Source organism: Apibacter sp. wkB309 (assembly GCF_002964915.1).
Classification (GTDB): Bacteria; Bacteroidota; Bacteroidia; order Flavobacteriales; family Weeksellaceae; genus Apibacter.
This window is the reverse complement of record NZ_PSZL01000022.1, coordinates 461,372-576,714: the sequence shown is the minus strand read 5'-3', so window position 1 is coordinate 576,714 and position 115,343 is coordinate 461,372. Positions and strand designations below refer to the sequence as shown.

The 115,343-nt window shown below is 29.9% G+C and carries 98 protein-coding genes and 1 tRNA gene (2 of these 99 running past the window's edge); 55 read left to right on the top strand and 44 right to left on the bottom strand.

All coding sequences use genetic code 11. The annotated features are described in order from the left end of the window. A protein-coding gene (locus C4S75_RS08435; RefSeq protein ID WP_105297857.1) for a TonB-dependent siderophore receptor crosses the window boundary here: on the bottom strand, positions 1 to 1,472 show its 5' portion. The gene continues 568 nt to the left of window position 1, outside the view; the window shows 1,472 of its 2,040 coding nt (coding positions 1–1,472); it begins with the start codon at positions 1,470 to 1,472; its stop codon lies off the left edge, out of view. A gap of 124 nt (positions 1,473 to 1,596) precedes the next feature. Between C4S75_RS08435 and C4S75_RS08430 the strand changes: the two genes are divergently transcribed. After that, positions 1,597 to 2,262, top strand: coding sequence for a metal-dependent transcriptional regulator (locus C4S75_RS08430; RefSeq protein WP_105297856.1), 666 nt, complete (start codon positions 1,597 to 1,599; stop codon positions 2,260 to 2,262). Between the two features lie 93 nt (positions 2,263 to 2,355). Further along, on the top strand, positions 2,356 to 3,612 hold the full coding sequence (locus C4S75_RS08425; protein ID WP_105297855.1) for a DUF763 domain-containing protein: 1,257 nt from the start codon (positions 2,356 to 2,358) through the stop codon (positions 3,610 to 3,612). A 14-nt stretch (positions 3,613 to 3,626) separates the two neighbouring features. Here C4S75_RS08425 and C4S75_RS08420 read toward each other — a convergent pair whose 3' ends face one another. Both C4S75_RS08420 and C4S75_RS08415 read right to left on the bottom strand, forming a co-directional pair. Beyond that, a complete protein-coding gene (locus C4S75_RS08420) occupies positions 3,627 to 4,634 on the bottom strand; it encodes a chorismate-binding protein (RefSeq protein WP_105297854.1) in 1,008 nt (335 codons plus the stop codon). Beyond that, positions 4,634 to 5,071, bottom strand: coding sequence for a hotdog fold thioesterase (locus C4S75_RS08415; protein WP_105297853.1), 438 nt, complete (start codon positions 5,069 to 5,071; stop codon positions 4,634 to 4,636). Before C4S75_RS08415 ends, C4S75_RS08420 begins: the two co-directional genes overlap by 1 nt. Before the next feature lie 162 nt (positions 5,072 to 5,233). Here C4S75_RS08415 and C4S75_RS08410 point away from each other — a divergent pair, with 162 nt between their 5' ends. Further along, the gene (locus C4S75_RS08410) at positions 5,234 to 7,219 is read left to right on the top strand and encodes a heavy metal translocating P-type ATPase (RefSeq protein WP_105297852.1); all 1,986 of its coding nucleotides are present in this window, start codon (positions 5,234 to 5,236) and stop codon (positions 7,217 to 7,219) included. Positions 7,220 to 7,357: 138 nt separating this feature from the next. On the opposite strand, the gene C4S75_RS08405 is transcribed toward C4S75_RS08410, so the two are convergent. Next, on the bottom strand, positions 7,358 to 8,356 hold the full coding sequence (locus C4S75_RS08405) for a tyrosine-protein phosphatase (RefSeq protein ID WP_105297851.1): 999 nt from the start codon (positions 8,354 to 8,356) through the stop codon (positions 7,358 to 7,360). A gap of 293 nt (positions 8,357 to 8,649) precedes the next feature. Between C4S75_RS08405 and pnuC the strand changes: the two genes are divergently transcribed. Continuing rightward, positions 8,650 to 9,267 carry a nicotinamide riboside transporter PnuC gene (pnuC, locus tag C4S75_RS08400; protein ID WP_105297850.1) on the top strand — a complete coding sequence of 206 codons (618 nt, stop codon included), beginning with the start codon at positions 8,650 to 8,652 and terminating at the stop codon, positions 9,265 to 9,267. Between the two features lie 11 nt (positions 9,268 to 9,278). Then, positions 9,279 to 9,518 (top strand): GlsB/YeaQ/YmgE family stress response membrane protein, encoded by a 240-nt coding sequence (locus C4S75_RS08395; protein ID WP_105297849.1) that lies wholly within the window; start codon positions 9,279 to 9,281, stop codon positions 9,516 to 9,518. A 47-nt stretch (positions 9,519 to 9,565) separates the two neighbouring features. Here C4S75_RS08395 and C4S75_RS08390 read toward each other — a convergent pair whose 3' ends face one another. The 7 genes from C4S75_RS08390 to C4S75_RS08360 all read right to left on the bottom strand — a co-directional run bounded on the left by C4S75_RS08390 (position 9,566) and on the right by C4S75_RS08360 (position 18,116). Beyond that, positions 9,566 to 10,168: a superoxide dismutase gene (locus C4S75_RS08390; protein ID WP_105297848.1), complete on the bottom strand. Its 603-nt coding sequence runs from the start codon at positions 10,166 to 10,168 to the stop codon at positions 9,566 to 9,568. Between the two features lie 168 nt (positions 10,169 to 10,336). Next, on the bottom strand, positions 10,337 to 12,934 hold the full coding sequence (locus C4S75_RS08385; RefSeq protein WP_105297847.1) for a DNA gyrase/topoisomerase IV subunit A: 2,598 nt from the start codon (positions 12,932 to 12,934) through the stop codon (positions 10,337 to 10,339). A gap of 39 nt (positions 12,935 to 12,973) precedes the next feature. After that, positions 12,974 to 13,459, bottom strand: a complete 486-nt coding sequence (locus C4S75_RS08380; RefSeq protein WP_105297846.1) for a hypothetical protein — start codon at positions 13,457 to 13,459, stop codon at positions 12,974 to 12,976. Positions 13,460 to 13,507: 48 nt separating this feature from the next. Further along, positions 13,508 to 15,346 carry a DNA topoisomerase IV subunit B gene (locus C4S75_RS08375; RefSeq protein WP_105297845.1) on the bottom strand — a complete coding sequence of 613 codons (1,839 nt, stop codon included), beginning with the start codon at positions 15,344 to 15,346 and terminating at the stop codon, positions 13,508 to 13,510. Positions 15,347 to 15,476: 130 nt separating this feature from the next. Beyond that, positions 15,477 to 16,169, bottom strand: coding sequence for a hypothetical protein (locus C4S75_RS08370; protein WP_105297844.1), 693 nt, complete (start codon positions 16,167 to 16,169; stop codon positions 15,477 to 15,479). After that, positions 16,159 to 16,659 (bottom strand): RNA polymerase sigma factor, encoded by a 501-nt coding sequence (locus C4S75_RS08365; protein ID WP_105297843.1) that lies wholly within the window; start codon positions 16,657 to 16,659, stop codon positions 16,159 to 16,161. Before C4S75_RS08365 ends, C4S75_RS08370 begins: the two co-directional genes overlap by 11 nt. Positions 16,660 to 16,727: 68 nt before the next feature. Next, on the bottom strand, positions 16,728 to 18,116 hold the full coding sequence (locus C4S75_RS08360; protein ID WP_105297842.1) for an FAD-binding oxidoreductase: 1,389 nt from the start codon (positions 18,114 to 18,116) through the stop codon (positions 16,728 to 16,730). 93 nt (positions 18,117 to 18,209) lie between these two features. Between C4S75_RS08360 and C4S75_RS08355 the strand changes: the two genes are divergently transcribed. After that, complete coding sequence (locus C4S75_RS08355; protein ID WP_105297841.1) at positions 18,210 to 19,199, top strand: iron ABC transporter permease; 990 nt, start codon at positions 18,210 to 18,212, stop codon at positions 19,197 to 19,199. A 4-nt stretch (positions 19,200 to 19,203) separates the two neighbouring features. Continuing rightward, positions 19,204 to 20,193 (top strand): ABC transporter ATP-binding protein, encoded by a 990-nt coding sequence (locus tag C4S75_RS08350; RefSeq protein ID WP_158254241.1) that lies wholly within the window; start codon positions 19,204 to 19,206, stop codon positions 20,191 to 20,193. A 13-nt stretch (positions 20,194 to 20,206) separates the two neighbouring features. On the opposite strand, the gene C4S75_RS08345 is transcribed toward C4S75_RS08350, so the two are convergent. Both C4S75_RS08345 and C4S75_RS08340 read right to left on the bottom strand, forming a co-directional pair. Then, positions 20,207 to 21,742 (bottom strand): anaerobic C4-dicarboxylate transporter, encoded by a 1,536-nt coding sequence (locus C4S75_RS08345; protein ID WP_105297839.1) that lies wholly within the window; start codon positions 21,740 to 21,742, stop codon positions 20,207 to 20,209. A 179-nt stretch (positions 21,743 to 21,921) separates the two neighbouring features. Beyond that, positions 21,922 to 23,097 carry a MalY/PatB family protein gene (locus tag C4S75_RS08340; RefSeq protein ID WP_105297838.1) on the bottom strand — a complete coding sequence of 392 codons (1,176 nt, stop codon included), beginning with the start codon at positions 23,095 to 23,097 and terminating at the stop codon, positions 21,922 to 21,924. 154 nt (positions 23,098 to 23,251) lie between these two features. Here C4S75_RS08340 and C4S75_RS08335 point away from each other — a divergent pair, with 154 nt between their 5' ends. Then, complete coding sequence (locus C4S75_RS08335; RefSeq protein WP_105297837.1) at positions 23,252 to 23,674, top strand: DUF4359 domain-containing protein; 423 nt, start codon at positions 23,252 to 23,254, stop codon at positions 23,672 to 23,674. Between the two features lie 163 nt (positions 23,675 to 23,837). Here the strand turns inward: C4S75_RS08335 and surE are convergent, their stop codons facing one another. Continuing rightward, a complete protein-coding gene (surE, locus tag C4S75_RS08330; protein WP_105297836.1) occupies positions 23,838 to 24,614 on the bottom strand; it encodes a 5'/3'-nucleotidase SurE in 777 nt (258 codons plus the stop codon). 108 nt (positions 24,615 to 24,722) lie between these two features. Between surE and C4S75_RS08325 the strand changes: the two genes are divergently transcribed. The 14 genes from C4S75_RS08325 (at position 24,723) to C4S75_RS08260 (ending at position 44,994) form a co-directional block, all read left to right on the top strand. Next, positions 24,723 to 26,867 (top strand): carboxy terminal-processing peptidase, encoded by a 2,145-nt coding sequence (locus tag C4S75_RS08325; RefSeq protein WP_158254240.1) that lies wholly within the window; start codon positions 24,723 to 24,725, stop codon positions 26,865 to 26,867. A gap of 106 nt (positions 26,868 to 26,973) precedes the next feature. Next, entirely contained in the window at positions 26,974 to 29,031 is a 2,058-nt protein-coding gene (ppk1, locus tag C4S75_RS08320) for a polyphosphate kinase 1 (protein WP_105297834.1), read from the top strand. After that, positions 29,028 to 29,915 (top strand): exopolyphosphatase, encoded by an 888-nt coding sequence (locus tag C4S75_RS08315; RefSeq protein ID WP_105297833.1) that lies wholly within the window; start codon positions 29,028 to 29,030, stop codon positions 29,913 to 29,915. Before ppk1 ends, C4S75_RS08315 begins: the two co-directional genes overlap by 4 nt. 488 nt (positions 29,916 to 30,403) lie before the next feature. After that, positions 30,404 to 31,189, top strand: a complete 786-nt coding sequence (locus tag C4S75_RS08310; protein WP_105297832.1) for a polysaccharide biosynthesis/export family protein — start codon at positions 30,404 to 30,406, stop codon at positions 31,187 to 31,189. A gap of 12 nt (positions 31,190 to 31,201) precedes the next feature. Then, positions 31,202 to 33,598 carry a polysaccharide biosynthesis tyrosine autokinase gene (locus C4S75_RS08305; RefSeq protein ID WP_105297831.1) on the top strand — a complete coding sequence of 799 codons (2,397 nt, stop codon included), beginning with the start codon at positions 31,202 to 31,204 and terminating at the stop codon, positions 33,596 to 33,598. Between the two features lie 92 nt (positions 33,599 to 33,690). Then, a complete protein-coding gene (locus C4S75_RS08300) occupies positions 33,691 to 35,205 on the top strand; it encodes a polysaccharide biosynthesis protein (RefSeq protein WP_158254239.1) in 1,515 nt (504 codons plus the stop codon). A gap of 142 nt (positions 35,206 to 35,347) precedes the next feature. Beyond that, complete coding sequence (locus tag C4S75_RS08295; protein WP_105297829.1) at positions 35,348 to 36,223, top strand: beta-1,6-N-acetylglucosaminyltransferase; 876 nt, start codon at positions 35,348 to 35,350, stop codon at positions 36,221 to 36,223. Between the two features lie 428 nt (positions 36,224 to 36,651). Beyond that, positions 36,652 to 37,629: a glycosyltransferase family 2 protein gene (locus C4S75_RS08290; RefSeq protein ID WP_105297828.1), complete on the top strand. Its 978-nt coding sequence runs from the start codon at positions 36,652 to 36,654 to the stop codon at positions 37,627 to 37,629. 14 nt (positions 37,630 to 37,643) lie between these two features. Continuing rightward, entirely contained in the window at positions 37,644 to 38,507 is an 864-nt protein-coding gene (locus tag C4S75_RS08285; protein WP_105297827.1) for a glycosyltransferase family 2 protein, read from the top strand. 25 nt (positions 38,508 to 38,532) lie between these two features. After that, positions 38,533 to 39,354, top strand: coding sequence for a glycosyltransferase family 2 protein (locus C4S75_RS08280; protein ID WP_105297826.1), 822 nt, complete (start codon positions 38,533 to 38,535; stop codon positions 39,352 to 39,354). Positions 39,355 to 39,364: 10 nt separating this feature from the next. Beyond that, positions 39,365 to 40,513 (top strand): hypothetical protein, encoded by a 1,149-nt coding sequence (locus C4S75_RS08275; RefSeq protein ID WP_105297825.1) that lies wholly within the window; start codon positions 39,365 to 39,367, stop codon positions 40,511 to 40,513. 831 nt (positions 40,514 to 41,344) lie between these two features. Beyond that, positions 41,345 to 42,439 (top strand): glycosyltransferase family 1 protein, encoded by a 1,095-nt coding sequence (locus C4S75_RS08270; RefSeq protein ID WP_221404069.1) that lies wholly within the window; start codon positions 41,345 to 41,347, stop codon positions 42,437 to 42,439. A 49-nt stretch (positions 42,440 to 42,488) separates the two neighbouring features. Then, on the top strand, positions 42,489 to 43,616 hold the full coding sequence (locus C4S75_RS08265; RefSeq protein WP_105297823.1) for a glycosyltransferase: 1,128 nt from the start codon (positions 42,489 to 42,491) through the stop codon (positions 43,614 to 43,616). A 25-nt stretch (positions 43,617 to 43,641) separates the two neighbouring features. Continuing rightward, positions 43,642 to 44,994: a sugar transferase gene (locus tag C4S75_RS08260; protein ID WP_105298152.1), complete on the top strand. Its 1,353-nt coding sequence runs from the start codon at positions 43,642 to 43,644 to the stop codon at positions 44,992 to 44,994. A gap of 68 nt (positions 44,995 to 45,062) precedes the next feature. On the opposite strand, the gene C4S75_RS08255 is transcribed toward C4S75_RS08260, so the two are convergent. Together C4S75_RS08255 and rseP are read right to left on the bottom strand one after the other, a co-directional pair. Continuing rightward, positions 45,063 to 46,301 (bottom strand): OmpA family protein, encoded by a 1,239-nt coding sequence (locus C4S75_RS08255; RefSeq protein ID WP_158254238.1) that lies wholly within the window; start codon positions 46,299 to 46,301, stop codon positions 45,063 to 45,065. Positions 46,302 to 46,857: 556 nt separating this feature from the next. Next, positions 46,858 to 48,186: an RIP metalloprotease RseP gene (gene rseP, locus C4S75_RS08250; RefSeq protein ID WP_105297821.1), complete on the bottom strand. Its 1,329-nt coding sequence runs from the start codon at positions 48,184 to 48,186 to the stop codon at positions 46,858 to 46,860. Positions 48,187 to 48,296: 110 nt separating this feature from the next. Here rseP and C4S75_RS08245 point away from each other — a divergent pair, with 110 nt between their 5' ends. From C4S75_RS08245 to obgE, 4 genes are all read left to right on the top strand, one after another. Beyond that, on the top strand, positions 48,297 to 48,755 hold the full coding sequence (locus C4S75_RS08245; RefSeq protein ID WP_105297820.1) for a universal stress protein: 459 nt from the start codon (positions 48,297 to 48,299) through the stop codon (positions 48,753 to 48,755). A gap of 103 nt (positions 48,756 to 48,858) precedes the next feature. Continuing rightward, complete coding sequence (hpt, locus tag C4S75_RS08240) at positions 48,859 to 49,401, top strand: hypoxanthine phosphoribosyltransferase (protein WP_105297819.1); 543 nt, start codon at positions 48,859 to 48,861, stop codon at positions 49,399 to 49,401. Between the two features lie 14 nt (positions 49,402 to 49,415). Beyond that, positions 49,416 to 49,994, top strand: coding sequence for an adenylate kinase (locus C4S75_RS08235; RefSeq protein ID WP_105297818.1), 579 nt, complete (start codon positions 49,416 to 49,418; stop codon positions 49,992 to 49,994). Between the two features lie 79 nt (positions 49,995 to 50,073). After that, the gene (gene obgE, locus C4S75_RS08230; protein WP_105297817.1) at positions 50,074 to 51,060 is read left to right on the top strand and encodes a GTPase ObgE; all 987 of its coding nucleotides are present in this window, start codon (positions 50,074 to 50,076) and stop codon (positions 51,058 to 51,060) included. A gap of 105 nt (positions 51,061 to 51,165) precedes the next feature. On the opposite strand, the gene C4S75_RS08225 is transcribed toward obgE, so the two are convergent. Next, a complete protein-coding gene (locus tag C4S75_RS08225) occupies positions 51,166 to 52,719 on the bottom strand; it encodes a Do family serine endopeptidase (protein ID WP_105297816.1) in 1,554 nt (517 codons plus the stop codon). Positions 52,720 to 52,949: 230 nt separating this feature from the next. Here C4S75_RS08225 and pdxY point away from each other — a divergent pair, with 230 nt between their 5' ends. Further along, positions 52,950 to 53,810 carry a pyridoxal kinase PdxY gene (pdxY, locus tag C4S75_RS08220; protein WP_105297815.1) on the top strand — a complete coding sequence of 287 codons (861 nt, stop codon included), beginning with the start codon at positions 52,950 to 52,952 and terminating at the stop codon, positions 53,808 to 53,810. A gap of 119 nt (positions 53,811 to 53,929) precedes the next feature. Here the strand turns inward: pdxY and C4S75_RS08215 are convergent, their stop codons facing one another. Together C4S75_RS08215 and C4S75_RS08210 are read right to left on the bottom strand one after the other, a co-directional pair. Further along, entirely contained in the window at positions 53,930 to 54,379 is a 450-nt protein-coding gene (locus tag C4S75_RS08215) for a MarR family winged helix-turn-helix transcriptional regulator (RefSeq protein ID WP_105297814.1), read from the bottom strand. A gap of 147 nt (positions 54,380 to 54,526) precedes the next feature. After that, positions 54,527 to 54,739 carry a heavy-metal-associated domain-containing protein gene (locus tag C4S75_RS08210; protein WP_105297813.1) on the bottom strand — a complete coding sequence of 71 codons (213 nt, stop codon included), beginning with the start codon at positions 54,737 to 54,739 and terminating at the stop codon, positions 54,527 to 54,529. A 257-nt stretch (positions 54,740 to 54,996) separates the two neighbouring features. Here C4S75_RS08210 and C4S75_RS08205 point away from each other — a divergent pair, with 257 nt between their 5' ends. Together C4S75_RS08205 and C4S75_RS08200 are read left to right on the top strand one after the other, a co-directional pair. Continuing rightward, entirely contained in the window at positions 54,997 to 55,815 is an 819-nt protein-coding gene (locus tag C4S75_RS08205; RefSeq protein ID WP_105297812.1) for an AraC family transcriptional regulator, read from the top strand. A gap of 50 nt (positions 55,816 to 55,865) precedes the next feature. Next, positions 55,866 to 56,711, top strand: coding sequence for a carboxymuconolactone decarboxylase family protein (locus C4S75_RS08200; RefSeq protein WP_255410612.1), 846 nt, complete (start codon positions 55,866 to 55,868; stop codon positions 56,709 to 56,711). A 334-nt stretch (positions 56,712 to 57,045) separates the two neighbouring features. On the opposite strand, the gene C4S75_RS08195 is transcribed toward C4S75_RS08200, so the two are convergent. Next, positions 57,046 to 62,100, bottom strand: a complete 5,055-nt coding sequence (locus C4S75_RS08195; protein ID WP_158254237.1) for a T9SS type B sorting domain-containing protein — start codon at positions 62,098 to 62,100, stop codon at positions 57,046 to 57,048. Positions 62,101 to 62,510: 410 nt separating this feature from the next. Here C4S75_RS08195 and C4S75_RS08190 point away from each other — a divergent pair, with 410 nt between their 5' ends. After that, on the top strand, positions 62,511 to 63,710 hold the full coding sequence (locus tag C4S75_RS08190; protein WP_105297810.1) for a DegT/DnrJ/EryC1/StrS aminotransferase family protein: 1,200 nt from the start codon (positions 62,511 to 62,513) through the stop codon (positions 63,708 to 63,710). An 84-nt stretch (positions 63,711 to 63,794) separates the two neighbouring features. Here the strand turns inward: C4S75_RS08190 and C4S75_RS08185 are convergent, their stop codons facing one another. Together C4S75_RS08185 and C4S75_RS08180 are read right to left on the bottom strand one after the other, a co-directional pair. Then, positions 63,795 to 64,109 carry a hypothetical protein gene (locus tag C4S75_RS08185; RefSeq protein ID WP_105297809.1) on the bottom strand — a complete coding sequence of 105 codons (315 nt, stop codon included), beginning with the start codon at positions 64,107 to 64,109 and terminating at the stop codon, positions 63,795 to 63,797. 3 nt (positions 64,110 to 64,112) lie between these two features. Beyond that, positions 64,113 to 65,108, bottom strand: a complete 996-nt coding sequence (locus C4S75_RS08180) for a cation diffusion facilitator family transporter (protein ID WP_105297808.1) — start codon at positions 65,106 to 65,108, stop codon at positions 64,113 to 64,115. A gap of 246 nt (positions 65,109 to 65,354) precedes the next feature. Here C4S75_RS08180 and C4S75_RS08175 point away from each other — a divergent pair, with 246 nt between their 5' ends. Together C4S75_RS08175 and C4S75_RS08170 are read left to right on the top strand one after the other, a co-directional pair. Further along, positions 65,355 to 66,701, top strand: a complete 1,347-nt coding sequence (locus tag C4S75_RS08175; protein WP_105297807.1) for an MATE family efflux transporter — start codon at positions 65,355 to 65,357, stop codon at positions 66,699 to 66,701. Continuing rightward, complete coding sequence (locus tag C4S75_RS08170) at positions 66,698 to 66,985, top strand: hypothetical protein (RefSeq protein ID WP_105297806.1); 288 nt, start codon at positions 66,698 to 66,700, stop codon at positions 66,983 to 66,985. The genes C4S75_RS08175 and C4S75_RS08170 overlap by 4 nt, the downstream gene beginning before the upstream one ends. Before the next feature lie 18 nt (positions 66,986 to 67,003). On the opposite strand, the gene C4S75_RS08165 is transcribed toward C4S75_RS08170, so the two are convergent. After that, positions 67,004 to 67,288, bottom strand: a complete 285-nt coding sequence (locus C4S75_RS08165; protein WP_105297805.1) for a hypothetical protein — start codon at positions 67,286 to 67,288, stop codon at positions 67,004 to 67,006. Between the two features lie 145 nt (positions 67,289 to 67,433). Here C4S75_RS08165 and C4S75_RS08160 point away from each other — a divergent pair, with 145 nt between their 5' ends. The 3 genes from C4S75_RS08160 to C4S75_RS08150 all read left to right on the top strand — a co-directional run bounded on the left by C4S75_RS08160 (position 67,434) and on the right by C4S75_RS08150 (position 72,768). Beyond that, positions 67,434 to 67,841 carry a helix-turn-helix domain-containing protein gene (locus C4S75_RS08160; RefSeq protein ID WP_105297804.1) on the top strand — a complete coding sequence of 136 codons (408 nt, stop codon included), beginning with the start codon at positions 67,434 to 67,436 and terminating at the stop codon, positions 67,839 to 67,841. A 581-nt stretch (positions 67,842 to 68,422) separates the two neighbouring features. After that, positions 68,423 to 70,093 (top strand): site-specific DNA-methyltransferase, encoded by a 1,671-nt coding sequence (locus tag C4S75_RS08155; RefSeq protein WP_105297803.1) that lies wholly within the window; start codon positions 68,423 to 68,425, stop codon positions 70,091 to 70,093. A gap of 11 nt (positions 70,094 to 70,104) precedes the next feature. After that, positions 70,105 to 72,768, top strand: a complete 2,664-nt coding sequence (locus C4S75_RS08150) for a DEAD/DEAH box helicase (RefSeq protein WP_105297802.1) — start codon at positions 70,105 to 70,107, stop codon at positions 72,766 to 72,768. A gap of 953 nt (positions 72,769 to 73,721) precedes the next feature. Here C4S75_RS08150 and C4S75_RS08145 read toward each other — a convergent pair. The 5 genes from C4S75_RS08145 to C4S75_RS08125 form a co-directional block, all read right to left on the bottom strand. Next, a tRNA-Met gene (locus C4S75_RS08145) sits at positions 73,722 to 73,797 on the bottom strand. A 393-nt stretch (positions 73,798 to 74,190) separates the two neighbouring features. Then, on the bottom strand, positions 74,191 to 74,871 hold the full coding sequence (locus C4S75_RS08140; protein WP_105297801.1) for a hypothetical protein: 681 nt from the start codon (positions 74,869 to 74,871) through the stop codon (positions 74,191 to 74,193). Positions 74,872 to 74,964: 93 nt separating this feature from the next. Then, complete coding sequence (gene lpxK, locus C4S75_RS08135) at positions 74,965 to 75,981, bottom strand: tetraacyldisaccharide 4'-kinase (RefSeq protein ID WP_105297800.1); 1,017 nt, start codon at positions 75,979 to 75,981, stop codon at positions 74,965 to 74,967. 28 nt (positions 75,982 to 76,009) lie between these two features. Continuing rightward, entirely contained in the window at positions 76,010 to 77,035 is a 1,026-nt protein-coding gene (gene murB / locus C4S75_RS08130; RefSeq protein ID WP_105297799.1) for a UDP-N-acetylmuramate dehydrogenase, read from the bottom strand. Beyond that, a complete protein-coding gene (locus tag C4S75_RS08125; RefSeq protein WP_105297798.1) occupies positions 77,032 to 78,231 on the bottom strand; it encodes a pyridoxal phosphate-dependent aminotransferase in 1,200 nt (399 codons plus the stop codon). Before C4S75_RS08125 ends, murB begins: the two co-directional genes overlap by 4 nt. A 234-nt stretch (positions 78,232 to 78,465) precedes the next feature. Between C4S75_RS08125 and C4S75_RS08120 the strand changes: the two genes are divergently transcribed. The 3 genes from C4S75_RS08120 (at position 78,466) to C4S75_RS08110 (ending at position 79,537) form a co-directional block, all read left to right on the top strand. Continuing rightward, entirely contained in the window at positions 78,466 to 78,747 is a 282-nt protein-coding gene (locus tag C4S75_RS08120; protein ID WP_221404068.1) for a YtxH domain-containing protein, read from the top strand. Between the two features lie 69 nt (positions 78,748 to 78,816). Continuing rightward, a complete protein-coding gene (locus tag C4S75_RS08115; protein WP_105297797.1) occupies positions 78,817 to 79,155 on the top strand; it encodes a phage holin family protein in 339 nt (112 codons plus the stop codon). Further along, a complete protein-coding gene (locus tag C4S75_RS08110) occupies positions 79,142 to 79,537 on the top strand; it encodes a hypothetical protein (protein WP_105297796.1) in 396 nt (131 codons plus the stop codon). The genes C4S75_RS08115 and C4S75_RS08110 overlap by 14 nt, the downstream gene beginning before the upstream one ends. Before the next feature lie 105 nt (positions 79,538 to 79,642). Here C4S75_RS08110 and C4S75_RS08105 read toward each other — a convergent pair whose 3' ends face one another. The 5 genes from C4S75_RS08105 to C4S75_RS08085 form a co-directional block, all read right to left on the bottom strand. After that, positions 79,643 to 79,915, bottom strand: a complete 273-nt coding sequence (locus C4S75_RS08105) for an HU family DNA-binding protein (protein ID WP_105297795.1) — start codon at positions 79,913 to 79,915, stop codon at positions 79,643 to 79,645. Positions 79,916 to 80,068: 153 nt separating this feature from the next. After that, the gene (locus C4S75_RS08100) at positions 80,069 to 81,124 is read right to left on the bottom strand and encodes a diphosphomevalonate/mevalonate 3,5-bisphosphate decarboxylase family protein (protein WP_185116744.1); all 1,056 of its coding nucleotides are present in this window, start codon (positions 81,122 to 81,124) and stop codon (positions 80,069 to 80,071) included. Continuing rightward, positions 81,117 to 82,130, bottom strand: a complete 1,014-nt coding sequence (locus C4S75_RS08095; protein WP_105297794.1) for an SDR family oxidoreductase — start codon at positions 82,128 to 82,130, stop codon at positions 81,117 to 81,119. Before C4S75_RS08095 ends, C4S75_RS08100 begins: the two co-directional genes overlap by 8 nt. Positions 82,131 to 82,370: 240 nt before the next feature. Next, positions 82,371 to 83,375, bottom strand: a complete 1,005-nt coding sequence (locus C4S75_RS08090; protein WP_105297793.1) for an acyltransferase family protein — start codon at positions 83,373 to 83,375, stop codon at positions 82,371 to 82,373. Between the two features lie 248 nt (positions 83,376 to 83,623). Beyond that, positions 83,624 to 84,184, bottom strand: a complete 561-nt coding sequence (locus tag C4S75_RS08085; RefSeq protein WP_105297792.1) for an AraC family transcriptional regulator — start codon at positions 84,182 to 84,184, stop codon at positions 83,624 to 83,626. Between the two features lie 132 nt (positions 84,185 to 84,316). Here C4S75_RS08085 and rpe point away from each other — a divergent pair, with 132 nt between their 5' ends. The 7 genes from rpe to murC all read left to right on the top strand — a co-directional run bounded on the left by rpe (position 84,317) and on the right by murC (position 94,178). After that, the gene (gene rpe, locus C4S75_RS08080; RefSeq protein ID WP_105297791.1) at positions 84,317 to 84,970 is read left to right on the top strand and encodes a ribulose-phosphate 3-epimerase; all 654 of its coding nucleotides are present in this window, start codon (positions 84,317 to 84,319) and stop codon (positions 84,968 to 84,970) included. 17 nt (positions 84,971 to 84,987) lie between these two features. Next, positions 84,988 to 85,866 carry a diacylglycerol kinase family protein gene (locus tag C4S75_RS08075; RefSeq protein ID WP_105297790.1) on the top strand — a complete coding sequence of 293 codons (879 nt, stop codon included), beginning with the start codon at positions 84,988 to 84,990 and terminating at the stop codon, positions 85,864 to 85,866. Positions 85,867 to 86,181: 315 nt separating this feature from the next. Continuing rightward, positions 86,182 to 88,944: a 2-oxoglutarate dehydrogenase E1 component gene (locus C4S75_RS08070; protein WP_105297789.1), complete on the top strand. Its 2,763-nt coding sequence runs from the start codon at positions 86,182 to 86,184 to the stop codon at positions 88,942 to 88,944. Positions 88,945 to 88,972: 28 nt separating this feature from the next. Then, a complete protein-coding gene (gene odhB, locus C4S75_RS08065; protein WP_105297788.1) occupies positions 88,973 to 90,193 on the top strand; it encodes a 2-oxoglutarate dehydrogenase complex dihydrolipoyllysine-residue succinyltransferase in 1,221 nt (406 codons plus the stop codon). Between the two features lie 96 nt (positions 90,194 to 90,289). Continuing rightward, positions 90,290 to 91,600 carry a S28 family serine protease gene (locus tag C4S75_RS08060; RefSeq protein ID WP_105297787.1) on the top strand — a complete coding sequence of 437 codons (1,311 nt, stop codon included), beginning with the start codon at positions 90,290 to 90,292 and terminating at the stop codon, positions 91,598 to 91,600. Positions 91,601 to 91,920: 320 nt separating this feature from the next. After that, the gene (locus C4S75_RS08055) at positions 91,921 to 92,745 is read left to right on the top strand and encodes a 1-acyl-sn-glycerol-3-phosphate acyltransferase (RefSeq protein ID WP_105297786.1); all 825 of its coding nucleotides are present in this window, start codon (positions 91,921 to 91,923) and stop codon (positions 92,743 to 92,745) included. An 86-nt stretch (positions 92,746 to 92,831) separates the two neighbouring features. Continuing rightward, positions 92,832 to 94,178 (top strand): UDP-N-acetylmuramate--L-alanine ligase, encoded by a 1,347-nt coding sequence (murC, locus tag C4S75_RS08050; RefSeq protein WP_105297785.1) that lies wholly within the window; start codon positions 92,832 to 92,834, stop codon positions 94,176 to 94,178. Positions 94,179 to 94,240: 62 nt separating this feature from the next. Here murC and C4S75_RS08045 read toward each other — a convergent pair whose 3' ends face one another. The 8 genes from C4S75_RS08045 to C4S75_RS08010 all read right to left on the bottom strand — a co-directional run bounded on the left by C4S75_RS08045 (position 94,241) and on the right by C4S75_RS08010 (position 102,240). After that, a complete protein-coding gene (locus C4S75_RS08045; RefSeq protein ID WP_105297784.1) occupies positions 94,241 to 94,762 on the bottom strand; it encodes an NAD(P)H-dependent oxidoreductase in 522 nt (173 codons plus the stop codon). Positions 94,763 to 95,067: 305 nt separating this feature from the next. Continuing rightward, on the bottom strand, positions 95,068 to 96,720 hold the full coding sequence (gene recN / locus C4S75_RS08040) for a DNA repair protein RecN (RefSeq protein ID WP_105297783.1): 1,653 nt from the start codon (positions 96,718 to 96,720) through the stop codon (positions 95,068 to 95,070). A gap of 6 nt (positions 96,721 to 96,726) precedes the next feature. Next, positions 96,727 to 97,635, bottom strand: coding sequence for a DUF4835 family protein (locus tag C4S75_RS08035; RefSeq protein ID WP_105297782.1), 909 nt, complete (start codon positions 97,633 to 97,635; stop codon positions 96,727 to 96,729). Positions 97,636 to 97,638: 3 nt separating this feature from the next. Then, a complete protein-coding gene (gene coaBC, locus C4S75_RS08030) occupies positions 97,639 to 98,847 on the bottom strand; it encodes a bifunctional phosphopantothenoylcysteine decarboxylase/phosphopantothenate--cysteine ligase CoaBC (RefSeq protein ID WP_105297781.1) in 1,209 nt (402 codons plus the stop codon). A 15-nt stretch (positions 98,848 to 98,862) separates the two neighbouring features. After that, the gene (locus tag C4S75_RS08025) at positions 98,863 to 99,180 is read right to left on the bottom strand and encodes a DNA-directed RNA polymerase subunit omega (RefSeq protein WP_105297780.1); all 318 of its coding nucleotides are present in this window, start codon (positions 99,178 to 99,180) and stop codon (positions 98,863 to 98,865) included. Positions 99,181 to 99,201: 21 nt separating this feature from the next. Next, a complete protein-coding gene (locus C4S75_RS08020; protein ID WP_105297779.1) occupies positions 99,202 to 100,083 on the bottom strand; it encodes an outer membrane protein assembly factor BamD in 882 nt (293 codons plus the stop codon). A gap of 120 nt (positions 100,084 to 100,203) precedes the next feature. Further along, positions 100,204 to 101,091, bottom strand: a complete 888-nt coding sequence (gene dapA, locus C4S75_RS08015) for a 4-hydroxy-tetrahydrodipicolinate synthase (RefSeq protein ID WP_105297778.1) — start codon at positions 101,089 to 101,091, stop codon at positions 100,204 to 100,206. Between the two features lie 114 nt (positions 101,092 to 101,205). Beyond that, complete coding sequence (locus C4S75_RS08010; RefSeq protein ID WP_105297777.1) at positions 101,206 to 102,240, bottom strand: acyl-CoA reductase; 1,035 nt, start codon at positions 102,238 to 102,240, stop codon at positions 101,206 to 101,208. A gap of 65 nt (positions 102,241 to 102,305) precedes the next feature. Here C4S75_RS08010 and C4S75_RS08005 point away from each other — a divergent pair, with 65 nt between their 5' ends. The 4 genes from C4S75_RS08005 to C4S75_RS07990 all read left to right on the top strand — a co-directional run bounded on the left by C4S75_RS08005 (position 102,306) and on the right by C4S75_RS07990 (position 106,072). Beyond that, positions 102,306 to 102,656, top strand: a complete 351-nt coding sequence (locus C4S75_RS08005) for a 4Fe-4S dicluster domain-containing protein (RefSeq protein ID WP_105297776.1) — start codon at positions 102,306 to 102,308, stop codon at positions 102,654 to 102,656. A 61-nt stretch (positions 102,657 to 102,717) separates the two neighbouring features. Next, positions 102,718 to 103,782, top strand: coding sequence for a 3-phosphoserine/phosphohydroxythreonine transaminase (gene serC, locus C4S75_RS08000; RefSeq protein WP_105297775.1), 1,065 nt, complete (start codon positions 102,718 to 102,720; stop codon positions 103,780 to 103,782). Between the two features lie 22 nt (positions 103,783 to 103,804). Then, positions 103,805 to 104,758, top strand: a complete 954-nt coding sequence (locus C4S75_RS07995) for a D-2-hydroxyacid dehydrogenase (protein ID WP_105297774.1) — start codon at positions 103,805 to 103,807, stop codon at positions 104,756 to 104,758. A 63-nt stretch (positions 104,759 to 104,821) separates the two neighbouring features. Next, positions 104,822 to 106,072 (top strand): DUF1015 domain-containing protein, encoded by a 1,251-nt coding sequence (locus C4S75_RS07990; RefSeq protein ID WP_105297773.1) that lies wholly within the window; start codon positions 104,822 to 104,824, stop codon positions 106,070 to 106,072. A gap of 76 nt (positions 106,073 to 106,148) precedes the next feature. On the opposite strand, the gene C4S75_RS07985 is transcribed toward C4S75_RS07990, so the two are convergent. The 3 genes from C4S75_RS07985 to C4S75_RS07975 all read right to left on the bottom strand — a co-directional run bounded on the left by C4S75_RS07985 (position 106,149) and on the right by C4S75_RS07975 (position 109,278). Continuing rightward, positions 106,149 to 106,769, bottom strand: a complete 621-nt coding sequence (locus tag C4S75_RS07985) for a DUF4230 domain-containing protein (RefSeq protein ID WP_105297772.1) — start codon at positions 106,767 to 106,769, stop codon at positions 106,149 to 106,151. A 134-nt stretch (positions 106,770 to 106,903) separates the two neighbouring features. Beyond that, positions 106,904 to 107,461 (bottom strand): hypothetical protein, encoded by a 558-nt coding sequence (locus tag C4S75_RS07980; protein ID WP_105297771.1) that lies wholly within the window; start codon positions 107,459 to 107,461, stop codon positions 106,904 to 106,906. A 272-nt stretch (positions 107,462 to 107,733) separates the two neighbouring features. Beyond that, positions 107,734 to 109,278 (bottom strand): bifunctional response regulator/alkaline phosphatase family protein, encoded by a 1,545-nt coding sequence (locus tag C4S75_RS07975; RefSeq protein ID WP_105297770.1) that lies wholly within the window; start codon positions 109,276 to 109,278, stop codon positions 107,734 to 107,736. A gap of 57 nt (positions 109,279 to 109,335) precedes the next feature. Between C4S75_RS07975 and C4S75_RS07970 the strand changes: the two genes are divergently transcribed. The 6 genes in view from C4S75_RS07970 to C4S75_RS07945 are tightly spaced (at most 49 nt apart) and all read left to right on the top strand, a layout consistent with a single transcriptional unit that may run on beyond the window. Then, on the top strand, positions 109,336 to 110,565 hold the full coding sequence (locus C4S75_RS07970) for an HD domain-containing protein (RefSeq protein WP_105297769.1): 1,230 nt from the start codon (positions 109,336 to 109,338) through the stop codon (positions 110,563 to 110,565). Positions 110,566 to 110,606: 41 nt separating this feature from the next. Beyond that, positions 110,607 to 111,626, top strand: coding sequence for a UDP-3-O-(3-hydroxymyristoyl)glucosamine N-acyltransferase (gene lpxD, locus C4S75_RS07965; protein WP_105297768.1), 1,020 nt, complete (start codon positions 110,607 to 110,609; stop codon positions 111,624 to 111,626). Between the two features lie 25 nt (positions 111,627 to 111,651). After that, entirely contained in the window at positions 111,652 to 113,055 is a 1,404-nt protein-coding gene (locus tag C4S75_RS07960; protein WP_105297767.1) for a bifunctional UDP-3-O-[3-hydroxymyristoyl] N-acetylglucosamine deacetylase/3-hydroxyacyl-ACP dehydratase, read from the top strand. A 4-nt stretch (positions 113,056 to 113,059) separates the two neighbouring features. After that, complete coding sequence (lpxA, locus tag C4S75_RS07955; RefSeq protein WP_105297766.1) at positions 113,060 to 113,848, top strand: acyl-ACP--UDP-N-acetylglucosamine O-acyltransferase; 789 nt, start codon at positions 113,060 to 113,062, stop codon at positions 113,846 to 113,848. A gap of 33 nt (positions 113,849 to 113,881) precedes the next feature. After that, entirely contained in the window at positions 113,882 to 114,448 is a 567-nt protein-coding gene (gene efp / locus C4S75_RS07950) for an elongation factor P (protein WP_105297765.1), read from the top strand. Between the two features lie 49 nt (positions 114,449 to 114,497). Then, a protein-coding gene (locus tag C4S75_RS07945; protein WP_105297764.1) for a UDP-3-O-(3-hydroxymyristoyl)glucosamine N-acyltransferase crosses the window boundary here: on the top strand, positions 114,498 to 115,343 show its 5' portion. It continues 66 nt past the right edge of the window; the window shows 846 of its 912 coding nt (coding positions 1–846); the start codon lies at positions 114,498 to 114,500; its stop codon lies off the right edge, out of view.

Sequence of the window (115,343 nt, the reverse complement as noted above, 5' to 3'; positions counted from 1 at the left end):
AAGTCTCCAATAATTTTATTAGTAAAATAAGAATAAAAACCGGTGATATCCAGATTTACATTCAGATCATCGAACATCATTTTTTTAACATAGTTCAAATTTCCGTTATATGAACGTTCAGGCTTTAAAGAATTTAAGATGACTACATCTCTGGCTCCCGTAAGAGCAGAATGATCTTCCGTAAAGATATTTACAACTCTAAAACCGGTTCCAAAACTGGCTCGGAAGGTATTCGTATAATTGGGTGAAAACTTATAGGCAATTCTGGGAGAATGTACATTTCCATGATGTTTATCGTTATCGTATCTATACCCTAGTAAAAGTTTATTTTTAGTATTTATAGACCATTCGTCTTGTAAAAATAATCCCGGTAACGGAGTTTCTGAAGGTCTGTTTTTCGAGCCGTCAGGAGAAGCGGTCGCAGGTGTATTGTCATCGTAGTAAGTATATCTAAAAGAAGCTCCTGCTAAAAAGTTATGATTTTTTATGGTTTTATCCCAATAACTTTGGATAAAAGCTACTTGTTGAGTTGCCATATACGGAGTGTTCCCATACCATGAGTTTTGGTCATGCCAATTATATGAAAATTGTGTGTATATTTTTTCATGTAGAGGTAATTGATACAGTCCGATCACTTCGGCACGTTTCGTATATATACTTTCTCCGTAAACCTCGTCACTTCCCCGATATTTTTTACTCCAGTTCATTTGTCCACCCCAGCGATCTTCATTGACCCATCGCAGCCCTAAACTGGCAACTCTGTTTTCTTTTCGTTTAAAACTCCATTTATTAAAAACAGATATCCTGTTTTGTAAAGTTAAATCGGTAAATCCGTCGTGATTGGCATCGATAGGATTATCATAATAAAAATGATTGATCCCAAGTAAACTGGTTACTTTTTTACCGGCATTAAATTTAAAGGATAAATCCGTACTTAATTCTCCCCAGCTTGTACTGAAAATATCCGCTGCAAACTTGGGTGCTTTTTGCGGGTTTTTAGTGATCACGTTTATAATTCCCCCCATAGCTTCTGAGCCGTATAAAGAAGAGGCGGGACCTTTAACTACTTCAATTCTTTCTACCAAACTATTGGGAATCCCACTTAAACCATAAACAGTAGCTAATCCGCTAACGATAGGCATCCCGTCAATTAATATCATGGTATAAGGACCTTCCATACCGTTTATGTGAATATCTCCCGTATTACAAACGCTGCAATTTATTTGAGGTTTAACTCCGTTAATCATTCCTACGGCATCGAAAAGACTGGGAGTAGGATTTTTTTTGAATAGTTTTGGTGTAATAATTTCAACAGGCACCGGGCTGTCAGATTTTCTAACTTCCTTCAAGGTTCCTGTCACGACAACATCGTCAATCGATTTTTCTTTAGAGTTTTTAATAGAATCTTTAACTTCTTGGGAATATAGTGTGCAAAGGGATAATGCAAAAAGTACAGTCAATCCTCTTTTCATAATTATTAATTTTAGACTCGCAAATATAAAAAATTAGATTAGTCTAACAAATTTATTTTACGATTGTATTTTGGAAAAATTAATTATTTGGTCTTGAAAAATTAATATTTTAATATATTTGTAAATGTTCTCATCTATAGAAGAAAATTATCTAAAAGCCTTATATAATCTGTCTGACGAAAAGGGAGAAGTATCTACTTTGGCGTTAAGCCAATCCTTAGATATCAAAATGCCTACTGTGAACAGCATGATGAAAAAATTCTTGAAAAAAGGATTAGTATACTATCAGAGCTATAAACCGTTAAAACTGACAGAAAAAGGTAAAAAAGAAGCCGCTTTAATTCTTAGGAAACACCGTCTAACAGAAATGTATTTGGTTGAAAAAATGGGATTTAGTTGGGAAGATGTTCATGAAGTAGCCGAACAAATCGAACATATACATTCAGAAAAATTTTTCAATAAAATGGACGAATTGTTAGATTATCCTAAGTTCGATCCTCATGGTTCACCCATACCGGATAAACAAGGAAATATAGAAGGGGGACGTTTTAAAAAGTTAAATGAATATCAGATTGGAGAAATTGTGGAATTATCCGCTATAATTCACAGTTCTAAAGAATTTTTAAAATATTTGAATTCTAAGAATTTCAATTTAGGAATTAAATTTCAGATTGAATCAGTTGAAGAGTTTGACGGAAGTGTAACCGTTCAAATTGTAGGTCAAAATAGAACAGAAGTTTTAAGTAATATGATTGCTGAAAAACTTTTAGTTAAAAATTGTTTAAATTAAAGTTATCCGCGCAATTACTATCATTTAATTATAATTATAAGGAAAAAGTGCAGTAAATGAGTTAATTAATTTAATTTTCACTATATTTACTATATGAAGAAGGGATATGCAGATTTACCTTTACACTATGGAACAGTTCCCGCCTGGTTAGCTAAAAGAATGGCTTTATTAGGTGGAGCGATTGTAGAGGCTATAGTTCAAGAATACGGAAGAAAAACTTTCTTACAAAAATTAAGCGATCCGTTTTGGTTTCAATCTTTAGGATGTGTTTTAGGAATGGATTGGCATTCTTCAGGAATAACCACTTCCGTTATGAATGCTTTGAAGAAAGCAATAAATCAAAGATCCTCGGAACTTGGTATTTATGTATGCGGGGGCAGGGGAAAATCTTCACGAAATACTCCAACGGAATTACTTCATATTGCCGATAAAACCGGTTTAGATGGAAATGAACTCATTACTAAGAGCAGATTGGTAGCAAAGGTTGATAATTGTGCGGTTCAAGATGGTTTCCAAATATATTTACATTCCTTTGTAGTTACTACAGATGGTGATTGGACGGTCGTACAGCAAGGAATGAATATCAACGATAAATTGGCAAGAAGGTATCATTGGATGTCTTCCTCAGTTCAATCCTTTACGGAAACTCCCCATACTTTTATTTATGGTAAAAACAAAGGAGAAATCCTTAATCTAACCGATAAGGATGCTTCTACAACCAAAAAGGGAATTTTGGAACTAACTAAGGAAAATCCGGATCGTTTAATGAAAGAAATATCCCTTATATTGCCTTCTCATCATGAGGTACGCGAAAAAGACGTCAATTTAAAAAGATTGGGCGCTGCTTTGGTACTTGCTCATGAAACAGATGTTCAAGATGTGGAGTCTCTGTTGCTTTTGAATGGAGTAGGACCCAGAACGCTTCAATCGTTGACATTAGTAAGTGAGGTTATACATGGCACTCCTTCCAGATTTTCAGATCCCGCCCGATTTTCTTTTGCACACGGAGGAAAAGACGGACATCCTTTTCCTGTACCCACTCGAGTATATGATGAAACCATTGAAATTTTTGATAAAGCATTGCAACGATCTAAATTAGGAGATACCGATAAATTGGAAGCATTGAAAAATCTTTCCAAAGTATCTATGGAAATTGAAAAGAATTTTAAACCCAATAACAATTTTAATGAATGGATTGAAAATGAACGTAAAAATTCTTGGAAATACGGTGGTAAAACCATATATGGAGACGCCGTTGAAAACAGCAGTCTTATAAAAAAAACCGGCAAGAAAACTAATAAATCTGTAACTAAAAAAATAGATAAAAACCAACTCAACCTTTTTGATTAAGCATAAGAAGGTATTTAAAGACTTTCACCAATAAATTTAGCTTTTAATTCCGTTTCCGTCCATTCTTTTTGCGGATTACTTTGCGCTGTAATACCACCACCAACATAAAGTAAAGCTCCATTAGCATATAGTTTAGCACATCGTAAATTAACGAAATACTTTTTAAATTTCTGAGTTTCCAATCCTATATATCCTGCATAAAAATCACGATTATATCCTTCATTCTCCAAAATGTAATTTCTACTTTTATTTAACGGAATTCCACAAACGGCAGGTGTAGGATGCAAATCTGCTATCAATTGAGATAATTGATCAGAAGTATTTAATTCTGCTGAAAGATAGGTTACCAAATGTTTAACAAGCCCTAAATGAAGTGTTTCAGGACCTTTTATCGTTAAATTCGAAGTAAAGGCTTTAATTTTTTCACAAATATAATCTGTGACATATTTTTGCTCTTCTATTTCTTTGCTTTCCCACTGAACAGAATCAATATCCGGTAATGTTCCGGCAAGTGCCATCGTTGTAAATAAAGAATTTTCAAAAGAACCTAAGATTTCAGGAGTAGCCCCCATCCAAATTTCATTTTGATTCCAATAGCTTACCTGGCAAAAGGAGGATGGATATTTTTCACATAAAAACAAAAACGATTTGAAAGGATTGATCTTATCCTTATCGATCCATTTTTCGCGAGAAATTACAATTTTATCTGTTTGTTTTTGTTGAATATAATGAATGGTCCGTTGAAGAAGATTTAAATATTCATGTTCTGAAATAACCTTTGTATTTTCATTGTTAGGTAGAGGAAATATAAGGTCATTTGATGATAATAAATCTTTTACCTCTGTAAATGTTGAAAAATGGAAAGTATATTTCTTTGAATTATCAAAAGATTGAAAAGAATATTCATATAAGCCACCCTCTTCCTTTTTAATTAAAAATATTTTCTTGTCTTTAGGAAGTCGAATAAAAGCAAAAGGAATATTTTTTTTAATGCAATTTTTAACTGTTTCAGAAAGTACCATTATTCAAAATTATTTTTAGGAACAATGCGATTTGTCATGGTAACATAACAATTTTTAAAGGTATTTCCCTCATCATCCGTACAAAAAATATTAATTTCAACTACATGGGATGTATTTCCTTTGTTGATAAATTGGGCTGTAGCTGAAATTTTTCCGTTTTTAACAGATTTTAAATGATACCCGTTTACTTGCGTTCCAAAAACATAGTATTTTGAAGGATCAACCGTAGTAATAGATAAAACCGAACCAACAGTTTCAGCAAGAGCTAATGAGGCTCCACCATGTAAAAATCCTATCGGTTGGTATACCCGGGAATTAACTTTCATTTCTGCAGTTAAAGTATCTCCTGTAAAATCTGTGTATACAATCCCTAAGGTATCAATTAATGTATTTGGTGAAGATTCATTTAGCTTGGCCAAAAGTTCTGCCTTATCCATTTTTTACTATTTACGTTTCATGCAAATTTATAAAAAAATAAACTCAAGGATTGGGCGAGAGGAAAGAATTCTAATTCTAATTTTTTTACTATTTCTTACTTTGCAATCTAATTGCAACATAGGGGAATTATTTTTGTTATATAATTAAAAATATAGATAGTTATGTCTTCTTATAAACCCGGTTGCGCCTGTAATGACAACGAAAGAAAAAATATTACTAATCAAGGAGATCATGAACCTTCTCATGGGCATACCCATGATCATGAACTAGATTTCAACATAAATATTTTTCAATTATTTTTACCGGCCATCATAAGTTCAATACTTTTAGTTCTCGCTCTCATTTTAGATTATTCTAAAACTTCATTTTTCAATTCTTGGATTAGATTGATAGCATATATACTAGCTTATTTGCCTGTAGGGTATCCTGTATTTAAAGAAATGTTGGAAGAATTTAAGCATAAGGATTTTTTCAATGAGCTATCGTTGATGTTTTTAGCTTCGGTAGGTGCTTTTTATATAGGAGAATATCCGGAAGCGGTTGCAGTTATGTTATTTTATTCCATTGGAGAAAACTTCCAATCGTTGGCAGTAGCTAAAGCTAAAAGAAATATTAATGCTTTATTGGATCAAAGACCCGATGAAGCAACAATTATTGAAAATCAAACTACTAAAGTCGTAAAAGCTAAAGAGGTTCAAATAGGCGAAATTATACAATTAAAACCGGGAGATAAAGTAGCATTGGATGGAGAATTGCTTTCTTCATCGGCTACGTTCAATACTTCTGCGTTAACCGGGGAAAGTACCCCGCAAAGTAAAGAAAAAGGGGAGACCATTTTAGCAGGAATGATAAATCTTAACACTTCTTCACTTGTAAAAGTTACTACTCCTTATTCAGACAGTAAACTATCTAAAATATTGGATTTAGTTCAAAACGCTACCGGTCAAAAAGCGAAAACAGAATTATTTATCAGAAAATTTGCGAAGTTTTATACTCCGGCGGTTTTCTTTATTGCCTTGCTGGTGTTTATATTACCTTATTTTTTTGTTGCAAACTATGAATATGAAACTTGGTTATATCGATCCTTAATATTTTTAGTTATATCCTGTCCATGCGCTTTGGTAATCTCAATACCTTTAGGATATTTCGGAGGCATAGGTTTAGCTTCAAGAAATGGAATTTTGGTTAAAGGTTCCAACTTTTTGGATATTTTGGCAGAAGTCAAACAAATTGTATTTGATAAAACAGGAACTTTAACTCTAGGAAATTTTTCTGTTCAAAATGTACATGTTGAGCAAGGTTTTGATCGGAATCAATTGTTACAATGGGTTAATATAGCCGAATCTCATAGTAATCATCCGATTGCCACCGCAATTCAAGCTTATGTAAATCAAAAACCTGAGGTAACAAAAATTACTTCCATGGAAGATATTCCGGGAAAAGGGATTAAAGTGGAAATAGAAGATAATGAATTGTTAGTAGGTAATTTTAAATTAATGGATGCCTATTCCATTTCTTATCCGGATACTTGTAAAGAAATCATAAACACTGTAGTTTTAATTGCAGTAAATAATAAGTTCGCCGGATATTTGGAAATTGCAGATCAAATTAAATCAGGAGCTCAACAAGATATTAAAAAAATACATGATTTAGGTATTGGGGCAACTATTCTTAGCGGTGATAAAAATACAATCGTACAAAAAGTTGCCCGGGAATTAGGTATAGATCATGCCTATGGTGAACTTTTACCGGAAGATAAGGTAACTAAAATGAAGGAAATAAAATCAACAGTAATTGGTAAAGTAGCATTTGTGGGAGATGGATTTAATGATGCACCGGTGATTGCTTTAAGTGATGTAGGTATAGCCATGGGAGGTTTAGGCAGTGATGCTACGATCGAAGTTGCCGATGTCATAATTCAAGACGATCAGACCTCTAAAATTCCTTTGGCTGTTAAAATAGGTAAAGCCACAAAACATGTTGTATGGCAAAATGTGATATTAGCTTTTGGTATTAAAATTATTGTAATGATTTTAGGAATTTTTGGTGATATCCATCTATTGGAAGCTGTATTTGCCGATGTGGGTGTAGCCCTTTTAGCTATATTAAATGCCGTTCGTCTACAAAAAGCCAACCTAAATAAATAGAATTTTCTCTACCATTTGTACGAATAAATTTTAATACATTTTAATTAAAAACAGGTAAGTAAACTATATACTTATCTGTTTAAAATTCGATACATGTTGATTGCCAATTAATTTTTGATTCTAAAGTTTAAACAGATATTAATACAATAAATTATTTTTCAATTTATCAATATTTAAATGCATTCTGTTAATCAAAAAATTTTGAATAGATCCATACTCATTTTCTATTTCGTTTAATGCGCTTTCTAAGTATTCCGGTATGACCGTATATAAATATTTGTTGGATGGATTTTGTTCAATTAATGGATGGTATTTATCCGCCAGATAATCATTCGACGCTAAATAATCTTTTAAAATAATATCTTTAGGAATATCTAGAGCATATAGCAACAATGCGGTAGCCAATCCGGTGCGATCTTTCCCTGCTGAACAATGAAAAAGGAGCGGTAATTTTTCTTGATCTTGTATATAGGTAAAAAATTCTTCGTATGCGTTTAAATATTTATCTTCTGTAACTAAAAGTTTGTATAAATGCTTCATAGCATTTATTACATCATTTTTGCTCGTATGAATACTTTTAGCATATGCTTTTAAACGACCGGGTTCAATACACAAATAGTAATGATTTTTAACTTCTGCAGGAATTTTGTCCGGTAAGGCTTTATATTCTTCTTCGCATCTGAAATCAACCAGAGTAATTATAGGGATACTGGATAAATATAGTAAATCATTATGGGTTAAATTATATAAATCGTCTGTTCTAAATAATTTCCCCCATTTAATTCGTTTTCCGTCTTTAGACTCTAAACCTCCTAAATCTCTAAAATTATATCCTCCTTCCATCGGAAGGTGTGTTTCCGCAAGAATAGCCGATCCTTCGGAAGTCTCTAATTTAAAATAACTTCTTTTGGATGGTAATATATATAAAGGATAAGTTCCGTAATCTTTACCTTGCGCGATCGGTTTTTTAGTATCAATAGTTTGAACTGAATCGCCTGAATATAATTTCCATTCTCCCGAAATATTTATATTTAAATAAGCTGATTTTGTATGCTTTTCTCGTATAATTTTACATCTTTTTAGAATGTCAATAGGGTTATCTGAATTTTCTTTTTCTTTAGTCATACCTGCTATCATACTAATTTTTGGATTATATTACTTATTAAAAACTTAAATCACATCAAATTTATTGCCATAAAAATTATTGAAATAATCTATATTTTAATTATTTGTAAAAGAATACTAATTAAAGTAGGTCTTTTTAATATCTTTGCAGGTAAAATAATAATATACTATACGAAATCAGGAATACTACGTTTTATTTATCGGATTGATTTTAAAATTTATTTTAAAATCATGACTTTCTAAGAAAATAAAATATCTACATATAATTTATGTTTAAGTACTAATAAATACATATAGGTGTGAATATGGTTTCAATACACGAATGGTGGACAATTTTAAAACAACAATTTTATCAAATTTCTTTTTTAGAAGCCATAGGAGTAGCTTTTGGTATTGCGGAAGCTTTATTCGCCAAATATAACAAGGTTTGGTTGTATCCTTGCGGATTACTTAATATACTCATAACTATGTATATTTATTGGGATTTTCGTTTATATGCGGAAATTTTATTGCAAGGATATTATTTTGTAATGAGTATATATGGATGGTTTTTATGGACAAGTAAAACTAAGAATAGTAGTACGGTAAGTTTATGTACTGTCAACGATAGATTAATTGCATGTTGCATTGTGATATTTTCATGGATTCTTTTATATTTTTTCTTAACGAATTACACTAATTCAGATGTTCCTGTATGGGACTCATTGGTGAGCGCATTTGCATGGGCCGGTATGTGGCTATTAGCAAAAAGAAAACTCGACAATTGGATTTTTTTAAATATTAGTAATTTTATAGCCGTTCCATTATTACTTCATAAAGGACTTTTATTATATTCTCTTTTAACTATATTTTTATTTATCATCGCAATTTTTGGATATTTAGATTGGAAAAAAATTATTAATTCACAAAAGTTAAAAAATTAGAACATAAAATAATGTGGACATTACTTATAGGGATTTCATCCGGTTTTTTAGCAGGGACTTTAATTAAAGGTCGAGGTTTTGGATGTTTTGGAAATTTAATGGTTGGTATTTTAGGTAGTTTTTTAGGAAATTGGCTATTTAGATATCTTCAAATACCGGTTAATGAAAATGATAAAACTCTCCTGTTGGCTATGTCCACTCTTGGCGCTATTTTCCTTTTAGCATTGGTGTCAATCTTCACTAAAAGATAAAAAGCCATCTAATTTAGACGGCTTTTTATTAAATCTTTATACTTGATTTATTTACTTGATTCAAATAATTCAGAAACTTTATCCCAGTTTACCACGTTAAAGAAAGCACTGATGTAGTCTGCTCTCCTGTTTTGATAGTTAAGATAGTAAGCATGTTCCCAAACATCTAACCCTAGAATAGGAATTCCTGATGCACCTACTCCCGGCATTAAAGGATTGTCTTGATTTGCCGTTGAGCCAATGCTTAATTTTCCATTATTGGATAACAACCAAGCCCATCCGGATCCGAATCTGCCTGCTGCTGCTTTTGAAAATTCCTCTTTGAAAGCGTCAAAAGATCCAAAAGATTCGTTTATTGCTGCAGCTAAATTTCCTTCCGGTTTACCTTTACCATTAGGGGTTAACCATTCCCAAAATAAACAATGGTTCAAATAACCACCGCCATTATTTCTTATAGGGGTTTTATCAAAACCTTTAATTATAATTTGTTCTATAGGTAGATTTTCAAGTTCTGTACCGGCGATTGCATTATTTAAATTTGTAGTATATGTACCATGATGTTTCGTATAATGGATTTCCATGGTTTTTGCATCGATATAAGGCTCTAGCGCATTGTATGCATACGGTAATTTTGGTAATTCAAATGCCATATTCTTTTTTTTAATTAAAAATTAAACTTAACTTAAATTTATTAAACAAATCTAGTGAATTTAAGAGTAAGTATGCGGTAAAGGCATTAAATTATTTAATAAAGATATTTGAAATTAATATGTAAACAAATATTTACTGTTTTTTTAAAATAAAAAATATTCAGATTATTAGAAAAGATTTATCTGTTCACCATCTGTCCCTGAGTTTCCATCTTGAGAATCTTTAGATTCAGTTGGGGCTTCATCAGTTTCAGCATCGGCATTTGCTTCATTTTCCTGTTCGGAAGGTTCTTCTGTAATGGTTATCTTTTTTATTTTTTCTTTAGAAATTTGATTTCCTTGTGCCTTAATTCCTTTAATAGCTATAAAGTCTTCTAAATTAATAGTTTCCGGACTCTTATCTTTTCCAAAATTGATTTCAGCAATTAATTTCCATCCGGTTCCAACCCATTCAATAAAAGATCTTGGATTTTCTGAGATAAAAAATACTTGCGGATTCAAGGTATCATCTAATAAGAAGCGTTTAATATAATAAATGGATTTATCTCCGTCGTAATATATACAACATACCGGTTTTTCCGGATTCCATTTTTCAAGTACTAAAAATTCATCATCAAAATGATTTAAAAGATCAAAAGTATGAAGTTTAGCAATTCCGGTAGAAGAGAGGGTAACTATTTTATCGGCTCCTTTAAAAGCGCCTAAATATTTGCCGCGGCCTTCAACGTTTAAACGTTGTACGGATTCATCAAACCATATTTTTCTAGGAGCTAAAGTCGAAATACCTGATTCTTTTAATTCAATTTTCTTTATATAATTTTTTGATACTAAATTTCCTTTAGAGCTTCTTCCTTTAATGGCTAATTCCGAAAAATCTATGTCAAACTTTAATTTTTTAAGTCTTTGGCTGGGTTTAAGGAAAATGGTAACTGATTCCGCTTCACCATTAGGATTCGCAGTAAAATATTGGACTTCTGAACCTTTAGCGGTAGAGGCTAAATTATATTCTTTATCTCTGGTTATGGAGGTAACCGGAAATCTTTTCATATACCAAGGACCTAGTTTACCTTCACGATAGATCATATTGTAAATAGTACGGGTATCATTTTTCTTCCAAATTCCTACATGGATGATGTTTTTTCCTACAAAAGTTTTAGCATCTGCTTTAGTAACCAGCATTACCCCGTCTTTTCTAAACACAATTATATCATCTATATCCGAACAGTCAAAAAGATATTCATCCTTTTTGAGGGAATATCCAATAAATCCTTCTTCGCGATTGACATAGAATTTGATATTTGCAACTGCAACCTTTGCTGCGTCGATTGTATCAAAAGTTCGAATTTCGGTTTTTCTTTCTTTATTTTTCCCGTATTTTTTCTTTATATTGGTAAAGTATTCAATTGCATATTGGATTAAATGATCTAAATGGTGTTTTACTTCTTTTATTTTTCCATCTAATGCTGCAATATTTTCCTCTGCTTTATCCAGGTCAAAGCGGGTGATTCTTTTAATGCGTATTTCAGTTAACTTATTAATATCGTCTTCGGAAACTTCTCTAACCAAATGTTTAGTAAAAGGTTTTAATCCGGCGTCGATTGTAGAGATCACATCTTCCCATTTATCAAGTTCTTCGATTTGATGGTAGATCCTGTTTTCGATAAATATTTTTTCTAACGAAGCAAAATGCCATTGTTCCTGCAATTCTCCGAGTTCAATTTCTAATTCTTGTTTAAGAAGATTTACAGTATGGTTGGTATTTCTTCTTAAAATTTCAGAAACACTTAAAAATTCCGGTTTGTCTACATTGATGACACAAGCATTCGGAGAAATTGAAATTTCACAATCTGTGAATGCATATAAAGCATCAATCATCTTGTCCGGAGAGACATCGTTAGGTAAGTGTATTAAAATTTCAACTTCAGAAGCGGTATTATCTTCAACTTTTTTTATTTTAATTTTTCCCTTCTCATTGGCTTTAAGAATACTGTCTATAAGAGAACCTGTATTAGTTCCATACGGAATTTCATTTATTAAAAGAAGACCTTTTTCCGGATTTGAAATTCTGGCTCGAGCCCTTATTTTTCCTCCGCGTTCTCCGTCATTATAATTCGCAACGTCAATTAAACCGCCTGTTTGGAAATCAGGATATAAGGTAAATGGTTTTCCTTTTAAAATCGCAATAGAAGCATCGATTAATTCTAAAAAATTATGTGGTAAAATCTTAGTAGATAATCCCACAGCAATACCCTCCACTCCTTGAGATAAAAGTAAAGGAAATTTTATAGGAAGGTTTTCAGGCTCTTTATTCCGTCCATCATAAGATGGTTTCCAAACCGTAGTTTTAGGATTAAAGACAACTTCCAAAGCAAAAGGAGTTAGTCTGGATTCAATATAACGGGCAGCAGCTGCTCCGTCTCCTGTATATATATTACCCCAGTTTCCTTGGGTATCAATTAATAGTTCTTTTTGTCCTATTTGAACGATAGCATCGGTAATAGCAGCGTCTCCATGTGGGTGGTATTTCATAGTATTACCTACCACATTGGCAACCTTATTATACCGGCCATCTTCCAATTCCCTCATTGAGTGAAGGATCCTTTTTTGAACGGGTTTTAAACCGTCGAAGATGGATGGAATAGCCCTTTCAAGAATGACATAAGAAGCATAATCTAAAAACCAATTCTGGTACATACCAGATATTTTTTGAATAGTTTCAGTGTTTTGATTATTTTTATTTACGTTTTCTTGATTGTCTTCGTTCATTATTAGTTTAAAAGTGTTTTTTTATGCTTGTGTAAAATTTTATTGATATATTTCCTTTTTATTTTCGCTAATTACTTTATTGAGAGAAATTCGTATATCTCTAATCTGTCGGGAATCTAGATAAGATATATCAAAATTCACTTTAGATTGTCCCGAACTAACTCGTTTACTTGATATGTAAATTTCTAAAACTTTTTTGAATAAAGGTTTATTTTTAATTACAAATTTAATAAGTTTTCTTTTAGGAAAGTCAGATAATGATTCTTTAACCATAAAAGCAATCGGTAGAGATTTTTCATTTTGAAATATCAAAGTTTCTCCGTCACTGTCATACCTAAAGAAAGGACAACCTAAATAGGCCAAATAAATAAGTACTAAGAGACTTATTAATAAAACAAGTTCATCCCCTCTTCCAAAAGCAGGTACATTTAAGTAGATAAATACAAAGCTGGTAAAAAAAATGATCAATATTACAATGTTAATAATTGCAATTTTACTTTTAGTTTTTGGATTTTGAAATTTCATAAAATAGTAGCTTTTAAGTCATTATTCATATTTAATTTTTTTATATCACTAAAAGGTATCTATTACTAAATTATTAATTATAAATTCTTGCCTGGTTTGTGTATTTTTTCCCATGTAAAAGTCCAATAGTTCTTCAATAGAAGTATTTTTACTTAACATTACGGGTTCTAATTTTATATCTTTACCGATAAAATTTTTAAATTCGTCAGGTGATATTTCTCCTAATCCTTTAAAACGAGTTATTTCGGGATTTTTTCCTAACTCTTGAATTGCTTTAATTCTCTCTTCATCTGTATAACAATACCGTGTTTCTTTTTTATTTCTAACCCTGAATAAAGGGGTTTGGAGAATATATAAATGTCCGTTCTTTATTAAATCAGGAAAAAATTGTAAGAAAAAAGTTATCATAAGCAAACGGATGTGCATTCCGTCAACGTCGGCATCAGTTGCGATAACTACATTATTATAACGTAAATCTTCTAAGCTTATTTCAATATTTAAAGCAGATTGAAGTAAATTAAATTCTTCATTCTCATAAACTATTTTTTTGGTCAATCCATAGCTGTTCAATGGTTTTCCACGAAGGCTGAATACCGCTTGGGTTTCCACGTCTCTACTTTTAGTTATGGATCCTGAGGCTGAATCACCTTCCGTAATAAATATAGTAGATTCTAATTTTCTTTGAGACTTCTGATCATTGTAATGTTGACGACAATCTCTTAATTTTTTATTGTGTAAACTTACTTTTTTGGCTCTTTCTCTTGCCAGTTTTTGAATGCCGGAAAGTTCTTTCCTTTCTTTTTCAGATATTATAATTTTTCTTTGCAGAGCATCTGCCACCTCCGGATTTTTATGTAAAAAATTATCTAAATGTTTTTTTAGAAAATCATTCATAAAAGTTCGAATCGTGGGTAAATCGGGACCCATTTCACTACTTCCCAATTTAGTTTTAGTTTGCGATTCAAAAACCGGTTCAATAATTTTAATTGAAACCGCAGCTATTATTGATTTTCTAATATCAGATGCATCGTAGTTTTTATTATAAAATTCGCGTATGGTTTTCACGAAGGCTTCTTTAAAAGCATTGAGATGAGTTCCTCCTTGTGTGGTATGTTGACCGTTTACAAAGGAAAAATATGCTTCTGATTGAGAACGTTCGCTGTGAGTGAAAGCTACTTCAATATCTTCATCTTTTAAATGAATGATAGGATAAATCGTTTCTCCCTCAATATTATCTTGAAGTAAATCTTGCAAACCATTTTCAGAATAGTATTCTTCTCCATTAAAGAAAATTTTCAGTCCGGGATTAAGATAGACATAGTTTTTTAGCATTTTGTCTATATATTCTTTCCTGAACTTGAAGTTTCCGAATATGGAAGAATCAGGTTCAAAAGAAATTTCGGTACCTTTTCTTTCTTTGGATTCTGTTTCAGGGCTTTCGTATGTCAGTACACCTTTTGAAAATTCAGCATATCGTGAAACTCCGTCGCGTATGGATTTAACCTTAAAATAGGAGGATAACGCATTTACGGCTTTTGTACCCACTCCATTCAATCCAACGGATTTTTTAAAGGCTCTGGAATCATATTTTCCTCCCGTATTCATTTTAGAAACGGCATCAACCATTTTTCCTAAAGGAATACCTCTTCCGTAATCTCGTATTTTTATGATGGTATTATCAAGGGAAAGATCAATTTTTTTTCCTGCTCCCATAACATATTCATCGATAGAATTATCGATTATTTCTTTTAAGAGAATATAGATACCATCATCCGGGGAAGATCCGTCACCTAATTTTCCAATATACATTCCCGGACGGATACGAATATGCTCTTGCCATTCAAGAGTTTTTATGTTATCCTCGGTATATTGAGTACTTTGATTCATCTACTTCCAACTAAATATGTGCAAAAATACGATTTTTCATTTATAAAAAAAATCATACACAAATAGTATATTGTATATGATTTTGTAATAGGGTAGACTATTTGTCTACCTCTTGTGTTTTTAAAATAAATTATTGATTGTCTTTTTCCAATTTTTTAATTTCGTTTAAATTTTTCTTTAATTTTTTTAGTAATATTCCATAAATTAATAAATAGTAGGCAATAATTATTAAAAATAAAATTATGCAAATGATAATAAAAACAAATATATTTTCAGGATAAGAGAAATTAAGTCTTATTTGATCAATATTTAAAATATCTGTAGAATTGAAACCTCGTCCCAATCTTTTTCCGTACATAAATTCATAAAAGCCGGTTAAAATAAGTATCAATACTCCCAGCAAAATATTAATGCAGATGAACCAATTAACGCTTTTTCTAAATCGTAATATATTATTGATTAAATCTTTGGTTGAATACAGGAGATCAATTTTTTTATAACATCTGTAAAAATAAAATATAAATCCAATGGAAGTTATGAGATTAAAATAGATAAGCAATCTGCTAATGTGGTAGTTACGAATGTAAACCTTTAGAGCTTCTCCCCCCAAATTAGGCATGATAAGGTTCATATCCGCTGCTGTAAACAGTAGAGAGGTCATTAAAATTATAAATTCAATAACACTAATGATTACAATGTATTTTACATTATTACGAGATTTTTTATTAAGCATCAATAATAATTCTGCCTGAGAATATTGATTGGTCTCACTTTGCTTCTGCCAAGATTTTTTTAGACTGTCTATATCCAATTCATTCTTCATTTTTGTTCATTATTTCTTTTAATTTGGTTTTCACGCGATTCATCTTTACTCGTGCATTAACTTCTGTAATACCCAAAGTCTCGGAAATTTCTCTGTAAGATAAATCTTCTAAATATAGCAACACTAACGCTCGTTCTATTTCAGAAAGTTTTTTAATAGCCTCATAAAGCTTGTTGATTTGTTCTTGCTTTTCACTAAAATCATCATTTTCAGATATTTTATATAAGGTGTTATCAATTTCTTGGGTATTGATGGTTTTAGTTGATTTTCTAAAAAGTGTGATAGCCGTGTTTAGTGCAACTCTGTACATCCATGTAGTGAATTTAGAATTTCCTTGAAAACTTTTATAGGATTTCCAAAGTTGTAATAGAATTTCTTGAAATAAATCTTGAGAATCTTCTTCATTGTTTGTATAAATTCGGCAAACTTTATGAATGATTCCCTGATTTTTTTCAATTAATTTCGAAAATTCTAATTCGATTTTTTTCACAGATTTAGTTATTAAATTATAAGTAATTACATTAAAAATTTTGTTACATAAATAGAATTTGGATTATTTTAATCGGGGATTAATTTTCCAGGATTCATAATATTTTTAGGGTCAAGGGCTTTCTTTATGTTTTTTTGGATTTGCAAATTAGCCTTTGAAAAAACTATAGGCAAGAATGGTTTTTGAAGCAATCCAATGCCATGTTCTCCTGAAATTGTTCCCCCAAGAGAATGGATATACTCAAATAATTCAAAAAGCATAGCGCGAATAACCGGATTATTATACGAATTTTTATATTTCGGATGATTGAATCTAATGTGTAGATTTCCATCTCCAGCGTGACCGTAACAAACTACTTTACATTCATTTTTTTTTGCTAATTGATGAGCAAATTTTATCAAATTAGGTAATTCAGCCCTTGGTACAACCGTATCTTCTTCAATAGTATACCCGTTTGATTTTACAATTTCAGCAACTTTTCTTCTTAATTCCCATAAACGGTTTTTATCTGTTTCATTATCGGCAAAGTAAATTTCTTCTGTCGGAAACGATTCAACAACCGCTATGGTTTGTTCAAGTAATGGTAATAATTCTTCTTGAGAATTTCCGTCGAAATTTATTAATAGATGAGCTTGTACATTTTCCTGTAAGATAATAGAGTTTTCATCTAAATGCAATAAGGTTTGTTCCAAAGCATTTCTTTCCATAAGTTCAAGTGAACAGGGTAGTAAACCGCTTTTAAAAATTTCCGTTACAGCCTTTGCCGAATCCTCTAAATTGTGGAAAGGAATAAGCAGTGTAATATCAGTTTTGGGTTTTGTAAGAACTTTCAAAACGGCTTTGGTAACTATACCTAACGTACCTTCGCTGCCTATAAACAATTGGGTTAAATTATACCCGGTTGAATTTTTAAGCGTATTAGCACCTGTCCATATAATTTCTCCATTAGGGAGAACTACTTCTAAATTCAATACGGAAGCAGAAGTGACTCCATATTTCACCGCTCGTAATCCTCCTGCATTGGTAGCAATATTTCCTCCTATATAGGAACTGCCCCAACTTGAAGGATCGGGACCGTAAAATAAACCGTGTGGTTCTAAGGCTTGTTGAAGTTGATAATTGATAACTCCTGCTTCTACAACAGCTTGGTAGTTCTGAATATCGATTTTAATAATTTTATTAAGTCTTTCCATGGATAAAACAATTCCTCCATGTATAGGTAAAGCTCCTCCCATTAGTCCGGTCCCCCCGGATCTAGTTGTAATAGGTATCGTCTTTTCATTGCAGAATTTAACTATTTGAGAAATTTCTTCCGAATTTTCAGGTTTAACAACCAACATAGGTTTAAAACTTAAATTTTCGGTATGATCATAGGAATAAAATTCAAGACTTTGTTCATCGTAGAAACAATGTTCAGGTCCTAATAATTCAACAAAAAAATCAATATATTCAGGCATAAAGTTAAAATTCAATGCAAAAATACTAATTTGATAACAGAATTTACTAGATTATTCACTACAAATGGTCGAGTAGTTTTTATATTTGTATTTATGTTTTCAAAAAGATTTATACTACTTTTAGTTTTACTTTTACTAAGTTGTATATTCTTATTTCTTATTAATTTATTGACAGGATTTGAAAATATTTCTTTATACGATCTTTTTTTTACTCAAGAAGAAACTAAAAAGTTAATTATATCGTATCGATTTTATAGGGCGGTAGCTGTAGTATTAGCAGGGATATCATTACCCGTTAGCGGATTTTTACTTCAAGAACTTTTTAAAAATCCTTTAGCAGAACCTTCCGTCTTAGGAATTACATCTGCTTCAGCTTTAGCCGTAGCATTGCTTATTTTTTTGGGTGGAGGACTTTTCTTTCTTCAATATCAATGGATAGAGGGTTGGTTACTTATCATAAGTGCTTTTACAGGTGCCTTGCTTACTTCACTCCTGTTATTGTTTGTATCCAAAGAAATTAAGAATATATCCACATTTATTATTATTGGTTTTCTTTTATCCTCTTTTTGTGGGTCATTAATCAGTACTTTACAATTTTACTCACAATCTGAATCCCTGAAACAATACGTATATTGGTCTTTTGGTTCATTTGAAGGATTATCCGGAAATCAAATTTCAGTTTTTACAATTTGCACGATACTGGGACTACTTCCGGCTTTTATGTCGGTAAAAAAATTAATAGGTTATCTCATGGGAGAGGAATATGCGAAGGTTTTAGGAGTGAATATGGCGAAGCTTAAAATTAATATTTTGATAGCCGTCTGCTTACTCACGGGAAGTACAACCGCTATGCTTGGGCCGATTGTATTTGTAGGTATTATTATTCCGCATTTTTGCAGACAAATTTGGAATCCTTCCGCACTTTGGGCACAAATTAATTTAAATATTTTAATAGGCAGCGGATTTATGTTATTGGTAAGTCTTATTATGAGTTATACGCAATTGCCTGTAAATATACTTTCCTCTTTGATTGGTGTACCAACAATATTATTTATAATTTTAAAAGACAGATTTAAAAATTAATCCTTTGGAAACAAACAGTAATTCTATACTTGAATTTCATAATCTATCCATAGGTTATCAAACGCCGGTTCTCTCGGGGATAAATGCTACCGTGAAAAAAGGAGAAATTATACTTTTGACTGGAAAAAACGGGAGTGGAAAGACTACCTTATTAAAATCCATTTATGGTGAACTTCCTTTGCTTGAGGGCTCAATAAAAATTGAGGGTAAAAATATTTCTGAAATCTCACATATAGATACAGGAAAATATCTTGCGATAGTTCTTTCTCAAAACCCTGTCAGCCCTTCTCTACGGGTTTTTGATTTAGTGGCTTTAGGTAGATATCCTTATAAAAAATGGTATCAAAACCTTACAAAAAAAGAGATTGAAGCGATTGACGATATACTGCACCTGTTGAATCTTAGCCAATATAGAGAATATAATATAACTAAACTTTCGGATGGTAATCTTCAAAAGGTGATGATTGCCAGAGCTTTAGTTCAAAATTGTCCAATATTAATTTTAGATGAACCTACCTCACATTTAGATATAGCTAATAAATTAGAAATAATGAAAATAATTAAAATGTATGCCCACGATCAGGGTAAATCTATTTTATTTACTTCTCATGATTTATCCTTAGGCCTTGCTATAGCAGACCGATTATGGTTTATAAAAGATAATTTGTTACATACAGGTTTTACAGAAGATGTTGCTAACAGATATAACTTATATGATTATTTTGTAAACGATGCGATACGTTTTGATTATCAGGCCAATGAATATAATTTTTTCAATTCTGATACTTCTAAAACAGTACGAGTAATTTCCAATTCTCAATCTGCATACTGGTTAAAAAAAGCTTTGGTAAAAAATAATTTTGTTATTTCCGATCAAGCATCCATCCAGATTTTAGAAAAAGATTCCGTATTTTATCTTCTTGATAAAAATCAAAATGAATATAGTTTTACATCCATAGAAAATCTTATCAATTTCCTGAAATTGAAAAAATAGTTAAGCAATTAATTTAATTAACTACGTAATAGGATAAAAATAGAGCAATGGCTGTAGCTGAAATTACACCGATTAAACCCGGTATCATAAAACTATGGTTAAGAATATATTTTCCGATATGGGTTGTTCCTGTTCTATCAAAATTTATGGTCGCTAAATCCGATGGATAAAAAGCAAAAAAGAAATAAGCATACGATGCAGGGATACATCCGATTAAAATGGATACAGGTATATGTAGCATAAATCCAATGGGCATCATAACTAATATTGTGGCTGCTTGACTTTTTAAAAACATAGACACACAGAACATGGCTATGGCAAATGTCCAGGGACGTTCTTTCACCATATCACTTATTAAAGATAATAAGTAGGATTCATTATTTTTTATTACGGTTTCACTCATCCAAGCTATTCCAAAAATCATAATTACAGCAATCATTCCCGCATTAAAAACCTTAGTATCCGATATAGATTTAGCTTTAACTCCGGTTATTAAGACTATAATAGCACCAACTCCTAACATGATAAATTGCAATACGCTGGTCATTGGAATGGTTTTACCGTTATTTTTTGGTAAAATTGAATCCGGGAATAAAGCAATTAAGATAATAAATAGGATACCAATAAAGAATAAGCTTAATGATATTTTAGCATCTTTTGAAGGTTTAGTACTTTCAGATCTTTCTAAATCACCTACTATATAGGCTTTCATATCAGGATCTTCCATTTTCTTTAAAAATGCAGGATCTTTATCGAGATCTTTTCCTCTGTTTAAACTCCAAGTTGCAGCTAACATCACCCCTAAAAAACAAGAAGGAGCGGTAACTAATAAAATGTCAATTAAGTTTATGGTAACTCCGGCTTTATAGGCTACACCGATCATAGCTGCTGTTGCTGCAGCTATAGGACTGGCTGTAATTCCCATTTGACTGGCTATGGAAGCTACCGCCATAGGTCGTTCGGGTCTAATTTTTTGTTTAAAAGACACATCGTAAATAACCGGTAATAATGGATATACAGCATGACCGGTTCCTACAAGCATGGTTAGAAAGAAAGTGGATAAAGGAGCTAAATAGACAATATATTTTGGATTTTTACGTAAAATTCTTTCCGCAAAACTCACCAACATACCGAGTGCACCGGTGGCCTCTAAGGTTGAGGAAGCAGTAACTACGGCAAGTATTATAAGCATTACATCAATGGGAGGTAATCCGGGAGAATCTCTGAATAATAAAACTAATATGGCCACTCCAAATCCCCCTAATAAACCTAAGGAAACTCCTCCTTTTTTTATACCAAAATAAATAACGATTAATAATAACCCTAGTTGTGTGATAAATTTTAAAGGTGCGTTATTTTCATTGGTTGCATTCGAATTAGAAATGGTTTCTTTTTTAGTTTCCTCTGATTTTATTTCATTAGAATTTGCAGAAGCTTTTTGATTTACTTGAGTTGTTGAGGTAGTTGCAAGTAAACTTACATTCTGAGATGTAATAAAAATCGGCGTGAATAAGATGAAAGTTAACAATATAATATAAATGTTTTTCATATAACTCCTTTTTCAAGGATAAAACTAGATAATTTATCATTTTTTATTTATATGATTTTTAACATGTATATATATAATATAATCTAACATGCTGATAATGTGATCGAAAAGTAAAAAGTTAACTACTAATTTATTTTAATTATAAATAAGTTAATGATTAGTTAAAATAATAAACCTAATTATAATTGACTGACAGCATCTGATAATTGTTTTAAAGCAACTTCAAGTACAGATCGAGGACATCCAACGTTCATCCTCATAAATCCTGTACCTTCCTTACCAAACATAGCCCCATCATTTAATGCTAAACGAGCTTTCTCTATAAAAAACGAATTCAATTCTTTTTGAGATAATTTTAATTCTCTACAATCCAGCCATATAAGAAAAGATGCTTCCGGTATGATTACTTTGATTTTTGAACAGTTTGATTTTAGGAATTGGTCTACATATTTAGTATTTTCTTCAATGTACTTTTTTAATTGATTCATCCATTCTTCCCCTTTTTCATACGCAATTTGTATGGCAAGATAGGCAAATATACTTCCTTGATTCAATTCATTGCTAACCAAATATTTATGATAAAGCTCTCTTAAATTTTTGTTTTTAATAATGGAGTAGGAGGTAACCAAACCGGCTATATTGAACGTTTTTGAAGGGGCACTTAGGGTAATGCTGTTTAGTTCTGCTTCTTCTGAAACTGTTGCAAAAGGAACATGCTTATTTCCAAATAGAACTAAGTCAGAGTGTATCTCATCCGAGATAACCAGAACTTTATTTTTATAGCAAATTTCAGCAAGTTTTTTCAACTCATCTCGACTCCAAACTCTGCCTCCGGGATTGTGGGGATTTGATAGTAATAAAATTTTACATTTGGTAGTCATTAATTTTTCCAAACCCTCAAAATCCATTCTGTATTGATCTCCTTCTAAAAGTAAGGGGTTGGTAACCACTTCTCTGTCATGTAATTGGGTTATAATGCGAAAAGGATGATAAACGGGCGGTTGAATTATAATTTGGTCTCCTTTTTCTGAAAAGACATCTATAGCAAAAGCAATTCCTTTGACTACTCCGGGTAAATAACTAATTTCTTCTTTGCTTACTTTCCATTGATGTTGTTTCCATTGCCAATTACAGATTGATTGATAGTATTCATTGGAAACATAAGGATATCCAAAAATTCCATTCTTTGACCTTTCAACCATAGCATCAACAAGTTCCTTTGGAGATTGAAAATCCATATCTGCAACCCAAAGAGGGATAAGATCATCTCTTCCAAATCTTTCTTTAAGTACTCCAAATTTAAGTGAATCTGTATTTTTTCTATCTATGATTTGATCAAAATTATAATTGCCCATTTCCGAATAATATTTACACAAAAATATGAGTTTTATTTAAATGAAGAAGGTGATTTTTTATATAAAATTTTATATTACTTATTTGTTATTCAGAACAATAAAATAGTTTTATATAATTTTTAGTTTACCTTTGTAACTGTTAATTTGAAGAATTATGAAATTAAGGTATTTATTTATTTTTGTTATTATACTACTAAATGGTAGTCTTTTTTTTACTAATCCGGACAAAGAAATGCACCAAGCATTTATTAAAGATAAATTAACGTCCATTATGGATCAGAAAATGGGGGATGAACTAAATGAAAACAAAGATCCTAATCTTAAATTTCTAGCTGAATTTAGTAAGAATATTATTCCCGTTATCAGTGATAAGATCGTTACTTACATGATGGATACTCATATACGAAGAGAAAATTATTATCTGTTTTCTACCATTCAAATCTTATATCATGATCAATGGAAAACTATTGGATTAGGTATATTCGATAAAATATTCTTATTTCCTAAAGTAGAGGAAGAAATACAAAAAGTTGATTTTAAGAAAGAATTTAATAAACTATTGCAAAATAATCCTTAATATCAATATAATCTTAAATAGTTTAAGAGAAAAACTTAATATAGAAGCTATTTTTTATTATTCAATATAGCAAAAAGAATTATCCCCGAAATAGCAAAAATACATATACCGATAACAACTATCATTTGAAATATTTCTTTTTTAAAGTTGATTTAAAATTATGTTATTTTATTTCAAAATTCCATTGTTTAATTTTTTCCATAAAATGGTAAGCTGTTAAATCAAATTGAACGGGAACTATACTTATAAAATTATTATCTAATGCCCATTCGTCCGTGTCATCTCCCTTATCTGAATTGCACCAATTACCTGTCATCCAATAATAAGTTTTGCCTTTAGGATCAATCCGACGGTCAAACTCTTCGTCCCAATGAGCATTTGCCTGTCTGCAAATTTTAATTCCTTTAATATCTTTTTCTTCGGCTTTAGGAATATTTACGTTGAGAACGACCCCTTCCGGTAATCCATACTTTAAAATATTTTCACATATAGATTTTATATGTTTTCTGGCTGCTTTGAAATTTGCAGTATACGAAAAATCGCAAAGAGAAAAACCAACGGAAGGAATTCCTTCAATACCTCCTTCAATGGCAGCAGACATCGTTCCGGAATAAATTACATTAATTGAGGAATTGGAACCGTGATTAATTCCTGAGACACAAATATCCGGTTTTCGGGGTAATAATTGATCAATGGCTAATTTCACACAATCCACAGGGGTACCGCTACAAGCCCATTCTCTTCGGGTATCATTTTCAATATACATTTTTTCTGCACGAATAGTGGAATGAATGGTTACTGCATGTCCCATTCCACTTTGAGGCTTATCCGGAGCAACAACATATACTTCACCGATTTCATTCATAATATCAATCAACTGACGTATTCCCGGAGCATTGATTCCGTCGTCATTGGTAACTAATATTAAAGGCTTTTCCATAGGATTTCAATGAAATTTAAAATTTATAACAAAACTAAGATTTTTCCTTGTAAAAATATAGTATCTTTGAATTTATTTTTTAAAATTACAAATAATATACGTAAACCGATGCTTAATTTAAAAAAGACCTGGATATTTTTATCGCTATGTTCCATGAGCCTGTTAGTGTTTTGTTTTAATGCTTCTTCTCATGCCGACAATGAAAGAGAGATAATTAAAAGAGTTAGAGAAACACTACTTTTTACAAGCTATGCGCCTAAAAATTTAGATGTGTCTTATTCAAGGGATGTTTTTAAAAAATATATGGAAGACTTAGATCCGTTTAAAAGATATTTCCTGGATTCCGATATGGATGAGTTTTCTGAATACAGAGATAAAATGAGTGATATGTTTATTAATAATGATGTTTCATTTTATCATTTAACCATCGATAGGTTGTATAAAAGAATTGATGAAACGGAACAATATGTTAATGATATTTTCAGTCAGCCGATTACCTTCTCTAATGATGATTATTTTTATTCTGATGATAAAAAAAGAAAATTCCCAAAAAATAAAGATCAGGCAAAACAGTATTGGAAATCTTACATTAAATATAGAATACTGCAGGAAATATTTAATACTCAAAACGTAAAAGATAGCATAAATACTAGTGACTCCATAAAAACGGATTCGATCAGTAAAAAAGTTACTAAAAAAATTGAAAAGCCTAAAACAAAAGAAGAAATAGAAGCAGATGCTGTAAAAAAAGTTAAAGAAAATTTGTCAGAATACTTTAGACAAATAAAATTAAGAAAAAAATCTGATCTATTTTCCATATTTGTCAATGCATACACGGAAGTTTTTGATATTCATACAACCTACTTTTCACCTAAAGATAAAGAAAATTTTAACAGTTCTATAAGCGGTAAAATTATAGGAATTGGTGCAACATTACAAGATGTTAAAGGATATCCTACGATCAGGGAATTAGTTATTGGTGGTCCGGCTTGGAAATCTAAAGAAATTGAGGCAGGAGATAAAATAATAAAAGTACAACAAGGTAAAAATGGTAATCCGGTAAGTGTCGTAGGAATGTTATTAGATGATGCTATCCGATTAATAAGAGGTGAAGAAAAAACTACGGTAGTATTAACTTTAGAGAAAAAGGACGGAAGTACCAAAACGGTAACTCTAGTAAGAGAAGAAATTGAAATTCAGGAAACCTTTGTTAGAAGTGCGATTATAACGGATGAAAAAGGTAATAAATTCGGTATATTGTATTTGCCCGAATTTTATGTGAATCTAGAGAGTAACAGTAAAGGCAGAGATTGTTCCGATGATATTAAAAGAGAAATTAATGAATTAAAAAAGCAAGGAATTACCGGTTTAATTATGGACGTAAGAAACAACGGGGGAGGATCATTGTCTGAGGTGGTTGATATAACCGGATTATTTGTAGGAAAGGGGCCGGTAGTTCAAGTGAAAGATTCCGGTGGAAAAATAAAAGTATTAGACAGCAAAGAAAAAGATATTGTTTGGGATGGACCATTAATTCTTATGACCAATGAACTTTCAGCGTCTGCGTCAGAAATACTGGCCGGAGCTATGCAAGATTATCGTAGGGCTGTGGTTGTCGGACCTTCTCAAACATATGGTAAAGGAACGGTACAAACTATATTTCCTTTGGATCGATTTGGTATGAAAGACGATAAGTTCGGAGCCTTAAAGGTAACTATTCAAAAATTTTATAGGATAAACGGAAGTTCAACTCAGTTGAAAGGGGTAAATTCCGATATAGTTATTCCAGGTATTTTTTCCTATTCTGATATCTTTGAAAAGTCTCAAGAATATGCTTTACCGTGGGATCAGATATCTCCAACAAATTATTCTACCTGGAATGGTACTCCTAAAATAGATTATGAATATCTTAAAGCAAGAAGTGCAGAAAGATTAAAAGGCAGTACCTATGTTTCGTCTATAGAGAAAGCAGGTAAATGGACAAAAGAATTGGAAAAAATTACTAAAATCCCGCTAAAGTATGATAAGTTCATGCAGGAAATGAATAAAAGAAGAGATCAAAGTAAAGAATATGAAAAGGAAACTAATTTTGATGCAAAAATAAAAGTAGAGGCTCCGGCTTACGAGTTAGTCAAGTTCAAAGAAGATACTGTCCTTAAAGCAAAACGTGAAGATTGGTACAAAGGAATGAAAAAAGATTTTAACCTTAGAGAATCTGTCAATGTTTTAAATGATATTATTAATAAAAAGTAATTGAATAATAGTAAAAACAATCCATAAATTTTATGGATTGTTTTTTTTTTTAATCCATTTGAAAATAGAATAAATTTTTTTAGATTTAATATAATAAATTTTAGTCATGGATAGATCTAATTTTCGATATATCAATAGGGAAATAAGTTGGCTTAAATTCAACTCTCGAGTACTTCAAGAGGCAATGGATAAGAAAAATCCTTTATTAGAAAGACTTCGTTTTTTAGGAATATATTCTAACAATTTAGATGAATTTTATAAAGTTAGGTATGCTTATATAGCTCGAATGGTTCAATTCAACAGAAAATATAATAATATTGTTGAGAGTCAAGAAGATGTAAATTTATTGGAAGAGATTAATATGACAGTTGCTCATCAGCAAGAAAAATATGATAAATTGTATGAACAAATAATTAAAGAGCTGGCTAAAGAAAAAACCTTATTAGTTGATGATAAGACGTTACCCGAAAGCTTGAAACCCTTCGTTCAAGATTTTTTTGAAAATAAATTAAGTCATAATTTAACTATATTATATTGGAAAGAAGGAGATAAAACGATTAACCTTAGAGATAATGTTTTTTATTTAATAGTAACCATGACTAAAAAAAATGGAAATCAACAATATGCACTTATTGAAGTTCCTTCGGACAGATTTTCGCGCTTTTTAGTTTTACCTGATATTAATGATAAACATTATGTAATATTTCTTGAAGATATTATTAGATATCATTTAAAAGATATCTTTCAATTTTTTAAATTCGAGACCATCGAGGGTAAATCCATAAAACTAACGAAAGATGCAGATCTGTCCATTGATAACGATGTGCAAGTCAGTTATGTAGATAGCATAGCAGTGGCCTTAAAAGAAAGATTAAAAGGATTACCGGTCCGCTTAGTATACGATAAAACTATTGATCCTAAAACGCTCAGGTTTTTAAAGAAAATGTTTGATCTTGATGAATACGATAGTTTAGCACCTGGAGGAAAATATCATAATAAAAAAGATTTTATGAAATTTCCTACCTTAGGACGACAAGATCTGGAATATAAAAAAATAGAACCTGTTATACCTAAAATTTTAAAAGGAGAAAAAAACTATTTTAAGGCTTTTGCCAAAGAAGATACTTTACTTTATGCTCCGTATTATGATTATTCTGTTTTTTTGAAATTTTTAAGAGGAGCGGCTATCGATCCAAAAGTAAAAAAAATAAAAATAACCATATACAGGGTTGCCAGTGACTCTCAAGTTCTAAGTGCCATACTCAATGCTGCAAGGAATGGAAAAGAGGTAACGGCAGTTTTAGAATTAAGGGCAAGATTTGACGAAGCTCACAATATAAAATGGTCAAAACAATTACAAGATGAAGGAGTCAAGGTAATTTTTGGAGTTCCCGGATTAAAAGTCCATTCAAAAATTGGAATTGTAGAAAGAGAACCTCAACGAGGCGCAGCTACTAAATATGCATTTATTTCAACAGGAAATTTTCATGAAGGTACCGCACGATTATACACGGATTTCACTCTTTTCACAGCTAATGAAGCAATAGTAAAACAAGTGGACCAAGTTTTTGATTTTTTTAATGCCAATTATTTGGTAAAACATTATAAAGATATTGCAGTAAGCCCTTGGGGAATACGTCGAAAAATTATACAGGGTATTGAACGGGAAATAAACAATAAAAAAAACGGATTACCCGCGCAAATTAATATTAAAGTTAATAGTATATGTGATAAAGAAATTATTGATTATTTATATGAAGCCAGTAAAATGGGAGTGGAAGTTCGAATGGTTGTACGGGGCATTTGTTCTATAATCCCTCAAGTTCCCGGTTTAAGTGACCATATTAAAATAATTAGTGTTGTAGATAAATTTTTAGAACATCCGCGAGTGTATTGGTTTAAGAATGGAGGTGATGACCTCATTTATATTTCATCGGCGGATATTATGGCAAGAAATCTTGATCATAGAGTAGAAGTTGCATGTCCTATTATTAGCACAAAAAATAAACAGGAGATTATGAAAATTTTCGAACTTGGTTTTAACGATAATGTCAAAGGACGTTTAATACAAGAAGGATTTGAGGAACCCTACCAGAAAAACAGAAAAAAGAAAAATCGTTCTCAAGAAACTATATACCAATATATTAAAGAGTTAAATAAATGATGAATATTTTAACCTATGCTGCTATAGATATTGGTTCTAATGCAGTACGACTACTAATAAATACCATTTATGAAACAAAAGAAACTGTAACATTTAATAAGACCAGCTTGGTTCGTGTACCTATAAGATTGGGACAAGATGTTTTTACAGATAAGAAAATATCTAAAAAAACTATGGTGCGGTTAAATGATGCAATGACAGCTTATAGCTTATTGATGAAAGTTTATAATGTGGATGAGTATAGAGCATTTGCAACATCAGCCATGCGAGAAGCTTCAAATTCCAAAGATGTTATCAATTATATAAAAGACAAAAGCGGAATTAAAATAGATGTTATTTCCGGAGAAGAAGAAGCAAAGATCATTTTTAGTTCGGAACTTAAAAATTTTTTGTATTCCGATAATTATTATTTATTCGTAGATGTTGGAGGGGGCAGTACGGAAATATCCCTATTAAATAAAGGTAAAGTTCATCATAGTCAATCTTTTCCTATAGGAACCGTTAGATTATTAGATAAAAAGGTAGATGAAAATTATCTAACAAATGTCATTAAACCCTGGGTGACTAAAATAACAAAAGGTAAATCTGTAGATTTAATAGGATCAGGAGGAAATATAAATTTTGTATTTAAAAATTCAGGAAAAAAAGAAGGTAAATTTCTTTCGGCTTCTTATATACATCATCAGTACGAACTATATAAAGGCATCTCTTATGAGGAAAGAATTGAAAAATTTAATATGAAACCGGATAGGGCAGATGTAATTGTTCCGGCATTATTAATATATAATTCGGTCATGAAATTTGCACATTCCACACGAATTCATGTTCCAAAAATTGGTGCTGCTGATGGAATGATTAATTTAATGTATAAAAATAATCGTTGAAATTTAAAATAATTTATATTTAATTTAATATTTGTATAATATTTATTTTAATATTATTTTAAAGAAAATAATTTATTTATAAATCATAAATAAACATTTGATTCGTTAATTTTTTTATCTTAATAATATATATACGGTAATTTTTACTATAATTTGTAAATTAATTTACTATATAATATAATTATTTTTATATAAATTGAATTTTTATTGTTAAAATGATTTAATTTAAGTTGTGTAAAAAAATAAAATGAATTATTTTATGCCATTAATATTTTGAAAATGTGATTAAAATAGTTTAATTTTGTAAATTAAAATAAAATTTTAAAATTAAATAGTGAACAACCTATAAGATGATCTTTTATATACTTTTAAGAGATTGAATAATGAAATTATTAAATAAAGATTATGATTAGGTGATTTAAATATTTTGAAATAAAGACTTTTTAATTTTTAATAAATTTTGAAGTTTAAAACTAATAAATAAACTAATGAAAAAAACTAGATCTTATATTATTCCTTTAGTTATTATGATTATAATTTTTAGTTTAATGTCTTGTGCATCTAAAAAAAAACTATATTATTTTCAAGGAAGTGAAACCACGTTAAATGAAGTGTATAAATATACACCAACCTTAAAACCGGATGATTTACTTGTAATAACAATTTCAGCATTAGATTTAGAATCAACACTACCATTTAATCAACAAAATCCATATAACTCTACTACATCCAGCTCTGAAAATATGACCTCTACTAATCCGAGATTGAAAACCTATTTGATTGATGAAAACGGTGAAATAGATTTTCCGGTTTTAGGGAAATTAAAATTAGGAGGCTTAACCCGATCTCAGGCTATGGATTTTATGAGAGAAAAACTAAGAGTTTATATAAAAGAACCTTCTGTCAATATTCATATTTCTAATTTTAGAATTACAGTATTAGGTGAGGTATCAAAACCGGGAACCTATACACTGTCTAATGAAAAAATTACCATTTTAGAAGCCTTAGGTTTAGCAGGCGATTTAACTATTTATGGAAAAAGAAAAGATATAATAGTGATTCGAGATAAGGATGGAAATAAAACTTTCACGCACGTTGATTTAACAACCAATGAAATTTTTAGATCTCCGGTATATTATCTATCTCAAAATGATGTGATTTATGTTCATCCGAATGGAGCAAAAACTAACTCCTCTGCATATAGTGCTACAAATTCTGTCTTTATATCTTTGGCAGGTATTATATTATCTGTGATTTCAATTATTACTCGTTAAATAATTAATATAATGAAAAAAAATCAGAAAAATTTATATTTAGAAAATGATGAGGATTTAGATATAAAAGAGTTAACCTATCGTTATTTAAAATACTGGAAATGGATTGTTTTATCGATTATATTAGCTATTATATTAGGTAAAGTATATTTTAATTTTACTCCAAAAAAATATTTATCTGAATCTAAAATTTTAATAAATGTTGGAAGTCATGATAATTTTACTTTATCAGGATTATCTGAAATATCTGATTTATCAGAATTATCAAAAAGTAATATAAATGATTGGATTGAAATGTTAAAGTCTCGTCGTTTATTGTCAAAAGTTATTGATAAATTAGATCTTAATGTACAATATTATGAGAAGAAAAGATTTATATCAAAACAAATATATAAGAAGGATGCTAATATTTATATAAAGTTTGTTGATGAAAAATCAAAATATTTAATAGATAAATCAATAAATCTTGAAGTAAATATTTTTGATAATAAAAAATTTATTTGTAGAGATGTTGATACTGACATTGAATTTGAAGGAAATTTTGGTCAACCTGTTAAATTTCCCTTTGGTAATATCATATTTTATCGCAATTTATTGTCATCCAATGATGATAAAACCATTATATCCATTAGGCCGATTATAGATGTTACATTAGAATATATTAATTCATTGGAAGTAGAAAATATTTCCAAAAATGGTAATATTATTAATTTGGGCATGCAAAGTATTTTGCCTGAAAATGCTAATAATATAATTGATCTGTTAGTTTTACAACTTCAAGAAGATATAAAAGATGATAAAAATAAGATAGGACAAAACACTGTATCATTTATTAATGATAGATTATCATTAATATCAAAAGATCTAGGTATTACAGATGATAATATGGAAAAATATAAATCTGGTAAAAGAATTTTTAATGTAGAGACCGAAGGAATAAAAGATGTACAAGAATCATCGAGAATAGAAGAACAAATAAAACAGTTTTCAATACAATTAAGTTTGATTGATTACATGGAAAAATTTATTTCAAATAATAATAGTTCTTTGTTACCATCAAATATTGGACTTACTGATGCATCTCTTATTTCCTCTACACAAGAATTTAATAAATTAATATTAGAAAGGGATAATTTGTTAAAAAGTTCAACACCGGAAAATCCTATAGTTAAAAATTTAGATCTACAAATTCGTGATTATAATAATAATTTAAGAAATAGTTTAAAAAATTATAAAAATACTACCAGCATAGCCATTAAGAACTTGCAAAAACAAATGGGGCAAGTTTCAAATAAAATTACAGAATTGCCTTCTAAAGAAAGGGGTTTTAGAGATATTTTTCGAAAGCAACAAACTATTGAGGCATTATATCTATTATTACTTAAAAAACGTGAAGAAACAGAGATTGCAACGGCATCCACACCCAATGTAGTGAAAGTAGTAGATAAAGCTTTTTATTATAATGATCCAATTTATCCTAAGTCTTCAATTATTTTATTACTATCTTCAATTATAGGTTTTATAATTCCTGTGGGAGTTTTATATATCTGCTTCTTTTTTGATGATAAAGTAAAATCTAAAAGAGATATTGAAAAAGTTATTTCAAATATTCCATTTATAGGATATGTTCCTAAAGCAGAATCTAATGTAGTTGATATTCAAAGCATAAATTCATCTTCTGCAGAGGCTTTTAGGATATTGCGTACAAATATTAATTTTTTACTTCCTGAAATACAGTTTCAATCAAAATGTATTTATATTACATCTACTATTAGTGGAGAAGGTAAAACCTTTACCGCTATAAATTTGGCATATACATTAGCGTTAACTAACAAAAAAGTGTTATTGATAGAAGCTGATATTCGTAAACCTAAAGTCAGAGAAAATTTAGGCATTAAAGAAAAATTGGAAGGTATTACTGAATTCTTGTCGGAAAATATCACTATCGATGAATTATACAGTAAAATTACCTCAATTTCTTATAATAATGAATCCACAACTGCTATTAAAATAGATATACTTCCTTCCGGTAAAATATCACCAAATCCTTCAGAATTATTGATGAATGGAAAATTTACTGAAATAATTGATTTTGTTCGTTTACTTTATGATTATATTATTGTTGATACAGCTCCGGTAGGGGTGGTAACGGATACCTTATTGATAAATAATCAGGCTGATCTATTGTTATATCTTATAAGGGTTAATTATTTGCAAAAGAATATGTTGGATATTTTAGTGCAATTGCAAAAAGAAGGTAAATTAAATCTTCATAAAACAGCTATTTTAATTAACACTGTAGATTCAAAAGAAGGTTATGGTTATGGACAAAATTATAAATACGGTTATAGTGATTCCAAAAAATCTTGGTTTAAAAAATTTTTTAAAAACTATATATCACAATCTTAAATTATTAATATCAAAAAGATAAATGTATGTAATTTATTTAAAATCATTTCATAAAACTTAAACTACAACTAAAATTAACTAACTACTTATTTATGTCTAATAATAAACGTATATTAAAAAATACGCTTTTTCTCTACATCCGGATGATATTCACTATGGGAGTGAACTTATATTCTTCTCGCATAATCTTAGATACATTGGGTATTGAGGATTATGGGATATATAATATTGTAGCAGGAGTAATTGTAATGTTTGGTTTTTTGAATGCATCCATGAGTGGTGCAACGTCAAGATTTATAACCTTTGAACTTGGGAAAGGTAATAGAGATAGCTTATTAAAAACTTTTACAGCCTCTTTAACTGTACATATTATTATAGCAGGAATCATATTTATTTTAGGAGAAACTTTTGGTTTATGGTGGATGAATACCAAATTAGTTATTAGTCCAACTAAATTATATGCTGCACAATGGGTATATCAATTTTCAATTATAACCGCTATAATTAGTATTATTCAAGTACCATATAATGCAATGATAATAGCCTATGAAAAAATGAATATATACGCACTTATAGAAACTTTTAATAGTTTATTGAAGCTTATAATTATTTTATTATTAAATATTATTAACTATGATAAATTAATTTTATATGCTTTCTTAGTATTGTGCGTATCAGCTATCATTACTGTAATCTATAGAATATATTGTATAAAAATTATAAGCCCTTTTAAATTTAGATTTAAATGGCACAAGGAAGTTATTTTACCCATGTTAAATTTTTCCTCCTGGGATTTATATGGAAATATGAGTGTAATTGTAAAAACACAAGGTGTAAATATGCTTTTTAATTTATTTTTTGGGGTATTAGTTAATGCTGCTTATGGAATAGCTAATCAAGTTCAAGGTGCCTTAAATAGTTTTTCCGGCAGCTTTTTGTCGGCGGTGCGTCCGCAAGTTGTAAAATATTATGCTTCTGAAGATTTAGAAAAAATGAAAATTTTAATGAATAATTCATCAAAATTTGCTTTTATTTTAATGTATCTTTTAGAACTTCCTTTTATATTAGAATGTAATTTTATTCTAAATCTTTGGTTGAAAAAGGTTCCTAATTATGCCCTAATTTTTACTCAATTAAATTTAATACCAAGTTTAATATACACTTTATGTTCGCCTATGGTTTTTGCCATTCATGCAACAGGAAAAATAAAAAGTTTAAGTTTTATTACTGGAACTATTTATTTATTAGTTATTCCCATTTCGTACCTTTTTTTTAAAATGGGATATTCGCCAATAATTTCGTATATAATAAATATCATTTTAATGATGTTTATTTACTTTGCAGTAACCCTAATTTTGCAACATTTATTACCTCAACTTTCTTATGGTATTATATCTTTAAAAAATGCAATTTTATCTTTGATTATGGTTGTAATTTCTTCAATAATTCTAAATTACTTTCATAACTGTTTTCCGGAAGGATGGATGCGATTAATTTCAACCTGTTTATTATCAGTACTAATAATCCCTTTATTGAGTTATTTTGTATTATTTGATAGGAACATAAGAAATAAAATAATAAAATTAATTATAAATAAAATTTTTTAAATGAGAATGAAACTGTTGTTTATTTATCTATAAGTATATTAAAAAACTGTAAATCATCTTTAATAGCTTAAAAATTAATTATATAAATAACATTTAATTTTAAATTATGGACTTTTATTTAATGTTTAAATAAAAAATTTATATGAAACAAGCTATATTAATTATAGGATATAAATCTATTGATAATATAATTAGAATTATAAATTATTTTGATGATAATTTTCAGTTTTATATTCATATAGATAAAAAAAGTAAGGCTGACTTAACACCTCTTTATGCCATTAAGAATAAAAATGTTAATATTTATAAAGAATATAAAGTTTACTGGGGTGGAGTATCTATAGTTAAAGTTACATTATTATTGGTCAAAAAGGCTTTAGAGAATAAGGATAATACATATTTCCATTTAATTAGTGAGCAAGATTTTCCAATAAAACCCGTACATTATTTTTATAAATTAGCTGAAGAGAATAAGAATTATTTAGATTATAAAGAATTACCTATTAAAGTATGGGATGGAAATGGGGGATTTGATCGTATTTATTACTACAATTTTTATGATAAAGTAAATGCTAGAAATTTTGGTATTGGTAGATTGCTTAGAAACATTGTTTACATTCAGAAAGCTATGGGAATAAAAAGAAAATATTCCCCACTTTTGCCTAAATTATTTGGAGGGAGCAATTGGTGGAGTCTTACAAGGGAAGTTTTGCAATATGTTATAAAAGTAAGTGAAAACAATTCTTTGTTAGATCGAATGAAGTATACGTTTGCATCTGATGAAATATATTTTCAAACCATATTAATTAATTCACCCTATTTTAAAGATATTATTAATCAAAATCTAAGATACATCGATTGGGAATTTAGGGATGGAAATTCACCAGCATTTTTGGATATAAGTGATTTCGATAAACTGATTTTATCGGATAATATTTTTGCCAGGAAATTTAATGAAAATTCAAACGAATTAATAACTAAACTATTAAAAATAAATAAGAGCAATAATAGTTTATAGATAAATAATTAAAATATTAAAGTTTACGTGTTTTAGTTATTTATATTTCTGAAATAAAAGTCTTATTAAGGGTTTAATGTTTGTGTTTTTATAAAAAATAATTAGATAAAATAATAATATGTATTAAAATTTGTATTCAATTGTGGATGAAATGTTGTATAGATAAATCGATAAGCTTATAATACAATTTTTCAATTGTACTATAATTGTTTTTTAGAATACATAGTTAAATTTTAAGGTATAATAAAATTAAAAATTCTTAATTTCTTAAAGGATGATATAAAGTAAATAAATTAATGCAAAATTTTAAAGGATTGTCAATTTATTAGTTAGTATGTGTTACGTATAGCCTTATTTATTATAAGGATTTTTAACTATTTTATCTTTATTTTTCTTAGTTTATTTATTATAAATTATTTAAATAAAAAATGAATTCACTAGTATCAATAATTATTCCTGTTTATAATGTAGAAGAGTATTTGGATGAATGTTTGAATTCAGCAATTACACAAACGTATTCTAACGTTGAAATAATAATTGTTAATGATGGATCAACTGATCGTAGTACCGATATTATAGGCAAATATAAAAAGAAAGATAATAGGATAAAAGTTTTTTCTATTAATAATAGTGGGCAAGGTAAAGCAAGAAATATTGGTATCAATAATTCTTTAGGGGAATATATTTATTTTTTAGATTCAGACGACTTTATTGAGAAGCAAACAATAGAAATTTTACTAAATTCTATTCAATCAAATCATATTTGTATTTTTAATGCTATTTCTTTTTTACATGAATCAGGTAAAATTGTATCCTCAAAATATTTTAATATAAATGAGGATCATTTAAAAAAAGAAATAAAGAAAGGTAATCAAATTAGATACTTAACGCCTTATATTTCTCCCTGGTCAAAATTATATTCTAAAAAATTTATTCAAAACAATAAAATTTATTTTCCTGAAGGGATTTATGGAGAGGACGTTGAATTCTGGTTAAGGTGCATCGTATCTACTAACAAAATAAATTATGTAAACTACTATGGATATCACAGAAGATATAGAAAGAATTCAACTATGACCGGAGGTAGTATAAAAAATTTAAAAGATAGAATAGATTCTATTGATGGCTTATTAAGTATCGATTCGGATTCAGATCAACTTAAAAAATTTATCACACATTATCTTTTGGATGTTTGGTTCCAAGCATATCAGAAAAATAATAAAAATTTAGTGGAATATGCAATAAATAAATTTTCTGAAAATAAAATAAAAAAAATATTTAAAAAGGAAAGAATTTTATATAAAATAAGATATTATTTATTTAAAAAACCTATGAGTAGTAATTATTTAATAAGTGTTTATTTAGATAAATTTTTAGTTAAATTAATAAAATATACTAATCTATAGACTAAATTCATCATATGATAAATTATACAATAATTATACCTCATAAAAACAGTAGTAAATTACTTAAACAATGTTTAAATTCAATTCCGGAAAGAGAAGATATTCAAATCATAATTGTTGATGATAATAGTGATGATCTTGAAATAAAAAAAATTCAAGAAATTAATAAAAAAAACACTGAGGTATATTTTACTAAAGAAGGAAAAGGAGCAGGGTATGCAAGAAATATAGGGTTATCTTATGTAAAAGGTAAATGGATATTATTTGCAGATGCAGATGATTTCTTTAATTCAGATTTTATTACAATTATTAGCAAATATTTAGAAACAGATAATGATATCATATATTTTTCGGCAACTAGTATAGATATTGATACTGGAAAAAAATCAGATAGAAATAAAAATTTAGTTGAGTCTCTAAATGAATATGTAAATAGTATTGAAAAAAATAGAGATATTTTAATATTTAAAAATTGGGAACCATGGAGTAAAATGTTTAATAAAAATTTTATCCAAAAAAATAATTTAAGATTTGAAGAAGTTAAGGTAGGAAACGATGCATTATTTGTAATTAATGCCGGAAGATTAGCTGATAAAATATGTGTTGATACCAGTTCAATATATTGTGTTACTTATAATAAAAAAAGTTTATCTTTTAATCAAAATTTGTTTGATGAACGATTCATGTCAAAAATTAGAATTAATAATTATTTGACAAAATTAAATAAAGATAAATATAAATTATCTTTAGGTGCAGATATTGTTGGTTCATGTCGTTATGGATTAAAAAAAATTTTAAGTGTTATTATAATAGCTAAAAAAAATAATAATAAAGTATTTCTTACAACAATTAGATCAATAATTGGTAAATTATTATGATTATTTAAATTAATAAACTAAAACTATGAAAATTTCTCTAATTACAGCTACATTAGGTAGAGTAGATGAAATTAAAATACTTTTAAATTCTCTTAAAGCTCAAACGTATACTAATTTCGAAATAATAATTATTGATCAAAATGAGCATTTATTAGTTAAAAATATTGTCGATAAATTTGAAACATTACATATTAAATACATAAGAAGTAATATTAAAGGTCTTTCATATAATCGTAATCTTGGTATAAAATTAAGTCAAGGAAATATAGTAGCTTTTCCGGATGATGATTGTTACTATGATAAAAACGTCTTAATGGAAGTTAAAAATGCTTTTGAGTCTAATCAAAACTTAAAATTATGCGCATTTCCTGTTTTTGATACTATTAACACTGAAATGTGTTATCTGAGTAAAAAAGGCCAAGCAATTAATAGATATGAACTATATAAATATTGTATTTCAATAAATTTTTTTCTAAAAAAAAATCCAAATATTTATTTTGATGAAAGATTAGGAGTAGGAACATATTTTTCTTCAGGTGAAGAAACTGATTTTTTGCTATCAAATTTAAAAAAACAAGATTTAGGAATATTTATTAAAAATTCGTCGATTTATCATATTTATAATAAACAAACATTATCAGCAGACAGAGCTTATAAATATGGTTTAGGATTTGGTGCTCTATTTAAAAAAGAAATTTATCTCAGAAAAAATTTATCATTTATCTTTCTTTATTGGTATTATATAGTAAGATCAATAATAGGAATACTAATTATTCCTTCCAAATCTAATATATATTTCAATACTTTAAAAGGTCGAATATTAGGTTTTCTAAAATTTAAAATATAAGATAAAATTAATGTTACAAAAATTATTAAATGCAATATTAAAGCCTTATTATGCAATTTTATTTCCGGTTTTATTAAGTTTATTTGCATGGCTTGTTCCAGATTCCTGGATAAATGTAAGGGGTTTTGGAAAAAAAGAATCATTTGGTACAAATGCATTTGGAATATTGCTTTCTTGGTATTTTTTTGCTATTATATCATCATTTTTTTTCTTTTATTTAGGCAAAAAAAATCCTCAATTTAAAAAATTTAACAAAATTGTTTCTATAGACAATATAAAACCATATTTATTATTTACCCTTATTGCATGGACCGGTTTTATAGCCAGTTTTTATAAAATTATTTCAAGCGTAGGCCTGTCAAGTTTATATTTAATTTTATTTGTAGATCATCAAGGAAATAAAACCGAACAAATTTTATATGAGAATTATTCAATTGGAATATTGTCATTAAGATATGTTTTAATATTAACTTTTGGTATTTCCTTATATAGATTGCAAATATTTAAAGAATATAAATTGGTCAATTTCTTAAATATAATTTTTTTTATTATATACACTGCCGTTTTGGGTAGAAGATTACAAGTAATTTTCGGTTTAGTCGTTTATTTGTCTTTAGCTAATTCCAATGGAAATTTATTGAAGTTAATTAAAGCTAAGTATATATATTTAAGTTTTTTTCTTATTACAAGTCTAGTTATTGTAGCCACTACTGTTAGAAACTATAACACTTTTAAGGAAAAAGGTAGTACAAATGTTTTTTCGGCAACATTAGATAATATTATAGAGTATTTAGGGCCACCAATGCAAGTAACTTTTTCGATCGCAAATAATATTGATAAAGCAATTCAAGGACGATCATATTGGGAATATACTAATGTTGGAAGGTCTTTAACAACAAATTCTGCATTTTCGGAATTAATTATTGAATGGGGATGGTGGTCTTATTTTTACTCAATTATAGTATGTGGATTTTGGAGTTATATTGCGGGGTGGGCTTATAAAAATAAGTATAATTATTTGTTTATTATTTATCCAATTATAATTTATGCATTTTTAGAATATTGGAGAATAAATTTATTCAGTACAGGAATTTTTAGTACATTGATGTATATTGGTATTTTAGTACCAATTGTATTAGTAGTTTTAAATAAAAAATAAAAAAAATAGCCCTTAAATCGGCGGAGCAGAAGAAATAATTTTTAACCACAAGTGAAGGGTTTAAAAACAGAGGTTATGAAGTATTTTAATTATATAGTGGAAAAGATAAAAATTTAATTAAGGAATATTCTAATGATGTAATGGATTATAATGTAAAAATTAAGAATTTTTATGGGTATTATGGAGATAATAAAAATAAATAAAATTATAAAATAGTAAAATTATTATGACATTTATCAGATTTCCATATTATACAAATGATGAAGTATATTAAAATGGTTTTAAATATGGAAATACCGGATCTTATAATATTCCATAATTTAATTGGTTTTTTGATTTCAATGTGGGATGAAATAAAAAAATATTTTAAAAATATTTCAACTTTTGCATGAAATACATTACCAAACATTTTTTAGATAGAGAAAATGATCCCTCTTTAGTCATGGAGTAAATATCAGGGATGCATATTACACATAAAATAATAAAGAACAAACCTATTTTAGATGTTGATCTACGTGTTTATTTATTTTTAAGAAATAATAATGCATATCAACAAGAATTATTATGTGTTTCAGAATGAGATTTTTAGGTATTAGGGTTTGTTACCAATACAATTATTAAATCTGTATTTTTAGGATTATTATTAATAATGATTCCAATTGTTTATATATGCATAAAATTTAAAAATAAATATATCAATCACAGAATTGTACTTTTTTCAAGCCTAAATTTTTAGAGTACAATTTTATTTTAACATATATGATTTGGTTTAGGTTTGAATTATTATTTAGTTAAGAAAAATAACTCAATAAATATAGATATAGATATAGAATGAAAGCACTAGTTATAGACTGTAGAATGATTTCAAATTCAGGAATAGGTCGATATATTTCAGAAATATTACCTTATATTATTGATAAATTTAAGGAAGAGGTAGTATTATTAGGCAAAAAAGAAGAATTATTGCAATATAATACACCCATTTTAGAGTTTAATGCACCAATATATTCTATTCAAGAACAATTAAAATATAGTAGAATTATACCTAAATCTAAGTTATTTTGGTCCCCACATTTTAATATTCCTTTATTTCCTATACACTCAGAAAAAAGAATCACAACCATACATGATGCTTACCATTTAGCCTATTATAAAAATCTATCTCTATTTCAAAAGATATATGCAAAAACTGTTATCAACGCTGCTTTAAAAAAATCAGATAAAATTATCACAGTATCTAATTTTTCTAAGAAAGAGCTCTTACAGTATACTCATTCAATATATAAAGATAAAATTGAAGTAATATATAATGGTATCTCAGATAAAAAATCAGATGAAAATAATAAAAATGTGAGTGTAATTCCTTACCCTTATATTTTGTATGTAGGAAATATAAAACCTCATAAAAATTTGGAAAATGCTCTTGAGGCATATGCTCTTTTTTTAAAAAAACATTCCGAAATTACGAATAGGCCATTATTTAAAATTGTTGGGAAAAAAGACGGATTTATAAACGGAAGTCAAGATCGATTAAAAAAAATACTTGATAATAATCCCGTGTTAAATGAATTTGTTGTTTTTACAGGTTTTGTTTCGGATATAGAATTAAATAAATTATATTCAGAAGCTTTAGCTTTCATATTTCCGTCTAAGTATGAAGGATTTGGTTTACCCCTTTTGGAGGCTATGAGAGCAAATTGTCCTGTTCTAGCATCTAATATTCCACCTATTAGAGAAATTTGTGGAGATAGTGTACTATATTTTAATCCGGAATCAATTAACGATATTTCTGAAAAAATAAGTTTGATATATTTTTCAAAAGATCTACGAAAAGAACTTATTAATAAAGGAGATCGAATATATAAAAAGTATTTATGGGAAGCATCAGCTAAAAAACATTTAAATATTATTATGCAATTATTATAAATTTTTTATATATTGCGGTTGCTAACAACTAGATATTCATTGTTTTTATATGAACAAAGCATTGATCCACGATTGGTATTGTACTATAGGTGGAGGCGAAATAGTAGTAAAAGCTCTCAATGAAATATGGAGCGATTTTGATCTTTTTTCTTTAATAGATACTTTTGATGAAACTAAAAGAAAAGAAATATTAAATGGCAAAAAGGTTACCACAAGTTTTATACAGAAATTACCCACAGCCAAAAGAAATCATAGAAAATTCTTGCAATTTTATCCTAAAGCCATTGAGCAGCTTGATGTAAGTAAATATGATTTGATTATTAGTTCTTCTTCTTCGTCAGCAAAAGGTGTGCTTACTTCCAGCAACCAATTGCATATATGTTATTGCCATTCGCCGGCAAGATATGCTTGGGATTTATATCACCAATATTTATTTGAATCAGGACTTACTCATGGATTGAAAGGATTATATGCAAAATATGTACTTCATGAATTCAGAATATGGGATGTAATTTCATCCAATAGAGTAGATCATTTTATAGCCAATTCAAATTATATAGCGAAAAGAATTAAAAAAATCTATAACAGAGATTCTGTGGTTATCTATCCCCCGATTGATACAGATTACTTTAGCTATTACGATAAAAAAGAAGATTTTTATTTAGCTGCTTCAAGAATGGTTCCTTACAAAAAGATGGATTTAATAGTGGAAACATTCAATAACATGCCGAATAAAAAATTAGTTGTTATAGGAGACGGACCGGATTATAAGAAAATAAAAAAACTAGCTAAATCTAATATTGAACTAAAAGGATTTGTTTCGAACGAAAAATTAAGATTTTATCTACAAAGAGCTAAAGGGTTTGTGTTTGCAGCCGATGAGGACTTTGGCATGCTGCCTGTTGAAGCTCAATCATGTGGAACTCCTGTCATAGCATTGGCAAGAGGAGGAACACTTGAAACAGTCATACCCCGAGTAACTGGAATATTTTTTAAAAATCATAGTGTTGAAAATTTAAAATCTGCTATAGAAGAATTTTCTGAAATTGAATTTAACTATAAAATAATAAGAGATCATGCATTAAATTTTTCTAAAGAAAAATTTAAAAATAAAATTAAAAGTTTTGTACTTGAAAAATATAAAGAATTTCAAAATACAAAACTATCTGAATATTAAGAAAACTGCAAAAAAAAATTTTGTAATGAATCCCTATAAATCATTTATACCAGTGATTCAATTTCTAATTGATATTTTAATAATTATATATTGGTTCTTTTATTTTTTAAAAATACAATATGAAACACTAGGTGATAAATGGGATGTTGTATTATTAATAGAAAATCATTATAAAGCATTATTCCTATTAATTATAAGTTGGTATTTTATTTCAGAAAAAACCGGATTATATAAATTAAAAAAGAGCAATCTTTTAGAATCAATAAGAAAAGTTTTAGTACAGGCAATTATATTTACACTTATAGTATTTACTGTTTCAGAATTAAAAAGTAAATATTTATTTAATAACGATATAACATTGCTGTATAACATTTCAATATTTATATGCATTTCTATTCATCATATTATCGCAGATCAATTTCAAAATAAGAAATTTTCAAGGGTTGTATTTATAGACTCTAATAATAATACAAACAATGTTATAAAGCAATTTTTTCATGGTGAAAAGTTGTATAATTATGGGAACTTTGTTAAAGTTCCCCGAGAAAAAAATCAATATAAATACGATTTTGATAAATTAGACTCATTTATAAGAGATCATAACATACACATTTTATTTTTTTCATTAAACGGAGAATTAAGTAAAGAAGTTGAGGATGCCATTATCAAATTTTCAGAAAGTAAATGTTTGATTTATATTATTCCGGATATATCCTATGAGTTTTATAATAATTCAATCATAAGCTATTACGGAACATTTCCTATATATATTTATAGAAAAAAATCAAATATATTTAATAAAATTCTAAAAAGATTATTTGACGTAGCGTTTTCACTATTTTTTATCACATTTGTATTAAGTTGGTTATTACCAATATTAGCCTTAATTATAAAAATTACATCTAAAGGACCAATTATTTATAAACAAGAAAGAATAGGATTAAATGGAAAACCATTTAAAATAATGAAGTTTAGATCAATGTATGTTGATGCGGAGTATAGTGGACCAAAGTTGGCTACAGATTCAGACCCGAGAATAACATCTGTTGGTAAAATCATGAGAAAATATCGCATTGATGAATTTCCGCAATTTATTAATGTATTAAAGGGAGAAATGTCTATGGTAGGTCCACGTCCGGAAAGAAAATTTTTTATAGATAAAATAATAAAATTAAATCCCAATTATAAAAAATTACATAAAGTAAAGCCCGGTATAACATCCATAGGGCAAGTATATTTCGGCTATGCCGAGACAGTAGAAGAAATGTCACAACGTTTAAAATATGATTTATTGTATCTTCAAAATGAAAATTTCTTTTTTGATTTAAAAATCATTTACTTAACAATAATTGTTATGATTCAAGGTAAAGGCAAATAATTGATAGAAATAAGAAAAGCTAATCATTATATTACTAATGATTAGCTAAAATAAATTAAAATTAAAATCTAATTAGAATCAACTAGCGTTATTATAACTACACGGTTCCATTGATTTTTAGGATATGGTTGAACGGTATCACCTTTGCCAAAAGTAATTATGCGATTAGGTGATATACCATAATCTTTAATCAGCTTATTTTCAACCGCTTTTGCTCTCTTAATAGATAAAATTTCATTGAATTTAGGTGAGCCGGTGTTTTTGTCGGCTAATCCCACAATTTCAACTTTTAAGTCTTTATTCTTTTTTAATAAATCAGCGATATCATATATAACAGCTTCTTGTCTAGATTTTATTAAACTACTATTAATATCGAAAGGTATTGAATAAGGATTGTTTTTAATTATAAATTCTTTAGAATAAATAGTATCAGGTTTCTTATTTCTGGCAATTTCTAATTCTCTAATTAAATTTTTATTCTCCCTAGCTAATGAATCTATTTGTTTAGATAATTTGCTTAATAATATTTCATCAATGTTGTTTTCGGGTTTATTGATAATTAGTGTGTCGCAACTTATTTTATCAAATTTTTGTTTACGACTTAAACCTATAATTAATCCGACATTTATGGAACCAATACAATCCCAGTCCTGTTTTTTATATGATTTTACCCACTTTCTTTGATATTGAGCATCATTAAATTTGGATTGGACCACTTGACCGGATATGTCGAAGCTTATAGCTAATTTTTCATTAATCCTAAAAGTATTAAGCAAACCAAGAACAATAACCGGTGAATTATTGTCTATGGCATTTCTATCCGTACCAATACCGGCTCCGGCATACGTAATTAAATTATATAATCTATCATTTTTATATCCGTAAAATAAATTTGAAAAATTAAACATAGCATCAGCATGTACTGTGATATAGTATCCGCGTGACATGTGATGTATTTTACTTGGGTCAAGAGTATTTAGATCAATAGGTTCACCGTTAATATCGAACACGGGTTTACCATTAACATTAAAAGTATGTTTTTTTCCTCCCTGAAATGTCAATCTTGCACCTATAATGGGAGAAAACCATTTTCCGGTATTTAATGTAGCTGCCCAGTTAAGTCTTTCAATAAAATTAGCTTCTTTATGTTGTTTACCTCCAAAATATACACCGGTTCCGCCACCAAAATTTAAAAACCAGTTATCCCAAAAATTGTTAAAAACAATTTTTTGATTAGTCAGAGATTCCTGAGATAATAAATAAACTGAATGTAGGGATAAAAAAAGAATTAAAAATATCTTTTTCATGTAAAAAAACATAAATATTTTTCAAATATAATATTAAAGTATTTTTATAAAAAGAATTATTATAAAAATAAATTAATTTCATAATAAAGATTAATAAAAAATAAAATTTATTATTTTTTTAAATTAATAGATATAAAATAAAATTTTTGTGTTTTTTGTATGATAATTCTGTTTTATTTAATTACTTTATTAGATATATAAGCTACTACTTAATAACTAGAATAAGATTAGGAAAAAAATCGAAAAATAATTTTATCCATATTTATTGTAACATAAAATGTTTAACACTTAAAATCGAATTAAAAATTATTCTTAGATTTTAAATTTTTATTACTCTTAATATTATTGAGAAGAGAAGATTAATTTTTTATTAAAAGGATATTCACAGCTATAGATCGTGTCTAAATTTAAATAATTCAGAAAATTATTAATTAAAAAGGTTGCATTGAAAATTATGCAACCTTTATATAAGTAAAGTTTAATTAAATTTATTTTATGAATTGGAATTGTTTCAATAAAAACATGAAATATTAATATTGACGGTAAATTAAATTAATTATTTGTTTATAATACTTTGTATAATATTCCATATATCATTTCCAAATACCAAAATCATTAATCCAAGAAGGATAAATATACCCACCATTTGGACCTTTTCCATTGTCTTATCACTTAATTTACGACCGGTAATCATTTCAGCAATGGTAAATAAAGCATGACCTCCGTCTAAACCTGGAATCGGTAATAGATTTAAAAACGCAAGCCATATAGAAAACATAGCGGTAAAACTCCAAAATTGTCCCCAATCCCATTCAGGTGAAAATGCTTTATATAATCGTAAAGGACCGCTTACTTGTTTATAAGCTTCTGTTTTTGGATTAATAATAAGTTTAAATTGTTTTATTTGAACCAATAACATTTCCCAAGACAATACCGGCGCCCTTTTTAAGGCATCCATAAAATTATATTTTTTATATGCAGTTGCATTTTTTAAATTCGAAGCACTAGGAACAAAACCTAAAATGGCGCTATCAGGAACAAAAAGCTTTTCATTTATATTTTGTCCGTTTCGATATATCCCTAAAGTTACACTGTCATTTTTATGTTTAGAAAGTTCTAATCTAAATTCATCAATATACTTAATAGGTTGCTTGTTGAAACTAGTTATAACATCTCCTTTTTTAAGATATTTTGAAGCAAGTGAATTAGGTAAAATTGAATCAACATCAGCAATTATTCTCGGAGAAATAAAGCCTCTGCCTTCCTGTTTTAAAACATCCCTTTTTTCTTCAGGGAGAAGATTAAATTTAATGATTTTTCCGTCGCGCTTAACCGTTACATGATCACCGAATAAAAGAGAAACAGGTAAATAATTAAAAGTTGGAATCTCTTTATTATCTACTTCCAATATAATATCACCATCTTTAAATCCCAATTTTTTTCCTACATCAGAAAATGCATATCCGTCTTTTAATTGATCCGTATTAATAGTTTGTTCACCCGTAGTCATTAAAATTCCGGCATATATAATAATAGCCAATAGGATATTTACAAAAATTCCGGCAAGCATAATAATTAAACGTTGCCAAGCCGGTTTAGAACGAAATTCCCAAGGCTGAGGTGGACTTTTCATTTGCTCAGTATCCATGCTTTCATCAATCATGCCTGCTATTTTAACATATCCCCCTAACGGCAACCAACCAATACCATATTCAGTATCACCTATTTTCTTTTTGAATAAAGAAAACCATGGATCAAAGAATAAATAAAATTTTTCAACCTTTGTCTTAAAATATTTTGCCGCTAAAAAGTGTCCTGCTTCATGAAAGACAACTAAAATAGATAAACATAATAATAACTGGGCAATTTGGATAAATATATGCATATTCAAAATAAAACTTAGTTTGCAAAAGTAAGAAAATTTATTCTATTGAAATTTTATGATAAAAATAAAAATATTCATTAACTTTAAGCTGTATAATAAAAAATTAGGTTATGAAAACAATGATAGTCCCTGTAGATTTTTCAGCAACTACCAAATATATTTTGAAAGAAGCTGTCATCTATGCCAAAGCTACCGGAAGTAAAATGTGCCTTTTACATGTTGCCAGTTTAGATTTAGGTTTTATTATAGGGGATATCGGTTTTCAATATCTTCCGGAATTGGAAGAAGCAGGTATGAAGGAAGAAACCAGACAATTGATAGAATATGAAAAATCAATTAAAGAACAAGGCGTTGAAGTTGAAATTGTTATAAAACAAGGAACACCGGCAGATATTATATTGAAAGAAGCAGAATCCAGAAAAGCTAATCTCATCATTATGGGTTCTCATGGAAGAGGTTTACTTATGGAAGCAATCCTTGGCAGTGTTTCAAAAAACGTTATTAATAAATCTAAAGTACCCATTCTTATAGTTCCTCCCAATCAACATCAACATCATCATGGAAAATAACCTTTTATGATAGTTCATTTATCTAACATTAAAAATTATGTACTTCAAACTTTGATATTTAGTCAATATCATTATATTTGCGGCATAGTAAAGATAGTTATATATGGAAGAAATTAAGATTCTGGATAAAACTTTTACCCCTTTTATATCTTCGGAAGAAATAGACCATTCCATACAAAGGATGACCAATACTTTGTATGAAGAGTACAAAGACACCGTCCCCGTTTTTATTGGGGTACTCAACGGAGTTATTATGTTTTTCAGTGATTTTTTAAAAAATTATAAAGGCAACTGTGAAATAGGTTTCCTTCAGCTGTCTTCATACAAGGGCGGAATGCAAAGTTCAGGAACCGTTGATTTAATTGCAGATATGACTGTAGACATCACAAACCGAGATATAGTAATACTTGAGGATATTATTGATACCGGTAACACCTTAGAATACCTTTATAAATTACTAGAAGTAAAGCCGGTGAGAAGCATTAAAATTGCAACTTTGTTTTTTAAACCGGATGTTTATAAAAAGGATCTAAATATAGATTTAATAGGAATGAATATACCTAATAAATTTGTTATAGGGTATGGGTTGGATTATAATGGTTTAGGAAGGAATTTTAAGGACTTATACCAATTAAAAGGAGAATAAACAGAATTTCAAATATGAATATAATTGTTTTATTTGGCCCTCCCGGGAGTGGAAAAGGGACACAAGCAAAAATTTTAGCAGAAAAGTATAACTTAGAACACATTTCCACCGGAGACTTATTCAGATATAATATAAAGAATAATACCAAATTAGGTCAAGAGGCTCAAACCTATATAAATCATGGAAAATTAGTGCCGGATGAACTTACAACAGAAATGTTGATTGATGAACTTAAAAGAAATTCAAATAAAAAAGGGTTTATCTTAGATGGATATCCAAGAACTAAAAGCCAAGCTGAAGCCCTTGATGAATTATTGGATTCTATATTTCAAACCCAAGTTGATGTAACGTTAGCCCTTTATGTAGAAGATGAAATTCTAGTTAAAAGAATTTTAAAAAGAAGTGAAGAGAGCGGTCGTTCAGATGATGCAGATGAAAGCATAATTCGTAACAGAATTAAAGAATATTATGAAAAAACAGCCGTTGTTTCCAACTATTATAAAGAACAACATAAACTGGTTGAATTAGATGGAGAGGGAAGTATTGAAGATATAACCGCAGAACTGTCTAAAGAAATTGAAAAGTTTGTATAGAAAATACATGTAACATTTACATATAAAAGGATTGTTATGAAAAATAATAATCCTTTTTTTATAAAAAAATAAAAGATATATGCAGTCGAATTTTGTTGATTATGTTAAAATTTTTTGTAAAAGCGGACATGGAGGCGCCGGTTCTGCACACCTACACAGAGCAAAATATATTCCTAAAGGTGGCCCTGATGGTGGAGATGGAGGAAGAGGGGGACATATAATTTTACGCGGTAATGCTCAACTATGGACCCTTTTGGCTTTAAAATATTCCAAACACAATAAAGCAGAAAATGGTAAACCCGGAGGAAAACAAGAATTAACCGGAGCTAATGGAGCGGATTTATATATCGAGGTTCCCGTAGGAACTATTGCTAAAGATGAAAGCGGAACTATTGTTGGAGAAATAACTAAAGATAAAGAAGAGATAATTTTACTTGAAGGAGGAAAAGGAGGGTTAGGAAATTCACACTTTAAATCATCAACCAACCAAACTCCGCGATATGCTCAACCCGGATTGCCCGGTAAGGAAGGTAATTTTATTTTGGAATTAAAGTTATTAGGTGATGTGGGATTAGTAGGTTTTCCCAATGCAGGAAAATCAACATTGTTGTCTGCATTAACCTCTGCAAAACCGAAAATAGCCGATTATGCTTTTACCACTTTAGTACCTAATTTAGGAATCGTTAAATACAGGGATTTTCAATCATTTGTAATTGCCGATATTCCGGGTATTATTGAAGGAGCATCCGAAGGAAAAGGATTAGGATATAAATTTCTAAGACATATAGAAAGAAATTCGATTTTATTGTTTTTGATTCCGGCCGATGCAAAAGATTATTACCAAGAATATAAAATTCTGTTAAATGAGCTGAATAAATATAATCCGGAATTAAATGATAAAGATCGAGTAATTGCAATTTCGAAATCAGACTTACTGGATAAAGAATTGGAAGATGAAATAAGGAAAACTTTTCCTGAAAATTTCAAATTATTATTTATTTCTGCCGTAACCGGAGAATATTTAACTCAATTAAAAGACGAACTTTGGAAATTATTACATCAGTAATAATTGTATCATAAAAATATTATAAAAAAGAATTGCAACTTTTTAAATTTATTAAAAAGTTGCAATTCAAACTACTAATTAATTATATATCAATAACTACATTTCTTATTCCATTTTAAATCCTCTACGATAGATTCTACCATAAGGATCTACATATCTAACAGAAACCGTTCCTTTATAATTTTTTAATATTTTTTCAATGTCTTTTTCACTATTAACAGGCTTATCGTTTACTTCCATTAAGATATATCCTTCACCAATGCCTGCTAATTTCAATTTTCCGTTAGAATCAATTCTGGTTACAACAATACCGGATTCTAAACCGTAATTAACCTTTTGGTCATCAGTCAATTCTTGAAATTCAGCACCCAACTTTTCGGCGACACTTAAATCGTTTTTCGTTTTAACCGAAGTCCCCCCTTTGGCATCTTTAATTCTAACATTGAAAGATTTATACGAATCATCTCGTATAACGGTAACCTTCACTTGATCACCCGGTCTTTTCTCTCCAATAACTCCCGAAAGAGTAGGGAAGTTCTTAATATTCGTTCCGTCAATTTGCTTGATAATATCTCCTTTTTTCAAGCCGGCATCTTTTGCTCCTCCGTCATTTTGAATATCAGTGATAAGTACACCTTCTTGAGATTTATAGTTGGTTTTATTTTGAGAATTATATTGCTTAACTGCAGAATCATCACTCAAGTCAAGAGCACCAATACCCAAATAACCCCGTTGAACCAAACCGTATTTGCGAATATCTTCCACAACTTTTTTAGCTATGTTAGAAGGAACAGCAAAACTATACCCTTCAAATGTTCCGGTTCCGGAATGCGAAGCAATTGCTGTATTAATACCAATTAAATCACCATTTGCGTTTACTAAAGCACCTCCGCTATTCCCGGGATTTACTGCCGCATCGGTTTGAATAAAAGATTCAATAGGACTTCTGGAATTGGAACGCAAAAGATCTAAACTACGACCTTTGGCCGAAATGATACCCGCTGTTACTGTTGAAGTTAATCCAAATGGATTTCCTACAGCTAATACCCATTCTCCAATTCTTACATTATCGGAATTATAGAAATTTAAAAAGCTTAGCCCTTTTTCATCAATTTTTAACAGAGCAATATCGGAATTGATATCCGTTCCGACTAAAGTGGCTGTATATGTTTTTTGATTATTAAGTGTAATTTCTATTTTATCAGCTCCATCAATCACGTGGTTATTAGTAACAATATAACCATCACTAGAAATAATTACTCCCGAACCTAAACCGTTTGGAGAATCTTTTGGAGTTTGTTGTTGTCTTTGTTGCCCTTGAGAATTAAAAGGATCTCCAAAAAAGAAATCAAAAGGATCTAAGGATCTGCGTTGTTGCTGCTGCATGTAGGAAGAATAACATTTTACACTCACTACTGCATTCACGGTTTTTTCTGCTGCGATGGTTAAATCGGGAGGATTTAATCCAACTACGCTATTGGTAGAAGCTGAAGTAAAATAAGCTTTTTCGTTATGAGTAGGATTTTTAAATATTTCAAAATCATTTAAATTCGTATTTTTTGATATGGAAGCAACTGCACCTGCAGAAATCAATCCCCCTATCGCACCTACTAAAATATAAGAACCTATTTTTTTAATTTCAAACTTATTTTTTTTCATAGTACAATTTAATTTAAATAAATACTGGATTTTTTTATTTCAAAAGTAATACCAAATTTCAATTATTTTGTTGCTTTAACGGTTTTTAACAAGAAATTAATCTTCTTTTATATGGTTTATTAATTATTTCACTTTTCATATTGAGAAATGAACATACTGAACAATTCTTTATAAATTACTACTAATTGCCAATAAAGTTTATAAATTTGTAAGTAATAATTGTAAAACTAATGAAAAATATTTTATCCATCCAATCTCATGTAGTGTATGGCCACGCAGGAAACAGCGCAGCTGAATTTCCCATGCAGCGTTGCGGCGTTAGAGTATGGTCATTAAATACGGTGCAATTTTCCAATCATACACAATATGGACAATGGACGGGTGAAGTTATGACAGCCAAACATTTATTCGATATTGTTCAAGGAATTGACAACATTCATCAATTGAAAAAATGCGATGCAGTTTTAAACGGATACATTGGATCTCCCGAACAAGGAAAATCAATTTTGGAAATAGTTAAAAAGGTTAAAAATGAAAATCCAAATGCCGTTTATTTTTGTGACCCTGTTATGGGACATCCGGAAAAAGGCTGTATTGTAGCTCCCGGAGTGTCGGAATTTTTTAAAAATGAAGCGATGGGAGTAAGTGACATTATGGCACCTAACTTATTAGAGTTGGAAATTTTAACCGATCGAACCATTACTTCGGTTGCGGAAGTAGTTTCTGCAGTTGATGTAATTCACAGTAAAGGGGTAAAAACTGTATTAGTTAAACACTTAAGCAGGGCAGGCTATCGTTCAGATAAATTTGAGATGTTATTGTCTACTTCAGAAGGAAAATGGCATATATCAAGACCTTTAGTAGATTTTGGTGTTCGTCAACCGGTTGGAGTAGGGGATCTTACTTCCGGTTTATTATTGACCCATATGTTATTGGGAAAAAATTATAAAGAAGTATTAGAACATACGACTGCTGCTGTTTATGCCGTAATGCTGGAAACTCATAGACAAGGAGAATATGAATTGCAATTGGTAGCAGCACAAGATGAGATTGTAAATCCTACTCAAAAGTTTGAAGCTGTTAAATTATAATTGATAATTTAAGTAAGCTATTAATTAAAAACGCATATCTTTACGGCAAATTTTAAATTTCAAAAAGCACATTTGTGTAAAGAATAAACCTTTTATATAAAAAAGGTTATAAAGCATTTCTATATATTAGATTCATTAATATTTTTCTGGATAGTCTTAAGAATAGAAAATAAATCATTAAGTTGTTTTTCAGTTAGTCCTTTTGCAACTTCTTTTGCATATTGCTTTGCTATGTCTTTAGCATTATGTAAAAGTGTAATTCCTTGCTTAGTAATTAATATAATTTTTTTCCGACGATCTTTTTCTGCATTGACTCTGCTTACCAAATTTTTTTTTTCTAAAATATCAATGGATCGGGTGATGGCTGAATTATCTCTGTGTATTTTTTCGGATATTTTCTGCATGGATATTCCTGTAGAATGTTCCGTTAATAAATCTAAAATAATAAATTGTTCGGGAGTAATGTCTAACTTATTGGTAGAAAATTTTTTATTTAATAGATTCCTGTGCAGATTTTCAGTATAACTTAATTGATAACCGATCGAATTTTCTTTTTCAGAGTTAGTCATTGATATCCGAATTATATTTTATTTATATATAAATTTTTAAAATGCAAAGGTAATTAATATTATTATAGGATTAAAGAACAAAAAGAAGATAACAATAAAAAGAACCCTTAAAAAAATAAAGGTTCTTTTAACAATTTTATTAAAAAATTAAATTTTTTCAATGGTAAATCCGGCTTTTTTTACTGCATTGACAACCTCTTCTTCCGTAGCACCGTCTAAGTCTACAGACAAGATTTTATCCGGATTAGCTGTGTCAACTTCCCATTTTGAAATACCTTCTACTTTAGACAAAAACGGAGTTACTGCTTTTACACAACCTCCACAATCTATATTAGTTTTAAATTTTAATTCATTTTTCATATTTATTGTTCAAATTTATTTGTTATTTCAAATGTACTCTATAATTAATGAAAGTAAATTATATAATTATGGAAACTTTTTATATAAAGTATATTTGATACTAATCAATAATACAAATTTTACTGTCAACAAATTATATAATTCCATTATAGAGAAAAGGAAACTTTAGGTTTTCAAACTAGTTTCTAAATTCAGTATCAGAAATTTAAAAAATATATTTCTATTATATCACTCGCAATATATTTTATCTTTGTTAAATGTTAAAAGAATATTCAATAGCAAATATCTTAGGACTACCGAATCATTTCATTTCGTATTATGTGGGAACATTTGAAGGAACAGAAGATCCGGATATTGAATGGCCTCATCGACATTCCTTCTATTCTCTGGTTTGGTTTACTCATGGAAGCGGATTTTATGTAGTCGATTTTCAAGAATATCCCATAAAACCCAACCGTATTTTTCTTGTAAATACTAAACAGATACATAATTGGGAATATTCTTCTGACAGCAAAGGGTATATTTTGATGGTGGATGCTTGCTTGGGCTTGGAATTGGGTATTAACAATCATAGGGCATTTGTAGATGTTCCAACTTCATATTTACAAATTATGGAAAGCTGTTTTATGAACCTTATTCATGAATTTGGATTGAAAGATGATGTAGCCGATACAACTATAAAATTAGGAATTCCCTATCTCTATTCCATACTTAACAGATTGTCATTTAAAAAAGAAACAAACTTTCATCATACTCTTTTAGACGATTTAAAAATGGTAATTTTTGAAGAAAATTTTAAAACATCATCCATTGAAGATTACGCTGAAAAATTGAAAGTTACAACCCAAGAATTAAATGAAATTTGTAAACAATATAAAGGCATTTCTTCCAAACAATATATTATAGATCTTAAAATTACAGAGGCCAAACGTTTATTACTATTTAGTGAGTATAATGTAAACGAAATAGCTTATAAATTAGGGTTTGAAGATCCCTCCTATTTTTCACGTATTTTCAAAAAGAAAACAGATTTCTCTCCTTCAACCTTTTTGGAAAAGTACCGAAAACAAAAATAAAAGTCCTACCTGTAGAGTGTTGATCTACGGTATCTTTGCTTAAAAACAAAATGAAAAAATTACTTACCGTATTAATGGTATTTATATTAACATTAAATAGTTATGCACAAATGGAAAAATCAGAACGTTACCAAAAAGGTTGGGAAAAATTAAAAGAAATTGATGGAGAAGCCGGAATCAGAACTGTTGAAAGTTTAAAAGATATTTCACCGGAATTAAGTAGATTTATTATTGAATATTCATTTGGAGAAGTCTATAGTTTAAAAGCATTGGATAACAAATCAAAAGAAATAGCGGCCATATCATCACTCATGGCACAGGGAGCCATACCTCAATTAAAAGTCCATTTACATGGAGCCTTACAAGTAGGTTGTTCCATAAATGAAATAAAAGAGGTTATTTTGCAAATGTCGGTTTATTGTGGATTTCCAAAATGTATTAATGGAATGAATGCATTTAGAGAGGTCCTTAAAGAAAGAAAAGAAAAAGGAATCAAAGATGAAGAAGGTAAAAAGGCTTCTAAAAATGAGACAGATCGATATAAGTTAGGAGCTCATTATTTAGCCATATTGAAGAAAGAACAAGAAGATATTCTGAAAAAGGCGTATCAAGATATTTCACCGGAGTTGGTTAATTTTGTTATTGAATATGGATATGGAGATATTTTTTCAAGAGATAATTTAGATAAAAAATATAGACAAATTGCCACCATAGCAGCTTTAGCAACATTAGGAAATGCACAATCTCAATTAAATTTTCATATAAAAGGAGCATTGAATATAGGTTTAACTCCTGATCAAATCAAAGAAGTAATGCTACTTATGACAGTCTATGCAGGATTTCCTGCTTCTATAAACGGAATAAATATTCTTAAAGAAGTTGTTTATAACAAATAAGAATACACTTTAAATGCTATATTTTATTAATTACACACACCAAGTCTTAAAAATTTAAATGAAAATAGTTTAAATTTTAATCTTAAAACCGCTAAGCCTTCTGATTGTATAATACTTTCAGAACGGCTTACTTTTAAATTACCAATTCAAAAATTTTTATAATCCCCTCGAATCTAAACTTTATATTCCTTACTCTTCTTAATAAAAATTATATAAATATAGTCGGAGTTAAATTATAAAAAATACAGACATATAATCGCTGCTCAAAAAATTGAATACGTATATGCCTGTACGTGTTTTAAAGATAAAAATTTATATGAGAACTATTTATTCATTAATCAACGTGATTATTATGATTTCTTACAACAATCCATCCGGTAAATTGTCTTCCGTCAGCAATATCAATTACATACCAATAGGAAGTAGTAGGTAATGGTCTGCCCAAATAATATCCATTCCATACAAAGCATGAATTAGAACTTTGTGAAAATACAACTTTACCATATCTGTCAAAAATTTTGATATGAGAAGGAAGTGAGTCGAAATTTTCCAAGCCGCATAATCTCCATGCATCATTAAGATTGTCTCCATTGGGAGTTATCACATTATTTATCTTAAATAAAACTCCTTTCTTTTCGGGAGAATAACAACCGTTTGCCAATGATCTTACATAGAAAGTATATATCCCCGGTTTTAGATTATAAAATGTATTATGGGATTGCCAATTTTTATTATCCATTGAATATTCCAAAGGAGCATCCCCCTCGGCAATTACCGTTATATAATCATTACCTTCCTTTAAATCTGTAATTCTTGTTTTAGCATATTCGGTTACATGAGTGGTATAAGTATACTTACAACCGTTTTTACCGGTAATGGTAACCGTATAAATACCTGCTTTATATATGGTTATTGTATGTTTATCGTATCCTTTTACTCCGGTATTCCATTCGTAAAAATCCCCAGGATTTTTTGTATCCGCTATTAGTTCAAGAGTTCCATTCGGACATATTTTTAGGTTCTTTTGTAATGTACTTACAGGAACCGGTAAAACCTTAAGATTTATTACACTAAGAGCCGGACAGTAATCGGGAGATGAAACTCGGATGTATACTTGGTCCTTAAAAGGTACAATATTTTTATAATTATATGGATCTACAATAGGATTGGTTTGGTTTTTAGCATCGTTTAAAGTGCTGAAATATTCAAAAGTGGCCTTTGGATCTTTGGTTATGGATGAGTTCATGGTTGTGATATTAAAAAATGTTAACCCATCAAAGTCATCATCACAGCTTTTAATTTCCATGGATTGAGTCGATACCTTAATTTTATCTTTTGTGTACAAGGTTACTGTTCTGATTGAACTGCACCCGTATTTATTGGTAGCTTTCAATACTATTTTTTCATTAAAGCTTTTTACTGTGTATTGATGTATATTTTTGATCTTATTGATGTCTTTAACAGCATCTTCTTGGGAATTATAATAGGAAAATGTATACCCGTCGGGGTTAAATATAACGGTATAGCGAAGATCATCTAAATCTACTTTATATATATCGTCAAAATCTGTATCACAAACTAAATATTTAGCATTAATAAGTTTAGGAAGAGGTTCTAAATTAACTTCTAGATATCTAACCGTATAACAACCGGTAGAAGGATTATCCATCCGTACCCATACATAATATTTTGCTAAGGTAACAGAATAATGTTCAGGATTTTTTATGAGCGTATGGCTGTCTCTATTATTAGCTCCTTCCTCGGTTTTGTAATAATTAATAGTTAAATTTTGGCCCGAGGTAATTAAAACTTCAGATATATAGTTGGTTAAATTAACATATTCTTGCATGTCTGATCCCTCATCGCAAATATGTATTTGTTTACTTTGAGCTAACACTTTTTCTGCACTTTTGAATGTGAGTTTTGCAATGGAAAAACATCCTGAAGAATTAGTAATTCTTACATAAATGGTAGTAGGGAATGGTTGAATGACGTATTCTTTTGTATTGTAAATACTATATTTATCATAATATGCATTATCATAGGAAGTATAATATGAGTATTGATAATTTGATGGAGAAGTTTTAACTAAATCTTCTTCATATAAGGTTAAATCTACTATTTCCGTATCGTCTGCATTATTGTCACATATTTCAACAGTTTTATCTTTAACTAAAGGTGAAGATTGTAACGAAAAACCTAATTTTTGAATGATCTGGCATTCCTTTCCTGAAGAGATTTTAACATATAGTTGCGTTGAATTTTTTATGGTATGTTTTATAATAGTATTAATGTTGTTTAATGCATCTTGTTCATTTAAATAATAGGAGAAAGTAAAACTTTGCGGATTGGTAACTATATGAGAGTTTAATTCACTTAAAATTATTTCTTCCGCATTATCATTACTAAAATCACAGATATCCAAGTTATATTTTATAACAATAGGAAAAGGATTTAGTTTTATTTTTAAAGGCTTTATTTCACAACATTTTGATTTTTTATTGGTAAAACGAATATATAGTGTAGTAGTGTTGTATAAAGCGAATGTAGCAGGATCTAAAATTTTTTCATTATTGTTTTGATTTTGAGCTCCTTCTGCCGTTAAATAAAACTCTACGGAAATTTCTTTCGTATCTACTCCGCTTTCTTCAATCACCGGAATTAAATTTACTATTTTGTTATGGCTATTGTCTGTATCACAAACCTCAATAGTTTTTAAATCAGGAACTGTTACCGATTCCAATAAACGTATTTCTACAGGAATAATACTTGGACAACTTTTCTCATAATTAGTTCTAACATATACTTTATTATTATTTATACTTATAGGATAGGGTTCTATAGCAGAAATCGGATTTAATTCTTTGAAAGCATCGTGTTCAGACTTGTAAAATTGAACAGAACTGTAATCGGTTAAGCCTAAAAAATTGATTAAATCGTTCAAATAATAAATTTCATTTCCATCATTGTTTATATCACATATAGAAATATTTCGTACATCTGCTACTTCCAATGATTTTAAATAGAGATTAATCATATAGAAATATTTGCATCCATCATCAACGTTAACTTTGACATAAATGGTTTTAGGTCCTGTGATGATAGTTTCAGTTACCGGATTAATTTCATTGTTATAGTCATCCAATGTCTCATAAAATGCGATTGAAGATGGTGGATATCCGGCAAGAAAAATAGGTCTTAACGTATTTAGGTTAAAATTAACTTTACCTGAATTATTAATATCGCAAACATTATAAGATGGTCTTTTTTCAATTTTATCTCTAATCTCCAATTTTATTTCTCGAATAAAATCACATTTGATCTTTTTATCATAAAAACGAACATAAATAATTGAAAATGGATAATTAACTTTAAAATTTTCTAAATCAGTAATTAGCAGCATATTGTCTTTATCTACAGCTCCTTGCCAGGTAGTGTACATTCCATAAAGCTCTATATCGTGTTCTTTTTTCATTAAATAATAATAGTCTAAAAGATTCACCTTTATATCCTGGGAATTATCATCACACACGTATTTATGTAAGTTTTCTACTAAAGAATTTTTAAAAGTAAAAGTTAACGATGATATAGAAGGGCAATACCCCGGACTTGAAATGGTTATAAAAATTTTCTCTCCATTGGTCACATAATAATTATTAGGATTTACTATAGGATTTATATTTTGTAAAGCATCAGATTCTGAAGTAAAATAAGTAAAAGTAAGATTATCATATCCCGTAATCGAGGCTTCATAGGATCTCAAATTATAAATTTCTCGTCCTTTTAAATCTTCGTTACAAAGTATAATTTCTTGAGGTTTGGAAACAATCGTTTTTTGAAATTTGAAAGTTACAGGAATGATAGAAAAGCAATCTTCAAAGTCTTTATTACTTGCTTTTGCATAAATGGTCACCGCAGAAGAAAGCGAAAGAGTACTAATAGGATGATTTCCGTTTAATGCATTAGTATAGGAATCGTAAAAATCGAGATTCATCCATTCTTCATATCCATTTATTTGATTCGTATAATTGTTTAAATATATTATTTCAGAATCCCGGTCACCATTACTGCAAATAATAATAGGTTCCATTTCTTTTAGGCCGGGTTTTCTTTTCATGTGAATAGTAATCACCGAAGTCGAATAACAATCTTTACCCTTTGAAGCTCGTAAATAAAAAGAATTTGAATTAGAAGTAATCGGATAGGAATTTAAACCCGTCAAAGGATTTTGTCCTGAATGGGCATCTTCTATATTCTGATGTAAAGTGGTAATGACATCGGGAGTAGATTCAGAAGCTTCTTTCATCAATTCTTCTAAATTGATAACTTCATTTGGAGTTTTACCTTCAAAACATTTATTTACCTGTATGTCTTTCACTTTTGGAAAGTCAGAGGAGAAAATAATTCGGAATTCATCATTGAGGGTAACCGGAGTACAACCGGCATAGGATACGTTCACATAATAAGTTGTTGAACTTTTCGGATTAACTTCCGATGAAGGAATAACGGTTTGATCGGCATCTTTCCATTCAACTTTAGGAACAGTAGGAGTACCTTGCGGAGCAAATCTCCATGCTTCATGATAGGCTTCCCAGATTCCTGTATTTCTTTGATCGGGTGAAATTCCTTCAGATCCATCGGAATTAGTGATTCCGATAAGTGCTCTTTTTTCATTTCCTATTTCACAAGTTAACGGTTTTTCTTTTACATAGACTTCGATAACATTAGTAGTTTCATAAAGTATTATTTGCACGGTCGATTTTGAGTCTTCGCAACCAAAATGATTCATATTATAATAATTTATGATTGTTTTTCGGAAAGGAATCATCCCTGTTGTATACATGGTAATTTTACCGCAATCACGAGTACAACCAAACACATCACTATCATTGGTCATATCATGATATGCCCCGAATATGGTATTATGCATTAAATTTGGGTCGGGGATAGATCCTGCAATGGCATAAGGACATTCTGTTCCCGCATATTGGGTATCAAAACAGATAACTCCGTTATCACCTAAAATAATAGAGTTAAAAGTATTACCGTAAAAGCAGAAATTAAAAGGGAGTTCTTGCGCGTTGCTCCATTTATCATCACTGTCGATGATAACTTCTTGACCTTCAGAAAACGTTCCCACCGGATTAAAAGGAATAGAGCTTACAGCATAGGAAGATGTGTTTTTTAGTTCCGGATATTCAGCCTTCAGTAAAATTTTATGGTTTTCATTGAATTTGTAATTACAATCAATGGTAACAGGACTTTTCAGGTTATTATGATCTTTTATCGTCACCGAAGGGGTTGTCATAATTTGGGCAGGAATTGAATTAAAAATCCCTAAGAATAATAATAATAAAATGAAAAAACGGTATGGAGCCTGTGTGCTCATGTATTTTTTTAATGTTAATGTTAGTTTAACAAAGTTAACAATTATTAACATTTAATTTTATATAATTTTAAATATTTTTTCAAATAAAATAAATTATTATGAATAAAAATTGATAATATTTAAATATTTAATAAATTTTATGCAATAAAATTAGATATTTTATAATTTAATAAAATGAGTTAATATAATAGTTGGTATTTTTTATTTCTAATAGGGAAAATATAAAAGCTTGATTACTGTTTTTTACCTTTATAAACGGGAGTTCAGCTCCTAAATTTGTAAAAAATCTCTAATGAAATAGTTCAGGTATTAACTTTTTTTTATTTGTTTTTATAAAGATTCTTTTCAGTCAATTTGTTACCTTTGTTTAACATTTTTAACAAAAAAAATAATATAAAAATAGTTTTATTATGCCAGGATATGAGCTTTGGGGTGAAGAAGAAAAAAAACACCTGAACGATGTTATTGAAAGTGGTATTCTTATGCGTTATAACTTTGAATCCGCAAGGAATAATCATTGGAAGGCAAAAGAGTTTGAACAGGCCATTCAAAAAAGAATGCATGTAAGCCATGCACAACTTACCAGTAGTGGTACAACTGCTTTATTAACGGCTTTGAATGCTGCAGGAGTTGGGGCGGGAGATGAAGTGATACTTCCTACCTTTACCTTTGTGGCCAGTTTCGAGGCAGTTTTAAGCGTGGGAGCCATTCCTGTTTTGGTTGACATTGACGACACATTAACCTTAGACCCCAAAGCTGTAGAAAAAGCCATATCTTCACGAACCAAAGTAATTATGCCCGTACATATGTGTGGAGCTATGGCAGATATTTCCGCTTTGAAAGAATTGGCAAAAAAATATAAATTATTATTAATTGAAGATGCATGTCAAGCATTTGGAGGTACTTATAGGGGTAAATATTTGGGAACTATAGGAGACTTAGGATGCTTTTCATTTGACTTTGTTAAAACCGTAACTTGTGGAGAAGGAGGAGCCGTAGTAACCAATAAGGAAGAGTACTATGTACATGCCGATCAATATACTGATCACGGACATGATCATATCGGAAATAATAGAGGCGCGGAAAATCATCCGTATTTAGGATTAAATTACAGAATTTCTGAGTTACACGCCGCTGTAGGTCTTGCTCAATTTGAAAAATTAGATCAAATACTTTCCATACAACGTAAAAATAAAAAAGTATTGAAAGATGCGTTGAAGGAAGTAGAGGGTGTTAATTTCAGACGAGTACCGGATGAAGCGGGAGATAATGCTTCTTTTTTAAGTATATTTTTACCAAACCAAGAATTAGCAAAAAAAGTTTCGCTTGAATTAAGCAGCAAAGGTATAGGCAATGCTTATTGGTATGATAACAATTGGCATTATATCAGAAAATGGGATCATTTGAAATTACTGAAATCGTTAGTCCCTCTTTATAAAGAGCACAAAGAATTGTTACCAAATTATGCCAATGCAGATTATTCACAATCAGATGATATTATCAGCAAAACGGTAACCATTCCTATTTCCTTATTGTGGAATGATGAAGAATTAGCTAAAAAAGCAGAAATTATAAAGTCTGCCGTTTCAAGTGTTTTAACGAAAAAATAAATTTAGATTATATTCTATAAATAGAAAAGCTGCTTTCTGATCAGGAAGCATCTTTTTATTTTAGTGAAATTTTAATTGTTAGATCTATTGAGAAATTTCATTCGTTAAAGCTTTGCTTCTATAAAAGCCCAAAATAATAAATATAACGCCAAAGAAAACCATTTTAAATAAGGAGAAAGAATAATTTTTCCACATTAAGTTGATCCAATTTGAAAAAGGAATTTCTCCTGAGAATAAGAATTTAGAAGTATAATGATTATCTACAAAACAATGAAGTATAAAATCTACCAACACCATTACGAGAGAAAATACTAAAGTAAAGATAATGATATATCCAATTTTTCCTAAAGACTTAAAAATAGTTTCTTCAATACGTAAATAATTTTTTTTCTTACTCATATTTTATTTATCTAATTTATGGCGTTTGTCAATCTCAATAATTTCTTTTGTCCACAAAACCTCTTTATCAAAAAGATATTTACGATACGGGCAATTGGTTTTTGTACAAATTTTGCATGAAATAGATTCACAGCAATCATCAACGTGAACAAACATTTCAAAACTGTTGCCAAAGTTATCAATAATTATCTTTTTAAGCGCATCTAATTCTTTATGAGCTTCCCTCACATTAAAATACCAGGGCAAGGTTAAATGACAATCCAGATGTAAGCTGCTTCCATATTTTATAAACCGTACATTATGAATGTCAATCCAATTTGGATTTCTGTTCTTATTTAAAGTCTCAACTAATTGAACAATCAATTCTTCGTCGGCTTCATCCATAATTCCCGCATAGGATTTACGAATAATTTTAACCCCGGTAAAAATAATAATCAAAGCAAAAATCAAGGCTATCACGCTATCCATCCAGTATATTTTAAAAAAATACATGACAAAAAGACCCAGTACAAGTCCTAAGGTGGAATACGTATCTGATTTTAAATGCTCTCCTCCCGAAATTAAAGCGAGAGATTTATTTTTCTTACCTTTTTTAATGGCGGCAACTCCCATTATATAGTTCACCAGTCCGGTCACGGCAATTAAAAAAATTCCAAAGTCCAGCTTGCGTATTTCATGAACGTTGAAAATATTAAGTACCGATTCGTAAATAATTAGCACACCGGCTACGGTAATAAGGCTTCCTTCAATCCCGGCCGAAATAAATTCAATTTTACCGTGTCCGTAGGGATGGTCTCTGTCTTTGGGTTTGGAAGATAGGTAAAGGCTGTATAGTGAAAATAATCCGGCAGCAACATTAATAATACTTTCTAACGTATCAGTTAAAATCGCTATGGAATGGGTAAGCTGCCAGGCAATAACTTTAATAATAAATAAAGCCGTTCCGACAATAACCACAATTTTCTGAAAAAAATAATTTTCTTTTGCAGGGGTATTCATGTATTAGTGTATTACATTAATAATGGCAAATGCCTGGCAATGCAAAGGTACATCTTTTGTTTCATTAATACTGATATTATTCTTGAAATTTTAAAAGTTGACTTCTATATAATACAAAATGCCATTGATACAATAGATTTTATTCTATAAAATGAAAATATTTTGGATTTTTAGTATAAAGATTCAGAAAGCTCGGTAATTGAATTTCTGTTAATTCACTATCTTTGCAGGCTCTAATAAAATCAAATGGATTTAAAAGGACATTTTAAAGCAAATATTAAATTAGCATTACCTGTTGTAATTACTCAATTGGGACAAGTTTCCGTGAATTTTATTGATATTATTATTATAGCGAATTTGGGAGAAAGAGCCGTGGCATCATCCTCATTGGCAACCAGTTTGTTTTTCATTTTCTTGGTGTTCCTGTTAGGGTTTTCCTATTCCATGTCGCCTCTTATATCTTCAGCCGTTGCCAATGGAAACACAGACCGAGTGAAAAAAATATTCACTCACGGAATGGTTTTGAATGTATCTTTGGCCTTAGGGGTCATTCTTTTACTTGAGTTGTGCTCTCCTTTGATGTACAAAGCAGGACAAGATGTATCCGTAATTCCCGACGCAATTACTTTCCTCAATATAAGCGCATGGAGTTTATTACCTTTAATGATTTTTCAATCTTACAGACAATTTTCTGAAGGTATCTCCATGACTATTTTAGTTACCATCGCAACCATTATATCTAATATTGTAAATGTAATCTTGAATTTCGGATTGATTTACGGATATTGGGGATTGCCGGAAATGGGATTGCAAGGTTCTGCAACGGCAACCTTAATAGCGCGTATTTTAATGATGTGTATTATTATAGTGGTTTTATATACCAACAAAAAATCATTATTTTATTTAAAAGGAGTAAAATGGAAAAATTTTCAAGCGGCCTATTTTCGTAAGCTTATTTCCATAGGGTTGCCTTCTTCATTACAGTCTTTATTTGAAATAAGTTCGTTTGCCCTTGCTGCATTTATTGCAGGAATGCACAGCTATTTAGATACTTCTGCCCATTCGGTAACATCCAATTTGGCCTCTATAACCTTTCAAGTTTGTACCGGTTTTGGTGTGGCAGCAACCGTTAGAGTAGCCGGATATTATGGTGTTAAGAATATGGCGGATCTAAAAAAAGCAGGGATGGCAAATATTTATTTGGTTGTCGGTTTTATGACGATATGCGGTATACTTTTTATCATTTTTAAAGATCAACTTCCGTTAATATTTTTTGATAAAAGTAAAACCGAAGTTATTGCTATTGCTTCACGATTAGTGATTTTAACGGCTTTGTTCCAAATTTTTGACGGTATACAAGTGGTGAGCTTAGGTTGTTTACGAGCCATGAGAGATGTGAAAATTCCGACCCTAATTTGTTTTATAGCGTATATTATCTTAGCTATTCCCATAGGATACTATTTATGCATCCAACAAAAATTGGGAGCCGTGGGAACCTGGATCGGTTTGTGTATCGGATTAGGATTTGCTGCCGTTATGTTGTTATGGCGTTTTCATATTCTTACGAAAGATAAAAAGAATTTTAACCATTGATTTTACTTTATTTAGAAAATAGTTCTAAATTACTTTCTGTTAAAAGGGAAGAGGCTTTACCTGCATTAAAATCGCAAGTACTCGAAATTTTTTCTAAAATAAATTCGATTGAAAATGCCGTTTTAGGTTTGTTTGTAGATGCTTCAATGGAGATTAGAATTCAATCGTACAATAAATATATTTGGAAAGTTGAGGTCATGGATTTGCTTAACTATAAAATGTTTTTGTATTATTATTCAACCCAAAGGGTTCAACAACTAATTCAAGATATTTTTAAAGTATAATTACATATTTAAATTTCGTTAGTCTTCGACCAATACCCTATCTAAAAATTCAAATTCGAGATGTGGAAGAAGTTTTTTTATTAATTCCAAAAGGTTGTAAATATCAATCCGTATTTCTTCTTCTTCCTTTGAACCTTGATTTTCCAAAGAAAACAAATGCGTTTGACAAATATTTAGCATTGAAAGAATAGTAAACCCTAAATGTTTATAACTTCCGATACCTGCATATTCACTGTATTTAGCGTGATCTTTTTTTAATTCATTGATTAAATCTTGTATGTGTTTATAAGGCTTGTGTTTCATATTTTAATTATATTTATACAAGCAAAGTAACGACACCTAGATAAGATAAATAATTATAAAATGTTAATTCGCACAACCAGCGAAGAATATCTTATTTAATTCGTATAATTTTATATTTTTGTAAACAGATAAAACGAAACAAACCATGAATGCTGATATTAGCTCTAAAAAAGTACATCACGGAAGAAACATAAAGAGATTGCGCGAAATGTTAGGCGTTAAACAAGATGCTTTAGCCGTTGAATTACATATAACACAAGCAGGAGTATCTAAATTGGAAGCCAAAGAAGAAATTGAAAAAGAAACTCTTGAAAAAATCGCTCAAATTCTTAAAATTCCCGTAGAGGCGATTGAAAATTTCAATGATGAAGGCGCTTTGAATTTTATTGCAAATACAATTGAAAGTTTTCATTATAAATGTACATTTAATCCTATTGAAAAAATCATTGAACTGTATATCGAAAAAGAAGATCTTTACAAAGAAAAACAAGAACTCTATGAACGTATGATTCAAGAAAAAAATGAATTGATTGAGAGATTATTGAATAAATAGTTTGTTTTAGGCTGCTAAAATAATCAAGATATTGGTTTATTATTAATCCATTCATTAATAAAAAAAACATATAATATATATTGACTGGATAAGCAATATTTGTTTCTTATAATAAGTTAATGAATTTTTTTAATTATTAATTTTTACAAAATTTATTCTGAAAGTTATTGTTAAACAGAATACTATATATTTGTTAAATTGTTTACTTTTATTTCCTAAAATAATTTAAATAATTGAATTTCCATTCTATTTTTTTTTCATTTAACATAGTTAAATATTTTGTTTATTCTCTTTATAAAACCTTCTTTACTTTTATCTTTTATAGTTATACTAACGGATAATTTTCCAAATTTTTGCTCATTGATATAATATTTTAGATTAAAAATAAGATAAATAACTAACTCTAATCAAAAAATTAGAAATATTTTATATACCAATATTTGCAGTAATTTATTTCATATACATTAAATAAGAAATAAAAATCGATTAAAAAATAAAAATTTATATAATAAATTTGTTAATTTATATTGTATACTAAAGTATATATTTTTTATCTTTGCTCTAGATAAAAAATTAGATAAATGCCTTCACTTCACTGGATAGGAAAAGAGAAAGTAATTAATCATCATCAGGAAGTACCTTTTAGGATACTGGAAAAGCAATATACCTATACAAACGGTACACAAACAGAAGAGAAAGAAAAAACCAGCGAAAATAAAATTATACACGGCGATAACCTCGAAGCCTTAAAAAGTTTACTGCCAGAGTACGAAGGGAAAATAAAATGTATTTATATAGATCCTCCTTATAACACAGGAAACGAAGGCTGGGTATATAACGACAACGTAAACGATCCTAAAATAAAAAAATGGTTGGGGCAGGTAGTAGGTAAGGAAAGCGAAGACTTAAGCCGGCACGATAAGTGGCTCTGCATGATGTATCCCCGGTTGAAACTATTACATAAATTATTAGCTAACGATGGGGCTATTTTTATTTCTATTGACGATAACGAACAGGCAAACCTAAAATTAATCTGTGATGAAATTTTTGGAAAGAATAATTATTTAGGATTAATTACACGTAAGCAAAGTAGTGGCTCAAAAAATGATACAGGAAATAATAAAATTATAACAACTACAGATTATATTTTACCTTATAAAAAAAATAATTTTACATTTAGATCTTATCAAATTAAAAATAGTAAAAAATTTAAATTAAAAGATAGTATTGGATTTTACAGTATTCGTGCTCTAGAAATGCAAGGGGGAGATGATACATTAGTAAAAAGAAGTAAGATGGGGTATTCTATTTATTATAATGAAGAATACAATAAAATAGACTTAAAATTTGACTATAACTTGGAAAGAAGTACTGTTTATGAGAATGAAGATTTAGAATTAATAGCAAAAGGATATAAATGTTATAGACCTAGAAAAAGAGGTAATGAATATGGGAGATGGAGATGGGGTTATGATACTTTTATTGAAAGATTTAGGAGTAATTTAGTTCATTTTGAAAAAAAAAGAGTGTATATGAAAGAACGAGAGTTAGATTTTGTAAACAAATACCCAGAGGCACTACTCGAAGAATTTTTAAATACTCAAGGTACTAATGAATTAAAAGATATTTTTAAACAGAAATTATTTGATTTTCCTAAGCCATCAGAATTAATAAAATTTATACTTACTGTATCAACAGATAAAAATTCCATTATTTTAGACTCCTTTGCAGGTTCAGGAACCACGGCTCATGCCGTTTTAAATCTCAATAAACAAGACGGAGGTAACCGCAAGTTTATTTTGGTAGAAATGGAAAACTATGCAGAAAGTATTACTGCCGAAAGGGTAAAACGGGTAATTTCCGGTTATGGTGAAGGAAATAAAGCGGTGGAGGGCACCGAAGGAGATTTTTCTTATTACGAACTAGGTAAACCGCTGTTCTTAGAAGAAAATATATTAAATGAAGAAGTAGGAGAAGATAAAATCAGGGAATATATTTGGTATTCCGAGGTGAAAACTCCTTACCAAAAACAGGAAGAAAACTATCTGTTAGGAAAACAATACCAAACGGCGTATTATTTTTATTACGATAAAGAAAAGCTTACCACATTGGATGAGAACTTTTTGCGCACCCTGAAAACGAAGGCAGAACAATATATTATTTATGCAGATAACTGCTTACTCGATGCCGATTTTATGAACAAACATTCCCTTATATTTAAAAAAATACCCCGGGATATTACCCGTTTTTAAGGATAACCTTTATGGAATTAAAACCCTACCAACAAAAAGTAATAACCGATTTAGAAAACTATTTGAGTTATCTGGAAGAATGTAGCTCTCCGGCACAGGCATTTAATGAATACTGGAAAGATAAACTGGGAGAATATACCGTAAAATTAGACGGTTCTATCACCGGAAAGCGACCGTATAAAGATACCATTCCCGGAGCGGCTCATATTGCGATAAAAGTACCTACTGCCGGCGGAAAAACCTTTATTGCCTGTAATGCCTTAAAAAGTATTAACACTTATTTTAACAAAGGAAATCCAAAGGCCGTGGTTTGGCTGGTACCCTGGTCTAACCTGTTGCAACAAACGGTGGGTAATTTATCCAACTCTTCTCATCCGTACCGCCAAAAACTCAATACTCTCTTTAACGGAAGAGTAGAGGTATACGGAAAAGAGCAACTATTGCAGGGAGCTAATTTTAATCCTTCCTCAGCACTGGAGCAATTAAATATTTTTGTTTTCAATTTTAGCAGTTTACGAATAAATAAAGCCAACAAGGAAGATCGTAAAATATATCAGGAAAATGGTGCCTTAGAATCCTTTGCCGACACTCTTATTGATGAAGAAGTAGTATTGGAAGGAACCGACAGAACGGCTCTGATTAATGTAATAAGAAGCCTGAATCCGGTGGTTATAGTAGATGAAAGTCATAATGCAGAGAGCGATTTAAGCGTGGAAATGCTAAACAATTTAAACCCTTCTTTGGTTTTGGATTTAACAGCCACCCCCAAATCGAACAGTAATATTATCAGTTTTGTAAATGCAGTAGAGCTGAAAAAAGAACACATGGTAAAACTTCCGGTAATTGTGTACAATCACCACCGGAAAGAAGAGGTGATTAGCAGTGCCTTACAATTACAACGACAATTAGAATTACTGGCACAAGAAGAAGAAAAACAGAAGGGCAAATACATACGCCCGATTATTTTATTTCAGGCCCAATCCAATATTAAAGGAAAAGATAATACCACTTTTCAGAATATAAAAGAAAAACTAATTCGCTTAGGTATACCAGAAGAACAAATCAAAATAAAAGTCAGCGGAATTGATGAACTAAAAGGAATAGACTTAACTTCCAAAGATTGTCCTGTGCGGTACATTATTACTATTAATGCATTAAAAGAAGGTTGGGATTGTCCCAATGCCTATATTTTGGCTTCTTTGGCAGATAAATCTTCCGCAGTAGATGTAGAACAGATTTTAGGGCGTATTTTACGTCAACCCTATGTAACCCAACACTCGAAAACTCTTCTAAACCTTTCCTTTGTTCTTACGGCTTCTGCTAAATTTAAAGAAACGCTGGATAAAATTGTAAAAGGATTGCAGGATTCCGGCTTTAGTAAAGATGATTATTACGCAACTGATACCCAACAAGAAGAAGAGCTTACAGACAATGATATTTTAAAGCAGGAATTGCTTTCTGTTGATACACCGGAAACCACCTCTTCAGATGATGATTTTGCAATTGAAAAAATAGAGTATATTCCGTTAAATGATAACGGAATTGTTTCGAAAGTAACAGATAATAGTATTGTTCAGCAAATAACCGAAAAAGCGATAACTGAAGGAAAAGAATTTGAACAAAAACTTACAAATACCGATGAGGACGATGACACCTATCTTATACAAGCAATGGGAGGAACAGTGAAAACCTATAAAATAAATGAAGAATATATTGCCGGTAATATGAAATTACCTCAGTTTTTTAAAAAATCTCCAGTAGAAGATTTGAATGCAATTCTTTTTAAAGAATTGAAAGAAAATGAAATTTTTCTTAGTAAAAACAGTCTCTTAGAAGGATTTGTCTTAGCCACTCAGGATACACAGATTGACTTCAAAATCTCTGCCGATATTTATAAAACAGATATAGATGAACGAACAGGAACCGTTAAAACGGAAAAAATAGTAACCCGGGAAAAAGAATTGTTACTCAACGCCATACTCAACACTCCGAAAGAAGGACGAATAAGACAGATAAGTAGTTTAATAGTTAGAAAACTGGGAGATCAGAGCCCTATCTCTCAGCAGGATTTAACCAAATATGTAAACAAAATTTTTGAAAACATTACCAATACGGAACAAATTAGAGATATAGTTACTAACGTATATATATACATAGTAAAAATAAAAGAAAAAATAAATAAATTAACCGATGTCTATTCCCGTGAAAGTTTTAACCGATTACTAGATACCAACCAGATTATTACTAAAGAAAGTTGGAGCTTTCCTAAGCAGGTAAACCTGGTAGAACCTAGCAGTCCAATCATTAAATCCTTATATGAACAGGAAGAGAAAATGAATAAGTCAGAGCATAAAATCATTATGGAAGTAGCCGCTTTAGAAAATGTAAAGTTCTGGCATCGGAATTTAGAGCGAAAGAAAGGTTTTTTTCTGAACGGATATAACAAAAACCATTACCCGGATTTTATCATTTGTACCGAAAAGAATAATCTGATTTTATTAGAAGTAAAAGGAGATCATTTAAATAATGAAGATAGTAAAAATAAAAATTTATTAGGTAAAAAATGGGCTGAAAAAGCAGGTGAAAAATATAAGTATTTTATGGCTTTCGAATCAGTTCAAGTACCAGATACTTATACTTTCAGAACAATTACTGAAGTAATAAAAAGTTTATAATAAAAAGTAAACGTAAAACCTGAAAACTAAAATCTATGAAAGAATCAGCATCTATACTCAAATCACGTAATCAATTTGTTATTCCAATATACCAACGTATTTATAACTAAATATTGGAACATTGTCAAGAATTATTTAAAAATATTTTAAGTATTGGATGAAAATATACCAGTTGACACTTTATGGAGTTTGTGATCTATTTTCAGGAAAGCATTCTTACCATTTCGGGTATATCCCAATTATGAATAATAGATGGTCAACAGCGATTTACCAATGTTTCAATACTTTTTGCAGCTCTGCCAATTTATCAAAGAGAATAAGACTTATATAGAAAATACTTCTTATAAAATACCTACAAAACTATAATGTGTTTTATAATGATGAAGACAATGAATAACGATTTAAATTATTACTTATAAAAAAGGATAAGTAAACCTATTTAAACAATATAAAAGGAGTAGATATTTTCGAAAATTATTCACTTTGTTTATTGGAAAATATATAATTTTTAAAAAAGAGATTAATTTTATAAATGTAGTACAAAATTATAATAGCTTTTTATTCTTACTTATCGTGAATATAGCCTTAGAATAAAACTAAGACAATCGCCAGCTTATTTTTGAAAGTCTGATCTTATAAGAAATTATATATTTATTGAGCGTAAAATAGTTAAACTAATCAATAATAATATTGATAAATTTAAGCTATATTTTGCAATTATATACTTTTTTTTAAAATGAGCATTGTGATCTAATGAATCAAATTAATAAATATAGTGTTGATTTTTTAAGATTTTTTTGGACAATAAAGCTATTTATAAATAATAATTTTTTAGTTTTTATTGATAAATGATTTTAAAACTAATAAAGTATAATTTTTTTTTTTAATTGAATTTGCTAATAATTAACTAAATAAAAAAAAGAGAATCAATATACTTGATTCTCTTTTAAACTTGGTAGCGGGAACAGGACTCGAACCTGTGGCCTTCGGGTTATGAGCCCGACGAGCTACCTACTGCTCCATCCCGCGGTGTTTGTGAGTGCAAATATACAACAAATTTATTACAATGCAAGTTTTATTTAAAAATTTTCAGGTAAAAAGTAAATTTTTTACAATTAAATAGAATTTATCTTGATAAAATAGATAGTCCGTATCAAAACTAGCTGAATTATAAGTAACTCTATCAACCCTTTATACACATAAGAGTTGAAAACGTTACATAACTTATTTAAAAAAGATTTAGTAGAAAAGATTGATAGATTTATAATTAATTTTAGGTATTTAAGAATAATGAACGAAGAAGGCATTTAATTTTTAAGACTTTGCAATTAAAATCAGTTTGTAAATAAATTAAACAAGAATATAAATTTAAAATTTCTCGATTTTATATTTTTTTAATTAATAAAAGAAACATTATTTGCTCTACAAGGACTTTTGCAAAGCCTCAAACTCATCCCATCGATTTGTTGCTGCCAGTTCAGCAAGTTGTGGCCAATGGCTTGGATTGTGTATACGATAGGAAGCTCCTTCATAAAGCTCAAGAATATTTTTCAATGAATCCACAGATTGTTGAGAAAGTTGTTCCCAAGTATAAATGCCGCTTTCATTTAAAAAGAATTCAATACGTTCACCAATACCTTCAATTATTTTTAAATCATCTTTTTTAATGGGCGTATTTTCTTTATTTTCTTCATCAACAATACCGTTTTCAGTAGCAGAGAGGGTAGAGGTGTTTTCAAGCGTCTCTATGGGTCTTCTTCTGATTTTTCCACCGGTATATAAAACCTTCATAGTTTCAATTTTATCAATATGCGTGGCAATTTCATTTTTCAATTGCTCATTCTCTTTTTCAATATCCGTAAAATATTTTTCCTCTTTTTTACCAAACAATAAACCTATAAAATAAAAAAGAAAAGCTGTGATCAATAAAGGTACAAATACCACAGAAACAGCTTTAAAAAAAGCTTTAGTATTCGGGTCATTACTGCTTAAATTTAATTTGCTTAAATCCAGATTTTCAATCCATATATACCAATAACTTGCCCCTAAAATCCATATTATTCCTGTAATAAGAAAAACCCAAAATAATATCTTTTTATTCATGTAAAGGTAATTTAATGTTAAAATTTTGTGATAAAGATAAGGAAATCCATTCAAATATAGATAAATATCTATTTCAAAGATGAGGACATCTCATTATCCTGCGAATTTCGTTAGTAATTTTTTAAACTCTTCCGGTCTGTCTAATTTTATATTAATAGGAAGATAAAAAAGAATATCTTGCAGTTGTTGAAAATGTTTTAATCGCATAAAGTCTTTTTCAGTAGTTAAAATGACTGCTTTACCATCTAATTTTTGATAAGCTTTTTCAATTTCCACAATATCCGCTTCGGAAAAATTATGATGATCTTTAAATTGTAAATGAGTAACCGATGAAAATTTCTTTTCAGCAAATTCCAATATATCCTGATATTTGGCTATTCCTGTTACTAACAGGATCTGATAAGAAAGCAGATCATCAATAGGTAAAGTTAAAGTTGAAGAGATTACCTGTTTTTCATATATGATCGTTGAAAAAAACAAAGATTGATAGGGTTGTAATTTTAATTTTCTTTCAATGGTCTTTTTATTTTCTTCATCTAGATTTTCGGGACATTTGGTAACAACAACTATTTGTGCCCTTTTAGCACCATATCTGCCTTCACGTAAACGTCCCACAGGTAAAATATGATCTTCATAATAGGGACGACTGTAATCTGTTAAAAGAATATTCAATCCCGCCTTTACATACCGATGTTGAAAAGCATCATCTAAAATAAAAAGATCAGGATTAAAATCCTTGATTAAATTGTCGATTCCATGGGCTCTTTTTTCGTCTACTCCTACAATTATTTTGTTTTTAAAACGTAAAAAAAATTGCATGGGTTCATCACCAATATCTTCATAACTGGTAGTATAATTTGCAAAATGGAAACCTTTGGATTTCCTGCCATAGCCTCGGCTCAAAACGCCGATAAGATGAGTATCTTTCAACAATCCGATTAAATATATAACGAAAGGTGATTTACCCGTTCCTCCAACGCTTAAATTTCCTACGGTGATAATCGGTTTTTTGTAACTTTTTGAATGTAAAAGTCCCCAATCAAAAAATTTATTTCTAATATAAGTAACCAGCCAATACAAACCGGCAAAGGGATAAAGGAATATCTTCATATTTTAATAAGGAGGCAAAAATATAAATTTATAAGATGATATTTACTTCTCGTTCTAATTGAATATTAAAAATTTTATTAACATCTTCAATTATAGAGTTTGATAGTGATAAAATTTCTTCTCCGCCGGCATTATGCAGATTGACTAATACCAACGGTTGTTTTTCGTGTACACCCACGTTTCCGATTTTTTTGCCTTTCCAACCGGCATTTTCAATTAACCACGCAGCAGGAATCTTAACCCTAGTATCGGAAATGGTATAAAAAGGTATATTGGGGTAATTTTCTTGAATTTTAGTTAATTGATCGATTGTTATAATCGGATTTTTAAAAAAGCTTCCTGCATTTCCCAAAAGTGAGGGATCAGGAAGTTTACGTTTACGGGTAGCTATAATTTGATTTCTTACATCTAGCAAAGAGGGTTCAGAAATATTTTTTTTAATAAGTTCTTCTTTTATATCTCCATATGAGAGTTTAAGTTTATGTTTTTTAGTGGTTAATCGAAAAGTAACTTCAATAATGGCATATTTATTTTTTCCTTCATTCTTAAAAAAAGATTCTCTATATCCGAATTTACAATCTTCAGAAGAAAAAATCTCTATTTCACGGGATTTTAGATTAAGAGCTTTCAGTTGATAAAAAGAATCTTTCATTTCAACTCCATAAGCTCCGATATTCTGTATAGGAGAGGTTCCAACATTACCAGGAATAAAAGATAAATTTTCCAATCCTCCGTAATTTTTAGCTACACAATAGCTCACAAAAGAATCCCAATTTTCTCCGGCCATAGCAGATACGAATACATGATTCTCATCGTTACCCGGCCTTTCTTGAATTCCCTTTAAATTAACTTGTATAACTAATCCATGAAATGCTCTAGTAAATAGGATATTGCTTCCTCCTCCTATAAATAATACAGGTAAATTTTGATTCTCAGAAAAATTTAAAGCCTCGTTGAGCTCCTCGAGTGTAGATATTTCCGTAAAAAAATTACAAAGCGCAGGTACTTGAAAAGTCGTAAATTTTTTGATATCCTTATTTTCCTGAACTATCATTGAAGTGAATTATATTTTTCTAAACCTTTTTTGATAATTTTTATGGATTGGGCAATGTCATCTTTATTGATTACATAAGCAAGTCTAACCTGTTTTTTGCCATGTTCTTGGTTGGAGTAAAAACCTTGTGCAGGGGTTAGCATAACCGTACCGTTCTCATACTCAAAGTCTTTTAACATCCATAAACAAAAATCCTCAGCATTATCAACCGGCAATTCTACAGTACAATAAAAAGATCCTTTGGGATTGGGACAAATTACCCCCGGGATTTCATTTAGTAATTTTACCAATAAGTCCCGTCTTTCCGAATATTCTTTTCTTACGTTTTCAATGTACGAAAGAGGTTGTTTGTGTGCGGCATTGGCAATAATCTGTCCAATTAAAGAAGGACTCAAACGAGCTTGGGCAAATTTTAAAGCTATTTCCAAAAATTTTGTATTTCTGGTAACTAAAAAACCGCAACGGATTCCACAAAGGCTGTAACGTTTGGATTCGGAATCTACAACAATCACATTGTCTTTAAGTTCAGGAAAATCCAATACGGAATGAAATGGTAAACCATCGTATACATATTCTCTGTATACCTCATCGGATATAAGGAATATATCGTGTTTAATTGCTATATCTGCCAATTTTTGCAATTCTTCTCTTGAATAAAGGTAACCCGTGGGATTACTTGGATTGGTAATGAGAATTGCACGGGTTTTGGGTGTAATTACTTCTTCGAATTTTTCAATATCGGGTAATGAAAATCCGGTATCAATAGTTGAAACAATGGGAACTATAGTAACACCAATAGATTCTGCAAAACTGTAATAATTTGCATAAAACGGTTCAGGAACAATAATTTCATCTCCCTGGTCGCATAAGCAACTTAAAGAAAAAGAAAGGGCTTCAGACCCCCCGTTGGTAATAATAAAATTGTCTCTGGTTAAGTCATTGAATCCTAACGAGTGATAATAATCTTTTAGTGTTTCTCTATAATCAAATTTTCCTTCAGAAGGAGTATACGCATAAATATCAATATCAATATTTTTTAAAACATCGATGGAAGTTTGCGGGGATTTGATATCCGGCTGTCCGATATTCAAATGGTATACATGTAACCCTTTTTCCTTTGCTTTAACTGCATAAGGAGCTAGTTTCCTAATAGGAGACTCAGGCATATTTAAACCTCGTGAAGAGAACTTTGGCATAATTTTTTATGTTGTTTTGGAAATTACAAATTTATTGAGTAAATTTGTTTAAGGCAACAAAATTAAAAATAAGTTTTAAATTTTTAATTATTATAGTTTAAGCATATTGTATAAATAGTAAATTTATTTAAATGATAAGCTAGATAATTGATAATCTTAGTTGTTTTTTCTTGTCTTAAGTAAAGTGTGAAAATTCTAAAAATAACATTATAATAATATTTAATAGTAATTAGTATGGGAAATAAAAATGCTCAAAATGTTTTAACCGGTATGGTATTAGGAGCTGTTGCCGGATTTCTTGCCGGTGTGTTAATTGCTCCTGATAAAGGTAAAAACACCCGTAAAAAAATAAAAAGAAAAGCAGAAGATTTGGGGGAAAGTCTTAAGGATTCTTATCATAAATATAAAGATGAATTAAAGGAGGGGTATGATAAGTATAAAAAAGAGTTTAATAGAAAAAAAGATGAGACAATTGATCATCTCACGGAGGAATACGATGAGTTGACCAAAAAATAATTACTGAAAATTTAAAAGAGTCTGTTTTAATGACTCTTTTTTAGTTTTATCACTATATTTTAATAACTTATGTTAGGTTTTGTAAAAAAATATATCAATAATAGAATCGAACTTCTTAAATTGGAATTGACTGAGACTATTTCCGGTTTGTTGAGCATAGTAATTTTCATCATTATTGTTTTCAGCTTAGGACTGATGTTCATATTTTTAGCCAGTATTGCTCTGGGAGTAATGCTTGGAACTCATTTTAATAATATGGGATTAGGCATTTTAATTATTTCTTGTATCTATCTCATCATTTTTATGATTCTTCTTTCCAATTATTCGAAAATCAAAAAATTTATTGAAAGGAAAATTATTGAATTACATTTAAATGTAAAAGAAAATGAACTTAATGACAAAAACTAACGGAAGATATACGTACGAAGATTTTTTATTACGTAAACGTGTATTAAAAGATGAGATTTCTGATATGGAGAATAAACTCTCTTTAAGTCATTTACCTGAAACCTTAGGTTTAGTTAATGATAATGTAAGAGACAAAGCATTTTCCTTTGTTTCTAATTCAAATCTCTTAAAGATGCTAATTAATTTTGGAATAGGTTTCGGAACTGAAAAAGTAATTTCAAGGTTTGTAAATAAGAAATCTTTATCAGGGAAATTGATCATGTTAGCTTCTTCTTATGTTGTTCCTATGGTCATTTCTAAAGGTAAGAATATTTTATCAACTATACGTAATAGAAATGAAGTTAAAGCTCTGAGGAATTTTAATGAAGATGACGAAATTTAAAAAGTAGTATTTTTTTAAATACGTGTCAAATTCATTACAAAATAAATAAAAAGGCTGTTATCATAACAGCCTTTAATTTTTTTAAACTTAATTAATTTAGTCTATCTAGTTAACTGCAGTGGATAATTCTGCACCTGCTTTAAATTTAGCAACTTTCTTAGCAGGAATTTTAATCTTAGCTTTTGTCTGAGGATTAATTCCTTCTCTTGCACTTCTTTTAGAAACAGAAAAAGTTCCAAAACCTACAAGAGTAACTTTGTCTCCTTTTTTTAATGCTTTGGTTACATTATTCAAAAATGAATCTAAAGCTTTTTTTGCTGCTGCTTTAGTAATATCAGCATCAGCTGCAATTGCATCAATTAATTCTGATTTGTTCATGATGATTTAATTTTAATAAGGTTATTTATCTTAATTTAACAAAGGTAATATTTTGTTTGATATATACAAGCAAATTCCCTCTTTTTTTCGTTCTTATAAAGAAGACTTTACATTTTTTTGTAAAGATTTAAACTGTTTTTTTATACCTTATGTTTAAAATAAAACCCGATCTAATATTATATTTCCATTTTCAGTATATTTAATAAGATCATTTTTTATAAAACTGGTAATCAGACCTTTTTCTTTTTCAGGATAAAGCAAATGTATATTAGCTCCGGCATCCAAAGTAAAATATAATTGAGCTTTAGAATCATGTCTGAATTTCCAAATTTTATCAATGATCGCCAATGTGTTTGGCTTAATTAAAATATAGGGCGGGGTAGAAGTCATCATCATGGCATGAAGTGTCAATGCTTCATGTTCAACTATTTTACCAAATTGTTCCCAATCTCCGGATTGAATCAAATCGCAAACTTCAGATAAATTTTTATTTGCTTCTTGGAAGCGTGTGGATGCATAGGGATGTCTTTTCATTAAACTATGGCCAACGGAGCTGCTCACTTGTTTAGATCCTTCATGGACCAATAAAATGGTATCTTGAATTTCTTTAAATATAGGAGCTATTTCATAGGGAAAAGGAATAGCATATAAATCGGAACTGGAAGGTATATTTGGGCTTTTACCCCATACAGCCAATCCCTTGTAAATTGATCTGCATGCACTTCCGGAACCTAATCTAGCCAAAAAAGAAGCTTTTCTTAACGTAAACTCTTCAGAATTTTTCTCTCCCAATAATTCGCTCATATTCATAAGACATAAGGCCAAAGCACCAAATCCGGATGCAGATGAAGCAATTCCACTACTGTGAGGAAAAGAGTTTTTTGTATGTATGGTGTATGAATATTGGTCAATGAATGGTAAATATTTTTTTATAGATAGAAAATAGGTATGAATTTTTGCTGCGAAATTTTCTTGAATTTGGTCTTCAAGATATACTTTTACCGAAAAGGTATCGGATTTTTGAAATTGGATTGAAGTTTCCGTAAAACTTTCGGTAAGTGTGTAACTTATGGATGGATTAGCAGGTAATTGTAAATCATATTTACCCCAATATTTAACTAATGCTATATTCGAACTGCATTTAGCGTTCACTTCTCCATTTTCTATATTTTTATACGTTTCAGATGGAATAAAATTTTCCTCAATCATTACTTAATTTTTTATATTGTAGATAATTTTTAGCGTGAAATTTTAACGAATCTTGAATAGGTATGAATGCATAAGATAATAATTTTTTTATCTTGTCGTTGGAATAGGTGTTTTGAGAAGTCAATGCTAAATAAACAGGCTTACTTAACGTTTTCTTACCGGGTAAAAACCGAGACAATACGGATATCCTTTTTAACAATGAATTAGATATTTTAACAGGAGGTTTCCTCTTCAATTCTTTTCTTAACAGGCACATGAGGTTTTTATACGATATGTTGTCTGCTGTTAAAATAAATTTTTCATTACTAATTGAAGGATCATCCATAAGTCGTATACAAATATCGGCGACATCCGAAGCATCAATACATCCGGTAATCCCCGAAGTATAATAGGCTCGATCTGCATATGCCTGATCATAGAGTAATCCATTGCCTCGTTTCCAATTTCCGGAACCTAATACGATACCCGGAAATACAACTAACACATGTAATCCTTCTTGAGAACCTCTCCACACTTCCATTTCAGCTCCGTATTTCGAGCACGCATAGGAAGAATGATTGAATTTAAAATTCCACTCAGCATTTTCATTAATTGAGGAATCTTCTAAATTGGGGTCTAAGGTGGCAATTGAACTTATATAACAAAATTTATCTATTTTATGATTAATAGATAAATTAACCATATTTTGAGTTCCTTCAATATTTATCTTGCGTAATTCTTTTTTATCTTTTTCATCAAAACTAACCTTTCCGGCAACATGATATACTTTTGTTACATCTGTAAAAGCTTCGTCCAGAGAGATAATATCAAGAATATCCCCTTTAATCCATTGTAAAGAATCATATAATTCTTTAAATCTTTCCGGTTCGTATAATTTAAACAAGTTGAAAACTTCTTGTTTAGAATCTTCCGATCTATATAAAGCTTTAACTTGGTTACCTTTTTCGGCTAACTTTAATAAAAGATAGCTTCCTACTAAGCCCGTACCTCCTGTAACTAATATCATAATGGATTGCTAAATTACAGCTTTTTAATTTTATTTATTAGTGAAATTAGCTTAAGTTTTGAAAATATACAGTAGGTAGTTTGAATAAAAAAATAAGCTTATTATTTATCAAATACACAATTTAATAAATTAAATAATATACAAGTAAATTGCTTATTAATAAATTATCTCTAAAAGTATGAGTATTTACAAAAAAGGGTGTATAACAAAAAAAATGCCTGTATTAAACAGGCAATTTTTTTATTTTTTTTGAAAAAACATTATTGGACTCATCCAATATTGGATCGGTTTTGTTTCCGATAAGTATAAACTTATAAAGGTTATAACCATTGATAGTGGAAAATCAAAAAGAATCGGGTAGGTAATATCTAAAGGAGGAAGTAAATACATTCGGATACCCGCTATTATAAAAATAACACAAGGATGCACCAAAAATATTCCCAACGAATATTTACCTAATTTATAAAATCGGTCAGTTGCTAAATTGATTACGCAAGTAATACTTATCATACTAATTAAATAGAAAGATGCTCTATATAAAAATCCCTGTAAAAGAGTCGGATAAGTACTTTTATAAGATCCTTCCCCAAAAGTAGCCATCACAAAATAAAAAAGGTTTTTATAAAAGAATAAACCGGTGAATATGGCTAATAAAATAACAACGGGTATAATAGGATTAACTTTTCTGATTTTATTGAACATTTGTTCATTGCAATAATAACCTAAAACAAAGTACGGAAAGAAGGTTATTACTCTGAAGGCATTTAACTGGATATCTATAAAGCCAAACAGTAAAGGTATAATCAGTGATAAACTAAACACTAATGGGAATTTTAAGTTAAACTTAGCGATATAGTAAACAAGTAGTCTCCAAACTAATAGACCAACCACATACCAAAGCCCTCCATAAGGAAGAATGAAAATCGAAATAATTTTTTGAATAATATTAAATTGATCTGCAGGAAGGGTTACTGCTTGTACGGTTATGAAAGGGATGGAATAAGTTAGCTGTGCGGCTAAGTAGGTGAGTCCTAAAGATTTAAATGACTTGGTGTATTTATCCCACGTGATGTTTTTTGAAAAATAGCCGGATATAAATATAAAAAGAGGCATGGTAAAAGTAGAGAGAAAGCTAACTAAAACAGCTGTTCCTCTATCTTTGTAAAGGTTTTCGGTAGTATGAGCATATACTACAAAACAAACTAATATAAATTTCAAAGAGTCAAAGGTCTTATTCCTGTTCATTGTTAAAAAGCAATTAAATTAACGATGACAAAACTATAAATATAATAGTAAAAGTCCAAATTAATATGTATATTATAAAAAATTTTATTTCATGTCTAAAATTTTATATGAAATTGAATAAAAATAGATATATATCATAAATTTAATATCTTATAACCATAAACTTTAGTAAATCATTTTATATTTATATGCTAAAATAATATAATATTTAAATAAATAAATTAATATATAATAAGAAATGGAAAATATTATATTATTTTATCTATGCTTTTTCTTGTTTTTATTTTTTGAGCTTTAAATTGAGAGGGTGTTTGTCCGGTAACTTTTTTAAATTGTGCAGAAAGGTGAGCAACGCTGCTGTAGCCCAACTTATAAGAAATTTCCGATAAATTCAATTCCTCATAAGACAACAGTTCTTTTACGGTTTCTATTTTTTGTAGAATGATATAATGTTCAATGGTAATGCCTTCTGAAGAAGAAAAAAGTTTGCTTAAATAAGAATAGTCTTTGTTTAATTTTTGGGATAATAACTCAGAATAAGTTATCGATGGTACTGTATGTTCTCGGATCTGTGAAATTAACAGAGATTTAATCTTTTCAATTATTTTTTGATTAGAATCACTAATAAGCTCGAACCCCAGCTTTTCTAATTTATCACTAAAAATATGCTCCTTTTCTTTGCTCAATTCCTCATTTAAAATAACCATTCCAAGCCTAACAATAACCGGCTTAATATGAATTTCTTTTAAAATTTCCTCAACCGCAAAAATACAGCGATCACAAACCATATTTTTAATATATAAATTCATAAGTGAAATTTTATACAAATGTAATGCCTAAAATTCTTTCTGTAAGGAGAAAGGTAGTATGTCGCACTGATTTGTTCGGCTAAATTCCAATATCGATTAGTAAATAGTTTTTTATAAATTTGTATAAAAAAAATGGCACTACTAGCACCTTCCATCCTTTCAGCAAACTTTGGGAATTTAGATAAGGATATTGAAATGATCAATTCGAGCGAAGCCGATTGGTTTCATATAGATATCATGGATGGAGTATTTGTCCCTAATATTTCTTTCGGATTTCCGGTTTTAGAAGCTGTTAATAAAAAAGCTAAAAAAATCAAAGATGCTCATTTAATGATTGTAAATCCGAGTCAATATTTTCAAACTTTTAAAAATTTAGGTATCGATTATATTACGGTTCATTATGAAGCCTGTATCCATTTACACCGGACAATTCAGGAAATTAAAAATTTAGGTATGAAAGCCGGAGTTGCATTGAATCCTCATACTAATATAAATTTACTGGATGATACTATCCAAGATTTGGATTTAGTATTAGTAATGACAGTAAATCCAGGGTTTGGAGGACAAAAATTTATTGAAAATTCATATAAAAAAATAGCCTCTTGTAAGGATTTAATTATACAAAAAAATTCCCAAGCATTAATACAAGTTGACGGAGGAGTCAGTCTGGAAAATGCTAAAAAGCTAACAGATGTCGGAGCTGATGTATTGGTTGCCGGAAGTAGCATTTTCAATGCGAAAGATCCCATTCAAATGATCAAAGATTTAAAAAATAGTACCAACTAAGTTCATATCCCATTAAAATGAAAGACAAAAAAATTCATTTTATAGTTAATCCTATTTCAGGTAAAGGATTAGGTAAGAAAGTAAAAAATAGGATAGAAGAACTTTTTGCAGACTATGATAAAGAAATCAAAGTAACAAGAAAAAAAGATGATGGATATAAATTTGCATTGCAATCCATTAAAGAAGGAGCCGACCTTATTGTAAGTTGTGGAGGCGACGGAACACTTAATGAAGTAGCTACTGCCTTACTTAATAAAGAAATCCCTTTAGCAATCGTTCCTATAGGTTCCGGAAATGGATTGGCCCGACATTTAGATATTCCTCTTACTTATGAAGAAGCTTTACAATCTTTGAAAACTTCCCAACATACTTGTAAAAAAATTGATTGTGGAAAGATTAATAATATATATTTCTTTAGTAATGCAGGTATAGGCTTTGATGCACATACTGTGAAAGAATATGCTCATCAAAAGAAAAGGCAATTAGCGGGATATGTTAAAAGTGCTATCGTAAGTGTTTTTAAATATAAGCCCATTCAGATTGATATGCATTCAGAAACGAAAAACTTCAAGGGAAAAGCCATGATGCTGAATATTTCTAACAGTAATTGTTTAGGATACGGGTTTTCCATTTCTCCCAAGGCTTCTTTGCAAGACGGTAAATTTGATGTTAATTTGATAACTGAATGTTCTTGGGGAACGTTTGGTTTAATCGGTATGGGATATTTATTAAATACTAATTTCGGAAGTAAGAAGAAAATATTTTTTAAATCCAATCAATTAGAAATTGAATTTGATGGAAAATATTTACAAATTGATGGAGAATATATACCCACAAATGCTAAAAAACTAACAGTTTCCTTATTACCTCAATCACTTAAAGTTTTAGTAGCTTAAATATAACCTATAAATTAATATTCTTAAAATAGTTTAAAGTCATTTCTAAAATATAGATAAATTCTAGAAATGTTAAAATTACAGCATAACTAAAATTTGGATGAATAGGATAGTTAATGAGGAATTTATATAGAATATTAATGTGTCAATACATATACAAACTAAAAATAAGAATCTTATTTTCAAAAAATAAATGTTCACTTACTACCAATAAATTTATAATATAAAAAATATTTACTTTGAAGATATTATCAAAATCAGTAGATTTGAACCTATACAGTAAATAAAATATACCCGTTTAAAGCAAAAAATAAAATGGACCAATTTTCATTTTTAAATGCAATCAATTCAGAATACATAGATGAGTTGTATCAAAAATATTTGAAATTTCCCGATAGCATAGAACCCAGCTGGAGAAGCTTTTTTCAAGGATTTGATTTTGCCCGAAAATCCTACAATGAAACATCTGAATATAATCAATATAGCGAAAAGGACTTTTCAAATGCAAAAGGAATTTCTGAAGATATCATAAGAGAATTTAAGATAATAAATTTAATAAACGGGTATCGAACAAGAGGTCATTTATTTACTAAAACCAATCCGGTCAGGCAAAGAAGAACCTATACTCCCGATTTAAGCATAGAAAATTTCGGACTTAGTGAGTCAGATTTATCCGTACCCGTCAACGGTAAAATTATAGGAATAGAAGGAGAATATACTTTAAAAGAAATAATAGATATACTTAATAAAGAATATTGCAGTTCCATTGGAATTGAATACATATATATTAGAAAACCTGAAGAAATCCGTTGGATTCAAAATTGGATAAAACAAAATTTTAATCAGCCCGTATTAGATGTAGAAGAAAAGAAAAGAATATTAAAAAAGCTTTCACATGCCGTTGCCTTTGAAAATTTCTTACATACAAAATTTGTCGGTCAAAAAAGATTTTCATTAGAAGGAGGAGAAACTTTAATTCCCGCTTTAGATGAAATAATTAACCATTCCTCAGAATTAGGAGTGGAAGAAATCGTAATCGGAATGGCCCATAGAGGAAGATTGAATGTTTTAGCCAACATATTTAATAAATCGTATTCGCAAATATTTAATGAGTTCGAGGGTAAAGATTATTCAGAAACTATTTTTTCAGGAGATGTAAAATATCATTTAGGATCATGTAATAATTATAAAACTAAAAAAGGTAAAACCGTTAAAATAAGTTTAGCTCCCAATCCTTCACATTTGGAAACCGTTGATGCCATAGTGGAAGGAATTGCGAGAGCAAAAACAGATCACGAGTATCAAGAAGATTACGGTAAAGTCATGCCTATACTAATCCATGGAGATGCAGCCATTGCAGCTCAAGGAATTGTATATGAAGTAATTCAAATGATGAACTTGGACGGCTATAAAACCGGAGGAACCATTCATATTGTAATTAATAATCAGGTAGGATTTACTACCAACTATTTAGACGCACGTTCCAGCACCTACTGTACAGACATAGCTAAAACGGTTTTATGTCCGGTATTGCATGTAAATGCAGATGATGCAGAAGCAGTTATTTATGCAGTACGATTTGCTTCGGATTACAGGAATACCTTTAATAAAGATGTTTTTATTGACCTTTTAGGGTATAGAAAATATGGACATAATGAGGGCGATGAACCTCGTTTTACACAGCCTCAATTATATAAAATAATTGAAAATCATCCGAATCCCAGAGAAATATATCGAGCAAAACTTGAAAAAGATGATATCATCACGCAAAAAATGGTGGCTGACGATGATGAAGAATACAGAAAGTTACTGGATAAAAATTTGGAAGATTCCAAAGAAATGGAACAAGCGACCGTAGAATTATTCATGCAGCAAGAATGGAAAGATTTTGAAAGAGTAGGAGCTGCCGAACTTTTAACACCTATAGACACTACTTTTCCATTGGAAAACTTGCGTACCATAGCGCATCAAATTACGGAAGTACCGGAAGGAAAAAACCTTTTTAATAAAACCAAACGTTTATTGAAACAAAGGCGGGATATGATTGATGTTACCCAAACCATAGATTGGGGGATGGCAGAATTATTGGCTTACGGTTCGCTGTTAACGGAAGGACATCATGTCCGATTATCCGGAGAGGATGTTGAACGAGGAACTTTTTCACACCGTCATGCAGTGATTAAAACGGAAGACACAGAAGAAGAAATCATCTTATTAAACAGCTTGAATACTAAAGCTAAATTCTATGTTTATAATTCCTTGCTGTCAGAATATGGGGTTTTAGGATTTGAATATGGATATGCCATGACTTCTCCTTTCTCGCTTACAATTTGGGAAGCCCAATTTGGAGATTTTGCCAACGGAGCACAAATTGTAATTGATCAATATATTTCTGCCGCTGAAGATAAATGGAAAATGCAAAACGGATTGGTTATGTTGCTTCCGCATGGTTTTGAAGGACAAGGAGCAGAACATTCTTCGGCGAGGATCGAACGATTCCTTTCTCTTTGTGCCAATGGAAATATGTATGTAGTGAATGCAACTACTCCGTCGAATTTATTTCATTCTTTAAGACGACAATTGAAAACTGATTATAGGAAACCGTTGATTGTTTTTTCTCCTAAAAGTTTACTAAGACATCCTCAAGTAGTGTCTACCCTGGAAGAACTAGCAGAAGGTGCCTTTGAAGAGGTAATCGATGATTCAAAAGCAACTAATATTGAAAAAATAACTCGTGTCGTTTTATGTTCAGGTAAATTATTCTATGAATTAGATAAGAAAAGAGAAGAACTAAAAGAGGAACGAGTGGCGTTGGTACGTATAGAACAACTCTATCCTTTACATTGGGATAAAATTCAACAAATATTACAAAAGTATTCTTTTCAAAAAGAGTTAATTTGGGCACAAGAAGAACCCGAAAATATGGGAGCTTGGTGGTACATACTCAAAGAATTTAGAAAATACAATATTGAAGGAATTTATACCTCCGAAAGCGGTTCTCCTTCACCGGGCTCACACAAACGATACGATAAAATACAAAAAAAATTAATCAATTCTGTGTTTGAAAATATAAAATAAACCATTAAAAAATAAAATATTTGAACTTATGATACTTGAAATGAAAGTTCCCTCTCCCGGGGAATCAATAACAGAAGTAGAAATTTCAACCTGGTTGGTTAAAGAGGGAGATTATGTTGTAAAAGATCAGGCTATTGCGGAAATAGACAGCGATAAAGCCACTTTAGACCTTCCGGCAGAAGCTTCCGGTAAAATATCTTTGAAAGCTCAAGAGGGAGATACAGTTCAGGTAGGACATATTATATGTTTAATTGACACGGATGCTGTAAATCCAATTCATGATAAAAAAGAAATAGCAACCAACGAAACAGAAGCAACTGTTTCTACTCATACATCGGAAAATTCTCAAGAAAGACCCGCCGATTCATATGTAAAAGGAACTTGTTCACCCGCGGCCAGAAAAATAGTTAAAGAAAAAAATATTTCTCCCGAAGATATTCAAGGAACCGGTAAAAATGGAAGAATAACAAAAAATGATGCGTTACAAGCAGTTCCATCTCTTGGTAATTCTACAGGAAATGGAGTCAGAACGTACCAATCAGTTAAATTATCGGCGCTTAGAAGAAAAGTAGCCGAAAGATTGGTAACCGTTAAAAATCAAACCGCCATGTTGACTACTTTTAATGAAGTGGACATGAGTGAAATTTATCGTATAAGGAATGAATATAAAGAGGCATTTAAAAATAAACACAATGTGAATTTAGGATTTATGTCTTTTTTTACCCTTGCTGTTGTAAGAGCATTGCAACTGTTTCCCGATGTTAACTCTATGATCGACGGAGAGAATAAAATAACCTATGATTTTCAAGACATAAGCATAGCTGTGTCCGGACCTAAAGGATTAATGGTTCCTGTACTTAGAAATGCGGAAACCATGACATTTAGAGGAGTAGAGCAAAATATAAAGATCCTTGCGGAAAAAGTGAGAGACGGAAGAATTACCGTGGATGAAATGACCGGAGGAACATTTACCATTACCAATGGAGGAGTTTTTGGTTCTATGTTATCTACCCCGATCATCAATCCACCACAAAGTGCAATTCTTGGAATGCACAACATAATTGAGCGGCCTATCGCAAAAAACAAACAAATTGTTATTGCTCCCATGATGTATGTTGCCCTTTCTTATGATCATAGAATTATCGATGGTAAAGAATCGGTTAGCTTTTTAGTGGCTGTGAAAGAAGCTCTTGAAAATCCATTGGAATTGTTGATGAATAATAACATAAATAAAGCATTAGAAATATAAAAATATACAACCGCTTTTAGCGGTTTTTTTTATGAACCAAAAACGTTTTTATACTAAGATCAAATCCATAAAATAAATCATATATAATATTTTAATATGAAAAGAATACTCTTTGTCTTTACTCTATTATTTTCGTTTCATATTTTATCAGCTCAAGAGTCAGACAGAAAAAAACTGGAAGAATTTCTATCGAAACAACAAGATATAACTTATGAAAGGATTGAAACTTTTAAAGGAGGACCTTTACAATATAAATTACAAATTAAACAACCTTTAGATTGGTCGGATCCCCATACCGGTTATTTTAATCAACAAGTCATTTTGACCCATACAGGCTTTGATCGGCCTATGATCATGGAAACGCAAGGGTATGGGATGTATGATTTTAAAAATGAATTGCAGCAAATCTTAAATTCTAACGATTTAAATATTGAACATCGATATTTTGGAACATCAATACCCGATTCGTCAATATTTAACTGGAAGTATTTGACTCTTTATAATGCAGCTCATGATTTACACCATATAAATACTATTTTTAAAAAAATATACGGTAAAAAATGGATCAGCACGGGTATAAGCAAAGGAGGACAAACAACTATATATTATCGATATTTTTTTCCTGAAGACGTAGATGTCTCCGTTCCGTATGTGGCCCCGATAAATTATTCTTTGGAAGATTCGCGAATATATAGTTTTTTAAACTCGGTGGGATCAGAAACTTGCAGAAAGAAAATTAAAGAATTTCAACTGTTTATGCTAAAAAATGAAAAGGAAGCCTTAAAATATGTACAAGCCTATTCTGATATAAAAGGTCTAACCTATAAATATTTGGGATCCTTAGGCAAAGCATTTGAATATACGGTATTGGAATATCCTTTTTCATTTTGGCAATGGGGATATTCTTGTGATTCCATTCCTCAATCCAACGAGGTTGCGCAGGGGGTAGATTATCTTATAAAAGCCGTTGATATAAGTTTTTTTAGTGATCAGGAAATTAAGCAATATGCGCCTCATTATTATCAAGCAGCCTTAGAAATGGGATATTACGGATATGATATTTCACCATTTAAAAATTATTTAAACTATTTTACTGATAATCCTTTGGCAACATTTCCTCCTAAAGAAGCAGGAAAAATCACGTATAGTTCGAAACTTACTAAAAAATTAGAAAAATGGTTAGATACTCAGGGTACTAATTTTATATATATTTATGGAGAATTGGACACATGGAGTGCTACCAAAGTTACCCCTTCTTTAAAAACTAATTCCCTTAAATTGGAACTTCACGGAGCAAACCATGCTTCAGCAAGAATCGCTAACATGGATCAAGTGATGAGAAATCAGTTGAGCGATTCCTTATATCAGTGGATAGGGATTAGACCTAATTATAGTTTATTAAATTAATTATTTTTAGATTTTTTAAAAGAAGTAACTAATAAATTTATTAAAATATGAATAGAAAACTAAATTTAAATTTTTATTTTATCTTGGAATAGAATTTGTATTTAAATGATTTAATGGTAGGATATTTCTTTTTTTTAATAAAAATAGAGATAAATACAGGGTTAATTAAAAATACTTTCGTTTTAATTAATATTTAATTAACAAGAATTCTGTATATAAATTTTAATTTTGTATAATCATTAAATGTACTAATAATACGTATTGAATTAATTATAAATTTAAAAGTAATAAATTTACAATTTAAAAACCTGGGTGTAAAAATGGAAAAAGGAAAGAAGAAGAAAAGAATATTTAGAGATGCGTTTGGCCATTGGTTTATCTTAAAAAGATTTCTTATATTCACCTTTGGGGTTATATCATATAATAGATTCAACGGATTTAATAAATTAAAGCTTAAAGGAACTGAAAACTTGTTAAAGCTTCCCGATACTAATGTATTGTTCGTATCCAATCATCAAACCTATTTTGCGGATGTATTTGCTATGTATCATGTTTTTTGTGCCGTAAAGCACGGTTATATTGACACCATTAAAAATCCTGTTTATCTTTTAGATCCGAAAGTAGATTTATATTATGTGGCGGCAAAAGAAACCATGAATAAAGGGTTATTAGCCAAATTATTTTCTTTAGCAGGAGCAATTACTGTCAAAAGAACTTGGAGAGATGCAGGAAAAGATGTCAATCGAAAAGTAGATATGAATGAAATAGATAATATTTTGCAAGCCTTGGATAGCGGATGGGTAGTTACTTTTCCACAAGGTACGGTAACTCCTTGGTCACCCGGTCGAAGAGGAGCAGCAAAAATTATCAAAAAAAATAAACCCATTGTAATACCTGTTGTAATTGATGGATTCAGAAGAGCTTTTGATCGTAAAGGATTACTCGTTAAAAAAAGGGGAGTAGAACCCAAAATGACATTTAAAGCTCCATTAGACATCGATTATGAGAACGAAGATTCAAATGAAATTTTAGCTAAAATCATGATAGCTATAGAACAAGATCCAAGTTTTTTAAAAGTTAAATCGGTGGAGGAACTGGAAGCAGAAAGGGAAGAAGAAAAGACCCGATCATTTTTTGAACTATAATTTATTGCAGAGATAAAAAAAGGCAGTCATATTTAGCTGTCTTTTTTAGTTTAAAAAAGTATCTTTGTTCTGAAAAATATCGGTAAATGAAAATACATTTTATAGCGATAGGTGGAAGTGCCATGCATAATTTGGCTTTGGCCTTGGCTCAAAAAGGCTACACTGTTACAGGTTCTGATGATGCAATTTTTGAACCCTCCCTCTCAAGATTAAAAAAACAAGGTATAGCACCCAATTCATTGGGGTGGTTTCCCGACAAGATTACTTCGGATTTAGATGCAGTAATTTTGGGAATGCATGCACATTCAGATAATCCCGAACTTCAAAAAGCAAAAGAATTAAATTTAAAAATTTATTCATATCCTGAATTTCTATACGAACAATCTAAAAATAAAACCCGAGTAGTTATCGCAGGTTCTCACGGTAAAACCACGATAACCTCTATGGTTCTTCATGTACTTAATTATCATCAGGTAGATGTTGATTATATGGTTGGTGCTCAGTTGGAAGGATTTGATACCATGGTAAAGCTCACAGATACTAATGAATTTATGATTTTAGAAGGGGATGAGTATTTATCTTCACCGATCGATTTACGTTCAAAATTTCTTTTGTATCAACCTAATATAGCTTTACTCAGCGGGATCGCCTGGGATCATATCAATGTGTTTCCAACTTTTGAGTCTTATAAGCAACCCTTCCTTTCTTTTGTAAATACGATAAGTCAAGGAGGTGCTTTAATTTATAATGAAGAAGATAAAGAAGTTGTAGAGGTAGTAGAACAATCGAGTAACTATCTGAAAAAGTTTCCTTATCATACTCCCAATTATGTAATTAAAGATGAAAAAGTATATCTTCAAACGTCAGAAGGAGAATTACAATTGTCGTTATTTGGTAGACATAACCTATTGAATTTAGAGGGTGCGCGATTGGTTTGTAATCAAATAGGTATACAAAATGAAGCGTTTTATGAAGCAATACTATCATTTAAAGGTGCTTCACGAAGATTGGAAAAAATATACGATACAAATGAATATATAGTATATAAAGATTTTGCACATGCACCATCTAAAGTAATGGCAACAGTTAAGGCAGTTAAAGAAAATTTTTCCAATAAACGACTGATAGCTTGTTTAGAACTCCATACGTACAGTTCACTAAACCCTGAATTTTTAAAACAATACAAAAACACATTAGACAAAGCTGATGAGGCACTTGTTTTTTATAGTGAAGATGCTTTAAAGATCAAAAGGATGGAACCAATTTCAAAAGAACTGATTATAAATTCTTTCGAAAAAAATAATTTACAAGTCTTTACAGATCCTGTTTTACTAGAGAATTATTTAAAAGAAATCGACAAAAATAACAGTATTTTTTTAATGATGAGTTCCGGAAATTACGGTGGAATTAATTTGGACTCAATTTTTAAATAAAAACAAGATTCACTAACTCATAAAAATCTTTCTTTCGGAAAGATTTTTTTATACAATGAATTTTATAAGTTTTTTATAAAGGATAAATATTCATCTATGCTTTTATCCAAAGTACCATTATCGGCTGCATAATAAGAATTATATAACATATAATATCCCCTAAAATTTGAATTAACATAGGCTGCCGTGAGTTTAATAGGTAAAATTAAATCTTCCAAATTCAGATTTTTATTATCTTTAAGATCGTCTTCACTTATACCGGCAGACAATGCTAATGCTATTTTTTTATCTTTTAATTTATACCCATTAGATCCATAGGCCCAGCCATAAGTGAATACCTCATCGATCCATCGCTTTATTAATCCGGGTACATTAAACCAATATATTGGATATTGTAAAATTAAGTTTTCATGTTTTTCAATTAACTTTTGTTCTTTTTGAACATCAATTTTATAATCCGGATATTCATAGCAAAGATTATGAATTGTAAAATCTTTCGGATATTTTTTTAATTCTTCGGACCATCTTTTATGAATAATCGATTGATTTAAATTTGGGTGACCATTGATGATTAATGTTTTCATCTTTTTTTAATTTGATTATAGTTTTTCAAAATATATATTGTAATCATTGTAAATATATTAATTTAAAATCAAATTTAATATAATTATGTATCAATATTTGCAAAAAAATAAATAGTTAAATAATTTAGATTATAATAATTATTAGTATCTAACCAATATAAAGAAATGTAATTTGAAAAATAAAGAAGTATAAATGATTATACTTAGAATAGTGTATATTTTAAACTTTTGAATAAAAAAAGAGAATCAGACTATATTTTTAGTAAGTAAGGATTAATTCAAAATGTGACTAAAAAAACTTGAAATTATTTCAATAATTCAATAGCTTGTTTTCTTGCGTTTTCCGTAATATCAGAACCGCTTATTAACTGAGCAATTTCCTCGATCCTTTCTTCATGATTCAGTAATCGTATTTGAGTTTGTGTTTCCCCCGATTTTTCCGTTTTTTCGACCTTAAATTGACTGTTTCCTTTTGCCGCGACTTGAGGCAAATGAGTAATAGCAATTAATTGCATGGTTGAAGCCATTTGCTGCATTAATTTTCCCATTTCATTAGCAATACGTCCTGAAACCCCCGTATCAATTTCATCAAGAATTAAAGTAGGCAATGCTTCTTTTTCAGACATAATTTTTTTTATTGCCAACATAACGCGAGATCGTTCACCTCCCGATATGGCTTTAGCTATAGGCTGTAAGGACATACCGGCATTAGCGGAAAATAAGATATTGACGATATCTGTACCGTTTGCAGTAAATTGATCTGTTTTTTGTATGGAAATTTCAATTTTAGATTTTTCCATTCCTAAATGTGAAAGTATAGTGAGTATTTTGTTTTCTAATTCAGGAACATGTGTCTTTCTCTTAGTATGAAGATCCTGAGCCCATTTAGTAAGTTCTGAAGAAAGTGTTTTTATAGTTTTTTGACAGGCTTGGATTTGATTTTCCAAATTCATCAAATCAGAGGTATCTTTAGATAAAGACTCTCTAATTTGTTTTAATTCCTCTATAGTGGTTACTTTATGCTTCGCATATAAAGAATGAATTAAATCAACTTTTTGAGTAAGTTCTTCATAATGAAGTGGATTAAAGTCTAATTTTTCAAGGAAAAACTCGGATTCTGCTGATATATCTTGTAATTCCAACTTAACGCTGCTGATTCTTTCAGATAATTTCATTAAATCCGTTGAATACTGCGACCCTTTATCCATGCGCGAAGATACTTCTCGTAATTGATTTAAAATCCCTATTTCATCATTATCTAAGATTTGTTTAACTTCAGTTAAGATTTGAGCTAAATATTCAGAATTTTTCAACAAATTCAGTTCATTTTCCGTTTCAACAAAATTGATGGAATCTAACTGAGCCGTATTTAACTCTTCTAATAAATAGTTTTTATAATCAACTTCTTTATTACCTGAAAGTAATTTTTCCTTTAGCGAGGTAAGCCTTGAATTTTCAAATACGTATTTTTGATAAACTTTTTGATACTCTTTCAAATCTGAAATAGCATCGGAATAATTATCCAATATATGTAATTGATATTTTTCATTCATCAGATCCGAAGTATCAAATTGAGAATGAATATCAATAAGTTTTTCAGTTAGCGAATGTAATACAGATAGGGTAACCGGAGTATCATTAATAAAAGCTCTAGATTTACCTGAAGGTAAAATTTCTCTTCTAATAATAGTAATAGGATCGAAATCTAATTCATTTTGAATAAAAAAGTCAGAAAATAGTTCGCGATCAAGAGTGAATTCCGCTTCAACAAAGCATTTTTCATCAGCATTTTTCAAAGATTTGTAATCTGCCCGCTCGCCTAAAACTAATTTTAATGCTCCCAGAATTATGGATTTACCTGCACCAGTTTCGCCTGTAACAGTTATCATACTGGAAGGAAAGTCAATATCCAGGATATCTATCAACGCATAATTACGAATTGATAAATGAGAAAGCATAAATTTCTAATTTTTAATTTTATTCCAGTATTCGTTACTGTTGATTGGATTGATTTTTTGTAACAGAGTTTTCAATTCTGAAATGTTCATTGAAGTAACCGGAGTTCCGCCAGAAAATATATTGGCTATTTCTTCACGTTTTGCAGTTAAGAAAAGATCTAAAGGATAAAACTGATAATTGGAAGAATATTCATTTAATTTCATTAAATAAGTAGCAATGTGAGTTTTAGCTTGTAATTCATTAGAAGACATTACATCTAATCCTAAACGATGATAATTATAAGAAATATTTCTTAACATTTTTGCTTTATCATTTATAAGATCGGAAATAAGAGATCCTCGAGTTCTAGGACCGTCAAAAGTATTCCACCCGTTGTATCCTTGATTGATGGAATTATCTGCAATTTTTTGAGCTTTATCAAAGTATTCATTTCCTCCGTATCGTGAAAATGTGTCTGCGTCATATCCTAAGATCATATAAATATAATAGGCAATAACATCAGTTAAATTTTTTCCGCTGAATCGGGTTTCATTAAATACTAAATTTTCGGATTCTAGATAATTAAAGGTAAAATCGGTATCTTGATAATTTAACACCGGTGTGATATAAGAAGAATTATAAACCGGTCTGCTGGATTGAATTAATAAGGTAGCTTTAAATTTATCTGTTGAAATTCTTTCCTCAATAATAATTCCTATCGAACATTTAATTCGTTCCTGCATAGATAATTTTTTACCCTGAACCCAGTCCGTATTGTTGATGAATTCTTTTAAATCTTTTTTCAAGGTAGTAAAAACTTGATTGTTTGATCCTTGAACTTTACTGTAATCAATATTAACATCAGCCAATAATTGTTGGCAAGTAGCAAACAAAGGTAAAAACAGCAATAGAGTAATTAAAGATATATGTTTCATAAATCAGGTTTTAATTCTTTCATGAATAGATTTTAAAATATTTTCAGCAACTTTTTCTTTGGTTTGAAGATCAAAATACTCTATACCTCCCTTGTTATCTAAAATGGTTATTTTATTGGTATCGTAAGAAAAGCCTGCGCCTTTATCCTGTAAAGAATTTAAAACAATCATGTTTAAATTCTTTTTGTTCAATTTAGTAAGAGCATTTTCTTCTTCATTATTCGTTTCAAGAGCAAATCCCACTAAAAATTGGTTACTTTTGGTTTTACCTAACTCTAAAAGTATATCTTTATTTTTTAATAAGGGTAAAGAAAATGATTCTTCATTTTTCTTAATTTTCGTTTTAGATACAGTTTCAGGTCTATAATCGGCTACAGCTGCGGCCATAATAGCAATATCTGTATTCTGATAATGTTCCGTTACTTTTTGATACATTTCTTCAGAAGACATAACATCTATTCTTTTAATGGAAGAATAATGCGAAAGTTTTTGACAAGTAGGACCGGATACTAAGGTAACTTCAGCCCCTAATTTTTCGGCTGCTTTTGCTATTTCAAAACCCATTTTACCTGAAGAATGATTGCCTATAAAACGTACCGGATCAATAGGTTCATAGGTAGGACCGGCAGTAATCAATAGTTTCTTTTTATAAAAAATTAAATCTTTTCGTATATAATTTTCAATAAAGTCTAAAATTTCTTCCGGCTCTGCCATTCTTCCTTCACCTTCCAATCCACTGGCAAGTTCGCCCTTATTTGGAGGTATTAAAATATCTCCTTTTTGTTGAAGTTTCTTAATGTTTTCCTGATTGTATGGATTTTTGTACATATCCAAATCCATTGCAGGAGCAAAAAATACTGTGTTTTTTGCTGACAAATAAGTTGCTAAAGCCAGATTATCAGCTTCGGCACTGGCCATTTTTGACAATGTATTGGAGGTAGCAGGTGCTACCACTAAATAATCGGCATGTAAAGCTAAATCTACATGGTTGTTCCATTCTCCGGTGTTCCCTTCAAAAAATTGAGTATATACCGGTTTTTTGGAAAGTGTCGATAAAGTTAAGGGAGTAATAAAATTATGGGCCTTAGGGGTCATAATTACCTGCACTTCACAACCTCTTTTCATGAAAAGCCTTACAAGGGAAGCAGTTTTATAAGCAGCTATGCCACCTGTAATAATTAAAACGATCTTTTTCCCTTCTAAAACCGACATTTGTAAAAATGGATATTAGGCGTCTGTTTTTCTAAAATAAACATCGTTATCTAACCATTCTTGAATGGCAATTAACGTTGGTTTAGGTAATCTTTCGTAATATTTTGAAACTTCGATTTGTTCTCTGTTTTCGAATACTTCATCTAAAGAATCGCTATTAGAAGCAAATTCATCTAATTTTTGGTTTAAATCATTTTTAATAAAGGTATTGATTTGTTCAGCTCTTTTACCTATGATTACTATAGCTTCATAAATGTTACCTACTTTACTTTCAATTTGTTGTCTGTTGAAAGTAATGGTTGTGTTGGGTGCATTTAATTCTTTTAAATTCATATTTTGATGGTGTATAATTAGTTAACTTATTTTATTTTTTCGCTCTTTTTCTGCTGATTTTAATTTATCTTCCGATTGATCTTTTGCTTCATTAATGCTTTTTTCTTTGTTCTGATACACAATTCTGGCATTTTCCAATCGATTATTCAATCTTTTAGCTTCGTCCAAATATTCAGATTTTGGAAATAATTTGCAAAAGTTGTTATATGAATTAACCGCATCATTGATCCGTTCATTTTGCAATCTATGAATGGAATTAACCGCTAATTCAGTTTTTGCTCTTAAAGAATAAATTAAGATATCTTCACGCAACTTAGTATCCGGAAAATCGCTTAATACATTATCAAAAGAAATAATTGCGGCTTTATATTCTGTTACTTTATATAAAGTTTTAGCATTTTCAAAGGCTTTCTTTTCCAACTTTCTTGTCAAATCGTCCATCATTCGGTTGCATTCTGCAATCTTATCCGAGTTTGGATACGTATCAATATAGAGTTGTAATTCTTTTAACGCATCACGAGTATTCGTTTGATCCAAATTATAATCAGGAGAGTCTGCATAATAACAGTAAGCAGCCATAAATGCAGCTTCATCTGCTCTTGAATCTTTAGGATACGACATTACAAAATTTTTAAACTGATGAGCTGCAAGTCTGTAGTTTTTATCCAGGTAATTTAAATAAGCTGTTCGATAAGAAACTTCAGGAGCTTCATCTGTTCCTACTATAAATTTGTTTGCATACTCGTATAAGCTAATGGCTTGAGAATATTTTTTTCTTTGTTCATATTCTTCAGCAACCTTTAATATCAAGTCTTTATCAGTACTTTTCAAAGCTTGATTTAATCTTCTCTCACAACTAATTAAAAGGAGAAATGACAAACCTAGTAGAGGTATTTTTTTCATCTAACTACAAAATTACATCTTTTTATAATTTAAAACAAATAAATAACATTTATTGATATAAATGATACCTAAAAGTAAACAGCTAATAAATAGTTCGATAAACCCTTATTGCAATAAAATTTAAGCTAAGATGGATAGGTTCTCTAATTCTTTTTCTATTTTTTCAATGAGATTAGAAGACGCAGGAGTTAATGGTAAACGCGTATAGGGTTTACAAATTCCTTTAAGAGATAATAATGCTTTTATACCGGAAGGATTACCTTCAGCAAAGATAAGTTCAAACAGTTTTTTAATTTTATAATGAATTTTATAAGCATCATCGACTTTCCTTTCTAATGCCAGTTGCATCATTTGAGAAACTTCATGGGGAAGAGCTTGACCTAAAACAGATATAACTCCCAAACCACCTGCTAATACCATAGGTAAAGCTAATTCATCATCTCCGGAAATCACCATAAAATCAGATGGTTTGTCTTTAATAATTTGTGTGGACTGTAAAAAGTTCGGGCTTGCTTCTTTAATTCCTAAAATATTTGGGCAGTCTTGAGCTAATCGTAAAGTTGTTGCAGCTTCAATGTTAGAGCCCGTTCTACCGGGAACATTATATAGTAGTATAGGTTTGTTGCTTTTTTCTGCTATGCTTTTATAGTGAAGGTAAATTCCTTCTTGGGAAGGTTTATTGTAATAAGGAGAAACGGAAAGTATTGCCGTAAAATCTTCCAGATCGGTTGTACGAACTTGATGTAATATATCTGACGTATTATTTCCCCCTATACCCAAAACCAAAGGTAATCTTTTGTTGTTACTCTTTTTTACGCAATCAATTACCTGTTTTTTTTCTTCTAAGTTTAAAGTAGCATTTTCGGCAGTAGTACCCAAAATCACTAGGTAGTCGGTACCGCCTTCAATATTGTAATTTACTAATTTTTCTAAGGATGGAAAATCAACCGTCCCATCTTCGCAAAAAGGTGTTATCAAAGCAACACCTAATCCTTGTAATGATTTCATAAGAGTAACAATTTTGTCTTTATACTATAAAAAGTAAAAATACTATTAATTATTGAAATATGTAAAAAAATGAATGATAGATATAACTATTTTATGGACTTAAAAATAAGCATCTTACAAATTCGATAAGAAGTCTAAAGTATCAACACCATCCGCATAATCATCTATTTTAGGATTTTGAGCCTGTCCGGGAGCTACTGTTTTAAATTGATGATAAGATTGGGCACTTACTACGCATTGTAGAGAATCGGCATGCTGAGAGATAAATTTTTCAAGTTCGGAGTCATCTGAATACGTACTATAATATAGAGTGCCTATAGGACTAAATAAATTTCGAGATTCTTTCAATAGTATAAAGTTATTATCCCAAAACAGTTCTTGATTCATTAGATAAATCGCTTTATTATAATCGTAATTATTCGAATATTTGGTATGATTAATACAATCTTGATAGGAAATAAAAACTTCGAAGAGTTTATTAATATCATAATTTTCAGGAATGAAAAGTTGAGTAACACTTCTGCATCCTAAACCAAAATAAGAAAATACATCATCTGCCAGGCCATGCAAATCTTCTTTAGATTCATTCCCATTAAGTATGGCTATTGAAGTTCTATTTTTACGTATTATATGCGGTATATCTTTAAAATAATATTCAAAATACCTGGCAGTATTGGTAGTGCCGGTAGTAATAACCGCATCACAAGGAGGAAGTTTATCCACCCATTCAAATTCCAATTCTTCACAAAATTCTTTCCATAAGTTAAGTATAAAAGGGATAAGAACAGAGTCTTTAGATGATAATTTTATTTTTGCCTGATGCCCTGCCAGCAAAGTACTGATGCAGTCGTGAAATCCAACCATAGGTATATTACCCGCTAATACCAATCCAACAGTTTTAGATTCTTCGGATTTTATTGTATAGTTAGATAACCATTGGGTTAGTATTTCTTCAGTAAGAACGTTATTCCAATAAATTAAAACCGAAAGAATGCTGTTTTCAGTAAACCAAGGGTTTTTTATCTCAGCAAGAGAGATACTATTTTTAAATTCGGAATATGTTGGGGATTCCGCCCGGTTTTTAGTAAGAAATTGATCTAAAATATTTCTTACGGCAGCTAACGACTTTATTCTTTGATTTAAACTCATTTTTACTTATGATATATGTGAAAAAAATTGTATAATTTTGCACAAAAGTAAATTAAAATTAAATAATGGCTATAAAAATTACGGATGAATGTATAAATTGTGGAGCTTGTGAGCCGGAATGTCCTAATAATGCAATATATGAAGGAGCTGTTGACTGGAAACTGTCTGAAGGAACAGGTTTAACCGGTATGGTAGTTACGAAAAGTGGTCTTTCAATTGATGCGGATGCTCCTCAAAAACCTATATCTGACGATATTTATTATATAGTTGCCGACAAATGTACAGAATGCGTAGGGTTTCATGAAGAACCCCAGTGTGCAGCTGTATGTCCTGTCGATTGTTGTGTTCCGGATGATGCTCATGTTGAAAGTAACGAAGAACTACACGCTAAAAAAGATTTTTTACATCCTTCTTAAAAGAAGTTGTACGAATTTACTTTATTTCTAAATAAGATAAAAACATTATATTTATTAAATAATGAAAAAATATAACTTTAGTGCAGGACCTTCTACTTTACCGGAAGAAGTTATTCAACAAGCCTCTCAGGCTGTATTGGATTTTAATAATAACGGGATCTCTTTAATTGAAATATCTCATAGAAGTAAAGATTTTATAGCTATCATGGAAGAAGCTAGATCGCTAGCTAAGAAATTAATGAAGTTGGATGATAATCATGAAGTTTTATATTTACAAGGAGGAGCCAGTTTGCAATTTTCTATGGTTCCCTATAATTTGCTTAAGTCGAAAGCGGCTTATGTTGACAGCGGAAATTTTGCATCTATGGCAATTAAAGAAGCAGAAAAAATCGGTAATATAGAGGTTATTGCTTCATCTAAAAAAGATAAATATACCTATATTCCTAAAGATTATGTGGTACCCTCTAATGCCGATTATTTACATATAACCACCAATAATACGGTTTACGGAACAGAAATAAAAACATTTCCTGATACTGATATACCTTTAGTATGTGATATGTCATCGGACATTTTAAGCAGGAATATTGATTATAATAAATTTGCTGTATTGTATGCAGGTGCTCAAAAAAATCTTGGTCCGGCAGGAGTTACCCTGGTTGTTGTGGATAAAAGGTTATTGGGAAAAACAGGAAGAAATTTACCTTCTTATTTAGATTATGAAGTTCATATTGCCAAAGAAAGTATGGCTAATACTCCACCCGTTTTTGCAGTGTATACCACCTTATTAAATTTACGCTGGTTAGAGAAACAAGGGGGAACAGAAGGCATTGAGAAAAAAAATAAAGAAAAGGCGGAATTGTTATATAATGAAATCGATCGAAATCCCTTATTTAGAGGTGTTTGTGTGAAAGAAGACAGATCGCCTATGAATGTATGTTTCTTTTTGAACGATGAAGAAAAACATAAAGCCCGATTTGATCAAATGTGGAAAGATGCAAATATTGTAGGTGTGGGAGGATACAGAACAGTAGGAGGATACAGAGCCAGCATTTACAACGCCATGCCTTTAGAGGGGGTGCAAGTGTTAGTTAATGTTATGAAAGAACTTGAAAAAACCGCTTAAAAATTAATTTAAAAGTATTACAATGAAAATATTACCTAACGATGGTATTTCTTTATCTGCAATCGAATTTTTAGAAAAAGAAGGACATGAAGTTTTAAACCATAAAGTAGCTCAAGAACAATTAGCTAACTTTATAAATGATAACAACATTGATGTATTATTAGTTAGAAGTGCTACTCAGGTACGAAAAGAACTGATAGATCAGTGTCCGTCAATAAAAATTATTGGTAGAGGAGGAGTAGGAATGGACAATATAGATGTACAATATGCAAAAGAAAAAGGAATTCATGTAATTAATACTCCGGCTGCATCTTCCAGATCTGTCGCAGAATTGGTATTTGCACATATGTTTAGCCTATACAGATATTTGCAAGATTCTAATCGTAACATGCCTTTGGAAGGAGATACGAATTTTGCAGCATTAAAAAAGTCTTATTCAGGAGCTATGGAGCTTGGAGGTAAAACTTTAGGAGTTATCGGTTTCGGACGAATCGGGGTGGAAGTTATCAAAATAGGATTGAGTTTAGGAATGAAAATATTGGTTTCTGATGTAAATGACATCACTAAAACAATTACATTGGATTTCTTTGACGGTCAACAAGTTCATTTTGAAATATCCACAGTTCCTATGGAAGAAGTCATTAAAAATTCTGATGTTATTTCTGTACATATTCCTAAACAAAATAAATATATAATTGGAGAAGCAGAACTAAATAAAATGAAGCCAAATGCAATTATTGTAAATGCTTCAAGAGGGGGGATTATCGATGAAGTAGCCTTAATTAATGCCTTAAATGAAGATAAAATATTCGGAGCAGCATTAGATGTTTTTGAAAAAGAACCTAAACCCGAAATTACCTTATTAATGAACCCTAAACTATCTTTATCTCCACATATAGGAGGAAATACCAAAGAAGCTCAAGAAAGGGTAGGTATGGAATTAGCTGAGCAAATTATTGAATTAGCAAAAAAATAGTATTGTAAACAATATACATTAAAAATTTTATATAGTTCTTACATTGTTCTTAAATGGTCTTATATGTTAACTTTTAAACCTTTTAAAGGAATACATGCTAAAGAGGAAGATATCAAAGATTTTCCCATGTATTCGCCGGATATATATTCTGATGAGCAAATAAGAATGAAACTAAGAGGCAAAACTCCTTCTTATATCGATCTAATTAAACCGATATTTTTCAAAGGGGAAAGTCCTTTGGAAAATCGTTTAAAAAAGATAAGAAAAAGGTATGAGGATTATGTGAAAGATAATTTGCTTGATCATGATCCTGCCTCATTTTATATTTATGAGCAGAAAAAAAAATCCGGAGAAACCTTTAGAGGGGTTATAGGATTAATCTCTGTGGATGATTTTAAAGGAAAAAATATAAAAGTACCTTCACCTACTAATGAAACGAAAGTCAATGGATTTACCCAATTTTTAGATATCACCTATTTGCAAACTAATCCGATATTACTTTGTTATGAATCCAATTCCAAAATAGAGATATTAATGGATTTAGAAATGAAAAGTAAACCATTTATCCATTTTGAGGATGAAATGGAGGTTTCACATAGATTATGGAGAATTGATAACCGATTAAAATTATCACAATTTAAAGACGTTGTTTCCAATTTGCCTTCTTTATATTTAGCCGATGGATATTATCGGTTGATGGGAGCCATAAATCACTCAGACAAGATTAAAGATAAAAGTAAAACTAAAAATTTCTTATTTGAACAAAATCATCAAGTATTATCTTTATTAGTTTCAGGTCAAAACTTAAAAATTATAGAATATAATAGATTAATAAAATCATTAAACGGGTTAACCAAAAAAGATTTTTTCTCAAAACTGGAAGAACATTTTACTATTAATCATAAAGGCAACGAACCCTATTTTCCCTCACATAAACATCATATAAGCATGTACATGGACGGAGAGTTTTTTGGTTTATACATTAAACACGAATTTAGGGGAGTGAAGGAAGGATTAGGTACTATTGATACGTATTTGTTTAATACCTTTATCTTAGAAAAGATCTTTAATATAAAGGATTCCGAGCAAGAAATGAATTTAGTATCTTATATAAAAGGATCCAACAATATTGAAGGGATAAAAAAAATAAAAGAAGAAGTAGATAATGGTGATTTTACAATTGGATTCGGTTTTTATCCTCCTTCATTTACCGACTTACAAAAAGTATTGGAATTAGGAGAAAAATTACCCGATAAAATCACCTATATTGAACCTAAATTTCCAACAGGTATGATCATGGTAAACATGAAATAAGTAAATAATAAATTATTATAATCAATATTCAGATCCATTAGTAGATGGATAAAATTTTGTAATTGTCCAAACTCAATTAATCTTTCATTGATTGTATTTGACCGGCATAAGGAGTGTCATCAATAATTTTCCAATTATTAAGTTTAACCATGTTATACAATTCTTTCAGATTGGAAATCAACTGTTTTTTAGCTAAAGATTGTATATTAGATTTTTGAACTTCTTTAGTAATATCTTTTTTCCCTTCTTCCATTACTTCATTAAGCTCAGATTTTGAAAAATCATTTAAAAAACCGGTTTCCATATTATAAATTTCAACATCGGGATATACATGTAATTCGGGATCGGGTATTGACAAAATATGTACTGTTTTATGAGCTGAATCTACCTCAATTTTCATCTTTTTCATATCATACGTAACTTGAGCCATGGCAGTGATGTACAATACAATATTTTTATTTAAAAAATCAAAATATTTAGGATTAAAATTATTATACTTTTTAGTTTTAAATGAAGAATAATTTTGTTCAATAACAATCATTTTATTCAAACGCTGAATTTCGTGATTTATAATTCTGGTTTCAGATTTTACATTTTCTTTACCCGATTGTCTTAAAATAAATATAAATAGTAATAAACCTAAGATTAAAAATACTATGGATATAAAATATTTTTTTAAAAATTTAAGGATTATCATTATATATTTTTTAGTGTTAATAATAGTGCATAAATCATGCAAAAAGATAATAAAATAAAAAAGAGTTTAAGGCATGAATGGAATAATTTTTATTTGGTATTTTTGTTTTATTTAAACAATAGTATATTAATATACTATTGTTTAAATTCTTTTCCGGTAAGAATTTTGTATAAATCTAATTCCAGAGATTCTTTTGGAGATTCAACTATTCTGCCAATTTCTATATCGCTGCGTTTAGGATTATGATTGGCTTTATAGAGTATAAAAGTTGGTATACTAACTATATTCTTTTGATTTTGTTCGCCATACAAACTCTCTTTTTTACGATTTAAAGCATAAAGTTTTAATTTCCTTTGAGGATAATTGGTTACATCCAGAATTTTTAAAAATCGAGGGAGTTGCTCATGAGTGTCGCTGCACCAAGTACCAAAATATATTTCAATTTTATATATTTTTATTTTATTTTTTATTTTATTTATAACATTACGATCAGGAACATAGGAATTATATTCGTCTGTATACCATGAATTAAAATCAGATTGTTTCAAGGCATCTCTAGTTATTTGACCAAATAATATGGTTTCTCCCTCCGGATCGGTAAGCTTTTTATTAACAATCATTTTATCGGATGTTCTACAACTTATAAGTATAGTTAAAATAAATATAAAAATAAGGGATTGTTTAAACTTCATATAAATATAATTTTGGTAAATATACAAATCTCCGTCTATTATCTTTAAAAGAATAGTTCAAACATTTAATATAACATAATTTCACAAAATTTAATTTACAAATACCAATAGTATAAAATACAAAATTTAAGTATTTAATTATATAGTATCAAGCATTAAAATGAAGAATAAAAGATAATGCTTACTAGTTTATCATAAATAATTAAATATATGTTCGTATGTTAAATGTTGTTAGTTTAAGCAACTGTGTTTAGATGGAATATTATAATTGTTTATTCCAAAACAGCTATAGGAATTATCATTTCCTCAAGTGAGATTCCACCATGCTGGTAGGTATCTTTATAGTAATTAACATAATGATTATAATTTTTTGGATAAGCAAAAAATTTGTTTTCTTTAGCAAAAATATATTTTGAGTTTAAGTTAACTTTTGGCAAAAAATAATCCTCCGGATCACTCACGGCAAAAACATCTTTTTCATCGTATTGTAAGTTTTTTCCTAATTTATATCTAAGATTGGTGGATGATTCTTTATCGCCAATTACTTTACTAGGTTTTTTCACATAAATGGTACCATGATCGGTTGTAATGATCAATTTAAACCCTTCTTCCGCGGCGGATTGAATAATTTTTAATAAACTTGAATTTTCAAACCAAGTATAAGTCAAGGATCGGAATGTTTTGTCATCCCTGATTAATTCATTGACAATATTATTGTTTGTTTTCGCATGAGAAAGAATATCTATAAAGTTATAAACGATAGTGATAAAATCTGCATTACTGCTGTGATGTTTAAATTCATCTGAAATTTTTTTCTCAAATTCAGCATTTAAAATTTTAAAATATTTATTTCTAATATTTTTTAGCCCTAAACGCTGAAGCTGAGCTGTTAATAATTCACTCTCATATTGATTTTTATGTTCTTCATCATTCTCGCCTATCCAATATTGAGGAAATTTTTTTTCAATCTCTAAAGGTAGTAATCCGGCAAAAAAAGAATTTCTTGCATATTGAGTAGCTGAAGGAAGAATGCTGAAATAGGATTTCTCAGTTACAGAATTAAAATACTTAGAAAATAATGGTTCAATAATTTTCCATTGATCATAACGCAAATTATCGATCATTAAGAGCAAAACCTTTTTATGTTTGTTAATAACCGGTCTAACGACATCATTGAATGCAGTATGAGACATGATCGGTTTTTGTTCAGAATGCAACCAATCATGATAATTATTTTCTATAAACTTTGCAAACAAACTGTTAGCTTCATCCTTTTGATTACTTAAAATTGCACTCATTTCAACATCGGAAAGTTTATCAAAACTAATATCCCATTGAATAAGTTTTAAATAAAGTTGTATCCAATCTTCATAGGATTGAGCATACATTAAGTCCATTGAAATCTTTCGAAATTCCTGTTGATAATTTTGAACCGTTTTTTTCTCGATTATCTCGTCGCTTTTAAGTATTTTCTTTAAACTTATCAATACTTGATTGGGATTAACAGGCTTAAGGATATAATCTGTGATTTTTTCGCCAATGGCTTCTTCCATAATATCTTCAGCTTCATTTTTCGTTACCATAATTACAGGTAAATTCGATTTTATTTCCTTTATCTTTTGTAGAGCTTCTAAACCGCCAATACCGGGCATATTTTCATCAAGCAGAACTGCGTCAAAATTGTTTATGGGAATCTGTTCTAAGGCCTCAGCTGCATTGTTGACATAAATAACCTCATATCCTTTGTTTTTTAAAAAAATTATATGAGGTTCCAATAGTTCTATTTCGTCATCAATCCATAATATTTTTTTACCCATGCTTATATAGTTATTTATTTACATTAATTTTGCATTAATGTACAAAAAATATGCCTATTGGAAAAAATAAATAAGAGGAAAATTTTTAATGATCCGGTATTAGGATTTGTTTCCATATCCGATGAATTACTATTTGATATCATTGAACATCCCTATTTTCAGAGGTTACGGCGGATATCTCAAACAGGCTTAAGCTATTATGTTTATCCCGGTTCTACACATTCGAGATTTCTTCATGCCTTAGGATGTATCAACTTGATGCAAATTACCCATAAAGTCCTTAAAGATAAAGGCGTTAAAATTTCTAAAGAAGAAGAAAGAGCCTCTTTAATAGCTATATTATTACATGACATAGGACATGGACCCTTTTCCCATGCACTAGAATCAACATTATTGGAAGGAATACATCACGAAAAACTTTCAATCACTTTTATGAAATTATTAAATGAGGAATTTAATAATGAATTATCATTAGCAATTGATATTTTTTTAAATAAATATCCTCGTAAATTTTTTCATCAGTTAATTTCAAGTCAAATAGATTTAGATCGATTGGATTATCTAAAAAGAGATAGTTTCTTCACCGGAGTTTCTGAAGGTAATGTAAATTCAGAAAGGATTATAACTATGATGAATGTAGTTAATGATGAATTGGTAATTGATGGTAAAGGAATCTATTCTATAGAGAAATACTTGACATCAAGAATGTTTATGTATTGGCAGGTATATTTCCATAAAACATCGGTGACAGCCGAAATATATTTAATTGAAGCTTTAAAAAGAGCCAAACAATTAGTAAAAAAAGGTAAAAATGTCCCTTCATCCGATGTGTTGCAATATTTTTTGGAAAAATCCGACTTTTTTGAAATTAACAAAATGGATTTGGAGAAATTTGCACAGCTTGATGATTCTGATGTAATTTCAGCCTTGAAATTATGGCAGTCTCATGAAGACAAAACATTGAGTTTATTAAGTCAATTCATTATTCAAAGAAAATTACCCTCTTCACTTATAATTTCAGAACCTATTTCAAATGAAAAAGTAGAACAAATAAAAAATGAAGTTAAAAAATTATATTCCATAGAAGATGCAGGGTATTTTGTACACCAAAAAGAGTTAAGTGTATTAGCATACAACGATACCAAAGACCCGATCAAATTACTTTTAAAAAATGGGGAAATTTTGGAATTACAAAAAGCAGATAATCAAGTCTTAGTTAAAGATTTAAGAAAGAAAATAACTCGTTATCATTTATGTATACCCAGAGAAATTAGTGGTGTTAAATAAAGATTTTTATAATCATAATAAAATGTTTACATTTGCCAATCATGGAATTTAGCGCTGAACAAGTAGCAAATTTAGTAAATGGGGTTATAAAAGGTAACCCCCAGGAAAAAGTATCTTATATATCTAAAATAGAAGATGGTAAGCCCGGTACCATAACCTTTTTAGGAGGAGAAAAATATCAGGAATATTTAAAAGATACCAAAGCTTCTATTGTTATTATATCAAAAGAACTATTACCGAAGGACATTTCCAATTTACCAACTATTATTGTTGTGGAAAATGCATATTCAGCTTTCAATAAATTATTGACTATTTATAATGAGATGAAAATAAAAAAACAGGGTATTGAAAGTCCTGTATTTATATCTCAATCTGCAAATTTATCGGAAGATGTTTATGTAGGGGCATTTGCTTATATATCAAATCATGTAAAAATAGGTAACAATACTAAAATTTACCCTCATGTATTCATAGGTGAAAATGTTAGTATTGGAGATAATTGTTACTTAGGTCCCGGAGTTAAAATTTATGATGATTGTGTAATAGGAAATAATTGTTCTATTCATGCAGGAACTATAATAGGAGGAGACGGTTTTGGATTTCAGCCAACAAGCGAAGGATACGAAAAAGTACCCCAATTAGGTAATGTAGTCATTGAAGATAATGTGGAAGTAGGATCTAATTGTTCTATTGACCGAGCCACCATAGGATCAACAATTATCAAAAAAGGAGTTAAATTAGATAATTTAATACAAGTAGCTCATAATGTAGTAATTGGAGAACATACAGTTATAGCAGCTCAAGCAGGTATAGCAGGTTCTTCAAAATTAGGAAAATGGAGTATGATCGGTGGGCAGGTAGGAATTTCCGGACATCTAAATGTAGGAAATAGAGTTATAGTTCAAGCACAAAGCGGGATAACTAATGATGTAGAAGATGACCAAAGACTATTCGGTTCTCCAGCAATACAATATTTAAAATATCAAAAAAGTTTTATATACTTTAAAAAACTTCCTGAAATAGTCAATAGATTAGAGAAGTTAGAAAAAGGTAAAAAGTAAATCTTTAACTAGTAATTTATATAAAATGTCAGATAAGCAAAAGACACTTAAACAAGAGTTTACATTAAAAGGAAAAGGTTTGCATACAGGTAAAGAAGTTGTCATGACAATTAAACCTGCACCTGTAAACACAGGATTTATTTTTGTTAGGGTGGATTTGGAAGGGCAACCAACTATTGAAGCTGATGCAACCTATGTGACTTCTACTGAAAGAGGTACCGTTTTAGAAAAAAAAGGAGTAAAAATACATACTTGTGAACATGTATTAGCTGCATTAACCGGAATGGATTTGGACAATGCATACATTGAGATGGATAGTTCAGAACCTCCTATTATGGATGGCTCATCCAAGTTTTTTGTAGAAGCTATTGAAAAGGCCGGTGTAGTTGAACAAGAAGCAAACAGGGAATACTTCACAATAAAAGAAATAATTTCTTACACAGATCCGGAAACAGGTTCAGAGATTACTGCAATACCTTCCGATCATTTTGAAGTAGCAACTATGGTCGATTTTGGTACTAAAGTATTAGGGACACAAAATGCTACCATGAAAAGTATTCAAGATTTTAAATCTGACTTTGCCAATGCCAGGACCTTCAGTTTTCTTCATGAACTGGAAACTTTATTAGACTCCGGATTAATAAAAGGAGGAGATATTAATAATGCCATTGTTTATGTAGATAAAGAACTTTCACCGAACACTCTGGATAAACTAAAAGTTGTATTTAATCAGCCCGAAGTAAGTGTAAGACCTAACGGAATATTAGATAACGTGACCTTATACTATCCTAACGAAGCAGCCAGACATAAATTATTAGATGTTATTGGTGATTTAACCTTAGTAGGGGTTCGATTAAAAGCTAAAATCATAGCTACCAAACCCGGACATCATTGCAATACACAATTCGCAAAAAAATTAAATAAATTATATAAATTATTTAAAAGAAAAAATATACCGGAAATTGATTTGCAAAAAGAGCCGGTATACGATATAAAAGATATCATGAGAATGCTTCCTCATCGTCCTCCTTTTTTATTGGTGGATAAAATAATGGAAGTTGATGATAAACATATAATCGGAGTTAAAAACGTAACTATCAATGAACCTTTTTTTGTAGGTCACTTTCCTAATGAACCTGTTATGCCGGGAGTATTACAAATTGAAGCTATGGCTCAAACAGGAGGTATTTTTGTGCTGGAAAATGTAGACGATCCTCAAAATTACTCTACTTACTTGATTAAATTAGATAATGTGAAGCACAAAAGAAAGGTTATACCCGGAGATACCTTAATTTTTAAAATTGACTTATTAGAACCTATACGAAGAGGAATTGTACATATGCAAGGATATGGATACTGTAATGGACATATGGTTGTTGAAGCAGAAATGATGGCTCAAGTAGCGAAAACCAAAGAAGAGAAGGAGTAGAAAAATGATTCAACCATTAGCTTTTGTACATTCCGATGCAAAAATTGCAAAGAATGTTGTTATTGAACCATTTTCATCTATTTATAAAGATGTTGAAATTGGAGAAGGAACATGGATAGGCTCTAATGTCATTATTATGGAGGGAGCTCGAATTGGAAAAAATTGTAAAATATTTCCCGGAGCAGTAATTTCAGCAGAACCTCAAGATTTAAAATATAAAGGTGAAAAATCTTTAACGATTATAGGAGATAATACTGTACTGAGAGAATGCGTAACTGTAAGTAGAGGTACTTCAGATAAAATGAAAACAGTTATAGGCGAAAATTGTCTGATAATGGCTTATTCCCATATCGCCCATGATTGCGAAGTAGGGAATAATTGTATATTCTCTAATAATACCACCTTGGCAGGACACATAACTGTAGGAGATTACGTTGTAATGGCAGGAATGACAGCCGTACATCAATTTTGTTCCATTGGTAATCATGCATTTGTAACCGGAGGATCACTTGTAAGGAAAGATATTCCCCCTTTTGTAAAAGTTGCCAGGGATCCATTGTCCTATGTTGGTATTAATTCTGTAGGACTAAGAAGGAGAGGTTTCAGTTCCGATAAAATTGCGGAAATACAAAACATATATCGAGTTATTTTTCAAAACAAATTGAATATCACACAGGCCTTATCAGTAGTAGAAGCTGAATTTGAGGCTACCCCCGAAAGAGATGAAATCATTCAATTTATACAATCAAGTATGAGAGGTGTAATGAGAGGATTTAACGCTCAAGGATTATAAAAATAGTAGTAAAAAAATTTAAATTATATACATATGGCTGGAATGGGAGATATAAAAAAGGGACTTTGTATCAATTTTAATGATGACATCTATAAAGTAATTGAGTTTTTACATGTTAAACCGGGTAAAGGTCCTGCTTTTGTAAGAACTAAATTAAAATCTTTAACATCAGGAAAAGTTGTTGATAATACCTTTTCAGCAGGTAGTAAAATAGAAGATGTAAAAGTTATTACTCGCAAATATCAATATTTATATGATGATGATCATGGTTTTCATTTCATGAACAACGACGATTTTTCTCAAATTTATATAGATAAAAATTTGATTGAAAACGCTCAATTTATGAAAGCAGGTGAGGAGGTTATGATTATCTTGAAAGAAGAAGATGAAACACCATTGTCAGCAGAATTACCGGCAAGTGTTATCATGGAAGTAATAGAAGCAGAACCCGGCGTTAAAGGAAACACAGCTACCAATGCGCTTAAAAATGCAATCATTGAAACCGGAGCTAAGGTTTTAGTGCCCCTATTTATTGAGGCCGGTGAAAAAATAAAAATTAATACAGATGACGGCTCTTATATCGAAAGAGTAAAAGATTAGAAAAGATTAAATATATTCGTATATTTACCTATCATTTTTATTTAATATCATGAAATTTCCAAAATCATTTACACTAAAAAACATTGCATCAATTATAGGATGTGAATATATTGGAAAAGATGACTTTCCAATTTATGGAACTAACGAAATTCACCGCGTAAAAGAAGGAGAAATAGTTTTTGTAGACCATCCCAAATATTATGACAAAGCATTACGCAGCGAAGCAAGTGTAATATTGATTAATAAAAAGGTTGAATGTCCGAAAAATAAAGCACTCCTTTTATCTGATGATCCTTTTAGAGATTTTAATAAAATCAATGATTATTTTGTAAAATTTACGCCTCAAAATAAGTTAATTTCCGATGACGTTCAAATTGGTACAAACACCGTTATACAACCGGGAGTTTACATTGGTAAACATGTAAAAATTGGCAATGATTGTGTAATTTTTCCAAATGTTACCATACATGATTATACTGAAATAGGTAATAATGTCGTTATACAATCAGGAACGGTACTTGGAGGTGATGGCTTTTATTATAAAAACCGCGGAAGTTATTATGATCGATTGAAATCTGTAGGTAATGTTATAATAGAAGATAATGTTGAAATTGGTTCGAATTGTACTATCGACCGAGGGGTTACAGCTTCTACCATTATCGGTGAAGGTTCAAAATTGGATAATCTCATACAAGTGGGACATGATACCGTTATTGGAAGAAAATGTCTAATAGCATCTCAAGTAGGTATTGCCGGTTGTTGTAATATTCAAGATGAAGTGAGCATATGGGGACAAGCAGGATTTGCCTCTTCACTTACCGTGGGAGAAAAAGCTGTGATTTTGGCACAATCGGGAGTTTCTAAAAATTTGGAAGCAGGAAAGACTTATTTTGGT

Bases quoted from the DNA above. Each gene is read 5' to 3' on its own strand.
- murC (WP_105297785.1), top strand. From the start codon at position 92,832: ATGAAAATACATTTTATAGCGATAGGTGGAAGTGCCATGCATAATTTG.
- C4S75_RS08115 (WP_105297797.1), top strand. From the start codon at position 78,817: ATGTTAGGTTTTGTAAAAAAATATATCAATAATAGAATCGAACTTCTT.
- C4S75_RS08295 (WP_105297829.1), top strand. From the start codon at position 35,348: ATGAAACAAGCTATATTAATTATAGGATATAAATCTATTGATAATATA.
- C4S75_RS08075 (WP_105297790.1), top strand. From the start codon at position 84,988: ATGAAAGACAAAAAAATTCATTTTATAGTTAATCCTATTTCAGGTAAA.
- C4S75_RS08055 (WP_105297786.1), top strand. From the start codon at position 91,921: ATGGAAAAAGGAAAGAAGAAGAAAAGAATATTTAGAGATGCGTTTGGC.
- C4S75_RS08255 (WP_158254238.1), bottom strand. From the start codon at position 46,301: ATGAAAAAGATATTTTTAATTCTTTTTTTATCCCTACATTCAGTTTAT.
- C4S75_RS07990 (WP_105297773.1), top strand. From the start codon at position 104,822: ATGTTAACTTTTAAACCTTTTAAAGGAATACATGCTAAAGAGGAAGAT.
- C4S75_RS08360 (WP_105297842.1), bottom strand. From the start codon at position 18,116: ATGCCTGAATATATTGATTTTTTTGTTGAATTATTAGGACCTGAACAT.
- C4S75_RS08370 (WP_105297844.1), bottom strand. From the start codon at position 16,169: ATGAAGAATGAATTGGATATAGACAGTCTAAAAAAATCTTGGCAGAAG.
- C4S75_RS08260 (WP_105298152.1), top strand. From the start codon at position 43,642: ATGAATCCCTATAAATCATTTATACCAGTGATTCAATTTCTAATTGAT.
- C4S75_RS08285 (WP_105297827.1), top strand. From the start codon at position 37,644: ATGATAAATTATACAATAATTATACCTCATAAAAACAGTAGTAAATTA.
- C4S75_RS08265 (WP_105297823.1), top strand. From the start codon at position 42,489: ATGAACAAAGCATTGATCCACGATTGGTATTGTACTATAGGTGGAGGC.
- C4S75_RS08235 (WP_105297818.1), top strand. From the start codon at position 49,416: ATGAATATAATTGTTTTATTTGGCCCTCCCGGGAGTGGAAAAGGGACA.
- C4S75_RS08190 (WP_105297810.1), top strand. From the start codon at position 62,511: ATGCCAGGATATGAGCTTTGGGGTGAAGAAGAAAAAAAACACCTGAAC.
- ppk1 (WP_105297834.1), top strand. From the start codon at position 26,974: ATGGATAGATCTAATTTTCGATATATCAATAGGGAAATAAGTTGGCTT.
- C4S75_RS08140 (WP_105297801.1), bottom strand. From the start codon at position 74,871: ATGAATAAAAAGATATTATTTTGGGTTTTTCTTATTACAGGAATAATA.
- C4S75_RS08185 (WP_105297809.1), bottom strand. From the start codon at position 64,109: ATGAGTAAGAAAAAAAATTATTTACGTATTGAAGAAACTATTTTTAAG.
- C4S75_RS08060 (WP_105297787.1), top strand. From the start codon at position 90,290: ATGAAAAGAATACTCTTTGTCTTTACTCTATTATTTTCGTTTCATATT.
- C4S75_RS08120 (WP_221404068.1), top strand. From the start codon at position 78,466: ATGGGAAATAAAAATGCTCAAAATGTTTTAACCGGTATGGTATTAGGA.
- C4S75_RS08355 (WP_105297841.1), top strand. From the start codon at position 18,210: ATGTTTTCAAAAAGATTTATACTACTTTTAGTTTTACTTTTACTAAGT.
- hpt (WP_105297819.1), top strand. From the start codon at position 48,859: ATGGAAGAAATTAAGATTCTGGATAAAACTTTTACCCCTTTTATATCT.
- recN (WP_105297783.1), bottom strand. From the start codon at position 96,720: ATGCTTTCTCATTTATCAATTCGTAATTATGCGTTGATAGATATCCTG.
- efp (WP_105297765.1), top strand. From the start codon at position 113,882: ATGGCTGGAATGGGAGATATAAAAAAGGGACTTTGTATCAATTTTAAT.
- C4S75_RS08380 (WP_105297846.1), bottom strand. From the start codon at position 13,459: ATGAAATTTCAAAATCCAAAAACTAAAAGTAAAATTGCAATTATTAAC.
- obgE (WP_105297817.1), top strand. From the start codon at position 50,074: ATGCAGTCGAATTTTGTTGATTATGTTAAAATTTTTTGTAAAAGCGGA.
- C4S75_RS08035 (WP_105297782.1), bottom strand. From the start codon at position 97,635: ATGAAACATATATCTTTAATTACTCTATTGCTGTTTTTACCTTTGTTT.
- rseP (WP_105297821.1), bottom strand. From the start codon at position 48,186: ATGCATATATTTATCCAAATTGCCCAGTTATTATTATGTTTATCTATT.
- C4S75_RS08085 (WP_105297792.1), bottom strand. From the start codon at position 84,184: ATGAATTTATATATTAAAAATATGGTTTGTGATCGCTGTATTTTTGCG.
- C4S75_RS08150 (WP_105297802.1), top strand. From the start codon at position 70,105: ATGGAATTAAAACCCTACCAACAAAAAGTAATAACCGATTTAGAAAAC.
- C4S75_RS08280 (WP_105297826.1), top strand. From the start codon at position 38,533: ATGAAAATTTCTCTAATTACAGCTACATTAGGTAGAGTAGATGAAATT.
- C4S75_RS08420 (WP_105297854.1), bottom strand. From the start codon at position 4,634: ATGGTACTTTCTGAAACAGTTAAAAATTGCATTAAAAAAAATATTCCT.
- C4S75_RS08310 (WP_105297832.1), top strand. From the start codon at position 30,404: ATGAAAAAAACTAGATCTTATATTATTCCTTTAGTTATTATGATTATA.
- C4S75_RS07985 (WP_105297772.1), bottom strand. From the start codon at position 106,769: ATGATAATCCTTAAATTTTTAAAAAAATATTTTATATCCATAGTATTT.
- C4S75_RS08325 (WP_158254240.1), top strand. From the start codon at position 24,723: ATGCTTAATTTAAAAAAGACCTGGATATTTTTATCGCTATGTTCCATG.
- C4S75_RS08070 (WP_105297789.1), top strand. From the start codon at position 86,182: ATGGACCAATTTTCATTTTTAAATGCAATCAATTCAGAATACATAGAT.
- C4S75_RS08390 (WP_105297848.1), bottom strand. From the start codon at position 10,168: ATGGCATTTGAATTACCAAAATTACCGTATGCATACAATGCGCTAGAG.
- C4S75_RS08205 (WP_105297812.1), top strand. From the start codon at position 54,997: ATGTTAAAAGAATATTCAATAGCAAATATCTTAGGACTACCGAATCAT.
- C4S75_RS08290 (WP_105297828.1), top strand. From the start codon at position 36,652: ATGAATTCACTAGTATCAATAATTATTCCTGTTTATAATGTAGAAGAG.
- surE (WP_105297836.1), bottom strand. From the start codon at position 24,614: ATGGAAAAGCCTTTAATATTAGTTACCAATGACGACGGAATCAATGCT.
- C4S75_RS07995 (WP_105297774.1), top strand. From the start codon at position 103,805: ATGAAAATATTACCTAACGATGGTATTTCTTTATCTGCAATCGAATTT.
- C4S75_RS08405 (WP_105297851.1), bottom strand. From the start codon at position 8,356: ATGATAGCAGGTATGACTAAAGAAAAAGAAAATTCAGATAACCCTATT.
- C4S75_RS08180 (WP_105297808.1), bottom strand. From the start codon at position 65,108: ATGAATACCCCTGCAAAAGAAAATTATTTTTTTCAGAAAATTGTGGTT.
- C4S75_RS08155 (WP_105297803.1), top strand. From the start codon at position 68,423: ATGCCTTCACTTCACTGGATAGGAAAAGAGAAAGTAATTAATCATCAT.
- C4S75_RS08215 (WP_105297814.1), bottom strand. From the start codon at position 54,379: ATGACTAACTCTGAAAAAGAAAATTCGATCGGTTATCAATTAAGTTAT.
- C4S75_RS08195 (WP_158254237.1), bottom strand. From the start codon at position 62,100: ATGAGCACACAGGCTCCATACCGTTTTTTCATTTTATTATTATTATTC.
- C4S75_RS07960 (WP_105297767.1), top strand. From the start codon at position 111,652: ATGTCAGATAAGCAAAAGACACTTAAACAAGAGTTTACATTAAAAGGA.
- pdxY (WP_105297815.1), top strand. From the start codon at position 52,950: ATGAAAAATATTTTATCCATCCAATCTCATGTAGTGTATGGCCACGCA.
- pnuC (WP_105297850.1), top strand. From the start codon at position 8,650: ATGGTTTCAATACACGAATGGTGGACAATTTTAAAACAACAATTTTAT.
- C4S75_RS08010 (WP_105297777.1), bottom strand. From the start codon at position 102,240: ATGAGTTTAAATCAAAGAATAAAGTCGTTAGCTGCCGTAAGAAATATT.
- C4S75_RS08375 (WP_105297845.1), bottom strand. From the start codon at position 15,346: ATGAATCAAAGTACTCAATATACCGAGGATAACATAAAAACTCTTGAA.
- C4S75_RS08410 (WP_105297852.1), top strand. From the start codon at position 5,234: ATGTCTTCTTATAAACCCGGTTGCGCCTGTAATGACAACGAAAGAAAA.
- C4S75_RS08225 (WP_105297816.1), bottom strand. From the start codon at position 52,719: ATGAAAAAAAATAAGTTTGAAATTAAAAAAATAGGTTCTTATATTTTA.
- C4S75_RS08095 (WP_105297794.1), bottom strand. From the start codon at position 82,130: ATGATATTAGTTACAGGAGGTACGGGCTTAGTAGGAAGCTATCTTTTA.
- C4S75_RS08335 (WP_105297837.1), top strand. From the start codon at position 23,252: ATGAAATTAAGGTATTTATTTATTTTTGTTATTATACTACTAAATGGT.
- C4S75_RS08025 (WP_105297780.1), bottom strand. From the start codon at position 99,180: ATGAATTTAAAAGAATTAAATGCACCCAACACAACCATTACTTTCAAC.
- odhB (WP_105297788.1), top strand. From the start codon at position 88,973: ATGATACTTGAAATGAAAGTTCCCTCTCCCGGGGAATCAATAACAGAA.
- C4S75_RS07975 (WP_105297770.1), bottom strand. From the start codon at position 109,278: ATGGGTAAAAAAATATTATGGATTGATGACGAAATAGAACTATTGGAA.
- C4S75_RS08315 (WP_105297833.1), top strand. From the start codon at position 29,028: ATGATGAATATTTTAACCTATGCTGCTATAGATATTGGTTCTAATGCA.
- C4S75_RS08045 (WP_105297784.1), bottom strand. From the start codon at position 94,762: ATGAAAACATTAATCATCAATGGTCACCCAAATTTAAATCAATCGATT.
- lpxD (WP_105297768.1), top strand. From the start codon at position 110,607: ATGGAATTTAGCGCTGAACAAGTAGCAAATTTAGTAAATGGGGTTATA.
- dapA (WP_105297778.1), bottom strand. From the start codon at position 101,091: ATGAAATCATTACAAGGATTAGGTGTTGCTTTGATAACACCTTTTTGC.
- lpxA (WP_105297766.1), top strand. From the start codon at position 113,060: ATGATTCAACCATTAGCTTTTGTACATTCCGATGCAAAAATTGCAAAG.
- C4S75_RS08210 (WP_105297813.1), bottom strand. From the start codon at position 54,739: ATGAAAAATGAATTAAAATTTAAAACTAATATAGATTGTGGAGGTTGT.
- C4S75_RS08300 (WP_158254239.1), top strand. From the start codon at position 33,691: ATGTCTAATAATAAACGTATATTAAAAAATACGCTTTTTCTCTACATC.
- serC (WP_105297775.1), top strand. From the start codon at position 102,718: ATGAAAAAATATAACTTTAGTGCAGGACCTTCTACTTTACCGGAAGAA.
- C4S75_RS08175 (WP_105297807.1), top strand. From the start codon at position 65,355: ATGGATTTAAAAGGACATTTTAAAGCAAATATTAAATTAGCATTACCT.
- C4S75_RS08200 (WP_255410612.1), top strand. From the start codon at position 55,866: ATGAAAAAATTACTTACCGTATTAATGGTATTTATATTAACATTAAAT.
- C4S75_RS08090 (WP_105297793.1), bottom strand. From the start codon at position 83,375: ATGAACAGGAATAAGACCTTTGACTCTTTGAAATTTATATTAGTTTGT.
- C4S75_RS08165 (WP_105297805.1), bottom strand. From the start codon at position 67,288: ATGAAACACAAGCCTTATAAACACATACAAGATTTAATCAATGAATTA.
- C4S75_RS08110 (WP_105297796.1), top strand. From the start codon at position 79,142: ATGACAAAAACTAACGGAAGATATACGTACGAAGATTTTTTATTACGT.
- C4S75_RS08345 (WP_105297839.1), bottom strand. From the start codon at position 21,742: ATGAAAAACATTTATATTATATTGTTAACTTTCATCTTATTCACGCCG.
- C4S75_RS08270 (WP_221404069.1), top strand. From the start codon at position 41,345: ATGAAAGCACTAGTTATAGACTGTAGAATGATTTCAAATTCAGGAATA.
- C4S75_RS08395 (WP_105297849.1), top strand. From the start codon at position 9,279: ATGTGGACATTACTTATAGGGATTTCATCCGGTTTTTTAGCAGGGACT.
- C4S75_RS08430 (WP_105297856.1), top strand. From the start codon at position 1,597: ATGTTCTCATCTATAGAAGAAAATTATCTAAAAGCCTTATATAATCTG.
- C4S75_RS08340 (WP_105297838.1), bottom strand. From the start codon at position 23,097: ATGGGCAATTATAATTTTGATCAAATCATAGATAGAAAAAATACAGAT.
- C4S75_RS08305 (WP_105297831.1), top strand. From the start codon at position 31,202: ATGAAAAAAAATCAGAAAAATTTATATTTAGAAAATGATGAGGATTTA.
- coaBC (WP_105297781.1), bottom strand. From the start codon at position 98,847: ATGTCGGTTTTAGAAGGGAAAAAGATCGTTTTAATTATTACAGGTGGC.
- C4S75_RS08160 (WP_105297804.1), top strand. From the start codon at position 67,434: ATGAATGCTGATATTAGCTCTAAAAAAGTACATCACGGAAGAAACATA.
- C4S75_RS08275 (WP_105297825.1), top strand. From the start codon at position 39,365: ATGTTACAAAAATTATTAAATGCAATATTAAAGCCTTATTATGCAATT.
- C4S75_RS08020 (WP_105297779.1), bottom strand. From the start codon at position 100,083: ATGAAAAAAATACCTCTACTAGGTTTGTCATTTCTCCTTTTAATTAGT.
- C4S75_RS08100 (WP_185116744.1), bottom strand. From the start codon at position 81,124: ATGATTGAGGAAAATTTTATTCCATCTGAAACGTATAAAAATATAGAA.
- C4S75_RS08105 (WP_105297795.1), bottom strand. From the start codon at position 79,915: ATGAACAAATCAGAATTAATTGATGCAATTGCAGCTGATGCTGATATT.
- lpxK (WP_105297800.1), bottom strand. From the start codon at position 75,981: ATGAAGATATTCCTTTATCCCTTTGCCGGTTTGTATTGGCTGGTTACT.
- murB (WP_105297799.1), bottom strand. From the start codon at position 77,035: ATGATAGTTCAGGAAAATAAGGATATCAAAAAATTTACGACTTTTCAA.
- C4S75_RS08125 (WP_105297798.1), bottom strand. From the start codon at position 78,231: ATGCCAAAGTTCTCTTCACGAGGTTTAAATATGCCTGAGTCTCCTATT.
- C4S75_RS08245 (WP_105297820.1), top strand. From the start codon at position 48,297: ATGAAAACAATGATAGTCCCTGTAGATTTTTCAGCAACTACCAAATAT.
- C4S75_RS08425 (WP_105297855.1), top strand. From the start codon at position 2,356: ATGAAGAAGGGATATGCAGATTTACCTTTACACTATGGAACAGTTCCC.
- C4S75_RS08385 (WP_105297847.1), bottom strand. From the start codon at position 12,934: ATGAACGAAGACAATCAAGAAAACGTAAATAAAAATAATCAAAACACT.
- C4S75_RS08005 (WP_105297776.1), top strand. From the start codon at position 102,306: ATGGCTATAAAAATTACGGATGAATGTATAAATTGTGGAGCTTGTGAG.
- rpe (WP_105297791.1), top strand. From the start codon at position 84,317: ATGGCACTACTAGCACCTTCCATCCTTTCAGCAAACTTTGGGAATTTA.
- C4S75_RS08415 (WP_105297853.1), bottom strand. From the start codon at position 5,071: ATGGATAAGGCAGAACTTTTGGCCAAGCTAAATGAATCTTCACCAAAT.
- C4S75_RS07980 (WP_105297771.1), bottom strand. From the start codon at position 107,461: ATGAAGTTTAAACAATCCCTTATTTTTATATTTATTTTAACTATACTT.